Origin of the sequence: Actinosynnema sp. NPDC049800 (genome assembly GCF_040656635.1) — a bacterium.
GTDB lineage: Bacteria > Actinomycetota > Actinomycetes > Mycobacteriales > Pseudonocardiaceae > Actinosynnema.
Genome location: NZ_JBFAMT010000011.1, coordinates 56525 through 170953 on the forward strand (window position 1 = coordinate 56525; position 114429 = coordinate 170953).

General features: G+C 72.1%; 108 protein-coding genes and 2 tRNA genes (2 of these 110 only partly in view). 76 read left to right on the plus strand and 34 right to left on the minus strand.

Annotated elements, in window-relative coordinates:
- The 3 genes in view from AB0I91_RS15805 to AB0I91_RS15815 are tightly spaced (at most 1 nt apart) and all read left to right on the plus strand, a layout consistent with a single transcriptional unit that may run on beyond the window.
- Positions 1-309, plus strand: the 3' portion of a protein-coding gene (locus tag AB0I91_RS15805) for a succinate dehydrogenase cytochrome b subunit (RefSeq protein WP_498774869.1). The gene continues 321 nt to the left of window position 1, outside the view; the window shows 309 of its 630 coding nt (coding positions 322-630); its start codon lies beyond the left edge, outside the window; it ends in the stop codon at positions 307-309.
- A gap of 1 nt (position 310) precedes the next feature.
- The gene (locus AB0I91_RS15810) at positions 311-2224 is read left to right on the plus strand and encodes a fumarate reductase/succinate dehydrogenase flavoprotein subunit (RefSeq protein WP_498774867.1); all 1914 of its coding nucleotides are present in this window, start codon (positions 311-313) and stop codon (positions 2222-2224) included.
- On the plus strand, positions 2221-2967 hold the full coding sequence (locus AB0I91_RS15815; protein WP_498774865.1) for a succinate dehydrogenase/fumarate reductase iron-sulfur subunit: 747 nt from the start codon (positions 2221-2223) through the stop codon (positions 2965-2967). The genes AB0I91_RS15810 and AB0I91_RS15815 overlap by 4 nt, the downstream gene beginning before the upstream one ends.
- On the opposite strand, the gene AB0I91_RS15820 is transcribed toward AB0I91_RS15815, so the two are convergent.
- On the minus strand, positions 2943-3791 hold the full coding sequence (locus AB0I91_RS15820) for a YeiH family protein (RefSeq protein ID WP_499607035.1): 849 nt from the start codon (positions 3789-3791) through the stop codon (positions 2943-2945). The two genes, AB0I91_RS15815 and AB0I91_RS15820, sit on opposite strands and share 25 nt — an antisense overlap.
- 11 nt (positions 3792-3802) lie before the next feature.
- Between AB0I91_RS15820 and AB0I91_RS15825 the strand changes: the two genes are divergently transcribed.
- From AB0I91_RS15825 to ligA, 3 genes are read left to right on the plus strand one after another with little or no spacing between them, the layout of a single operon-like run.
- Positions 3803-4735 (plus strand): LysR substrate-binding domain-containing protein, encoded by a 933-nt coding sequence (locus AB0I91_RS15825; protein WP_499637294.1) that lies wholly within the window; start codon positions 3803-3805, stop codon positions 4733-4735.
- A gap of 12 nt (positions 4736-4747) precedes the next feature.
- On the plus strand, positions 4748-5398 hold the full coding sequence (locus tag AB0I91_RS15830; protein ID WP_499637296.1) for a hypothetical protein: 651 nt from the start codon (positions 4748-4750) through the stop codon (positions 5396-5398).
- 31 nt (positions 5399-5429) lie between these two features.
- Positions 5430-7643 (plus strand): NAD-dependent DNA ligase LigA, encoded by a 2214-nt coding sequence (gene ligA / locus AB0I91_RS15835; protein WP_499637298.1) that lies wholly within the window; start codon positions 5430-5432, stop codon positions 7641-7643.
- A 542-nt stretch (positions 7644-8185) separates the two neighbouring features.
- On the opposite strand, the gene AB0I91_RS15840 is transcribed toward ligA, so the two are convergent.
- Positions 8186-8638 carry a phosphatase domain-containing protein gene (locus AB0I91_RS15840; RefSeq protein WP_499637300.1) on the minus strand — a complete coding sequence of 151 codons (453 nt, stop codon included), beginning with the start codon at positions 8636-8638 and terminating at the stop codon, positions 8186-8188.
- Positions 8639-8779: 141 nt separating this feature from the next.
- On the opposite strand from AB0I91_RS15840, the gene AB0I91_RS15845 reads away from it, so the two are divergent.
- Positions 8780-9286, plus strand: a complete 507-nt coding sequence (locus AB0I91_RS15845) for a GNAT family N-acetyltransferase (protein ID WP_498775214.1) — start codon at positions 8780-8782, stop codon at positions 9284-9286.
- Here AB0I91_RS15845 and AB0I91_RS15850 read toward each other — a convergent pair.
- On the minus strand, positions 9267-9677 hold the full coding sequence (locus AB0I91_RS15850; RefSeq protein ID WP_498774853.1) for an SWIM zinc finger family protein: 411 nt from the start codon (positions 9675-9677) through the stop codon (positions 9267-9269). The two genes, AB0I91_RS15845 and AB0I91_RS15850, sit on opposite strands and share 20 nt — an antisense overlap.
- Before the next feature lie 35 nt (positions 9678-9712).
- Between AB0I91_RS15850 and AB0I91_RS15855 the strand changes: the two genes are divergently transcribed.
- Together AB0I91_RS15855 and AB0I91_RS15860 are read left to right on the plus strand one after the other, a co-directional pair.
- The gene (locus AB0I91_RS15855) at positions 9713-10411 is read left to right on the plus strand and encodes a 3-keto-5-aminohexanoate cleavage protein (RefSeq protein ID WP_499637368.1); all 699 of its coding nucleotides are present in this window, start codon (positions 9713-9715) and stop codon (positions 10409-10411) included.
- 50 nt (positions 10412-10461) lie between these two features.
- Positions 10462-11100, plus strand: a complete 639-nt coding sequence (locus tag AB0I91_RS15860; RefSeq protein WP_499607024.1) for a LysE family translocator — start codon at positions 10462-10464, stop codon at positions 11098-11100.
- Between the two features lie 81 nt (positions 11101-11181).
- Here the strand turns inward: AB0I91_RS15860 and AB0I91_RS15865 are convergent, their stop codons facing one another.
- Entirely contained in the window at positions 11182-11835 is a 654-nt protein-coding gene (locus tag AB0I91_RS15865; RefSeq protein ID WP_033437940.1) for an ACT domain-containing protein, read from the minus strand.
- Between the two features lie 225 nt (positions 11836-12060).
- On the opposite strand from AB0I91_RS15865, the gene gatC reads away from it, so the two are divergent.
- The 7 genes from gatC (at position 12061) to AB0I91_RS15900 (ending at position 21620) form a co-directional block, all read left to right on the plus strand.
- On the plus strand, positions 12061-12360 hold the full coding sequence (gene gatC, locus AB0I91_RS15870) for an Asp-tRNA(Asn)/Glu-tRNA(Gln) amidotransferase subunit GatC (RefSeq protein ID WP_015104569.1): 300 nt from the start codon (positions 12061-12063) through the stop codon (positions 12358-12360).
- 34 nt (positions 12361-12394) lie between these two features.
- The gene (gatA, locus tag AB0I91_RS15875) at positions 12395-13909 is read left to right on the plus strand and encodes an Asp-tRNA(Asn)/Glu-tRNA(Gln) amidotransferase subunit GatA (RefSeq protein ID WP_498774845.1); all 1515 of its coding nucleotides are present in this window, start codon (positions 12395-12397) and stop codon (positions 13907-13909) included.
- Positions 13906-14097, plus strand: a complete 192-nt coding sequence (locus AB0I91_RS15880; RefSeq protein WP_498774843.1) for a hypothetical protein — start codon at positions 13906-13908, stop codon at positions 14095-14097. The genes gatA and AB0I91_RS15880 overlap by 4 nt, the downstream gene beginning before the upstream one ends.
- Positions 14094-15596, plus strand: coding sequence for an Asp-tRNA(Asn)/Glu-tRNA(Gln) amidotransferase subunit GatB (gene gatB / locus AB0I91_RS15885; RefSeq protein WP_498774841.1), 1503 nt, complete (start codon positions 14094-14096; stop codon positions 15594-15596). The genes AB0I91_RS15880 and gatB overlap by 4 nt, the downstream gene beginning before the upstream one ends.
- A gap of 470 nt (positions 15597-16066) precedes the next feature.
- A complete protein-coding gene (locus AB0I91_RS15890) occupies positions 16067-16348 on the plus strand; it encodes a hypothetical protein (RefSeq protein ID WP_499607018.1) in 282 nt (93 codons plus the stop codon).
- 212 nt (positions 16349-16560) lie between these two features.
- Complete coding sequence (locus AB0I91_RS15895) at positions 16561-19056, plus strand: CHAT domain-containing protein (RefSeq protein WP_499637302.1); 2496 nt, start codon at positions 16561-16563, stop codon at positions 19054-19056.
- A gap of 95 nt (positions 19057-19151) precedes the next feature.
- The gene (locus AB0I91_RS15900) at positions 19152-21620 is read left to right on the plus strand and encodes a M14 family zinc carboxypeptidase (protein WP_498774835.1); all 2469 of its coding nucleotides are present in this window, start codon (positions 19152-19154) and stop codon (positions 21618-21620) included.
- Between the two features lie 94 nt (positions 21621-21714).
- On the opposite strand, the gene AB0I91_RS15905 is transcribed toward AB0I91_RS15900, so the two are convergent.
- Positions 21715-22899: a PQQ-dependent sugar dehydrogenase gene (locus AB0I91_RS15905; RefSeq protein ID WP_499637304.1), complete on the minus strand. Its 1185-nt coding sequence runs from the start codon at positions 22897-22899 to the stop codon at positions 21715-21717.
- A 10-nt stretch (positions 22900-22909) separates the two neighbouring features.
- The gene (locus AB0I91_RS15910; protein ID WP_499607010.1) at positions 22910-23779 is read right to left on the minus strand and encodes an alpha/beta fold hydrolase; all 870 of its coding nucleotides are present in this window, start codon (positions 23777-23779) and stop codon (positions 22910-22912) included.
- Between the two features lie 30 nt (positions 23780-23809).
- On the opposite strand from AB0I91_RS15910, the gene AB0I91_RS15915 reads away from it, so the two are divergent.
- The 3 genes from AB0I91_RS15915 to AB0I91_RS15925 all read left to right on the plus strand — a co-directional run bounded on the left by AB0I91_RS15915 (position 23810) and on the right by AB0I91_RS15925 (position 25776).
- Positions 23810-24724, plus strand: a complete 915-nt coding sequence (locus AB0I91_RS15915; RefSeq protein WP_499607008.1) for a 2-hydroxyacid dehydrogenase — start codon at positions 23810-23812, stop codon at positions 24722-24724.
- 72 nt (positions 24725-24796) lie between these two features.
- The gene (locus AB0I91_RS15920) at positions 24797-25531 is read left to right on the plus strand and encodes a DoxX family protein (RefSeq protein WP_498774827.1); all 735 of its coding nucleotides are present in this window, start codon (positions 24797-24799) and stop codon (positions 25529-25531) included.
- Entirely contained in the window at positions 25531-25776 is a 246-nt protein-coding gene (locus tag AB0I91_RS15925) for a hypothetical protein (protein ID WP_498774825.1), read from the plus strand. Before AB0I91_RS15920 ends, AB0I91_RS15925 begins: the two co-directional genes overlap by 1 nt.
- A 57-nt stretch (positions 25777-25833) precedes the next feature.
- Here the strand turns inward: AB0I91_RS15925 and ilvD are convergent, their stop codons facing one another.
- From ilvD to AB0I91_RS15940, 3 genes are all read right to left on the minus strand, one after another.
- Positions 25834-27678, minus strand: coding sequence for a dihydroxy-acid dehydratase (gene ilvD, locus AB0I91_RS15930; protein WP_499637306.1), 1845 nt, complete (start codon positions 27676-27678; stop codon positions 25834-25836).
- 82 nt (positions 27679-27760) lie between these two features.
- Complete coding sequence (locus AB0I91_RS15935) at positions 27761-28195, minus strand: vitamin K epoxide reductase family protein (protein ID WP_499637308.1); 435 nt, start codon at positions 28193-28195, stop codon at positions 27761-27763.
- Positions 28192-28641: a PH domain-containing protein gene (locus tag AB0I91_RS15940; protein ID WP_499607002.1), complete on the minus strand. Its 450-nt coding sequence runs from the start codon at positions 28639-28641 to the stop codon at positions 28192-28194. The genes AB0I91_RS15935 and AB0I91_RS15940 overlap by 4 nt, the downstream gene beginning before the upstream one ends.
- A gap of 287 nt (positions 28642-28928) precedes the next feature.
- On the opposite strand from AB0I91_RS15940, the gene AB0I91_RS15945 reads away from it, so the two are divergent.
- The 13 genes from AB0I91_RS15945 (at position 28929) to cimA (ending at position 46291) form a co-directional block, all read left to right on the plus strand.
- Positions 28929-30767: an acetolactate synthase large subunit gene (locus tag AB0I91_RS15945; protein WP_498774817.1), complete on the plus strand. Its 1839-nt coding sequence runs from the start codon at positions 28929-28931 to the stop codon at positions 30765-30767.
- 6 nt (positions 30768-30773) lie between these two features.
- Positions 30774-31280, plus strand: coding sequence for an acetolactate synthase small subunit (gene ilvN, locus AB0I91_RS15950; RefSeq protein WP_077009444.1), 507 nt, complete (start codon positions 30774-30776; stop codon positions 31278-31280).
- A gap of 31 nt (positions 31281-31311) precedes the next feature.
- The gene (ilvC, locus tag AB0I91_RS15955) at positions 31312-32325 is read left to right on the plus strand and encodes a ketol-acid reductoisomerase (RefSeq protein ID WP_498774814.1); all 1014 of its coding nucleotides are present in this window, start codon (positions 31312-31314) and stop codon (positions 32323-32325) included.
- A gap of 63 nt (positions 32326-32388) precedes the next feature.
- A complete protein-coding gene (locus tag AB0I91_RS15960; RefSeq protein WP_396541985.1) occupies positions 32389-32658 on the plus strand; it encodes a DUF397 domain-containing protein in 270 nt (89 codons plus the stop codon).
- Positions 32659-32868: 210 nt separating this feature from the next.
- Positions 32869-33483 (plus strand): RNA polymerase sigma factor, encoded by a 615-nt coding sequence (locus AB0I91_RS15965; RefSeq protein ID WP_498774811.1) that lies wholly within the window; start codon positions 32869-32871, stop codon positions 33481-33483.
- A complete protein-coding gene (locus tag AB0I91_RS15970) occupies positions 33476-34549 on the plus strand; it encodes a CU044_5270 family protein (RefSeq protein ID WP_499606994.1) in 1074 nt (357 codons plus the stop codon). The genes AB0I91_RS15965 and AB0I91_RS15970 overlap by 8 nt, the downstream gene beginning before the upstream one ends.
- Positions 34550-34871: 322 nt before the next feature.
- Positions 34872-36461, plus strand: a complete 1590-nt coding sequence (serA, locus tag AB0I91_RS15975) for a phosphoglycerate dehydrogenase (RefSeq protein ID WP_498774807.1) — start codon at positions 34872-34874, stop codon at positions 36459-36461.
- Positions 36462-36778: 317 nt separating this feature from the next.
- On the plus strand, positions 36779-40069 hold the full coding sequence (locus AB0I91_RS15980; protein WP_499637370.1) for a S8 family peptidase: 3291 nt from the start codon (positions 36779-36781) through the stop codon (positions 40067-40069).
- Positions 40070-40297: 228 nt separating this feature from the next.
- Entirely contained in the window at positions 40298-41335 is a 1038-nt protein-coding gene (locus AB0I91_RS15985) for a 3-isopropylmalate dehydrogenase (protein ID WP_073891631.1), read from the plus strand.
- A 437-nt stretch (positions 41336-41772) separates the two neighbouring features.
- Positions 41773-42780, plus strand: a complete 1008-nt coding sequence (locus AB0I91_RS15990; RefSeq protein ID WP_498775209.1) for a FecCD family ABC transporter permease — start codon at positions 41773-41775, stop codon at positions 42778-42780.
- Positions 42780-43517: a heme ABC transporter ATP-binding protein gene (locus AB0I91_RS15995; protein WP_498774805.1), complete on the plus strand. Its 738-nt coding sequence runs from the start codon at positions 42780-42782 to the stop codon at positions 43515-43517. Before AB0I91_RS15990 ends, AB0I91_RS15995 begins: the two co-directional genes overlap by 1 nt.
- 13 nt (positions 43518-43530) lie before the next feature.
- Positions 43531-44508, plus strand: coding sequence for an ABC transporter substrate-binding protein (locus tag AB0I91_RS16000; protein ID WP_498774803.1), 978 nt, complete (start codon positions 43531-43533; stop codon positions 44506-44508).
- A 187-nt stretch (positions 44509-44695) separates the two neighbouring features.
- The gene (cimA, locus tag AB0I91_RS16005) at positions 44696-46291 is read left to right on the plus strand and encodes a citramalate synthase (protein WP_498774801.1); all 1596 of its coding nucleotides are present in this window, start codon (positions 44696-44698) and stop codon (positions 46289-46291) included.
- Here cimA and AB0I91_RS16010 read toward each other — a convergent pair.
- Positions 46272-46901 carry a S1 family peptidase gene (locus AB0I91_RS16010; RefSeq protein WP_499637311.1) on the minus strand — a complete coding sequence of 210 codons (630 nt, stop codon included), beginning with the start codon at positions 46899-46901 and terminating at the stop codon, positions 46272-46274. The genes cimA and AB0I91_RS16010 overlap by 20 nt on opposite strands.
- Positions 46902-46958: 57 nt before the next feature.
- Between AB0I91_RS16010 and AB0I91_RS16015 the strand changes: the two genes are divergently transcribed.
- The gene (locus tag AB0I91_RS16015) at positions 46959-47729 is read left to right on the plus strand and encodes a fumarylacetoacetate hydrolase family protein (protein WP_498774797.1); all 771 of its coding nucleotides are present in this window, start codon (positions 46959-46961) and stop codon (positions 47727-47729) included.
- A gap of 3 nt (positions 47730-47732) precedes the next feature.
- Here AB0I91_RS16015 and AB0I91_RS16020 read toward each other — a convergent pair whose 3' ends face one another.
- Complete coding sequence (locus AB0I91_RS16020) at positions 47733-48980, minus strand: FAD-dependent oxidoreductase (RefSeq protein ID WP_499606987.1); 1248 nt, start codon at positions 48978-48980, stop codon at positions 47733-47735.
- Positions 48981-49070: 90 nt separating this feature from the next.
- Between AB0I91_RS16020 and gltX the strand changes: the two genes are divergently transcribed.
- The 4 genes from gltX to AB0I91_RS16040 all read left to right on the plus strand — a co-directional run bounded on the left by gltX (position 49071) and on the right by AB0I91_RS16040 (position 51743).
- Positions 49071-50561, plus strand: coding sequence for a glutamate--tRNA ligase (gltX, locus tag AB0I91_RS16025; RefSeq protein ID WP_499637312.1), 1491 nt, complete (start codon positions 49071-49073; stop codon positions 50559-50561).
- A gap of 104 nt (positions 50562-50665) precedes the next feature.
- Entirely contained in the window at positions 50666-51403 is a 738-nt protein-coding gene (locus tag AB0I91_RS16030; RefSeq protein WP_498774791.1) for an HAD family hydrolase, read from the plus strand.
- A 113-nt stretch (positions 51404-51516) separates the two neighbouring features.
- A tRNA-Gln gene (locus tag AB0I91_RS16035) sits at positions 51517-51588 on the plus strand.
- A gap of 82 nt (positions 51589-51670) precedes the next feature.
- Positions 51671-51743: transfer RNA gene (locus tag AB0I91_RS16040), tRNA-Glu, on the plus strand.
- A gap of 331 nt (positions 51744-52074) precedes the next feature.
- Here AB0I91_RS16040 and AB0I91_RS16045 read toward each other — a convergent pair.
- On the minus strand, positions 52075-52776 hold the full coding sequence (locus AB0I91_RS16045) for an IclR family transcriptional regulator (protein ID WP_230567757.1): 702 nt from the start codon (positions 52774-52776) through the stop codon (positions 52075-52077).
- A 71-nt stretch (positions 52777-52847) separates the two neighbouring features.
- Between AB0I91_RS16045 and leuC the strand changes: the two genes are divergently transcribed.
- The 3 genes from leuC to AB0I91_RS16060 all read left to right on the plus strand — a co-directional run bounded on the left by leuC (position 52848) and on the right by AB0I91_RS16060 (position 55758).
- Positions 52848-54251: a 3-isopropylmalate dehydratase large subunit gene (leuC, locus tag AB0I91_RS16050; protein WP_498774789.1), complete on the plus strand. Its 1404-nt coding sequence runs from the start codon at positions 52848-52850 to the stop codon at positions 54249-54251.
- A gap of 17 nt (positions 54252-54268) precedes the next feature.
- Complete coding sequence (gene leuD, locus AB0I91_RS16055; protein ID WP_498774788.1) at positions 54269-54871, plus strand: 3-isopropylmalate dehydratase small subunit; 603 nt, start codon at positions 54269-54271, stop codon at positions 54869-54871.
- Positions 54872-55080: 209 nt separating this feature from the next.
- Positions 55081-55758 carry an HU family DNA-binding protein gene (locus AB0I91_RS16060; RefSeq protein ID WP_498774787.1) on the plus strand — a complete coding sequence of 226 codons (678 nt, stop codon included), beginning with the start codon at positions 55081-55083 and terminating at the stop codon, positions 55756-55758.
- Between the two features lie 629 nt (positions 55759-56387).
- On the opposite strand, the gene AB0I91_RS16065 is transcribed toward AB0I91_RS16060, so the two are convergent.
- Genes AB0I91_RS16065 through cofC form a run of 4 tightly spaced genes read right to left on the minus strand, consistent with a single transcriptional unit; the run spans position 56388 to position 60525 of the window.
- Positions 56388-57299, minus strand: a complete 912-nt coding sequence (locus tag AB0I91_RS16065; protein ID WP_498775207.1) for an NUDIX hydrolase — start codon at positions 57297-57299, stop codon at positions 56388-56390.
- A gap of 7 nt (positions 57300-57306) precedes the next feature.
- Positions 57307-59607, minus strand: coding sequence for an RNA degradosome polyphosphate kinase (locus tag AB0I91_RS16070; RefSeq protein ID WP_499606980.1), 2301 nt, complete (start codon positions 59605-59607; stop codon positions 57307-57309).
- A gap of 59 nt (positions 59608-59666) precedes the next feature.
- Positions 59667-59876 (minus strand): hypothetical protein, encoded by a 210-nt coding sequence (locus AB0I91_RS16075; RefSeq protein ID WP_498774783.1) that lies wholly within the window; start codon positions 59874-59876, stop codon positions 59667-59669.
- Between the two features lie 40 nt (positions 59877-59916).
- Complete coding sequence (gene cofC, locus AB0I91_RS16080) at positions 59917-60525, minus strand: 2-phospho-L-lactate guanylyltransferase (protein WP_498774781.1); 609 nt, start codon at positions 60523-60525, stop codon at positions 59917-59919.
- A gap of 108 nt (positions 60526-60633) precedes the next feature.
- Here cofC and AB0I91_RS16085 point away from each other — a divergent pair, with 108 nt between their 5' ends.
- From AB0I91_RS16085 to AB0I91_RS16100, 4 genes are all read left to right on the plus strand, one after another.
- Positions 60634-61335 carry a lysophospholipid acyltransferase family protein gene (locus AB0I91_RS16085; RefSeq protein ID WP_499637314.1) on the plus strand — a complete coding sequence of 234 codons (702 nt, stop codon included), beginning with the start codon at positions 60634-60636 and terminating at the stop codon, positions 61333-61335.
- Between the two features lies 1 nt (position 61336).
- Entirely contained in the window at positions 61337-62341 is a 1005-nt protein-coding gene (locus AB0I91_RS16090) for an NAD(P)H-dependent glycerol-3-phosphate dehydrogenase (RefSeq protein ID WP_498774777.1), read from the plus strand.
- Complete coding sequence (locus AB0I91_RS16095) at positions 62338-63396, plus strand: cystathionine gamma-lyase (RefSeq protein WP_499637317.1); 1059 nt, start codon at positions 62338-62340, stop codon at positions 63394-63396. Before AB0I91_RS16090 ends, AB0I91_RS16095 begins: the two co-directional genes overlap by 4 nt.
- Positions 63397-63597: 201 nt before the next feature.
- Positions 63598-64065, plus strand: a complete 468-nt coding sequence (locus AB0I91_RS16100; RefSeq protein ID WP_498774773.1) for a cysteine dioxygenase — start codon at positions 63598-63600, stop codon at positions 64063-64065.
- Here AB0I91_RS16100 and AB0I91_RS16105 read toward each other — a convergent pair.
- A complete protein-coding gene (locus tag AB0I91_RS16105; RefSeq protein WP_498774771.1) occupies positions 64049-64696 on the minus strand; it encodes a pyridoxamine 5'-phosphate oxidase family protein in 648 nt (215 codons plus the stop codon). The two genes, AB0I91_RS16100 and AB0I91_RS16105, sit on opposite strands and share 17 nt — an antisense overlap.
- Before the next feature lie 67 nt (positions 64697-64763).
- Here AB0I91_RS16105 and pdxR point away from each other — a divergent pair, with 67 nt between their 5' ends.
- Positions 64764-66155: a MocR-like pyridoxine biosynthesis transcription factor PdxR gene (gene pdxR, locus AB0I91_RS16110; protein WP_499637319.1), complete on the plus strand. Its 1392-nt coding sequence runs from the start codon at positions 64764-64766 to the stop codon at positions 66153-66155.
- 106 nt (positions 66156-66261) lie between these two features.
- Entirely contained in the window at positions 66262-67329 is a 1068-nt protein-coding gene (locus tag AB0I91_RS16115) for a D-alanine--D-alanine ligase family protein (RefSeq protein WP_498774767.1), read from the plus strand.
- A 6-nt stretch (positions 67330-67335) separates the two neighbouring features.
- Here AB0I91_RS16115 and AB0I91_RS16120 read toward each other — a convergent pair whose 3' ends face one another.
- Both AB0I91_RS16120 and AB0I91_RS16125 read right to left on the minus strand, forming a co-directional pair.
- Positions 67336-67896, minus strand: coding sequence for a DUF3515 domain-containing protein (locus AB0I91_RS16120; protein ID WP_498774765.1), 561 nt, complete (start codon positions 67894-67896; stop codon positions 67336-67338).
- A gap of 20 nt (positions 67897-67916) precedes the next feature.
- The gene (locus tag AB0I91_RS16125; RefSeq protein WP_015104517.1) at positions 67917-68150 is read right to left on the minus strand and encodes an Lrp/AsnC family transcriptional regulator; all 234 of its coding nucleotides are present in this window, start codon (positions 68148-68150) and stop codon (positions 67917-67919) included.
- Positions 68151-68247: 97 nt separating this feature from the next.
- Between AB0I91_RS16125 and AB0I91_RS16130 the strand changes: the two genes are divergently transcribed.
- From AB0I91_RS16130 to AB0I91_RS16145, 4 genes are read left to right on the plus strand one after another with little or no spacing between them, the layout of a single operon-like run.
- Positions 68248-69213: a thiamine-phosphate kinase gene (locus AB0I91_RS16130; protein WP_498774763.1), complete on the plus strand. Its 966-nt coding sequence runs from the start codon at positions 68248-68250 to the stop codon at positions 69211-69213.
- Positions 69214-69227: 14 nt separating this feature from the next.
- Complete coding sequence (locus tag AB0I91_RS16135; RefSeq protein ID WP_498774761.1) at positions 69228-69698, plus strand: GNAT family N-acetyltransferase; 471 nt, start codon at positions 69228-69230, stop codon at positions 69696-69698.
- A 16-nt stretch (positions 69699-69714) separates the two neighbouring features.
- Positions 69715-70236, plus strand: coding sequence for a gamma carbonic anhydrase family protein (locus tag AB0I91_RS16140; RefSeq protein WP_230567739.1), 522 nt, complete (start codon positions 69715-69717; stop codon positions 70234-70236).
- Positions 70237-70250: 14 nt separating this feature from the next.
- Positions 70251-70925: a uracil-DNA glycosylase gene (locus AB0I91_RS16145; protein WP_498774758.1), complete on the plus strand. Its 675-nt coding sequence runs from the start codon at positions 70251-70253 to the stop codon at positions 70923-70925.
- 179 nt (positions 70926-71104) lie between these two features.
- On the opposite strand, the gene rpmB is transcribed toward AB0I91_RS16145, so the two are convergent.
- A complete protein-coding gene (gene rpmB / locus AB0I91_RS16150) occupies positions 71105-71296 on the minus strand; it encodes a 50S ribosomal protein L28 (RefSeq protein ID WP_033437952.1) in 192 nt (63 codons plus the stop codon).
- 145 nt (positions 71297-71441) lie between these two features.
- Between rpmB and AB0I91_RS16155 the strand changes: the two genes are divergently transcribed.
- The 3 genes from AB0I91_RS16155 to AB0I91_RS16165 all read left to right on the plus strand — a co-directional run bounded on the left by AB0I91_RS16155 (position 71442) and on the right by AB0I91_RS16165 (position 76290).
- The gene (locus AB0I91_RS16155; RefSeq protein WP_499637322.1) at positions 71442-73034 is read left to right on the plus strand and encodes a DAK2 domain-containing protein; all 1593 of its coding nucleotides are present in this window, start codon (positions 71442-71444) and stop codon (positions 73032-73034) included.
- Between the two features lie 14 nt (positions 73035-73048).
- Positions 73049-75268, plus strand: coding sequence for an ATP-dependent DNA helicase RecG (gene recG, locus AB0I91_RS16160; RefSeq protein WP_498774754.1), 2220 nt, complete (start codon positions 73049-73051; stop codon positions 75266-75268).
- Positions 75269-75480: 212 nt separating this feature from the next.
- On the plus strand, positions 75481-76290 hold the full coding sequence (locus tag AB0I91_RS16165; protein ID WP_499606958.1) for an SCO4651 family lipoprotein: 810 nt from the start codon (positions 75481-75483) through the stop codon (positions 76288-76290).
- A 61-nt stretch (positions 76291-76351) separates the two neighbouring features.
- Here the strand turns inward: AB0I91_RS16165 and AB0I91_RS16170 are convergent, their stop codons facing one another.
- Positions 76352-77692 (minus strand): hypothetical protein, encoded by a 1341-nt coding sequence (locus AB0I91_RS16170; RefSeq protein ID WP_499637324.1) that lies wholly within the window; start codon positions 77690-77692, stop codon positions 76352-76354.
- Positions 77693-78148: 456 nt separating this feature from the next.
- Between AB0I91_RS16170 and AB0I91_RS16175 the strand changes: the two genes are divergently transcribed.
- The 11 genes from AB0I91_RS16175 to mutM all read left to right on the plus strand — a co-directional run bounded on the left by AB0I91_RS16175 (position 78149) and on the right by mutM (position 88218).
- Entirely contained in the window at positions 78149-81526 is a 3378-nt protein-coding gene (locus AB0I91_RS16175; protein WP_499606953.1) for a pyruvate carboxylase, read from the plus strand.
- Positions 81527-81887: 361 nt separating this feature from the next.
- Positions 81888-82976 carry an MBL fold metallo-hydrolase gene (locus AB0I91_RS16180; protein ID WP_499606950.1) on the plus strand — a complete coding sequence of 363 codons (1089 nt, stop codon included), beginning with the start codon at positions 81888-81890 and terminating at the stop codon, positions 82974-82976.
- Between the two features lie 4 nt (positions 82977-82980).
- Positions 82981-83547, plus strand: coding sequence for a 16S rRNA (guanine(966)-N(2))-methyltransferase RsmD (gene rsmD, locus AB0I91_RS16185; protein WP_499637326.1), 567 nt, complete (start codon positions 82981-82983; stop codon positions 83545-83547).
- A gap of 54 nt (positions 83548-83601) precedes the next feature.
- Entirely contained in the window at positions 83602-84084 is a 483-nt protein-coding gene (coaD, locus tag AB0I91_RS16190) for a pantetheine-phosphate adenylyltransferase (RefSeq protein WP_498774742.1), read from the plus strand.
- Between the two features lie 65 nt (positions 84085-84149).
- The gene (locus AB0I91_RS16195; protein WP_498774740.1) at positions 84150-84578 is read left to right on the plus strand and encodes a guanyl-specific ribonuclease; all 429 of its coding nucleotides are present in this window, start codon (positions 84150-84152) and stop codon (positions 84576-84578) included.
- A gap of 87 nt (positions 84579-84665) precedes the next feature.
- A complete protein-coding gene (locus AB0I91_RS16200) occupies positions 84666-85382 on the plus strand; it encodes a DivIVA domain-containing protein (RefSeq protein ID WP_498774738.1) in 717 nt (238 codons plus the stop codon).
- Between the two features lie 105 nt (positions 85383-85487).
- Positions 85488-86075 (plus strand): YceD family protein, encoded by a 588-nt coding sequence (locus AB0I91_RS16205; protein ID WP_498774736.1) that lies wholly within the window; start codon positions 85488-85490, stop codon positions 86073-86075.
- A gap of 2 nt (positions 86076-86077) precedes the next feature.
- Positions 86078-86260 carry a 50S ribosomal protein L32 gene (gene rpmF / locus AB0I91_RS16210; protein WP_053720453.1) on the plus strand — a complete coding sequence of 61 codons (183 nt, stop codon included), beginning with the start codon at positions 86078-86080 and terminating at the stop codon, positions 86258-86260.
- Positions 86261-86290: 30 nt separating this feature from the next.
- A complete protein-coding gene (gene rnc, locus AB0I91_RS16215) occupies positions 86291-87112 on the plus strand; it encodes a ribonuclease III (protein ID WP_498774734.1) in 822 nt (273 codons plus the stop codon).
- A 7-nt stretch (positions 87113-87119) separates the two neighbouring features.
- A complete protein-coding gene (locus tag AB0I91_RS16220; protein ID WP_498774732.1) occupies positions 87120-87350 on the plus strand; it encodes a hypothetical protein in 231 nt (76 codons plus the stop codon).
- A 10-nt stretch (positions 87351-87360) separates the two neighbouring features.
- Positions 87361-88218: a bifunctional DNA-formamidopyrimidine glycosylase/DNA-(apurinic or apyrimidinic site) lyase gene (mutM, locus tag AB0I91_RS16225; protein WP_499606943.1), complete on the plus strand. Its 858-nt coding sequence runs from the start codon at positions 87361-87363 to the stop codon at positions 88216-88218.
- Between the two features lie 9 nt (positions 88219-88227).
- On the opposite strand, the gene AB0I91_RS16230 is transcribed toward mutM, so the two are convergent.
- Positions 88228-88662 carry a MarR family winged helix-turn-helix transcriptional regulator gene (locus AB0I91_RS16230; protein WP_498774728.1) on the minus strand — a complete coding sequence of 145 codons (435 nt, stop codon included), beginning with the start codon at positions 88660-88662 and terminating at the stop codon, positions 88228-88230.
- A gap of 254 nt (positions 88663-88916) precedes the next feature.
- Here AB0I91_RS16230 and AB0I91_RS16235 point away from each other — a divergent pair, with 254 nt between their 5' ends.
- A complete protein-coding gene (locus tag AB0I91_RS16235; RefSeq protein ID WP_499606940.1) occupies positions 88917-89594 on the plus strand; it encodes a response regulator in 678 nt (225 codons plus the stop codon).
- A gap of 144 nt (positions 89595-89738) precedes the next feature.
- Here AB0I91_RS16235 and AB0I91_RS16240 read toward each other — a convergent pair whose 3' ends face one another.
- Positions 89739-90845 (minus strand): NAD(P)/FAD-dependent oxidoreductase, encoded by a 1107-nt coding sequence (locus AB0I91_RS16240; protein WP_499637328.1) that lies wholly within the window; start codon positions 90843-90845, stop codon positions 89739-89741.
- Positions 90846-90914: 69 nt separating this feature from the next.
- Here AB0I91_RS16240 and AB0I91_RS16245 point away from each other — a divergent pair, with 69 nt between their 5' ends.
- Positions 90915-91472, plus strand: a complete 558-nt coding sequence (locus tag AB0I91_RS16245) for a GNAT family N-acetyltransferase (protein ID WP_498774722.1) — start codon at positions 90915-90917, stop codon at positions 91470-91472.
- Here AB0I91_RS16245 and AB0I91_RS16250 read toward each other — a convergent pair whose 3' ends face one another.
- The 3 genes from AB0I91_RS16250 to AB0I91_RS16260 all read right to left on the minus strand — a co-directional run bounded on the left by AB0I91_RS16250 (position 91473) and on the right by AB0I91_RS16260 (position 93337).
- Positions 91473-91952, minus strand: coding sequence for a hypothetical protein (locus AB0I91_RS16250; protein WP_499606934.1), 480 nt, complete (start codon positions 91950-91952; stop codon positions 91473-91475).
- A 136-nt stretch (positions 91953-92088) separates the two neighbouring features.
- Positions 92089-92589: a hypothetical protein gene (locus AB0I91_RS16255; protein WP_499606931.1), complete on the minus strand. Its 501-nt coding sequence runs from the start codon at positions 92587-92589 to the stop codon at positions 92089-92091.
- A gap of 19 nt (positions 92590-92608) precedes the next feature.
- The gene (locus AB0I91_RS16260) at positions 92609-93337 is read right to left on the minus strand and encodes a CAP domain-containing protein (RefSeq protein WP_498774717.1); all 729 of its coding nucleotides are present in this window, start codon (positions 93335-93337) and stop codon (positions 92609-92611) included.
- A 37-nt stretch (positions 93338-93374) separates the two neighbouring features.
- Between AB0I91_RS16260 and AB0I91_RS16265 the strand changes: the two genes are divergently transcribed.
- From AB0I91_RS16265 to AB0I91_RS16285, 5 genes are all read left to right on the plus strand, one after another.
- The gene (locus AB0I91_RS16265) at positions 93375-93671 is read left to right on the plus strand and encodes an acylphosphatase (RefSeq protein WP_498774715.1); all 297 of its coding nucleotides are present in this window, start codon (positions 93375-93377) and stop codon (positions 93669-93671) included.
- A 33-nt stretch (positions 93672-93704) separates the two neighbouring features.
- Positions 93705-94211, plus strand: a complete 507-nt coding sequence (locus tag AB0I91_RS16270; RefSeq protein WP_498774713.1) for a sigma-70 family RNA polymerase sigma factor — start codon at positions 93705-93707, stop codon at positions 94209-94211.
- Positions 94208-94852, plus strand: a complete 645-nt coding sequence (locus tag AB0I91_RS16275; protein WP_499637330.1) for an anti-sigma factor family protein — start codon at positions 94208-94210, stop codon at positions 94850-94852. The genes AB0I91_RS16270 and AB0I91_RS16275 overlap by 4 nt, the downstream gene beginning before the upstream one ends.
- A gap of 58 nt (positions 94853-94910) precedes the next feature.
- Positions 94911-98663, plus strand: a complete 3753-nt coding sequence (gene smc / locus AB0I91_RS16280) for a chromosome segregation protein SMC (protein ID WP_499637331.1) — start codon at positions 94911-94913, stop codon at positions 98661-98663.
- A gap of 122 nt (positions 98664-98785) precedes the next feature.
- On the plus strand, positions 98786-101275 hold the full coding sequence (locus AB0I91_RS16285) for an Ig domain-containing protein (protein ID WP_499637333.1): 2490 nt from the start codon (positions 98786-98788) through the stop codon (positions 101273-101275).
- A 184-nt stretch (positions 101276-101459) separates the two neighbouring features.
- On the opposite strand, the gene AB0I91_RS16290 is transcribed toward AB0I91_RS16285, so the two are convergent.
- Genes AB0I91_RS16290 through AB0I91_RS16305 form a run of 4 tightly spaced genes read right to left on the minus strand, consistent with a single transcriptional unit; the run spans position 101460 to position 104313 of the window.
- Entirely contained in the window at positions 101460-102158 is a 699-nt protein-coding gene (locus AB0I91_RS16290) for a lysophospholipid acyltransferase family protein (protein WP_498774705.1), read from the minus strand.
- A 15-nt stretch (positions 102159-102173) separates the two neighbouring features.
- Entirely contained in the window at positions 102174-102509 is a 336-nt protein-coding gene (locus tag AB0I91_RS16295) for a hypothetical protein (protein WP_053720469.1), read from the minus strand.
- A gap of 45 nt (positions 102510-102554) precedes the next feature.
- Positions 102555-103724, minus strand: coding sequence for a cytochrome P450 (locus AB0I91_RS16300; protein ID WP_499637335.1), 1170 nt, complete (start codon positions 103722-103724; stop codon positions 102555-102557).
- A gap of 10 nt (positions 103725-103734) precedes the next feature.
- Positions 103735-104313, minus strand: coding sequence for a maleylpyruvate isomerase family mycothiol-dependent enzyme (locus AB0I91_RS16305; RefSeq protein WP_498774701.1), 579 nt, complete (start codon positions 104311-104313; stop codon positions 103735-103737).
- A gap of 48 nt (positions 104314-104361) precedes the next feature.
- Here AB0I91_RS16305 and AB0I91_RS16310 point away from each other — a divergent pair, with 48 nt between their 5' ends.
- On the plus strand, positions 104362-105294 hold the full coding sequence (locus AB0I91_RS16310) for a GNAT family N-acetyltransferase (RefSeq protein ID WP_498774699.1): 933 nt from the start codon (positions 104362-104364) through the stop codon (positions 105292-105294).
- 17 nt (positions 105295-105311) lie between these two features.
- Here AB0I91_RS16310 and AB0I91_RS16315 read toward each other — a convergent pair whose 3' ends face one another.
- Positions 105312-106871: a sodium:solute symporter gene (locus tag AB0I91_RS16315; protein WP_498774697.1), complete on the minus strand. Its 1560-nt coding sequence runs from the start codon at positions 106869-106871 to the stop codon at positions 105312-105314.
- Positions 106858-107994: an anhydro-N-acetylmuramic acid kinase gene (locus tag AB0I91_RS16320; protein ID WP_498774695.1), complete on the minus strand. Its 1137-nt coding sequence runs from the start codon at positions 107992-107994 to the stop codon at positions 106858-106860. The genes AB0I91_RS16315 and AB0I91_RS16320 overlap by 14 nt, the downstream gene beginning before the upstream one ends.
- Before the next feature lie 114 nt (positions 107995-108108).
- On the opposite strand from AB0I91_RS16320, the gene ftsY reads away from it, so the two are divergent.
- On the plus strand, positions 108109-109452 hold the full coding sequence (gene ftsY, locus AB0I91_RS16325; protein WP_499637337.1) for a signal recognition particle-docking protein FtsY: 1344 nt from the start codon (positions 108109-108111) through the stop codon (positions 109450-109452).
- A 43-nt stretch (positions 109453-109495) separates the two neighbouring features.
- Here ftsY and AB0I91_RS16330 read toward each other — a convergent pair whose 3' ends face one another.
- A complete protein-coding gene (locus AB0I91_RS16330; RefSeq protein WP_498774691.1) occupies positions 109496-110248 on the minus strand; it encodes an IclR family transcriptional regulator in 753 nt (250 codons plus the stop codon).
- A gap of 84 nt (positions 110249-110332) precedes the next feature.
- On the opposite strand from AB0I91_RS16330, the gene aceB reads away from it, so the two are divergent.
- The 3 genes from aceB (at position 110333) to AB0I91_RS16345 (ending at position 113610) form a co-directional block, all read left to right on the plus strand.
- Entirely contained in the window at positions 110333-111865 is a 1533-nt protein-coding gene (aceB, locus tag AB0I91_RS16335) for a malate synthase A (RefSeq protein WP_498774689.1), read from the plus strand.
- 2 nt (positions 111866-111867) lie between these two features.
- Positions 111868-113064 (plus strand): DUF6986 family protein, encoded by a 1197-nt coding sequence (locus tag AB0I91_RS16340; protein WP_499637339.1) that lies wholly within the window; start codon positions 111868-111870, stop codon positions 113062-113064.
- Between the two features lie 75 nt (positions 113065-113139).
- On the plus strand, positions 113140-113610 hold the full coding sequence (locus AB0I91_RS16345) for an Imm1 family immunity protein (protein ID WP_498774685.1): 471 nt from the start codon (positions 113140-113142) through the stop codon (positions 113608-113610).
- Positions 113611-113651: 41 nt separating this feature from the next.
- Here the strand turns inward: AB0I91_RS16345 and pucL are convergent, their stop codons facing one another.
- On the minus strand, positions 113652-114429 hold the 3' portion of the coding sequence (pucL, locus tag AB0I91_RS16350; RefSeq protein ID WP_499637341.1) for a factor-independent urate hydroxylase. Its footprint extends 101 nt past the window's final position; 778 of the gene's 879 nt are visible here — the last part of the coding sequence; its start codon lies beyond the right edge, outside the window — the gene reads right to left on this strand; its stop codon occupies positions 113652-113654.

A 114429-nucleotide genomic window follows, 5' to 3' on the forward strand; every position in this document is an offset into this window, starting at 1 on the left:
GGCGGCGTGATCATCGCCCTGTTCGTGGTCTACCACCTGCTCGACCTCACCGCCGGGTGGCTCAACCCCCACGGCGTGCCCGGCGAGATCCACGCGAACGTCGTCGCCGACTTCCAGCACTGGTACGTGGTGCTGGCGTACGCGGTGGCCGTGCTCGCGCTGGGCTTCCACATCCGCCACGGCGTGTGGAGCGCCACGCAGACCCTCGGCGTCACCACCTCGCGCGTCATCGGCCTCGGCGTCGCCGTGGTCGTCTGCGCCGGTTTCCTCTCCGTTCCCTTCGCCGTCTTCACCGGATTGGTGAGCTGACATGTCCTACACCGAAGGCGCGCCGATCGCCGACCAGCGCGTGCCCGCCGGGCCGATCGAGACCCGCTGGGACCGCCGCCGCTTCTCCGCCCGCCTGGTCAACCCCGCGAACCGGCGCAACCGCAGCGTGATCGTGGTGGGCACCGGCCTCGCGGGCGGCTCGGCCGCGGCGACGTTGGCCGAGCTCGGCTACCAGGTCAAGTCGTTCTGCTACCAGGACAGCCCGCGCCGCGCGCACAGCATCGCCGCGCAGGGCGGCATCAACGCGGCCAAGAACTACCGCAACGACGGCGACAGCGTGCACCGGCTGTTCTACGACACGGTCAAGGGCGGCGACTTCCGCTCCCGCGAGTCGAACGTGCACCGGTTGGCGCAGATCAGCGTCGAGATCATCGACCAGTGCGTGGCGCAGGGCGTGCCGTTCGCCCGCGAGTACGGCGGCCTGCTCGACACCAGGTCGTTCGGCGGCGCGCAGGTCTCCCGCACGTTCTACGCCCGCGGCCAGACCGGCCAGCAACTCCTCCTCGGGGCCTACCAGGCCTTGGAACGGCAGATCGCCGCCGGACGCGTCGAGATGCACCCGCGCACCGAGATGCTCGACCTCATCGTGGTGGACGACCGGGCGCGCGGGATCGTCGTGCGCGACCTCGTCAGCGGCGCGGTGTCCACCCACTTCGCGGACGCCGTCGTGCTCGCCACCGGCGGCTACGGCAACGTGTTCCACCTCTCCACCAACGCCAAGGGCTGCAACACCACCGCGATCTGGCGGGCGCACCGGCGCGGCGCGCTGTTCGCCAACCCGTGCTTCACCCAGATCCACCCGACGTGCATCCCGATCAGCGGCGACCACCAGTCGAAGCTCACACTGATGAGTGAATCCCTGCGCAACGACGGCCGCGTGTGGGTGCCGCGCGACCAGCACGACACGCGTGCGCCGAACGACATCCCCGAGGCCGACCGGGACTACTTCCTGGAACGCATGTACCCGGCGTTCGGCAACCTCGTGCCGCGCGACATCGCGTCCAGGGCCGCCAAGAACATCTCCGACGAGAAGCGCGGCGTCTACCTCGACTTCGCCGACGCCATCCGCCGACTCGGGGCGCTCGCCGTCGAGCAGCGCTACGGGAACCTGTTCGAGATGTACCAGCGGATCACCGGCGACGACCCGTACCGGACGCCGATGCGCATCTACCCGGCCGTGCACTACACGATGGGCGGGCTGTGGGTCGACTACGACCTGCGTGCCACGATCCCCGGCCTGTACGTGATCGGCGAGGCGAACTTCTCCGACCACGGCGCGAACCGGCTGGGCGCGTCGGCGCTGATGCAGGGCCTGGCGGACGGCTACTTCGTGCTGCCCGGCGTGATCGGCGACTACCTGGCCGACGCGCCGTTCGGGCCACTCGACGACAGTCACCCGGTCGTGGCCGACACGGTGTCCGAGGTGCGCGGTCGGGTGAAGACGTTGCTGGCCGTGAACGGTGACCGCACGGTCGAGTCGTTCCACCGCGAGCTCGGCCGGCTGATGTGGGACGAGTGCGGCATGGAGCGCGACGAGGCGGGGCTGCGCAAGGCGTTGGAGCGGATCCCGGAGCTGCGCGAGGAGTTCTGGCAGCGGGTGAAGGTGCCAGGCGACGGCGAGCGGCTCAACCAGGAGCTGGAGAAGGCCGGCCGGGTCGCGGACTTCTTCGAGCTGGCGGAGCTGATGTGCGTGGACGCCCTGCACCGCGCCGAGTCGTGCGGCGGGCACTTCCGCTCGGAGAGCCAGACGCCGGACGGCGAGGCGTTGCGGGACGACGCGAACTACTCCTACGTCGCCGCGTGGGAGTACACGGGCGTGGGCCGACCACCCGTGCTGCACAAGGAAGAGCTGGTCTTCGACCACGTCACGCCGAGCACCCGGAGCTACTCGTGAAGCTGACCCTGCGGATCTGGCGGCAGAGCGGCGCCACCGGGCGCCTGGTGGAGTACGCCATGGACGACCTGTCGCCGGACATGTCGTTCCTCGAAGCGCTGGACGTGCTCAACGAGCGGTTGATCACGTCCGGGCAGGAGCCGGTGGCGTTCGACCACGACTGCCGCGAGGGCATCTGCGGCATGTGCGGGATGATGATCAACGGGATGGCGCACGGGCCGGAGAAGGCCACCACGGCGTGCCAGCTGCACCTGCGGCACTTCCGCGACGGCGACGTGGTGACCGTGGAGCCGTGGCGGGCCGAGCCGTTCCCGGTGGTGCGCGACCTGGTGGTGGACCGGTCGGCGTTCGACCGGATCGTGGCGGCCGGCGGGTACATCAGCGTGCCCGCGGGGTCCGCGCCGGACGCCCACGCGACGCCCGTGCCCAAGCCGGACGCGGACACGGCGTTCGAGGCGGCGGCGTGCATCGGCTGCGGCGCGTGCGTGGCGGCGTGCCCCAACGGGTCCGCGATGCTGTTCACCGCCGCGAAGGCCACCCACCTCGGCGTGCTGCCGCAGGGTCAGCCGGAGCGGTACTCGCGGGCGCGGGACATGGTCGCCGAGCACGACGCGTCGGGCTTCGGCGGCTGCACGAACACCGGCGAGTGCACGTCGGCGTGCCCCAAGGGCATCCCGCTGACCACCATCGCCCGGCTCAACGCCGACCTGCTGCGCGCTCACACCACCCGCAGCGACAGGTAACCCGTCCCGCACACCAGGAGCGTGGAGAGCAGCCCCAGGAGGAGCGCCCTGGGGCTGGTCCGCACGAGGCTCTTGAGCCGCACCGACGTGCCCAGGCCGAACAGCGCGGCGGCCAGCACGACCGTCGTCGCGGTACCGGCCACGTCCACGACAGCAGCCGGCACCAGCGGGCTGACCAGCATCAACGCCAGGAAGCCGAGCAGGAAGCCGGGCACCGGCGGAGCGCCGCGACCGCCGACACCGGCCACGATCGGCGCCAACAACGCCACCCGCCCGAGCTTCACCGCCATCGCCGTCGCCAGACCGCCGGCCGGTGCGGCGGCGGCCACCTGCGCCACCTCGTGCACGCTCAGCCCGATCCACTGCGGTGAGGCGTGCAGCAGCGGCAACGCGACCATCGCCAGCGTGCCGTAGAGCGTGACGAGGGCGACGCTGGTGGCCACGTGCTCGTCCTCGCGGTCGACCCGCCCCTCGACGGCGGCGATGGCCGACGCGCCGCAGATCGAGAAACCGCTGGCCACGAGGATGTACAGGCCGCGTGGCAGGCGCAGCCAGCGGCCGAGCAGCACCGTGCCGAAGAACGTCACCGAGACCGTGGCCAGGATCGCCACCAGAACGCCCGGTCCCAGGTTGAGGAGTTGCACGACGGACAGTTGCAGACCGAGCAGCACCACCCCGGTGCGCAGCAGCTTGCGCGTGACGCCGCTCAGATCCGGCAGGCGTCCACCCACCAGCACACCCAGGACCAACGCGGCGATCAGCACACCGTCCAGCCTCCGTCGGCGCGGGTGCTTCCGGTAGGCGGCAGTCGACCCCGCGGTCATACCCTGGGGCTATGACCCCGGACCTCGAATCGCTGCGCCTGCTGGTGCTCGTCGGGGAGCTGGGCAGCCTCGGCCGTGCCGCCGAGCAGCTCGGCATCGCGCAACCGTCGGCGAGCAAGCGGCTGTCCACCCTGGAACGGCGACTCGGCGTCGTGCTGGTCGACCGGGGCCGGCGCGGCTCCGTGCTCACGCCCGCCGGCGTGGTGGTGACCGAACGGGCGCGGCGGGTGCTGGACGAGGTCGCCGGGCTCGTGGAGGGCGCACGGGCGCTGCGGTCGGCGCAGGAGGCCGAGCTGCGGGTCGCCGCGAGCATGACCGTGGCCGAGCACCTCGCGCCGAGCTGGATCGGCGAACTGCGCCGCGCCCGACCCGACCTGCGCGTGGGACTGCGGGTGACCAACTCGGAGACGGTCGGCGCCCTCGTCCGCGACGGCGCGGTCGACCTCGGGTTCGTCGAAGCGCCAGGCCCCCTACCAGGGCTTTCGTCGCGGGAAGTGGCCGTGGACCGGCTTGCGGTGATCGTCGCGCCCGGCCACCCGTGGGCCCGCCGGCGACGGCCGCTCACCCCGCCGGAACTGGCCGCGACACCGCTCGTGATGCGCGAACGCGGCTCCGGCACCCGCGACACGCTCGACCGGGCGTTGCCCGACGCGTGCCCGCCCGCGCTGGAACTCGGCTCCACCACGGCGGTGCGCGGCGCGGTGGTCGCCGGCGTCGCACCCGCCGTGCTGAGCGTGCTCGCCGTGGACGTCGACCTCGCCGAGGGCCGACTGGTCGAAGTGCCCGCGGAACTCGACCTCCGACGCGTGCTGCGCGCCGTGTGGCCCGGCGGGCGCAAGCTCGTGGGACCCGCCGCGGAACTCCTCGCCGTGGCCGACCGCCGCGGCCGACCGCCGCGGTCCGGCGCCGCCGCGGATCCGGGCACGGCCGCGGTCCGGCCGTAGTTCAATGGAGCCATGAGCTGGTTCCGCCGACGCACCGAACCCGAACCCGCGCCCGTCCACCTGCCCAACCCGGCCGAGGCCGCGGTGGCGTTCTGGCAGGAGTGGTTCGAGCTGCTGCCGACCGTGAGCGCGGCCCTGGGCGACGGCGAACCGTTCCGCGTGGAGGGCGACCTGGGCGCGATGGTCGCCGCCATGCACCCCGACCTGGAGTTCTCCCTCGAACGCGGCCACCGCGCGATCTACGCCCTGGTGATCACCGGCCGTGAAGACCCGAAGCTGCGGCCCTACACCGACGCGTGGATCGCCGCCGCGCCGGCCGAGGACATGATCTGGGAGTACCACGACTCGGTGCCCGCGGTGCCGGACCCGACCCTGGTCACCATCAACCTCGGACCGCGCCGGATGCGCCTGGCCGACGTGCGGGTGGTCGCGCAGGTCTCGGACGGCCTGGTGGACGTCGCCGTCTACCACCCGGAGTTCGCCGGCCTCGACGACAAGGCCAGGCAGACCATGACGTTCCTGCCCTTGGACGTCACGCTCGGTGAGCGACTGGCCGGTGAACGACTCGGCCGGGTGGAAACCGCGTCCGCCGAGCCGGAGGGCACGATCGGCCTGCTGGAACTGCGCGACCTGGTCCGGACGATCGCCGAGGATCCCTCCTGAAATTGTCGGACCCCCTCGATACCCTCATGCCGTGACCAGCAGCGACTCGTTGAACCCGGCCCAGGCTCCCGCCGAGGGCGTCGAGGACGTGCCCGTCGACGCGCGCGTGCGGCACGCCGCGTTGGCCGAGGTGGTGCGCGGGCACCAGTTCCGCTACTACGTCCTCGACTCGCCGACGGTCAGTGACGGCGAGTTCGACGCGCTGCTCCGGGAGTTGGAGGCGCTGGAGCAGGCGCACCCCGGGCTCGCCACGCCCGATTCGCCCACGCAGCTCGTCGGCGGCACGTTCTCGACCGAGTTCAAGGCGGTCGACCACCTGGAGCGGATGCTCAGCCTCGACAACGTGTTCTCGGCCGAGGAGCTGCAGGGCTGGTTCGAGCGGGTGCGCAAGGAGGTCGGGGCGGACGCGCACTTCCTGTGCGAGCTGAAGGTCGACGGCCTGGCGATCAACCTGCTCTACGAGCACGGGGTGCTGGTGCGCGCGTTGACCCGGGGTGACGGGCGGACCGGCGAGGACGTGACGCTCAACGTCCGCACCCTGGAAGACGTCCCGGATGTGCTGAGGGGCACCGACGAGTACCCCGTGCCCGAGCTGGTCGAGGTGCGCGGCGAGGTGTTCTTCGCCGTGGAGGACTTCCTGGAGCTGAACGCACGGCTGGTGGAGGCGGGCAGACCACCGTTCGCGAACCCGCGCAACACCGCCGCCGGGTCGTTGCGGCAGAAGGACCCGAAGGTGACGGCGTCGCGCCGGCTGCGGATGATCTGCCACGGGCTCGGCAAGCGCGAGGGGTTCGAGCTCACCCGGCAGTCCGAGGCGTACGAGGCGCTGAAGGCGTGGGGGCTGCCGGTGTCGCCGCACACCGCGGTGCTGAGCACGTTCGAGGAGATCAGCGCGCACGTCGCGCACTGGGGCGAGCACCGGCACGACGCCGTGCACGAGATCGACGGCGTGGTCGTCAAGGTGGACGAGGTGTCGTTGCAGCGGCGGCTCGGCAGCACGTCGCGCGCGCCGCGGTGGGCGATCGCGTTCAAGTACCCGCCGGAGGAGGCCACGACCACCCTGCTGGACATCAAGGTGCAGGTCGGCCGCACGGGCCGCGTGACGCCGTTCGCGGTGATGGAGCCGGTGAAGGTGGCGGGTTCGACGGTCGCCCGCGCCACCTTGCACAACGCCAGCGAGGTCAAGCGCAAGGGTGTGCTGATCGGCGACCGCATCGTGATCCGCAAGGCCGGCGACGTGATCCCCGAGGTGCTGGGGCCGGTGATCGACGCCCGGCCCGATGACGCCTACGCGTTCGAGATGCCCCTGACGTGCCCCGAGTGCGGGCACGAGTTGCGCCCGATGAAGGAAGCGGACGTCGACATCCGGTGCCCCAACGCGGCCGGGTGCCCGGGTCAGCTGCGCGAGCGGTTGGCGTACCTGGCGTCGCGGTCGGCGTTGGACATCGAGGTGCTGGGCTTCGAGGCGGCGGCGGCGCTGGTCGACTCCCCGGTGTACGGCGACGAGGGCGACCTGTTCGACCTCGACGCGGACAAGCTGGCGCGGGTCGCCCTGTTCCGCACCAAGGACGGCGAGCTGACCGCGAACGCCGTGAAGCTGCTGGACAACCTGGAGACGGTCAAGCAGCGTCCACTGTGGAGAGTCCTGGTCGCCCTGTCCATCCGCCACGTGGGCCCCACCGCGGCCCGTGCGCTGGCGCGGGAGTTCGGTTCCCTGGACCGCATCGTCGCCGCGACGGAGGAGGAACTGGCCGCCGCCGAGGGGGTGGGCCCGACCATCGCCACGGCCGTGCGCGAGTGGGTCGAGACACCGTGGCGTCAAGCCGTCGTGGCGAAGTGGCAGGCCGCGGGGGTGCGGATGGCCGAGGAACGGGACACTTCGGTCCCGCGCAACCTGGAGGGGTTGTCGATCGTGGTGACGGGTTCGCTGGAGACGTTCTCGAGGGACGAGGCCAAGGAGGCGATCCTGTCGCGCGGCGGCAAGGCGGCGGGTTCGGTGTCGAAGAAGACGGCGTTCGTCGTCGTGGGCGGGTCGCCGGGTTCCAAGGCGGAGAAGGCGGAACAGCTGAAGGTCCCGATCCTGGACGAAGCAGGCTTCCGCATCCTGCTGACGAGCGGACCGGAAGCCGCCACCAAGGTCGCCACCATCACCGAAGACCCCACCGAAGACCCCACCGAAGACCCCACCGAAGACCTCGCCGACCCCCCACCTCTCACCGACCACTCCACCACCCCCACCACCTAACCTCAACCCCCAAGCCGCCCTGACCAGCAACTTCCCCAACTACACCAACCACGACCGAGTGATCACGATAGGAGGACCAAATCAAAACACCGTTATCCGCCACCTGAAACGTCGGTTGAAACAACGAGGCCGGCAACCAACCCCCGCCCCAACCCAACCCGGCCGGCCACTCCAAGCAGCCAGCCACTCCAGGCAGCCAGCCACTCCAAGCAGCCGACCGCTCCAGACAGACGGTGGTCGTCTCCCGGAACTCCCTCCAGCCCGTGCCTCCAGCCAACGTCGCCCGCAGCACCCCACTTCTGCGCCTCGCCGTCCAGCGAAACCCGCCCGCCGCGCCGCAGCCCGCCCGCCACGCCGCAGCCCGCCCACCGTGCCGCAGCCCGATCAACGGGTCCTGCTCGGCCAACGGGTCCTGCTCGGATCCTGCTCGGCCAACCCTCCACCCCCCGCAAGGGCATGACAGCTCGCGCGAGCCTCCTCCTCGGCGAGGTGTCAGGGATGTCGCCCACTAACACAGCCCGGCGAGAACGGCCGCCAAGCGGTTAACCCGCCGACGTCACATTCGGGAAGCGTGCGACCCACCGCTTCTGCCACGGCGTCTCCACCGCACGCCGGTTGTAGTGGGTCCGCGCCCACGCCACCGCGTCACCCGACGGGACGCCCGCCAGCACGGCCAGGCACGCGATCACGGTGCCCGTCCGCCCGACCCCGCCGCCGCACGCCACCTCGACCCGCGCACCGGCGACGGCCCGTGCGTGCAGGTCCCTGATCAGCACGACGGCGTCCGCCGGTGCCTTCGGCAGCCGGAAGTCCGGCCACTCGACCCACTCGTGCTCCCACGAAGGAGCGTCCACGCGGGCCATCACCGCGCGTCGCATCCGAGGCGATCCCAAGTACAGGCCGTAGTCGGGCGTGCCCTCAGGTGTGGGGTTCCGCAAGCCCCGACCGCGCACGAGAGCGCCGTCGGGCAGTTCGATCGCACCGGGAAGGCTCATCGCCCCATCATCGCGACCCGCAGTCTTGCGGCCAAAGGCAGGTGCCGCGGACGACATCGGGCCGGAATCTTGATCGCACCGTGTCGGGGCAGTTGTCTGGACGACAATCGGGGACTGTCCGATGACGTGGAAGGGAACCAGATGGCCGACATCGTGGTGAGGCCCGCCAGGGAAGACGAGTGGGCGGCGGCGGGTGCGATCACCGTGGCCGCCTACCAGGCCGACCGCCACATCGACAGCCACACCGGCGGGTACGCCGACACGCTGGTCGATACGCGCACCCGTGCCCGCGAGGCGGAACTGCTGGTGGCGGTGGACGTCGAGAACACCGTGCTCGGCACCGTCACGGTGGTCCGGCCCGGCACCCCCTACGCCGAGGTCAGCAAGGACGGCGAAGTGGAGTTCCGGATGCTCGCGGTCAGCCCGTCGGCACGGGGCCGAGGCGTCGGCGAAGCGTTGGTGCGCGCGGTGATCGTGCGGGCGCGCGAGCTCGGCGCACACCGGCTGGTGATGAGCAGCTCCGAGCACATGACCACGGCGCACCGCCTCTACCAGCGGCTCGGTTTCCAACGACGTCCCGATCGCGACTGGCGGCCGGTGCCCGGCGTGGACGTGACCGCGCTCGGGTTCAGCCTCGAACTCGCATGATCTCGTCGCGCAGCGAGCGGTCCCGCGCGGCCCGGTCGTAGAGCAGTTCCACCAGCGTCGCGTGGTCGAGCTCGGCGAGGCGGACGCGCAGCTCCTCGTCCTCCGCGTCCGGCGGCGGCACGGTCAGGCCCCGCTCCAGCAGCACCAGGCCGACCGCGACGCAGTGCTTGCAGAAGAAGCCCTGCGACCCGTACGGGCAAGTGCACGCGCCGGCCAGGCGGGTGTCGTCCCACTGGAGCGTCACCCGGTACTCGGCCGCGCCGACCACGACGCCTTCCACGTGCCGCGAGCGCACGGCCAGCTCGACCACGGCGTCCCGGTAGGTCAGCCCGCGCCAGTACGACTTGGCGCCCGCGTGGTGGCGCAGCAGGGCTGAGGTCAGCGTCGGCATGGCGGTATCCAACACCTTGTGGTTCGGTGGGTTTCGTGCTCCAGGCCTGTCTGAACGGCGCCCGGGAGCCGGGCAGCCACCCTAGTGTGCCGATCACGCCGCAGCAGCTGGCGGCCGACGCCGCGGCGTGCGGTGAGCTGGGCGTGACGTCGTTCCACGTGCACCCGCGCGACGTGGTGGGCTTGGAGGTGCTGGCCGGCCCGGAGGTCGCCACTTCGGTGTCCGTGGTGCGGTCCCTGGTGCCGCACGCGGAGATCGGCGTGACGACCGGCGCGTGGATCGTGCCGGACCCCGTGCGGCGGGCGGAGCTGGTGCGCGGGTGGGCGGGGCTGGCGGCGGGACGTCCGGACTTCGCGTCGGTCAACGTCCACGAGGACGGGTGGCTCGCCGTCGCGGACGCGTTGCGCGCCGCGGGCATCGGCATCGAGCTGGGCGTGTTCCACGTGGAGGCGGCGCGGACGTTGCTGGAGGTCGGCGTGCCGCCGGGGACGGTGCGGGTGCTGGCGGAGGTGCAGCCGGGGGAGACCCCGGAGGACGCGGCACGGCTGCTCGACCTGCTGGGGCCGCTCGGGGCGCCGATCCTGCTGCACGGCGAGGACGACAGCGCGTGGCCGGTGCTGGACTACGCGGTGACGCGCGGGCTGGACACCCGGATCGGCCTCGAGGACACGCTCACCTCGCGTGACGGCACGCCGGCCGCGGACAACGCGCAGCTGGTGGAGCTGGCTCTCTGAGGCGGGAAAACCACTGGTAGCGCGGTCGCGTGCCGTGGTTTCGTTGCGCCATGGTGTCCACCGACCGGCTTCTCGCCTTCGCGGCCATGTCGTTCCTGCTGATCGTGATACCGGGGCCCAGCGTCCTGTTCGTGGTCGGGCGGGCGTTGGCGCAGGGTCGCCGGGCCGCGTTGATCACGGTCCTGGGGAACACGCTCGGCGCCTACGCCCTGGTCGTGGCCGTCGCGTTCGGCGTCGGGGCGATCGTCGAGCGGTCGGCGGTCGTGTTCATGACGTTGAAGCTGGCCGGCGCCGCGTACCTGGTCTACCTGGGGGTGAAGGCGGTGCGGCAGCGCGCGTCGCTGCACGCGACGTTCACCGCCGGCGGTCCGGCGCGGGGCGGGCTGCGCACGTTGTGGGAGGGCTTCGCGGTCGGCGTGGCGAATCCCAAGACGATCGTGTTCTTCGCCGCCGTGCTGCCGCAGTTCGTCGACCGCGCGCAAGGCCACGTCGTCGCCCAGATGCTGCTGCTCGGGCTGGTGTTCAACCTCATCGCGGTGGCGTCCGACAGCGTCTGGGGCCTCGCCGCCGCCACCGCCCGGACGTGGTTCGCCCGCTCACCCCGCCGGCTGGCCCTGGTGGGCGGCGCCGGGGGCCTGGCCATGATCGGCCTGGGCGTCACCATCGCCACCACGGGCCGCCAGGACTGACCGCCCGCGTGGCGAACCTCCAGGACCGCCGAATTCACCGGACGTGGAACTCGGGGGTCCTGAGCGTTCGACCGGCGCGGGTCAGTCGGGGAGGACGACGGAGACGATGCCGGCCAGGTGCGCCAGGCGGGCGACTTCGGCGGCGCGGAACATCGGGCCGCCCGGGCGGCCCACCAGCAGGACGCGGTCCGGCTTGCCCAGCGGGGTGGCGGCCAGCTCGGTGCCCAGTTCCTGCCACGTCTCCGGCACCCACGAGTCCTCGCCGTCCAGGACGGTGGCACGGGCCAGGGGCAGCCACGGCGGGGTCTGCAGCTTGGTCTCCGGAGCGGCCGAGGAGGAGGTCAGGCGGTGCACGGTGCCGCCGTCCCACGACACGACCACCGCCCACCCCGCGCGGATGATCTTCGGCACGCCCTCGGTGAACACCGCGAGCCCGTTGCGGGGGTCCTCGGCGACCTCCTCCACCAGCTCCAGCTCGCGGTGGGTGTCCAGCACGCCGGCGTACGGCCGGACCGCGTCCACCTCGACGCCTTCGATGGACTCCGCGGCCGTGATCAGCACGTCGGGCAGCCGCCCGGACGGCAGCTCGACCACCAGGTCGTCGATGGCCAGGCCCGCCCCGCGCTCCACCACGTCCACGCTGAGGATGTCGGCCCCGATCTCGCCGAGCGCGGAGGCGACCGCGCCCAGGGTGCCGGGACGGTCCGGGAGCTGGACCCGGATCAGGAAGGACACGGTGCACGCCTCCAAAGGCTGTGGTGGAGCATCGAGGTGGAAACTCGCCGGTCGATGATTCTCGCAGACGCAGCTTCGCTTTCCGACCCACCAGGCGCGTTGCGCGCGGGTAAAATCGCGCACCCACGCGCGCGAGCGCGGGTAACCCGGTCGGAGGTCGGCCTGACCAGCCAATAGACTCGGCAGGTCCCAAATCCGAAAAACCGACCCACGGGGGTTGACGAGGTGCCCAGCATCTCCCGCGACGAGGTCGCGCACCTGGCCCGCTTGGCGAGGCTCGCCGTCACCGACGACGAGCTGGACCTGTTCGCCGGCCAGCTCGACGTGATCCTGCAGTCGGTGGCCACGGTGGGCGACATCGCCACCGCGGACATCCCGCCCACTTCGCACGCCGTTCCGCTGACCAACGTGTTCCGCGAGGACGTGGTGCGTCCCAGCCTCGGTCAGCAGCAGGCGCTCGCGGGCGCCCCCGCCGCCGAGGACGGACGCTTCCGCGTGCCCCGCATCCTGGGGGAGGAAGCATGACCGCCGACGTTATCTTCCGCGCGGAGGCGGAATCATGAACAGTCTGATCCGCAGCACCGCCGCCGAGCTCGCGGCCAAGATCGCGAGCCGCGAGGTCTCCGCGGTGGAGGTCGCCCAGGCGCACCTCGACCGGATCGCCGAGGTCGACGGCGCGGTCAACGCGTTCCTGCACGTCGACACCGAGGGCGCGCTCGAGGCCGCCCGCAAGGTCGACGACGACATCGCCGCCGGCGCGCACGTCGGTCCGCTGGCGGGCGTGCCGATCGCGCTCAAGGACGTGCTCACCACCGAGGGCGTGCCGACCACGGTCGGCTCGAAGATCCTCGAAGGCTGGGTCCCGCCCTACGACGCCACGGTCACGCGCAGGCTGAAGGAAGCCGGCGTGGTGATCCTCGGCAAGACCAACATGGACGAGTTCGCGATGGGCTCCTCCACCGAGAACTCCGCGTACGGCCCGACCCGCAACCCGTGGGACCTGGACCGCATCCCGGGTGGCTCGGGCGGCGGCTCGGCGGCGGCGCTGGCCGCGTTCCAGGCGCCGCTGTCGATCGGCACGGACACCGGCGGCTCGATCCGCCAGCCCGGCGCGGTCACCGGCACGGTCGGCGTGAAGCCCACCTACGGCGGTGTGTCCCGGTACGGGCTGGTGGCGTTCTCGTCCTCGCTGGACCAGGCCGGGCCGTGCGCCCGCACGGTGCTGGACGCGGCCCTGCTGCACGAGGTCATCGCCGGGTACGACCCGATGGACTCCACCTCGATCAACGCACCCGTCCCGCCCGTGGTGGCCGCCGCGCGCGAGGGCGCGAACGGCGACCTGTCCGGCGTGCGCGTCGGCGTGGTCACGCAGTTCAGCGGCGAGGGCTACCAGCCCGGCGTGCTGCGCAGCTTCGAGGCGGCCGTGGCGCAGCTCAAGCAGCTCGGCGCGGAGGTCGTCGAGGTCTCGTGCCCGAGCTTCGACTACGCGCTGCCCGCGTACTACCTGATCGCGCCGAGCGAGGCGTCGTCCAACCTGGCCCGCTTCGACGCGATGCGCTACGGCATCCGCGTGGGCGACGACGGCACCCGCAGCGCCGAGGAGGTCATGTCGCTGACCCGCGAGGCCGGTTTCGGCCCCGAGGTGAAGCGGCGCATCATGATCGGCACGTACGCGCTGTCGTCGGGCTACTACGACGCCTACTACGGCTCGGCGCAGAAGGTGCGCACGCTGATCAGCCGCGACTTCGAGGCCGCGTTCGCCACCGTGGACGTGCTGGTCTCGCCGACCACGCCGACCACCGCGTTCCCGATCGGCGAGCGCACCGGCGACCCGATGGCGATGTACAAGGCCGACCTGTGCACGATCCCGGCGAACCTGGCCGGCAACGCCGCGATGAGCGTCCCGAGCGGACTGTCCGACGAGGACGGCCTGCCGGTGGGCCTGCAGATCATGGCGCCCGCGTTGCAGGACCACCGGATGTACCGGGTGGCGGCGGCGTACGAGGTGGCTCGGGACGCGGCGCTGGGCGCGACGGTGATCAGCGGCGTGCCGCAGTTGGCGGGTGTGCGGTGAAGCGGGCCCGTACGGTGCTGGCCCTCGTCGGCGCCGCGGGCGCGGCGACCAGCGCGTTCTCCACGTTGAAGGCGGCTCGCGGCAAGAACGACAAGCTCGCCCTGGCCAACGCGGCGGCGAGCATCCTGGTGGCGATCACGGGCGCGGCGCTGGCCGTGCGGGGTCTGCGGAAGGACGGGAAGGCATGACGTCGGTGCACGAGCTGATGGACTACGCCGAGGTCATCGAGCGCTTCGACCCGGTGCTGGGGTTGGAGGTGCACGTCGAGCTGCACACCAACACCAAGATGTTCTGCGGCTGCGCGAACGTCTTCGGCGGCGAGCCGAACACGCAGGTCTGCCCGGTCTGCCTGGGCATGCCCGGCGCGCTGCCCGCGGTCAACGGCACGGCGGTGGAGTCGGCGATCCGGATCGGGCTGGCGCTCAACTGCGAGATCGCCGAGTGGTGCCGGTTCGCCCGGAAGAACTACTTCTACCCGGACATGCCGAAGAACTTCCAGACCTCGCAGTACGACGAGCCGATCGCGTTCAACGGCTTCCTGGACGTGACGCTGGACGACGGCTCGCTGTTCCGGGTCGAGATCGAGCGCGCGCACATGGAGGAGGACACCGGCAAGTCGCTGCACGTCGGCGGCTCGGACGGCCGCATCCACGGCGCGGAGCACTCGCTGCTGGACTACAACCGCGCCGGCGTGCCGCTGATCGAGATCGTCACCAAGCCGATCACGGGCACCGGCGAGCGCGCGCCCGAGGTGGCGCGCGCCTACGTCACCGCGTTGCGCGACCTGTTGAAGGCGCTCGACGTGTCGGACGTGCGGATGGACCAGGGTTCGCTGCGCTGCGACGCGAACGTGTCGCTGATGGCCAAGGACGCGACCGAGTTCGGCACGCGCACCGAGACCAAGAACGTGAACTCGCTGCGCAGCGTCGAGCGGGCGGTGCGGTTCGAGATGACCCGCCAGGCGGCGCTGCTGGCGGCCGGCGGCACGATCACGCAGGAGACCAGGCACTTCGACGAGTCGACGGGGTCCACCTCGTCGGGCCGCACGAAGGAGACCGCGGAGGACTACCGGTACTTCCCGGAGCCCGACCTGGTGCCCATCGCGCCCTCGCGCGAGTGGGTGGAGGAGCTGCGCGGCACGCTGCCGGAGCTGCCGTGGGAGCGCCGCAAGCGCGTGCAGCAGGAGTGGTCGCTGACCGACGCCGAGCTGCGCGACCTGGTCAACGCGGGCGCGGTGGACCTGGTGGCGGCCACGGTGGAGGCGGGCGCGACGCCCGCCGAGGCCCGGTCGTGGTGGGTGGCCTACCTGACCAAGGAGGCCAACGCCCGCGGCGTCGAGCTGGCCGAGCTCGGCATCACGCCGGCGCAGATCGCGCGGGTCATCGCGCTGGTGAACGCCGGTGAGCTGACCAACAAGCTCGCGCGCGAGGTCGTCACGGGCGTGCTGGACGGCGAGGGCGAGCCCGAGGCCGTCGTCGAGGCGCGCGGCCTGAAGGTCGTCTCGGACGACTCCGCGCTGGAGAAGGCGGTGGACGAGGCGCTGGCGGCGCAGCCGGACGTGGCGGCGAAGATCCGCGACGGCAAGGTGGCGGCGGCCGGCGCCATCGTCGGCGCGGTGATGAAGGCGACGAAGGGTCAGGCGGACGCGAAGCGCGTGCGCGAGCTGATCATCGCCCGCTGTTCGTAGGGGCCGGTTCGGCGGTGGGGCGGTGTCGCGGTCGCGGCGCCGCCCCACCGCCGTTTTCGCGTCCGCGGGGGATGGGTCCACGCGGGAGCGGTCCATTCGGGATTCGTCCTACTCGGACACTGTTCGTCACCATTTCGGGACGGCCCGTGTCCGAACCGGAAATGACCCGGGTGTGATTCCACGTCGGACGGACCGGGTGGACGCGCCTTATTGCGGACCCTGGGTGCCTGCAGCCTGTTAACACATTCCTCCATTCGAGTGGTAACACTTTCCGAACGGCCCCTCCCGTGCTGGTCAGCGAAGCTCAAGATCGACACGTTGGTCGCTCTCGGTAAATTTCCACCTCCCCAGGTGCGTCCATCTGTGTAAGGCTTGGGCCGTTCGGCAGGGCCGGGGGGCCACCGAAACGACCTGGATCAGCCGCCGAGGATCCCCCGATCAGGGGGTCCCGTTGTAGGGGAGGCAACGTCATGACCCGCACTGACCCGAAGCTCGTCGCCGAGATCGACGCCATCGAGGGCGACGTCGTCGACGGGGCCGTCGACACCGATCAGAGCACCACGGACCTGGTCGACATCGGTGGGCTGGAGCCGACCGGCGGCCCGTACAAGCCGACCACCGACGACCCCGAGGTCGAGCGGCTCGTCAAGCCGATGGGCGGCCCCTACAAGCCGACCGGTGACCCGGAGACGAACGGTGGCCCGTACAAGCCGACCACCGACGAGCCGGCGGCCGTCACCCAGACGAAGTAATACGGGTCGCCGACAATCACGGTGACGTCACGCTGAATGCCGCCGGCCACAGGTCGGCGGCATTCCTCTGCCGCTTGTGATCTCATATGAGCGTGCCTGGCGAAACGCGTGGCTCCTCCGGACCGGATCACGCCGTCAGACGGGCCCGGCAGTTGCACCGCCGCGCGCTGGACGCGGCCACCGCCGACCGCCACCCGTCCGCCATCCGGCAGATGCGGAGGGGTCTGGCGCTGCTGGAGGCGCCCGGGATCGACCCCCAGGAACGCCTCGAGGTCCGCACCCGGCTGCTCAACACGCTGGCGTTCTGCCTGGCCGAGACGGGCAAGGTCGACGACGGCCTCACCCAGCTCGCCGGCGTCGACGCCGAGCTCGCCGGGCTGCGGGACGAGGAGCTGCGCGCCCACCTGTCGACCCTGGTCAACCTCAACCGCGCGGCCCTGCTGTGCCGGGTCGGCCGCATCGACGAGGGCATCGCCCAGCTCGACCGCGAGATCGAGCGCAGCGCACGGCGCCTGCCCGAGCACGCCGACCCCGAAGCCGTCGACCTGCTCGCGCTGGCCCTGTCCAACCGGGGCAACGCGCACGGCGAGGTGCACCGCTACGACAAGGCCGCCCGCGACCTCGACCGCGCGGTCGAGCTCGCCGACGCGCACGGCCTGCCCCTGCGCGCCGCGATCGCCAAGCACGCGCTGGGCAACGCCGTGCAGCGCGCCGGCGACATCCCGGCCGCCCTGCGCCACTACCACGAGGCCAACCGGGCGTTCCAGGACCTCGAACCCGGCCTGCTGCTGCGCCTGCGCATCGACCAGGCCGAGGCGATGATCAGCGTCGGCCTGGCCGACGAGGCGGGCCGGCTGCTGGACGAGGTGCTGCCGGAGCTGCGCCGCCAGCGCATCGGGCAGGACGTCGCCGAGGCCGAGCTGTTCCGCGCGGCGGCGGCGTTGCAGGACGGGGACCTCGTCCTGGCCCGGCGGATGGCGACCTCGGCGCAGCGCAAGCTGGTCCGGCGCGGCAGCCCGGCGTGGGCGGCGGTGGCGGGGCTGATCGCGTTGCGGGTGGACGTGGTCCGCGCGCTCGGCTCCCGGCGCCCGGTCGCCGGGGTGGTGCGCCGGGCGGTCGAGCTGTCCGCCGAGCTGTCCGCGTTGAAGCTGCACGACCAGTCGGCGTTCGCGCTGGTGCTGGCCGCACGGCTGGAGATCCGGCGCGGCGACCCGGACCGCGGCGCCGACCTGCTGCGCAGCGTGCCCAAGACGCGCCGGATCACGCCGATCGACCACCGGATGCTGCTGCGGCTGTGCCGGGCGGAGCTGGCGCTGGCCCGCGGCAACCAGCGGGTGGCGCTGGCGCAGGCCAAGGCGGGGCTGGCCGAGCTGGGCCGGATGCGGGACCGGCTCGGCGGGCTGGAGCTGGTGTCCGGCACCGCCGTGCACGGCCGTGAGCTGGGCGAACTCGCCGTGCGCCTGGTGCTGGGCGGCACGGACTCGGCGGCCAACGCCAAGCGCCTTTTCACCTGGCTGGAGCGCACCAGGGCGCAGCTGTACCGGTACGACCCGGCCGTGTCCACTGTGGACTCCGAGCTGGGCGAGCGGATCGCCGAGGTGCGCACGCTGAGCCGGGCCCTGCTGCGGGCCCGGCTGGACGGCCTGCCGACCGGTGAGCTGGAGTCGCGGCTCAAGGCGAGCCAGCGCGCCGCCACCCGGATGGGCTGGAGCGCCAGCCCGTGGGGCACGCCGCGCCCCGTCGTCACGCCCGAGGAGGTGCTGTCCCGGCTGGACGGGCGGGCGATGGTGAGCTTCGCGGTGTCCGGCGACGAGCTGATCGCCGTGGTGTTCGCGGGCGCCCGCGTGCGCATGGTGCGCCTCGGGTCGGCCGCCGACGCCACCGAGGGCGCGCGCCGCCTGCACGCCGACCTCAACGCGCTCGCGCCCGACCACCTGCCGCCGCCGTTGGTCGAGGTCATCTCGGCGTCCGCGCGCCGTGAGGCGGAGAAGCTGGACCGGCTGCTGCTCGGCCCGCTGGCGCCGATGATCGGCGACCGGTCGCTGGTCGTGGTGCCGACCGGCGCGCTGTACGTGGTGCCGTGGGGCGTGCTGCCCACCTGCGTGAACCGGCCGACGACGGCGGTCCCGTCGGCCACCGCGTGGGTGTCGGCGATCCGCCAGGAGCGAGACCACGTCGAGGGCGTGCTGCTGGTGCGCGGTCCCGGCTTGCAGGCCGCGCAGGGCGAGATCGACCGGCTCGCGGGCTACCACGGCGACGCGAAGCTGCTCGGCGTCGACGAGGCCAAGGTCGGCGCGGTGCTGGAGGCGTTGGACGGGGTCGAGCTGGCGCACATCGCCGCGCACGGCGAGCACGAGCCGGAGAACGCGCTGTTCTCCCGGCTGGAGCTGGTGGACGGCGCGATGTTCGCGCACGAGGTCGGCCGGGTGCGCCGCCCGCCGCACCAGGTCGTGCTGGCCGCGTGCGAGCTGGCGCTCAACCGGGTGCGGCCCGGCGACGAGCCGCTCGGGTTCGCGGGCGCGTTGCTGGCAGGCGGCGCGCGGACGGTGATCGCCGCGTCCAGCCGGGTCGGCGACCAGCCCTCGGCGGCGGCGATGGCCGACTTCCACCGCAACCTCGCGGGCGGCGCGTCGCCCGCGGTCGCGCTGGCCGAGGCGGTCGCGGTCGACCCGCTGCGTCGCCCGTTCGTGTGCCTCGGTTCGGGGTAGCGCGGCTGACCAGCCATTCGACCGGTTGACCTGGATCACCCGCACCCACTAGTCAGGGTGGAGGAGTTCCTCGGCGATCACCCCTAGGGGGCCCGGTGCGCTGGTTGACGCTCACGGTGCTGTTGCTGGCCACGATGACCACCCCCGCGACCGCCGCGCCCGATGCCGGCCGGGCGCACGAGCCGGGCAACGGGCCCGAGCGCAACCAGGTCGCCGCCGTCGACCCGCCGCTGCACGCCACCGCGCGCGGCGACAACCGGCCCGACGCCAACCCCGGCTACCCGCGCCGCACGCTGCTCCGCGCGTACCCGGAGGACCAGGCCGACCGGGCGATCAAGCTGGGCCTCGCGCCGTACCACGCGCTCGCGCCGCGCCTCAACGACCTGCAACGGCGCAGCGACCGGGTGTCCGTCGAGGTCGTCGGCCGCTCCACGCTGGGCCGCGACCTCTACCTGGTCACGCTCACCGCGCCGGAGACGCCGGCGGAGACCCGAAGGCAGGACGCGTGGCGCGACCGGATCGAGAACGACCCGACCCGCGCCGCCCGCGACATCTTCCTCCGCACCGGCTACAAGGCCCCGGTGTGGATCAACGCCAACATCCACGGCGACGAGTGGGAGGGCACCGACGGCGCGCTGCGCGTGATCGAGGACCTCGCCTCCGACCCGGCCGCCGGTGACTTCCTGCGCCGCCACCGGGTCTACGTGAACCTGACCGCGAACCCGGACGGCCGGGTGGCCGGCACGCGCGCCAACGCGACCGGGTTCGACCTCAACCGCGACTTCGTCACCTCGTCGCAGCCGGAGTCGCGGGCGATGCGGGACGTCGTCAAGCGCATCCAGCCCCTGCTGGTGCTCGACGAGCACGGCTACGTGGCCAACACGCTGATCGAGCCGACCACGCCGCCGCACGGCCAGAACTACGACTTCGACCTCTACATCGGGCACGGCTACGCGGGCGGCCTGCGGATGGAGGACGCGGTCCAGGCGCTCGGCCACCCCGAGGCGGCCTCGCCGGAGATCCCGTTCCGCGACTACGAGCCGGGCGTGTGGGACGGCTGGGCGCCGATCTACACCGCGCAGTACTCGATGTACCACGGCGCGGTGTCCTACACGATCGAGATCCCCATGCGCGTGAACCGGGGCGACTACACGACACAGCCGGTGACGGAGTTGCGGCGGCGTTCCGCCATCAACACCGACGTCGTCGAGGCGACGATCCGCAGCGCGCTCACGTACGTGAACGAACACCGGTCCGCCATGGTGGACAACCAGATCGAGATGTTCCGCCGCGGCCTGGCGGGCGAGCCGCAGCGGGCCGTGCCGGACGGCTTCGTGCCCGGCTTCGGCCCCGAAGACCGCTACACCACGGAGTTCCCGCGCGGGTACGTCATACCGGTGGGTGACGGGCAGCGGTCCGGGCAGGCCGCCGCACGGCTGGTCGACCACCTGGTGGCGCACGACGTCCGGGTGAAGCGCGCCGACCGACCGTTCACGCTGGGTGAGCGCTCCTACCCGGCCGGGTCCTACGTGGTGGACCTGCACCAGCCGAAACGGGCGCTGGCGAACGTGATGCTGGAGGCGGGCCGGGACATCTCCGCCACCGTGCCGGTCATGTACGACATCAGCGGCTGGAGCCACCGGCTGCTGTGGGGCGCGTCGGTGGACGTCGTGCGGGACGGGCCGCTGGACGTGCGCGGGCGGGAGGTGTCGGCGGCGTCGCCCTCGGGCTCGCTGCGGGCGCCCGAGGGCAGCGACCTGGCGCTCGTGCTGGCCGACGGCAAGGACGTGGCGGCGGTGAACGACCTGCTCGCGCGGGGTGTCGGGCTGCGCAGGCAGGACGACGGCACGATCGTGGTGCCCGCGTCGGCGCGGTCGGCGGCCGAGGAGGTGTCGGACCGGTACGGGGCGCGGTTCACGGCGGCGGCGCCGGGCGGTGCGCCGCTGCGGCGTCCCGTGGTGGCGGGCGCGGTCGCGGCCGACGAGCTGAAGGCGTTGCGGGACATGGGCTTCGACATCCGGCCGGTGTCGACGGCGGTGCTGGAGCAGGGGTTCGACCTGTCCGGTGTCGACGTGCTGCTCGTGTCGTCGGGGTTGCGGTACGACCAGCTCGGCGCACCGGCCAGGGCGGCGGTGGACGGGTTCCTGGCGCGCGGCGGCGTGGTGACGCGCGGCGCGACGGGTGTGCGGTTCAACGCCGACGCCGGGGTGCTGCCGGTGCGCGCGGTCGCGGGCCGGGAGGACGCGAACGGCGTCGTCTCGGTGGTGGACGAGGCGGGCGCGGTGGGCCACTCGTTCGTCTACGCGCCGTACTGGTTCACCGACCTCGGGGCGGGCGTGAGCGCGCGGCAGCGGTACCAGGGGCTCGTCGCCGGGCACTGGGCGGCCCGCCCGGACGGCTCGGGGGGCAGCCGTGACGCGGCCGGGCAGGCGGCGGTCGTCGCGGGCACGTCGCCGCGGGGCGCGCGGGCGGTGCTGTTCGGCACCGAACCGCTGTTCCGCGACCACCCGAAGGGCCTGTACGCGCAGGTGGCGGACGCCATCTACCGCACCACGGCCCCCTGACCGCGCTGCGACACCTGACCCGCGCTGCGACACCGGACCGGACCGCGACACCCGACCGGACCGCGACACGCCACCGCACCGCGAGGCCCGGACGTCAGTCCTTGCCGCCGACGGGGCCGCCCTGGCGCACGATGATCACCACGCGGTCGTCGCTGGAGACCGGCGCGCCGCCCTGGTTCTTGTTCACCGTGCCGGCCAGCGCGGTCGTGTCGTCCAGCATCAGCAGCGGACCGAGGCGGCCGAAGCCGTCCTCGCCGTGCATGCTCGCCTCGGGCTTGCCGGTGAAGCTGCCGTCCGGGTTCATCGGCAGGTTGAGCACGCCCAGGGTGGCGCTCGCGGCCACCATCACGGCGTTCGAGAACGACGCGCAGCCGGCGACGCCCGGGCGCTCGGGCCACGACCACGCCGGGTCGCCCAGCGCCTTGCCCGGCTCGACCCGGTACAGCAGGTCGGCGGTCGCGCCCGCGTCGGTCACCCACGCCTTCGTGCCGTCGCCGGACACGCACAGCCCGCCGGGCGACTTCAGGCCGCTCGCCAGCACCCGCGAGCCCGCCGTCGGGTTGCCGCGCGCGGGCTGGCCCGTGGCGTCGATCCGCAGCACCTTCCCGGCCAGCGAGTTCGGGTCGGCCGCCGCACCGGGGTTGCCCGCGTTGCCCGTGGCCACCAGCAACGCGCCGGTGCGGTCGTAGGCGAGCACGCCCCGGTTGCCGGTCGGGCCCTTCGGGATGCCGGTCAGCACGGGCTTGGGCACGTCGCCCGGCGCGATCCGCAGCACCCGGTTGTCGGTCGCGGTGGTCACGTACACGAAGACCAGCTGGTCCTCGGCGTACGTCGGCGACAGCGTGAGCCCGGTGAGCCCGCCGTCGCCCGCCGCGTCCACCTCGAGCTTCGCCACCTCGACCGGGTCGACGTCCTTGGTCACCTTGAGCAGCCGCCCGGTGGTGCGCTCGGTGGCCAGCGCCGTCACCGCGCCGGTGGTCTGGTTGACGTCGGTCAGCGCCACGCCGGAGATCGGGTTCAGGCACGTGCCGACCACGGCGGGGTTGAAGTCCTTGCAGCCCTGCGGCGGTGGCACGGGCGTCGGCTGCTGACCGGGCTGCTGGCCGCCGACGGGACCCTTCGGCAGCTCGCCGGGCAGCTCGGGCACCGGCCCGGCCTGCGGCGTCAACTGCTGGGCCGCGCTCCACCCCGCCGGTCCCGGCTGCTCGGGGAAGCTCGCGCAGCCCGCGGCCAGCAGGCCGAGGGCCGAACCGATCAGCACTCCACGCAGTCGCGACACGAGACCCAGGTTAAGCGCGTGGCCGTGAACGCGAGGTGAGCGGCCCTTCCACGTCCTCGTGCACGGCCCGGCGCACGGCGTCGGCCCGGTCGAGCAGGAGCTCCAGCTCCTCCGCCACCACCCGCGGGTCCTCCAGCGGGAGGAAGTGCGTGTTCGGCAGCACCCGCACCCTGGCCTGCGGCAGGGCGGCGACGGGGCCGAGCACGCCGTCGGCCGAGGCCAGGAAGTCGTACCGGCCCGCCAGCACCGTTGTGGGGCACGTCACGCCGGTCAGGTCGAGCCGGGGCGTGCGGCCCAGCGCCAGCGCGAGGGTGAGGTACCAGCCCCAGTCGTGCCGGAGGTAGCGGCGCAGCGACCCGAGCAGCGGCCCGCCGACGTCCGGCACCGGCACGCGGTGCAGCACGGCGTCCAGCAGGGGCGCGGCGGCCTTCAACGCCGTCAGCCCGCCCACGCCGAGCAGCCGCCGCACCGGCTCCGGCACGCCGGGGATGCCGAACACGCTCGCGAACGTGTCGCCCGGCGCGCCCGTGACCAGCAGCAGGCCGCTCACCCGGTCCGGGTGCCGCAACGCCAGCGCGGCGGCCACCGTCACGCCCATCGACCAGCCCATCACCACGCACCGCTCGACGCCGCCGTCGTCCAGCACAGCCAGCGCGTCGGCGACGTGGTCGGCCAGCTCGACGCGGGACGGGTCGGCCGGCCGGTCCGAGTCGAGGGTGCCGCGGTGGTACCAGCCGTGCACGCGGGCCGACGGCAGCTCCGGCCACGCCGTCGGCACGGCGCCGAGGCCGTGGCTGAGCAGCACGTCCGGCCCGTCCGCGTCGGTGCGCCACAACCTGATCCGCGTGCCGTCCGCGGAGAAGACGTCGTGCTCCCGCATGGCGGCAAGTGTGCCGTAACGTGCGGTCCCGTGAGCCTCACCGTGCTGGTCCCCGACGACCTGGGTGTCCGCGTGCTGTCCGACGTGGAGGGTGTGCGGCCCGTCCGCTACGAGCCGGGGCAGCCGCTGCCCGCCGAGGCCGCCCACGCGGAGGTCCTGGTGCCGAAGTTCCTGCTGGGCACGGACCCGCGCGACGTGTTCGGCCAGCTGCCGGCGCTGAAGCTGGTGCAGCTGCTGTCGGCGGGCGCCGAGCGGTTCATCGGCGTCGTACCCGATGGTGTGATGCTGTCGACGTGCCGCGGCGCGCACGGCGGCAGCACGGCGGAGTGGGCGATCGGCGCGCTGCTCGCGATCTACCGGGACTTCCCGGTGTTCGAGCGGGCCAGGCAGGAACGCCGCTGGGACTACCACCTCACGGAGACGTTGCAGGGCAAGGAGGTGCTCGTGGTCGGCGCGGGCGACCTCGGCGAGCAGTTCCGGCGCAGGCTGGAGCCGTTCGACGCGACCGCGACCCTGGTCGGCCGCACCGCCCGGCCCGGCGTGCACGGCGTGGACGAGCTGCCCGACCTGCTCGGCCGGTTCGACGCGGTGCTGGTCGTGGTGCCGCTGACCGAGGAGACCACCGGGATGGTGGACGCGAAGTTCCTCTCCCGGATGAAGGACGGCGCGATCCTGGTCAACGCGGCGCGCGGCGCGGTGGTCGACACCGGCGCGTTGATGGCCGAGCTGTCCTCGGGGCGGCTGCGCGCGGCGCTGGACGTGACCGACCCGGAGCCGCTGCCGTCGGACCATCCACTGTGGACCGCGCCGGGCCTGTTCCTCACGCCGCACGTGGCCGGCAGCTGCACGGGCCACGCCGAGCGCGCGTACGCCGTGGTGGCCGCCGAGGTCGACCGGTTCGCCCGCGGCGAGCGGCCGCGGAACCTGGTCAAGGGCGACTATTAGCCCATTCGGGTGAATTCGGTCGGCTGAAAGGACGCTCGCGGACGTCGTCCGAACCTCCTAACGTGCGGGTGCGTGGCTACTCACGACGACCGCTCGAGGACATCTGGCGGCTACTCCGACGACGGGTTCTACTCGACGAGTGGCGTTGGCGGAGGAGTTCACCACTTCGACGACGGCACGCGGACGATCGACGGCGACGCGTTCGGCAAGGACACCAAGGGCTTCGACGCCTCCGGCTACACGCCGATCGCGGACTTGGAGGACAAGCCCGCTTCCCACTACGACACGTTCGAGGACGAGGACGAGCGCAAGCAGTTCGGCTGGAGCGCCAGTGCCGACATCGGCCTGCTGGTGCTGCGGCTGGCGCTGGGCGGCGCGTTCGTCATGCACGGCCTGCAGAAGGTGTTCGGCCTGTTCGGCGGGCCGGGCATCGACGGGTTCGCCCAGTACCTCCAGTCCACCGGGTTCCGCGAGGCCCGGATCCTGGCCTGGGTCACCGGCATCACCGAGCTCGGCGGTGGTGCCCTGCTCATCTTCGGCCTGTTCACGCCGCTCGCGGCGGCCGGTGTGCTCGGCGTGATGGCGAACGTCATCGCCCTGAAGTACCGGGGCGGCTTCTTCGCGCCCAACGGCGTCGAGCTGGAGGCGGTGTACGCGGCGATGGCGTTCGCGACGCTGTTCGCCGGCCCCGGCCGGGCCGCCCTGGACTACAACCGCAGCTGGTTCCGCCACCCGCTGCTGTCCGGTTTCATCTGCCTGGTGATCGCGGCCGGCGCCACCGCGGCCACGCTCTACGTCTTCCGGTAGTGGACCAGCGGGTCGTGGTGGCGGGCTTGCAGCTCGCGCTCGTGGTGGTCGGGGTGCCGGTGGTCTACCTGGTCGCGTTCCCGATCGGCCTCACCGCGCGCTCGCTGCTGCCGCCCGTCGGGTTGCTCGCGGGCCTGGTCGTGGGCGGGTTGGTGGCCACCAGGGCGCGAAGACCCGTCGTCGGGCCGCTGGCCGGGTGGGCGGTGTTCCTCGCCGCCCTGGCCGCGGTCCGGCTGCTCGGCTAGGCCGTCGACCAGCGAAAACCCGGCCGGTGAAGGATGTCCGGCCGGGTTTTCCCGCACCTACTTGTTCACGTCCCGCACCGCGCCCGTGGATGCGTCCGTCGCCATCCGGGCGTAGGCGCGCAGCGCCGCGGTCACCGGGCGGACCCGGTCGACCGGCTGCCACGGCCGCTCCGACGCCTCCACCTTGGCCCGCCGCTCGGCCAGCGTGGTCTCGTCCACCAGCAGCTCCAGCCGCCGCTCGTGAACGTCGATCAGGATCCGGTCGCCGTCCTGGACCAGGCCGATCACGCCGCCGCCCGCCGCCTCCGGCGAGACGTGGCCGATCGCCAGGCCCGACGTGCCGCCGGAGAACCGGCCGTCGGTGATCAACGCGCACCTGCGGCCGAGGCCCGCGCCCTTCAGGAACGCGGTCGGGTGCAGCATCTCCTGCATGCCCGGCCCGCCCGCGGGGCCCTCGTAGCGGACCACGAGCACGTCACCGGGCTGGATCTCCTTCTTCAGGATCGCCGAGACGGCCTCCTCCTGGGACTCGACCACCCGCGCCGGCCCCTCGAAGTGCCACAGCTCCTCGTCGATGCCCGCCGCCTTGATGATCGCGCCGCGCTCGGCCAGGTTGCCCCGCAGCACGGCCAGGCCGCCGTCCTTGGTGTACGCGTGCTCGACGTCGCGGATGCAGCCGCCCGCGGCGTCCGTGTCCAGCTTCGACCACCGGTTGGACGTGGAGAACGCCTGCGTCGTGCGCACACCGCCCGGCGCCGCGTGGAACAGCTCGACGGCCCGCGGCGACGGCGACGGGGCCCGCACGTCCCACTCGCCCAGCCACGACGCCAGGTCCGGGCTGTGCACGGTGTGCACGTCCTCGTTGAGCAGGCCGGCCCGCCACAGCTCGCCGAGCAGGGCCGGGATGCCGCCCGCCCGGTGCACGTCCTCCATGTGGTAGTCCGAGTTCGGCGACACCTTCGACAGGCACGGCACGCGGCGGCTCAGCGCGTCGATGTCGGCCAGCGTGAAGTCGATCTCGCCCTCGCGCGCGGCGGCGAGGATGTGCAGCACGGTGTTCGTGGAGCCGCCCATCGCCATGTCCAGCGCCATGGCGTTCTCGAACGCCTTGCGGTTCGCGATCGAGCGCGGCAGCACCGACTCGTCGTCCTGCTCGTAGTACCGCTTGCACAGCTCCACGACCGTGCGGCCGGCCTCGGCGAACAGCTCGCGGCGCGCGGCGTGCGTGGCCAGCGTGGAGCCGTTGCCCGGCAGCGCGAGGCCCAGCGCCTCGGTGAGGCAGTTCATCGAGTTCGCGGTGAACATGCCCGAGCACGAGCCGCAGGTCGGGCACGCCGACCGCTCGACCTCGGCCAACCCGGCCTCGTCCACGTCCGGCGAGGCGGACGCGGAGATCGCGGTGATCAGGTCGGTCGGCGCGACGGCGACGCCGTCCACCACGACCGCCTTGCCCGCCTCCATCGGCCCGCCCGAGACGAACACCACGGGGATGTCGAGCCGCATCGCCGCGTTGAGCATCCCGGGCGTGATCTTGTCGCAGTTGGAGATGCACACGATCGCGTCGGCCTGGTGCGCGTTGACCATGTACTCGACGGAGTCGGCGATGATCTCCCGCGACGGCAGGGAGTAGAGCATCCCGCCGTGGCCCATCGCGATGCCGTCGTCGACCGCGATGGTGTGGAACTCGCGCGGCACCCCGCCGGCCTCGCGGATCGCCTCGGCCACGATGTCCCCGAGGTCGCGCAGGTGCACGTGCCCCGGCACGAACTGCGTGTAGGAGTTGGCGATGGCCACGATCGGCTTGCCGAAATCGCTGTCGGTCATGCCGGTCGCGCGCCACAGCGCGCGTGCGCCCGCGGCGTTGCGGCCGTGGGTGGTGGTGCGGGAACGGAGCGGTGGCACGGCTCCTCCAGAGGTCTTTGCCAAGAAGAGAATCGCGAACGACGCGCGCGGGGTGTGGGGCGCGGAAAGCGGGAGCGGTGCCTCAGAGATTACTCCGCCGCAACGCCCCGACGACCAGCACGGCGGCGAGCGCGAGCGTGATGACGTGCACAGCCGTGCACCACAGGCAGATCTTCCCGATCAGCAGGAACTCGGCGGCCACCAGGTACACCACGAACAGCACGCCGACGCCGACGGACACCAGCCGCGCCCAGTGCAGCGCCTCGTTGCGCCAGGCGAACGGCAGGCAGGCCACGGTCATGAACGCGAAGAACACCAGGCCCAGCACCGCGACCGGGATGCCGAGCAGCTCCGACTGCTCGCTGGTGGTCACCGTGCCGCAGTCGATCACCTCGCCCTCGGCGCACAGCAGCGCGCCCGCGCTGAAGTGCGCGACCGTGAGGTAGGCCGAGACCGCGAGCCCCGCCAGCGACAGCACCAGGCTGAGGACGGGCACCCACTGTGTGCGAGAACTCACCCGTCGGACTTTACGGGCGGCGGCGTTTCGTCCTGGTCAGGCCCGGCGGGCTCCTCCTCGGCCGCCGCGGCCTCTGGCACGGCCGTCGGATCGGCCACCCGACCGCCGCTGACCTGCGACAACACCGGCAGGTGCGCGGCGCGCACGGCGGGCAGCCGGACGAGCGAGCCGTCCGCGAGCACCGCCGACAACCACCCCTTCGGGACCACCTTGATCGCCTTCACGTCCGACCACGGCACCTCGCGCGCGCCGAACGTGCCGCGCGCCACGATCCGCTCGCCGTCCACGGTCGTCCGGTTGCGCAGCACCCACCACGCGAACGCCGCCGGCAGCAGGTAGAGGACCTGGAGACCCGGCACGCCCCACGCGACGGGCGTCGCGCAGATGGCCGCGGACCCGGCCGCGAGCAGGGCCGGTGTGGGGATGCGGAACACGACTTTCGGCACGAATCGAGATGCTGCCACCCATCGTCCGAGCGGGTGACTCCGGCCCGCGTCCACGCACGTGCGGGCTTCCACCATCCGGGAGTGCCGTCCCGCACAGTTGACGCTCCACCTCCTTGACGGTTAACGTCAGCCCCATGCAGCGCAACCTCGTTCTCGTACTTCCCAGGCGCGTCGACGCCTAGGCATTCGAGCTTGCGTCGACGCGCGACCCTCGTGCGACCCGTTCGGGTTGGCGAGGGTTTTTTCGTGCCCGGACCGTGCATTCTCCTTACCCACGAGGCAGACAGATGACCAGCGCAACCTCGCGACCGGCTCCCGGAGAGTCGTCGTCGCCCCGCCCTGGACCGCGGCCGAAACCGGCCCCGCCGAGCGGCGCTCCCATCCGCGTGACCGGTGCCCAGTCCCTCGTCCGCTCGCTGGAGGCAGTGGGCTGCGAAGTGGTCTTCGGCATTCCCGGCGGCACGATCCTGCCTGCCTACGACCCCCTCCTCGACTCCACCAAGGTGCGCCACATCCTGGTCCGCCACGAGCAGGGCGCGGGCCACGCCGCCACCGGGTACGCCCAGGCCACCGGCAAGGTCGGCGTCTGCATGGCGACCTCGGGGCCGGGTGCGACGAACCTCGTCACGCCCCTCGCGGACGCCAACATGGACTCCGTCCCGGTGGTCGCCATCACCGGCCAGCAGTCCCGCCCGCTGATCGGCACCGACGCGTTCCAGGAAGCCGACATCTGCGGCATCACGATGCCGATCACCAAGCACAACTTCCTCGTCACCGACGCCGCGGACATCCCGCGCGCCATCGCCGAGGCGTTCCACCTGGCCGCCACCGGCCGACCCGGCCCCGTCCTGGTGGACATCCCCAAGGACGTGCTGCAGGAGATGACCTCGTTCTCCTGGCCGCCGGAGCTGCGCCTGCCCGGTTACCGGCCGACGACCCGGCCGCACGGCAAGCAGGTGCGCGAGGCCGCGAAGCTGATCGCCGCGGCCCGTCGCCCCGTCCTGTACGTCGGCGGCGGCGTGATCAAGGCCGAGGCGTCGGCCGAGCTGCTGGAGCTGGCCGAGTCCACCGGCATCCCGGTGGTGACCACGCTGATGGCGCGCGGCGCGTTCCCCGACTCGCACCCGCAGCACATGGGCATGCCCGGCATGCACGGCACGGTCGGCGCGGTCGCCGCGATGCAGAAGTCGGACCTGCTGATCGCGCTGGGCGCGCGGTTCGACGACCGGGTCACCGGCCAGCTGTCCACGTTCGCGCCGGACGCGCAGGTCGTGCACGCCGACATCGACCCGGCCGAGATCTCGAAGAACCGCCGCGCGGACGTGCCGATCGTGGGCGACTGCAAGGAGATCATCCGCGACCTGGTCGACGCGGTGCGCGCGGAGAAGGAGAACTCGGCCCGCACGGTCGACCTGGCGCCGTGGTGGGAGCAGCTCGACGCGCTGCGCGAGACGTTCCCGCTGGGCTACGACTGGCCCGAGGACGGCACGCTGTCCCCGCAGTTCGTGATCGAGCGGATCGGCCTGCTGACCCCGCCGGACACCCTGTTCACCGCGGGCGTCGGCCAGCACCAGATGTGGGCCGCGCAGTTCGTGAAGTACGAGCGCCCGCGCACGTGGATCAACTCCGGCGGCCTGGGCACGATGGGCTACGCGGTCCCCGCCGCGATGGGCGCGAAGGCCGGCGTGCCGGACGTCCAGGTGTGGGCGATCGACGGCGACGGCTGCTTCCAGATGACCAACCAGGAGCTGGCCACCTGCGCCATCGAGGGCATCCCGATCAAGGTCGCGGTCATCAACAACGGCAACCTGGGCATGGTCCGGCAGTGGCAGACGCTGTTCTACGGCGAGCGCTACTCCAGCACCGACCTGGGCACGCACAAGCACCGCATCCCCGACTTCAAGCTGCTCGCCGAGGCCTACGGCTGCGCCGGCCTGCGCGCGGAGTCGCGCGAGCAGGTCGACCCGGTCATCCAGCAGGCCATGGAGATCAACGACCGGCCGGTCGTCATCGACTTCGTGGTCGGCAAGGACGCCCAGGTGTGGCCCATGGTGGCCGCCGGCACCGGCAACAGCGAGATCATGGCCGCGCGTGGCATCCGCCCGCTGTTCGACGAGGACGAGTGACCCCTGATGACTAGGCACACCCTGAGCGTTCTGGTCGAGGACAAGCCCGGTGTCCTCGCCCGTGTGGCGGGTCTGTTCTCGCGGCGCGGCTTCAACATCGAGTCGCTGGCCGTCGGCCGCACCGAGCACCCGGACATCTCCCGGATGACCATCGTGGTGTCGGTCGAGGAGCTGCCGCTGGAGCAGGTCACCAAGCAGCTCAACAAGCTCATCAACGTCATCAAGATCGTCGAGCTCGAGCCCGCCGCGTCGGTCCAGCGGCAGCTCCTGCTCGTCAAGGTGCGCGCCGACGCGACGGTGCGCAGCCAGGTCCTCGAGACGGTGCAGCTCTTCCGCGCGAAGGTCGTCGACGTCTCCCCGGAGGCGGTCACCGTCGAGGCCACCGGCACGTCTGAGAAGCTCGACGCGCTGCTGCGGATGCTGGAGCCCTACGGGCTCCGCGAGATCGTCCAGTCCGGCATGGTCGCCATCGGCCGTGGCGCCCGCTCCATCACCGCGACCGCGGTGCGCTGATTTTCCAGTTCCGAGGAAGGAAGTACCACCAGTGAGCGTCGAGATCTTCTACGACGACGATGCCGACCTGAGCATCATCCAGGGGCGCAAGGTCGCGGTCATCGGCTACGGCAGCCAGGGTCACGCGCACGCGCTGAGCCTGCGCGACTCGGGCGTCGACGTCCGGATCGGCCTGCCCGAGGGCTCCAAGTCCCGCGCCAAGGCCGAGGAGGAGGGCCTGCCGGTCGGCACGCCCGCCGAGGTCTCCGCCGAGGCCGACCTGATCATGATCCTGGCGCCGGACACCGCGCAGCGGCACATCTACGCCAACGACATCGCGCCGAACCTGAAGGACGGCGACGCGGTCTTCTTCGGCCACGGCTTCAACATCCGCTACGGCCTGATCACCGTGCCGTCCAATGTGGATGTCGCGATGGTCGCGCCGAAGGGCCCCGGCCACCTGGTGCGCCGCCAGTTCGTCGACGGCAAGGGCGTGCCCGCGCTGATCGCGGTCGAGCAGGACGCCTCCGGCACCGCGCAGGCGTTGGCGCTGTCCTACGCCAAGGGCATCGGCGGCACGCGCGCGGGCGTCATCAAGACGACGTTCAAGGAGGAGACCGAGACCGACCTGTTCGGTGAGCAGGCCGTGCTCTGCGGTGGCACGTCCGCGCTGGTGCAGGCCGGTTTCGAGGTGCTGACCGAGGCCGGTTACGCGCCCGAGGTCGCCTACTTCGAGTGCCTGCACGAGCTGAAGCTCATCGTGGACCTCATGTACGAGGGCGGCATCGCCCGCATGCGGTACTCGATCTCCGACACCGCCGAGTTCGGCGACCTCACCCGCGGCCCGCGCGTCATCACGGCGGGGGTCAAGGAGGAGATGCGCAAGATCCTGGGCGAGATCCAGGACGGCACCTTCGCCACCGAGTGGGTGAACGAGGACGACGCCGGCCGCGGCAACTACAAGAAGTTGCAGCAGGAGGGCGAGCAGCACCCGATCGAGGAGGTCGGCAAGAAGCTGCGCGGCCTGATGTCCTGGGTCGACCGCCCCATCACCGAAACGGCGTAAGATCAGCGGTTTTTTCACCCGGGCCCGCGGTTTCGACCGCGGGCCCGGGTATACCTAGGCCCCATGACCGACAGCGCGCCCATCTACGACGACAAGGCCCACGTCCGGGGCAACCTCGACCTCGGCGGAGCCGAGTGGATCCGCAGCGACGAGGGCGCGGAGGACGAGGAGGAGCACGTCGAGATCGCGTTCGTCGAGCACACCGACGGCGTGACCTACACGGCGATGCGCAACTCCGCCCACCCCGACGGCCCGGTCCTGGTGTTCACCCCCGCCGAGTGGGAGGCCTTCATCCTCGGCGTCAAGGACGGCGAGTTCGACGAACCCTGGTGACGCGCCACCCGCGCTCCCAGCCTCCGAACCGCGCGCGTCCCGCGTTCCCGCCGCGCGTGTCGAACGTTCAGGACGGCCGTGCCGAACGTTCGCGTACCCCGAGTCCACCGTTCCCGTCGGCGGCGCGGTCGTGGTGCCCGCCGGTGGACGGGGTGTCGCAGGACACGTCGGTCCCGTGAAGGGCCCGGTGGCCCGCGGGCAAGTAGGGGCATGACGAGGACGACTGCGAGCGCGGCGGGGCCTGGCCCGGGGCCGCCGCTCGACGACGACCCGGACCTGTCGGGGCCGGATCCGGGAGCGGTGTTCGGGCGGCTCTTCGACGACCACGCCGGGTCGCTGCACGCCTACCTGGCCCGTCGGGTCGGGGACCAGACCGCCGACGACCTGGTGTCGGAGACGTTCCTGGTGGCGTTGCAGCAACGGCACACCTACGACCCGGAACGCGCCGGCGTGCGGCCGTGGTTGTACGGGATCGCCAGCAACCTGCTGCGGCGCCACGTGCGGCAGGAGGTCCGGGGCTGGCGCGCCAGGGCCCGGGTGGCGGGGTCGGAACGGGCGCAGGCGGAGTCGCCCGAGGTGCGCACGACCGAGCGGGTCACCGCGCAGCAGCGGATCCGGCGGCTGGCCGGTGCGCTGGCCGCGCTGGAACCGGGGGACCGGGACGTGCTGCTGCTGACGTCATGGGGTCACCTGAGCTCGACCGAGGTGGCCCAGGCCCTGGGCATCCCGGTGGGCACGGTCTACTCGCGCCTGCACCGGGTGCGTCGGTGGCTGCGATCACACGGTTCCGGTGCGACCGGTGGAGCGGAGGACGGCGATGCGTGAAGGGGATCGGGGCGGGGTCCGGCAGGTGTGGACCGAGGACGAGCTCGACCGCGCGCTGACCGGGCTGTACCTGGAGGTCGAGACCGATCAACGGGGTCTGGCCGGGGTGCGTGAGCACGTGGTGGCGGCGGCGGACGGCCAAGCCGGGCCGCGGCCGGGCCAGGTCGAGGCAGGGGAGGGAAGGCGGCGGCCGTTGCGCCGATGGTTGGCCGCGGCGGCCGCGGTCGCGGTGCTCGTGACCGCGGGCGTGCTCGCGCCGACGGTGTTGTTCTCCGACAGCACCGCCACGGCGCAAGCGCGGGAGGCGTTGACCAGCGCCGCCGACCTCGCCGCACGGGCCGAGGACCCGGTGCTGACCGACGGCCGGTACCGCTACGTGGCCACCCACGCCTGGTGGATGAGGACGACGGGCACGGAGGGCGAGAGCTTCTCCTTCCTCAACGAGAACGTCGTCGAGACCTGGATCCCCGCCGACCCGGGCGGGGAGTGGCTGCGGCGACGCGGGGAGACCGGCAACCGCAAGTGGGTCGTGGGCACCGAGGCCGAAGCCCGTGCGGCGGGGGCCGTCATCGAGGAGCTGCCGTGGCCGGAGCAGCGCGCCAAGGGCGGCGTCTTCACCGCGGGGGCCCCCGAGCACGGCAACTGGCAGTTCCCCGAGCCGGAGTTCCTCGCCGGCCTGCCCACCGACCCCGAGCGGCTGTACGAGCGGTTGCGCCAGGACAGCGGGGGCGGGAAGCGGTCGCTGGTCTACGCCGCCGACGCGTTGCGCACCGGTCTGCTGCCCGCCGCGGCCCGCGCGACCCTGCTGCGGGCGTTGACCCACCTGCCCGGACTGGACGTCACGGATGGCGCCGCCGACCTCGACGGCCGCCGGGGCGTGGCGCTGGGCATCTCCGAGGACGGGGAGCGCCAGGAGATCATCATCGACCCCGGCACGGGCGAGGTGATCGGGGAGCGCACGGTGTCCGACTCGATGTTCGCCGGCATCCCGAGGGGCACCGTCACCGGCTACTCCTCCACCACCACGGCGGTGGTCGACGGCATCGGGACCAAGCCGACCCGTTGATCCGGTGGCAGCCCGGTGGTGGGCGCGGACCCGAGCCCACCACCGGGCTGTCGTCGGTCGGTCGACGGCCGGGGCACCGGCGGACTTCGCCGAGGGGCGACCGCCCCGGCACCGGGCCCTCCCCGCGCGACCGGGGCGCTTCGCGGGACGCGCGTACCGTGTTCCAGCAGGTGAAACGGGGCACCCGGGTGTCAACCGCCGGGCGGGTGCTGACTATGCTCGTTAACAACCCGGACACATTGCCGTGGCCGGCCGGCGCGGGTGACGACCTGCTCGACGGCCCCGCGCTCCCCACCCGTTCACACCTCCGGGAGCGACGTCCGTGACCAAGCCCGTTGTCCTCATCGCCGAGAAGCTCGCACCGTCCGTTCTCGACGTCTTCGGTGATGGCATCGAGGTGCGCCACGTCGACGGCACCGACCGTCCCGCGCTGCTCGAAGCCGTCGCCGACGCCGACGCACTCCTGGTCCGCTCCGCCACCAAGGTGAACGCCGAGGTCTTCAAGGCCACCACCAAGCTGAAGGTCGTCGCCCGCGCGGGCGTCGGGCTCGACAACGTCGAGGTGCCCGCCGCCACCGAGCGCGGCGTCATGGTGGTCAACGCGCCCACCTCCAACATCGTCAGCGCCGCCGAGCACGCGGTCGCCCTGCTGCTCGCCACCGCGCGCCAGATCCCGGCCGCGCACGCCACGCTGCAGAACCACGAGTGGAAGCGCAGCAAGTTCAACGGCGTCGAGGTCCAGGGCAAGACCGTCGGCGTGGTGGGGCTGGGCAAGATCGGCCAGCTGTTCGCCGCGCGCATCGCGGCCTTCGGCACCGAGCTCATCGCCTACGACCCGTACGTCAGCGCCGCCCGCGCCGCGCAGCTCGGCATCGAGCTGGTGACGCTGGAGGAGCTGCTGGAGCGCGCCGACTTCATCTCCATCCACCTGCCGAAGACCCCGGAGACCAAGGGCCTGATCGGCGCCGAGCAGCTGGCCAAGGCCAAGCGCGGCGTGATCATCGTCAACGCCGCCCGCGGCGGTCTGGTCGACGAGGAGGCGCTGGCCGAGGCCGTGAAGGAGGGCCAGGTCGGCGGCGCGGGCATCGACGTGTTCTCCACCGAGCCCACCACCGAGAGCCCGCTGTTCGGCCTGCCGAACGTCGTCGTAACGCCGCACCTGGGCGCGTCGACGACGGAGGCGCAGGACCGGGCGGGCACGGACGTGGCCAAGTCGGTGCTGCTCGCGCTGGCCGGCGACTTCGTGCCGGACGCGGTGAACGTGCAGGGCGGCGGCGTGGTCGGCGAGGAGGTCCGCCCGTACCTGCCGCTGGTGCAGAAGCTGGGCACGGTGGTCGCGGCGCTGAGCGCGAAGGCCCCGACGAGCGTCACCGTCGAGGTGCGCGGCGAACTGTCCAACGAGGACGTCGCGGTGCTGCCGCTGGCCGCGCTGCGCGGCGTGTTCTCCAGCGTGGTCGAGGAGCAGGTCACCTTCGTCAACGCGCCCGCGCTGGCCACCTCGCTCGGCGTGAGCGTCGACCTGCTCAAGGAGCCGGAGAGCGCCAACCACCGCAGCCTGGTCACGGTGCGCGCGGTGCAGGCGGACGGCGCGGTCATCACGGTGTCCGGCACGCTCACGGGGCTGGACCAGGTCGAGAAGCTGGTCGGCATCAACGGCCGCGGCTTCGACCTGCGCGCCGAGGGCAACGTGCTGCTGCTGGAGTACCCGGACCGGCCGGGCGTGATGGGCGCGGTCGGCACGCTGCTCGGCGAGGCCGGCGTGAACGTCGAGGCCGCCCAGATCAGCCAGACCAAGGACGGCGCGGACGCGTTCATGCTGCTGCGCGTCGACCGCCCGGTGGACACCGCGGTGCTCGACCCGATCGGCGCGGCCGTCGGCGCGCGCACGGTGCGCTCGGTCAACTTCGAGTGATCGGCTAGTCCCCGAAACGGAGTAACGCCGCCGAGACCTGTCGATGTATATCGTCGCAGGTCTCGGCGGCGTCACAGTTAACCGTTAGTTGTCAAAACTGTGGTTGCCGTCACTCGTATGGGCTAACTGATCAGCTCGATCGAGCGATTAGGTTCCTCGCACGAGGTTGACCCGGTGCCGTAGAGGGCACGGCACCACGCGGGCAGTGCCCCCACTGGAGAAGACGCTGCCTGCCCGGTCGAATCCGACCTCGCTTGGGGCACGTTGTGAGCCGATCTCGCGTTTTCGCCAGATCTGCCGTACCGGTGTTGGCCGCGATGCTCGTCGCCGGGTCCACCGCCGGTACCGCACTGGCCGCGGAAGATCCACTGGCACCGTCCGTCGCGAACGCGCGCGGTCTGGATGCGGGCAAGTTGCAGTTGAAGGTGTCCGACCGGCTGACGGCCGCCAAGGGCAGGGTCACCGCGTTCGTGGAGTTGGAGGCCAAACCGGCCGTCGACGCGTTCGCCGAGCAGACCAGCCAGGGCGCCACGAAGCAGCAGGCCAAGGACGCCGCCAAGGCCACGAAGAACGACACCGGCCGGGTCACCGACGTCGTCGTCGACGCCTTGAAGGGCAAGGACTCCGCCACCAGGGAGCTGTTCCGCACCGCGAACGGCGTGCCCGGTGTGGTCGTGCAGGCCGACGCCGCGAAGGTGCGCGAGCTGGCCCAGCGCGCGGACGTGAAGTCCGTGCGCACCGTGGTGCCGAAGAAGCGCCAGAACTCCAGCGCCGTGCAGCTGACGAACACGCTCAAGGCGTGGCAGGAGTACGGCAAGCTCGGTGACGACACCCGCGTCGGCATCATCGACACGGGCATCGACTACACCCACAGCGACTTCGCGGGCCCCGGCACCATCGAGGCGTTCCAGGCGATCGACGAGACCAAGGTCGACGCCTCGTACTTCCCGACCGCCAAGGTGGTCGGCGGCTACGACTTCGTGGGCAACGCCTACGACGGCGAGAGCGACGACCCGGCGATCAACACCCCGAAGCCGGACCCGAACCCGCTCGACTGCAACGGCCACGGCTCGCACGTCGCCGGCACCGCCGCGGGCTTCGGCGTCAACGCCGACGGCTCCACCTTCAAGGGTGACTACACCAAGCTCACCCCCGAGGCGCTGGACGCGATGCGCATCGGCCCCGGCACCGCGCCGAAGGCCCTGCTGTTCGCGCTGAAGGTGTTCGGCTGCGAGGGTTCGACCAACGTCACCGCGCAGGCCCTGGACTGGGCGCTCGACCCCGACGGCGACGGCGACTTCTCCGACCACCTCGACGTGGTCAACCTGTCGCTCGGCTCGGACTACGGCGCGCCGGACGACCCGGACAGCCTGTTCGTGCGCAAGCTCAACGCCTCCGGCGTGCTGACCGTGTTCTCCGCGGGCAACGGCGGCGACCTGTACGACATCGGCGGCTCGCCGGGCAGCACCCCCGAGGCGCTGACCGTGGCCAGCACCCGTGACGCGTACGTGCTGCGCGACGCGGTCGAGGTCACCGCGCCCGCCGGCTCCGCCGGGTCGAAGCCCGGCCAGTACAGCGTGGCCTACAACTACGAGGGCGCGAACGTCAGCGGCTCCGTCGTGGCGATGAGCGACGCGGCCAACAAGGACGGCTGCCTGCCGTTCTCGGCCGCGGACAAGGCCGCCGTCGCGGGCAAGATGGTGTGGCTCGAGTGGGACGACAACGACGCCACGCGTCGCTGCGGCTCGGTCGGCCGGAGCAACAACGCCACCGCCGCGGGCGCCATCGGCGCGCTGTTCACCTCGAACCTGGAGCACTTCAACGCGGGCATCTCCGGCAACGCGGCGATCCCGGTGTTCCAGCTGACCGGCTCGGCGACCGCGGCGCTGCGCCCGGCGCTGGCCGCGGGCACGCTGGCCGTCCGCCAGTCGGGCGACCTGCGCACCTCGCTGCCCACCTACGACCAGTCCATCAGCGACACCCCGAGCTCGTTCACCTCGCGTGGCGTGCGCGGCCCGGTCGTGAAGCCGGACGTGGCCGCGCCCGGCGACTCCATCGCCTCCGCGCTGGTCGGCTCGGGCAACAAGACGATGGTCAACTCGGGCACGTCGATGGCCGCGCCGCACATCGCCGGCATCGCCGCGCTCGTGCGCCAGGTCCACCCGGACTGGACGACCGAAGAGGTCAAGGCCGCCGTCATGAACACCGCGGGCCACGACGTGAAGGCCGACGGCAAGACCTACGCGCCCAACCGCGTCGGCGCCGGCCGCGTCGACGGCAAGGCCGCGGTCGAGAACCAGGTCCTCGCGTACGTGCAGGACAACCCGGGCTCGGTGTCGGCGTCGTTCGGCACGGTCGAGGTGGCCGCGCCGGTCAGCCTCACCAAGACCATCAAGGTGGTCAACAAGTCCACCAAGTGGGTCGACTACACCGTGGGCTACGAGGCGCTGACCCAGATCCCGGGCGTGCGCTACGAGCTGTCCGCGAACACCGTGCGGCTCAGCCCGCGCGGCATCGCCCGGATCACCGTGACGCTGAAGATCGACGACCCGGCGGCGCTGCGCAAGACCGCGGACCCGACGATCGAGGCGAACCACCTCGACGTGCCGCGCCACTACCTGGCCGACGCGTCGGGCCGGGTCGTGCTCACGCCGAAGTCCGGCTCCGCGGTGTCCCTGCGGGTGCCGGTGTACTCCGCGCCGAAGCCGGTGGCGGACATCGCCGTGGCCAACGGCGTGCGGGTCAACGGCAAGGGCCAGGGCGTGCTGAACCTGACCGGCCGGGGCGTCGACCAGGGCGCCTACCGGTCCCTGGTGAGCGTGCTGGAGCTGCAGGCGTCCTCGCCGCAGCTGCCCGAGTGCCGCCGCAACGTCACCGACAACTGCGTGCTGAACGACACCGCCAAGGGCGGCGACCTGCGGCACGTGGGCGTGGCCTCGACCGCGCCGCTGGCCAAGGCGCAGGGCAGGCCGCAGGACGCGATGCTCGCGTTCGGCCTCTCCACCTGGGGCAACTGGTACAACCTGGGCAGCAACACCATCCCGTTCGTCGACGTCGACACCAACGGTGACGGCACGTTCGACTACGAGGTCTACGCGACCAAGCTGACCGACACCGACCTGCTGGTCGCGGCCACGGTGGACCTGAACACGGGCGCCACGGTCGACCTCCAGGGCGTCAACGGCCAGTTCGGCGACGTCGACACCAACGTGTTCGACACGAACGTGGTGGTCCTGCCCGTGCTGCTGTCGGCGCTGGGCATCGACGCCTCGGCGGACACGTCGCGGATCAGCTACCAGGTCGGCGTGGCCGGGTACTACGTGGCCCCGGGCTCGTCCAACGGCCTGGTCGACGCGATCGCGAGCCCGCTGTCGTTCGACCCGCTCAAGCCGGGCCTGTGGGTGCAGGGCGGTGGCGACCCCGCGCTGTCCTACCTGGCGCGTCCGGCCACCGCGCTGGTGGTCAACCACGACGCCGAGGCCGCGGCGGCCGACGGCGCGGACAGCCTGCTGGTCCTGCACCACCACAACGCCTCGGGTGACAAGGCGGACGTGGTGAAGGTGCGGGCGAGGTCGACGGTCGGCGTGGCCGTCCGCCCAGTGGCCTGATCGTCGTGCACCGCTCTGGCCGGTCGGGGGTTGCCCCGGCCGGCCAGAGCCGTTTAAGCGCATCGGGTGACGCCCGAACGGGTGCACTGGACCGTTCGGGTGTCCCGCAGTCCGGGAGACATGACCACGGAGGGGTGTTCCGAGTGCGGTTTCACGGCCTCGGACCGGTAGCCTTTCGCAATGGAAACTAGTCCCGTGCAATGGGACTGATACCTGGGAGGTGTGTGGATGCGGCTCGCAGTGATCCCAGGAGACGGGATCGGGCCCGAGGTCGTCGCCGAGGCCCTGAAGGTGCTCGGTGAGGTCGTTCCAGCGGCTGAGATCACCCGCTACGACCTCGGCGCGGCGCGCTGGCACGCCACAGGTGAGTTGCTGCCGGAGTCCGTGCTCGGGGAACTCCGCCAGCACGACGCGATCCTGCTCGGCGCCGTGGGCGACCCGTCGGTGCCGAGCGGAATCCTGGAACGCGGCCTGTTGCTGCGGCTCCGGTTCGAGCTCGACCACCACGTGAACCTGCGCCCGGCCCGGCTCTACCCCGGTGTGCGCAGCCCGATCGCCGACCCGCCCGAGATCGACATGGTGGTGGTGCGCGAGGGCACGGAGGGGCTGTACGCCGGCAACGGCGGCCTCCTGCGCAAGGACACGCCGCACGAGATCGCGACCGAGGTGTCGATCAACACGTCGTTCGGCGTGGAGCGGGTGGTGCGCGACGCGTTCGCCCGTGCCGCGAACCGGCCGCGCAAGCACCTCACGCTCGTGCACAAGACCAACGTGCTCACGCACGCCGGGTCGTTGTGGTCGCGCGTGGTGGAGGAGGTGTCGTTGCAGCACCCCGACGTGACGGTGGCCTACCAGCACGTGGACGCGGCGACGATCCACCTGGTCACCGACCCGGGCCGGTACGACGTGATCGTGACGGACAACCTGTTCGGCGACATCCTGACCGACCTGGCGGCGGCCGTGACCGGCGGCATCGGGCTGGCGGCGTCGGGCAACCTCGACGTGACCAGGCGCAACCCGAGCATGTTCGAGCCGGTGCACGGCAGCGCGCCGGACATCGCCGGGCAGGGCATCGCCGACCCGACGGCCGCGGTGCTGTCGGTGGCGCTGATGCTCGACCACCTGGGCGAGTCGGAGGCGGCGCGGCGGATCGAGGCGTCGGTGGCGTTCGACCTGGCCACCCGCGACCACTCGTCGCCGGGCGCGACCTACGCGGTGGGCGACCGCCTGGCCGCCCTGGTCTCCTCGAACGTGAGGACGGCCTAGCCGCGAGCGCACTACGTGATCAGGGCCACCACGGCGACGTCGTGGTGGCCCTGACCGCGTCACGGGCCGTAGGGTCGCCGGAGCCGCCCGTGGGGGAAGTCCGGTCGAATTCCGGCGCTGACCCGCAACGGTAGGCCGGACGTCGTGCTGCACGACGTCCGGCGAGCCCGATCACCCGTGGGCGGTGGGAAGAAGCTCCAACTCCTGCCGTGGTCTGCGGGACGGGTGCGCCGGCCTGCCGCGAGCGGGTGCGGGTGGCCGGTCTGGGCCACCCGTCCGAAAGGCGACCGGTGACCTCCACCAGCAACCGGGGCAACACCGACCACACCCCGCCGCCGACACCGCCCACCCCGCCGGCACCGGGCACCGCGCCGACCCGCCGCCGCCCACCGACGACGAGCACCCCGTCGGCGCCGCGTCGGCCGCCCACCGGGGGCCTGTGCCTGGTCCTCGCCGCCGTCCTCGCCGCCTCGGTCGTCGCCGGCGTCGCGCTCGGACCGGTGAGCATCCCGTTCGGCGACGTCCTGCGCTTCCTCGCCGCCGCGCTCACCGGCGGCACGATCGACGCCGCCGAAGCGGGCCCCTACCGGATCGTCTGGGACATCCGCCTGCCCCGCGTCCTGCTCGCCGCCGTCGTCGGCGCGGGCCTGTCCGTGGTCGGCGTCGCCATCCAGGCCATGGTCCGCAACGCCCTGGCCGACCCGTACGTGCTGGGCATCTCCTCCGGCGCGAGCGTCGGCGCCACCGCCGTCGTGACCACGGGCCTGTTCGCCTCGCTCGGCATCTACGCCCTGTCCACGGCCGCGTTCCTCGCCGCGCTCGCCGCGATGGCCCTGGTCTACGTGGTCGCCGGCCGCGACCTCGCCCCGCTGCGCCTGGTCCTCACCGGCACCGCCCTGGCCTACGGCTTCTCCGCCGTCGCCATGCTGCTGGTCTTCCAGTCGCCACGCGGCGAGGCCGCGCGCGCCGCGATGTTCTGGCTGCTGGGCAGCCTCGGCGGCGTCACGTGGGGTTCGCTGCCCGTCGCCGCGGCGGTCGTGCTGGCCGGCGTCGCCTACCTCCGGACCCGCGCCAAGCACCTCAACGCCCTCTCCATGGGCGACGAGACCGCCACCACCCTCGGCATCGACGTCTCCCGCACCCGCAAGGCGCTGTTCGGCGTCACGGCCGCCATGACCGGCGTGCTGGTCGCGGTCAGCGGCGCGGTCGGGTTCGTCGGCCTCATGCTGCCGCACCTGGTCCGCCTCACGGTCGGCGCGGACCACCGCAAGGTGCTCGCCGTCGCACCGCTCGCGGGCGCGTGCTTCCTGATCTGGGTGGACGTCGCCGCACGCCTGCTCGCCGCGCCCGAGGAGCTGCCGCTGGGCGTCATCACGGCCGCGCTGGGCGTGCCGTGCTTCATCCTGCTGATGCGCCGCCGCGGCTACGTGTTCGGCGGCCGCTGATGGACGTCCGGCTCGAAGACCTCACCGTCACCGACATCCTGCACGGCGTCGACCTGCACGCCCCGGAGCACGAGGTGCACGGCATCGTCGGACCCAACGGCAGCGGCAAGTCCACCGCGCTGCGCTGCGTGTACCGGGCGCTCGCGCCGTCCGGGGGAGTGGTCCGCCTCGGCGGCCGGGACGTCGCCGCGATGAAGGTCCGCGACACCGCCGAGCACCTCGCCGCGCTCACCCAGGACAGCCACGTCGAGTTCGACTTCACCGTCACCGAGGTCGTCGCGATGGGACGCCTCCCGCACCGCGGCACGCCCGAGCACGACGACGAAGTGGTGGCCGGAGCACTGTCCCGCGTGGACGCCTCGCACCTCGCCCACCGGGGCTTCCTCAGCCTGTCCGGCGGCGAGCGCCAGCGCGTCCTCATCGCACGCGCCCTCGCCCAGCAGCCGAAGGTGCTGGTCCTGGACGAGCCCACCAACCACCTCGACATCAGCCACCAGCTCGCCGTCCTGTCGCTGGTCCGGAGCCTGCACGTGACCGTCCTCGCGGTCCTGCACGACCTCAACCTCGCCGCCGCCTACTGCGACCGCCTGCACGTGCTCGACCACGGCCGCGTGGTGCGCAGCGGCACACCGGACGAAGTGCTCACCCCCGAGGTGCTGCGCGAGGTCTTCGACGTCCGGGCGCACGTCGTCCGCCACCCCACCAGCGGCGCGCCCCAACTGCTGTTCGAACACTAGGGAGCCCACCGAAGTGAAGAAGCTCGTCGCCCTCGCCCTCCTCCTCACGACGGGCTGCGGCGCGCAGATCGCGCCCACCGCCGCCACCGACAGGGTCACCGTCACCAACTGCGGCCAGGAGGTCTCGTACGCGAAACCGTCCCGTGTGGTCACCAACGACACCGGCATCGCCGAGCTCATGTTCGCGCTCGGCCTCGGCGACCGGATGGCCGGTTACGTGATCGGCGGCGGCCAGGCGCGCGACGTCGCCTCCTCACCGTGGAAGGCGGACTTCGACCGCGTGCCCAACCTCGGCGAGCAGATCACCAAGGAACTCGTCCAGGGCGCCAAGGCGGACTTCGTGTTCGCGGGCTGGAACTACGGCTTCTCCGAGGCGACCGGCTTCACCCCGGACGCCCTAGCCGACCTCGGCATCGCCACCTACCAGCTCACCGAGGCGTGCCGCAACGGCGTCGGCAAGCAGCGCGGCATCATGCCGCCGCTGGACGCCCTCTACACCGACCTGCGCAACCTGGGCCGCGTGTTCGGCGTGGAGCGGAAGGCCGAGGACCTGATCGCGGGCTACCGCGAGCAGGTGCGGGACGCCGAGCAGCTGGTCGGGCAGCACCGGCCGAAGGTCTTCCTCTACGACAGCGGCCTCGACCAGCCGTTCACCTCCGGCCGCAACGCCGCGCCGCACGACATCATCGGCAAGGCCGGCGGCGACAACGTCTTCGGCGACCTCGACGACAGCTGGACCACGGTCGGCTGGGAGGCCGTCGTCGACCGCGCGCCGGACGTCGTGCTGATCAACGACTACGCCGACGGCGAGGCGACGACACCGGACGAGAAGCGGGCGTTCCTGGAGTCCTACCCGCCGCTCGCCGACGTGCCCGCCATCAAGGCGAAGCGGTTCTTCGTGCTGCCGTACGCGGCCCTGGTGGAAAGCCCGCGCAACCCGGCCGCCATCGCCGCGTTCGCGAGGTTCCTGGCCGATAGCTACCACCCATAGTGTGGGACAACCCGTCCGTGGCTTGGTATCCGCGGACGGGTTGTGGCACCATCGGCCCGTGGCTCTCCACACCGTGATCATTATTTCTGAGCGCGTCGGGTAGTGCTTCCTCGAAGCACCCGGCGCGCCGACCTCTCGCATCCTGCGGGGGGTCTTTTTGTTTTCCAAGATCTCTAGGAGCCCTCTCGTGACCCCCCTCGGCGATTCATTCCACGTCTTCGACACGACCCTGCGGGACGGTGCCCAGCGCGAGGGCATCTCCTACTCGGTCAACGACAAGCTGGCCGTCGCCCGCCTGCTCGACTCGCTCGGCGTCGGCTTCATCGAGGGTGGCTGGCCGGGCGCCATGCCGAAGGACACGGAGTTCTTCGCCCGGGCGGCGGAGGGGGAGCTCACGCTCAAGCACGCGCAGCTCGTCGCGTTCGGCTCGACCCGCAAGGCGGGCGTCAAGGTCGAGCAGGACGCGCAGGTCAGGGCCCTGCTGGAGGCCCGGACGCCGGTCGTGACGCTGGTCGCCAAGTCCGACCGCAGGCACATCGAACGGGCCCTGCGCACGGACGTGGCGGAGAACTGCGCGATGGTCCGCGACACCGTCGCGTTCCTGGTGAACGAGGGCCGCCGGGTCTTCGTCGACGCCGAGCACTTCTTCGACGGCTTCGCCTACGACCCCGACACCGCGCTGCGCGTGCTGGAGTCCGCAGTGGAGGGTGGCGCGGACGTCGTCGTGCTGTGCGACACCAACGGCGGCCGGCTGCCCCTCGGCCTGGCCGAGACCGTCGCCGACGTCATCGCCCGGACGGGCTTCCGGGTCGGCATCCACTGCCAGGACGACACGTCCTGCGCGGTGGCCAACACGGTCGCCGCGGTGCAGGCGGGGGCGACCCACGTCCAGTGCACCGCGAACGGCTACGGCGAGCGAGCGGGCAACGCGGACCTGTTCGCCGTCGTCGGGAACCTCGTGACCAAGCTCGGCCTGCAGGTGCTACCGCACGAGTCGCTGGCCGAGCTCACCCGGGTCTCCCATGCGCTGGCCGAGATCGCGAACATCGCACCCGACACCCACCAGGCCTACGTCGGGTCGTCGGCCTTCGCCCACAAGGCGGGGCTGCACGCGAGCGCGATCAAGGTGGATCCGGAGCTGTACAACCACATCGATCCGGACACCGTCGGCAACGACATGCGGGTGCTGGTCACCGAGATGGCGGGTCGGGCCAGTCTCGAGCTCAAGGGACGTGAGCTCGGGATCGACCTGACCCGCCGGCCCGAGGCGCTCACCAACGTGGTGCGCAAGGTGAAGGAGCTGGAGGCGGGCGGCTGGTCGTTCGAGGCCGCCGACGCCTCCCTGGAACTGCTCCTCAAGGCCGAGCTGTCCGATCTGGACGCGCCACCGTTCGTGCTGGAGTCGTACCGCGTGGTGCTCGACCACCACCAGGACGGCTCGATCGTGTCCGAGGCCACGGTCAAGGTGCACGTGGCGGGCGAGCGCGTCATCGCCACCGCCGAGGGCAACGGCCCGGTGCACGCGCTGGACGCCGCGTTGCGCAAGGCGCTCCTGCCCCACCTGTCGTGGTTGGACGCGGTGGAGCTGAACGACTACAAGGTGCGCATCCTGACCGATCAGCACGGCACCGACGCCGTCACCCGCGTCCTCGTGGAGTCCACCGACGGCGAGCGCGAGTGGACCACCGTGGGCGTGCACGGCAACATCGTCGAGGCCAGCTGGCTCGCCCTGTGCGACGCGCTCGTGCACAAGGCGCTGCGGGTCAGCCCGTCACGAGCGTGAGGCGCTCGGCGGCCAGGACGCGGTTGAGCGGCTCGAAGTAGGACGAGCCGCCGACCGAGCAGTTGCCGCTGCCGCCCAGCGAGTGGCCCTGGGCCTGCGAGCCGGTGAAGATCGGGGCCCACTGGTCGCCGGGCTCGGTGCACACGTTCGTCCGCGTCAGCCCGTAGACGACCCCTTCCGGGTAGTTGACCGTGACGTTCTTGGCCTGCACGGTGCCGCACCGCAGCCCGGTGGTGCGGCCCGCCGCGCACACCGACCCGCCGACCGGCGTCTCCGCCGAGCCGGTGATGACACCGGTGCGCCCGGCGATGGTGGGCCGCTGGACCCAGGCGGCGGTGTTCGTGATCCGGACGATCGCGTAGGTCGTCCGGACCGCGACCACCGGACCTATGTCCACCATGTTGGGCCCGCGGACGACCGTGCCGACGATCCCGCACGACGGCGGCACGATCAGGAAGCCGCGGGCGTTGAAGCCGTTGGCGCAGCGCCCGCCGTTGTACGCGTAGAGGGGCGTGCCCGCTTCCAGCGGGGTCGGCAGGGCGGCGGTGGTCGCGGCGGCCGGCGCGGCGGCGGCGACGAGCAGGGTGAGCACGAGCAGCAGGGTTCGCATCCCTCCGACGCTAGGCACGCACGGTGGGGATTCAAGCCGCCGGTTAGGGTGATCTCCGTGCGCATTGCCCGTATCGCCCAACCCGACGGCCTGGCCTTCGCCGCGATCGAAGGCGACGGCGACGACCTCACCGCGGTCGAGATCGCCGACGACCCCTTCGCCAACCCCACGTTCACCGGTCGCCGCTGGCCGCTGGCCGACGTCCGCCTGCTGGCGCCGTTCCTGCCGCCCAAGATCGTGGCGATCGGCCGCAACTACGCCGAGCACGCCGCCGAGCTGGGCAACGAGGTGCCCGCGGAACCGCTGATGTTCCTCAAGCCCAACACCGCGGTGATCGGGCCGAACGCGGACATCAAGCTGCCCGCGGTGTCCGAGCGGGTCGACTTCGAGGGCGAGCTGGCCGTCGTCGTCGGCGTCGGCGGCCGGGACATCCCCGCCTCACGGGCCCGCCAGTCGATCCTCGGCTACACGATCGCCAACGACGTCACCGCGCGCGACCTGCAGAAGACCGACGGCCAGTGGACGCGGGCCAAGGGCTTCGACACGTTCTGCCCGCTGGGCCCGTGGGTGGAGACCGAGTTCGACCCGTCCGACGTGGCCATCCGCACCGAGGTGGACGGCGTGGTCAAGCAGGACTCGCGCACCTCGCTGCTGCTGCACGACATCCCCGAGCTGATCGAGTACATCTCCTCGGTGATGACCCTGCGACCGCTGGACGTGATCCTCACCGGCACCCCCGCCGGCGTCGGCCCGCTGACCGCTGGCCAGACCGTCTCGGTGACCGTCGAGGGCCTCGGCACGCTGACGAACACCGTCACCAACCGCTGAAGCTCAGCTGCGCTCGATGCGCTCGGGCGCGCGCCGTGCGAACCGCGGCGCGTGCTCGGGCCGCAGCCCGATCGCCACCAGGTAGGCGGGCACGCCCTGCAGCCGCGGGAACCGCCCCATCAGCCGGACCGGCAGCGGCGGCCGCCCCGGCGCGGCGCTCGACGTGCCGGTGAGCGTCGGCTTGAGGAACGAGTCCTGGATCCGCCGCTGGATCGCCTGGGTCACCGCCGTGGGCAGCCACCGCCTGCGCCGCACCTTCGCCAGCACCTTCGGGTCCAGCCGGCCGCGGCGCAGCGGCGCGGCGACGAGCGTCGCGGCGGCCACCGCGTCCTGCACGGCCAGGTTGATGCCGACGCCGCCGATGGGCGACATGGCGTGCGCCGCGTCACCGATGCACAGCGCGCCGTCGGCGTGCCAGCGCCGCAGGCGGTCGAGCTTCACGTCCAGCAGCTTCACGTCGTCCAGCGACTCGACGGTCTCCATCCGCTCCGCCAGCCACGGCACCAGCTCCACCACCCGCTGCCGGAACGCGGCGATCCCCTCCGCCCGCAGCAGCTCGTCGGTGCCCTTGCGGATGAGGTACGCGCACTGGAAGTAGTCGCCCCGGGGGATCAGCACCATGGCCTGGCCCTGCGTGAACCGGCCGGTGGCGCCGCTGAGCTCGCCGGGGTCGCGCGGCAGCCGGAACCACCACACGTCCATCGGCGCGCCGAACTCGTGCACCGGCAGCCCGAGCTGCTCCCGCACCAGCGAACGCCGTCCGTCGGCCGCGATGACCAGGTCGGCCGCCAGCTCGCCGGTCTCGCCGCCCGGCGTGCGGTAGCGGACGCCGGTCACCTTGCCGCCGCTCCTGAGCAGCCCGGTGAACTCGGTGTTCATCCGCAGCGCGAACGTCGGCTCGCGCTTGCCCGCGTCGGCGAGCAGGTCCAGGAAGTCCCACTGCGGCACGAACGCAATGTGCTTGTGCCGCCCGGGCAGCCGGGTGAGGTCGCCCATCGTCTGCGGGCCGCTGTCCAGCAGCACCTGCACCTTGTCCACGAGCTGGTGCGGCACCTCGGCGAACGACGGCCCCAGGCCCAGCTCGTCCAGCAGCGTCAACGTCGACGCGTGCACCGTGTCGCCGCGGAAGTCGCGCAGGAAGTCGCCGTGCTTCTCCAGCACCGTCACCTCGACACCGGCCCTGGCCAGCAACAACCCGGCCACCATGCCCGCCGGGCCGCCCCCGACGACCACGACACCAGTCCTCTCCATGATCCACCCCTCTGCTTTTCAACACTGGTTGAATAAGTTCAGGATGCTCCTGCGCGGCGTCGCGGTCAAGCCCGATACGCTGATCGGGTCATGAGCGCATCAGCAGCATCTCCAGAGGTCCGCGTCCGCTTCTGCCCGTCGCCGACCGGCACGCCCCACGTGGGGCTCATCCGCACCGCCCTGTTCAACTGGGCGTACGCCCGCCACACCGGCGGCTCCGTGGTGTTCCGGATCGAGGACACCGACGCGGCCCGCGACTCCGAGGAGTCGTACCTCTCGCTGCTGGAAGCCATGCGCTGGCTGGGCCTGGACTGGGACGAGGGCCCCGAGATCGGCGGCCCGCACGCGCCCTACCGGCAGAGCCAGCGGCGCGACCTCTACGACGACATCGCCAAGCGCCTGTTCGAGGCGGGCGAGCTGTACGAGTCGTTCTCCACGGCCGAGGAGATCGAGGCCCGGCGCAAGGCCGCGGGCCAGGACCCCAAGCTGGGCTACGACGGCCACGACCGCGGCCTGACCGAGGAGCAGCGGGCCGCGTTCCGCGCCGAGGGCCGTCAGCCGGTGCTGCGCCTGAAGATGCCCGACGAGGACATCACGTGGGACGACCTGGTGCGCGGTGAGATCACGTTCAAGGCGGGCAGCACGCCCGACCCGGTGCTCGTGCGCGCCAACGGCGACCCGCTGTACCCGTTCGTGAACCCGGTCGACGACGCCCTGATGGGCATCACGCACGTGCTGCGCGGCGAGGACCTGCTCCCGTCGACCCCCCGCCAGATCGCGCTGTACCGGGCGTTGACCCGGATCGGCGTCACCACGTTCACGCCGCGGTTCGGGCACCTGCCGTACGTGATGGGCGAGGGCAACAAGAAGCTGTCCAAGCGCGACCCGCAGTCGAACCTGTTCCTCTACCGCGACCGCGGTTTCCTGCCCGAGGGCCTGCTGAACTACCTCGCGCTGCTCGGCTGGTCCATCGCCGACGACCGCGACATCTTCAGCGTGGCCGAGCTGGTCGAGGCGTTCGAGCTGGAGAAGGTCAGCCTCAACCCGGCCCGCTTCGACCTGAAGAAGGCCGAGGCGATCAACGCCACGCACCTGCGCGCGCTGCCGGTCGAGGACTTCGTCAGCCGCGTGCTGCCCTACCTGGTCAAGGACGGCGTGCTGCCCGCCGAGCCGACGCCCGAGCAGGTCGCCCTGCTGTCGGGCGTCGCGCCGCTGGTGCAGGAGCGGCTCGTGGTGCTGTCCGAGGCGTCCGGGATGGTGCGGTTCCTGTTCGCCGCGGAGGAGGACTTCGCGCCCGAGGAGGACTCGGCGGCCAAGGCCCTCGGCCCGGACGCCCGGCCCGTGCTCGAGGCGAGCATCGCCGCCCTGGAATCGGTTCCGGAGTGGACGACGGCCGCCGTCGAGGAGGCGCTGAAGGTGTCGCTTGTGGACGGATTGGGCCTCAAACCGCGCAAGGCCTACGCGCCGGTGCGGGTCGCCGTGACGGGCCGTACCGTCTCGCCACCACTCTACGAATCCATGGAACTACTGGGTCGGAGTCGCTCGATCGGGCGATTGCGCCGCGCGCTCGGGGCAATCTGACTGGTTCGTTCGGGCGGTTCAGGGGTGCTTGACCGTGCAAGAACCCATAGATATCACCTCTCTGGTCGAGTCGGACGAGGGGTGACCGCACCTAGCCTCACGGGGTGACAACCGCAGCCCCGACTTTCACCCCTCGGAGAACCGGCGAGATCCGGGCCGTGTGCCTCGACGTCGACGACACCCTCGTCGACTACAGCACCTCGTCCCGGGCCGCCCTGGCCGCGATGGTCGGCAACGCCGACGCCTGGCCGCTGTGGCAGCGCATCACGGACGAGCACTGCGAACGCCTCCTCGCCGGCGAGCTCGAGTACGAGACGATGCGCAACATCCGCACCCGCGCCTTCTTCGCGGCCCTGGGCGAGGAGTTGGACCAGGACGAGGCGACCCGCCGGGAACTGCTGCGGCAGGAAGTCCTCGCGTCCGGCTGGCGGCTGTTCCCCGACGTCGTGCCGTGCCTGGAGTGGCTGCGGGCCACCGGTCTGCCCATGGCGGCCGTGAGCAACGCCTCAGGGCGCCACCAGCGGGTGAAGATCGCCTCGCTGGGGCTCGCGCAGTACTTCGACACGGTCCTCATCGCCGGCGAGGTCGGCGCGGCGAAACCGGACCGGGTGATCTTCGACACCGCGTGCGCGGACCTGGGCGTCGACCTGGGTGACACGGTGCACATCGGCGACCGCCTGCACGCCGACGCGATCGGCGCCCGCGACGCCGGCATGAAGGGCGTGTGGCTGAACCGCCAGGGCCCGCGCGAAGGCGCGCTGCCCGCCGGCATCGCCGCCATCAGCAGCCTCGCTGAGCTGCCGGAACTCCTCGTCTGCGAGCTCTCGACCGCCTCGGCGTGACCCCGATTTCCGTTCCGCCGGGTACGTGGTCTAGTATTCCTCCCGGCGGAACGGAGAGGCCCCCCAAAGGTCAACGGAGTCAAGACCGACGGGGAGTCGAACCGGGAAACCAATGGGGTATGGTGTAATTGGCAGCACGACTGATTCTGGTTCAGTTAGTCTAGGTTCGAGTCCTGGTACCCCAGCTGCGAAGTGGCAAATCGAGTGTGGTAAGCTACTCGCAACGCAGGACAGCAAGACATGATAAAGTGAATATCGAAAGTTCCTGGCCCCGTCGTCTAGCGGCCTAGGACGCCGCCCTCTCAAGGCGGTAGCGTGGGTTCGAATCCCATCGGGGCTACAGATCAGGGAGATCCCTGTTTCGCTGACGCGAAACGGGGATCTTTCGCATTTACACCGGGGTGCGACCCCCGGACCCCGCGCAGGAGGGCTTCGCCCCCTGCACCCCCGGCGTCGGTTGGTGCCGTGTTCGGGGTCGGAGGGCCGCCGGCGGTTGGCAGCGGTGGTGAGTTGGATTCGTGCCCACGGCGCCGGCACTCGGTGAGTTGGGTGCCCCCGCCTGGTGCTGGTGGCGGGGGCGGTCCGAGGACTGGTGAGCGGGCCGGGCCCGGCTGCTGGGCAGAGCTGCGGGTGGCCGGTGGGCGGGAGCCCGATCAGTGCGAGCCAGGCTGTCAGAGGCGCGATTGGAGGGCTTCGGCGGCGGCCAGGAGGTCGGCGGCCCAGCGGGCGCCCGGGCGGCGGCCCATGCGGTCGATGGGGCCCGAAACCGAGACCGCGGCGACGACCGTGCCCGTGCTGTCGCGGACCGGGGCGGAAACCGAGGCTACGCCCGGTTCGCGTTCCGCTACCGATTGCGCCCAGCCGCGGCGGCGGACTTCCAACAATGTGCGCTCGCCGTAAACGGCGTCGGCGAGAACGGAACGTTGAGTTCCGGGATCGGCCCACGCCGCCAATACCTTCGCGCCGGATCCCGCCGTCATCGGCAATCGCGCGCCGATCGGCACGGTGTCGCGCAAACCACTCGGTGGTTCCGCGGAGGACACGCAGATCCGCTGCATCCCGTCCCGCCGGTACAACTGGACGCTCTCGCCCGTGATGTCGCGCAACCTCGGCAACACCGAGGACGCCGCGTCGAGCAGCGGGTCGGTGGCCCCGCCCGCCAACTCCGCCAGTGCCGCGCCCGGGCGCCAGCGGCCGTCGGAACCCCGTCGCAGCAACCGGTGCACCTCGAGCCCGACCGCCAACCTGTGCGCGGTAGCCCTCGGCAAGCCCGTCCGGTTGCACAACTCGGCGAGCCCACACGGATCCTTTGCGACGGCGTTCAAGACGGCCACTGCCTTGTCGAGCACGCCGATCCCGCTATGCTGTCCCACAAGCCGATACTAACTTCCCACTGTCTGGGAAGTCCAGATCTATCGACTGTCCAGATCTTGGGAGAGTTGCGATGAGCCGCACGCTCGCGGAGAAGGTGTGGGAAGCACACGTCGTGCGCCACGGCAGTGGCGCGGAGCCGGACCTGCTCTACATCGACCTCCACCTGCTGCATGAAGTGACCAGCCCGCAGGCGTTCGACGGCCTGCGCCTGGCGGGGCGAGGGCTCCGCCGCCCGGACCTCACGATCGCCACCGAGGACCACAACGTCCCGACGGTCGACATCGAGCTCCCCATCGCCGACCCGGTCTCGCGCACGCAGGTCGAGACGCTGCGCAAGAACTGCGCGGAGTTCGGCGTGCGGCTGCACCCGATGGGCGACGCCGAGCAGGGCATCGTGCACGTCGTCGGCCCGCAGCTGGGCCTGACCCAGCCCGGCATGACGGTGGTCTGCGGTGACAGCCACACGTCGACGCACGGCGCGTTCGGCGCGCTGGCGTTCGGCATCGGCACGTCCGAGGTGGAGCACGTGATGGCCACCCAGACGCTGCCGCTGCGGCCGTTCAAGACCATGGCCGTCACCGTGGACGGCGAGCTGAAGCCCGGCGTCACGGCCAAGGACATCATCCTCGCGGTGATCGCGAAGATCGGCACCGGCGGCGGCCAGGGCTACGTCCTGGAGTACCGGGGCAGCGCGATCGAGGCGCTGTCCATGGAAGCGCGCATGACCGTGTGCAACATGTCGATCGAGGCGGGCGCCCGCGCGGGGATGATCGCGCCGGACCAGACCACGTTCGACTACATCAAGGGCCGTCCGCACGCGCCGGCCGGCGCGGACTGGGACGCGGCCGTCGAGTACTGGAAGACCCTGCGCACCGACGACGACGCCGAGTTCGACGCCGAGGTCCGCCTCGACGCCGACGAGCTCACGCCGTTCGTGACCTGGGGCACCAACCCGGGCCAGGGCCTGCCGCTGGGCGCGGCCGTGCCGGACCCCGAGACCATCGTCGACGAGAACGAGCGGGTGGCCGCCGAGAAGGCGCTGACCTACATGGGGCTGGAGCCGGGCACCCCGCTGCGCGACATCCACGTCGACACGGTGTTCCTCGGCTCGTGCACCAACGGCCGGATCGAGGACCTGCGCGCGGCGGCGGACGTCCTGCGCGGCCACAAGGTCGCCGACGGCGTGCGGATGCTCGTCGTGCCCGGGTCCATGCGGGTCCGCGCGCAGGCCGAGACCGAAGGGCTGCACGAAGTGTTCTTGGCGGCCGGCGCCGAGTGGCGCCAGGCCGGTTGCTCGATGTGCCTGGGCATGAACCCGGACCAGCTCAAGCCGGGCGAGCGCAGCGCGTCGACCTCCAACCGCAACTTCGAGGGCAGGCAGGGCAAGGGTGGGCGCACCCACCTGGTTTCGCCACTCGTGGCCGCCGCCACCGCCGTCCGCGGCACGCTGTCGTCGCCCGCCGACCTGGTCTGAAGGGAGTCTCACCGAACATGGATGCGTTCACCAGGCACACCGGGGTCGGCGTTCCGCTGCGCAGGTCCAACGTGGACACCGACCAGATCATCCCGGCCGTCTACCTCAAGCGCGTGACCCGCACGGGCTTCGAGGACGGCCTGTTCGCCGCCTGGCGCGGTGACGAGCAGTTCGTGCTCAACCAGGAAGCCTTCCGGGCGGGCAGCGTGCTCGTCGCCGGGCCCGATTTCGGCACCGGGTCGTCCCGCGAGCACGCCGTGTGGGCGCTCATGGATTACGGCTTCCGGGTGGTCATCTCGTCCCGGTTCGCCGACATCTTCCGGGGCAACGCGGGCAAGCAGGGCCTCGTGGCGGCCCAGTGCGAGCAGTCCGATGTCGAATTGCTGTGGAAGCTGCTCGAGAACGAGCCCGGCACCGAGGTGACCGTCGACCTCACCCTGAACACGGTTGTGGCGAAGGACTTCACCGCCCCCTTCACCGTCGACGAGTACACCCGCTGGCGGCTGCTGGAGGGATTGGACGACATCGCCCTGACCCTCCGGCACGCCGACGACATCGCGGAGTTCGAGCAGCGCAGGCAGGGTTGGTTGCCGACTACCGATCCGCTGCCCGCGGGGTGACCGGCGAAGGGGTCGGATTCCCCCCGAACAGCGGGAATCCGGCCCCTTCGATCCCTCCGCCGGCCGCCCGGGTGTCCCTCGACAGGTCGTAATTGCCCACGCCACAACAAGAAATCTGGCGTGGCGATTGGTATTTCCTTGCATATGGGCTTACCGTGGGCAATCAGTCGGCCCGACTAGGGCCGTGAGCGTCCTGGGAGGGACTGAAGGTGAACAAGGCCCAGCTCATCGAGGCGCTCGCCGAGCGCCTTGGCGACAAGAAGAACGCGGCTGCCGCTGTCGACGGCATCGTCGACGTCATCGTCCGCAGCGTCCACAAGGGCGAGAAGGTCAACATCACCGGTTTCGGTGTCTTCGAGAAGCGTGCCCGTGCGGCGCGCACCGCTCGCAACCCGCGCACCGGTGAGACCGTGAAGGTCAAGAAGACCAACGTTCCCGCGTTCCGCGCGGGTTCGACGTTCAAGGACGTCATCAGCGGCACGAAGAAGCTGCCGCGCGTCACGGCCGCCAAGCCCGCCGCCGCGGCGGCGAAGCCTGCTGCCGCGACGAAGGCGCCGGCGACCCGCAGCACCACCGCTCGTGCCACCACTGCGCGTGCGACGCGCAGCACCGGCACGGCCACGCGTGCTGCTGCGGCAGCCACCAAGGCACCGGCGACCCGCCGGACCGCCGCGGCCGCGAAGCCCGCCGCCACCGCCACCAAGGCCGCGCCTGCGAAGAGCACCGCGACCAAGGCCACCGCCGCGAAGGCGACGACGGCGAAGGCGACCGCGGCGAAGCCCGCGGCGGCCAAGAAGGCCACCACGGCCAAGGCGACGACGGCGAAGGCCACCACGGCCGCAGCCGCGAAGCCCGCGGCGAAGAAGGCCCCGGCCAAGAAGAAGTGAAGTCGGGCCGGGTGATCACCGGCCAGGCACGCAACACACGCTCAGGGCCCGGTGCGGACGCGCACCGGGCCCTGAGCGCTGTTCTACCCCTTGGTGCGCCGTTCCGATCCGCCACGGGCGTTCTGAGCCCCGTTTCCGCGCCCCTGCGGACGGCCTCTTCACCTCGGAACCCCGAACCTCTTCTCCTCGCCCTCCCGCACCCTCGCGTGTCCTACGTCCGGGACCCCCGAGTCGAACGCCCGGAACGGGGTGGGGTGCGGCTTGAACCTGTGAGCGCTCGGCGCTTCGAACGTGCGATATGCGACCTGGACGCGTGGGTGTTTCGCACTCGGAACGCGCGGGGCGCGGCGTGGACGCGTGGGTGTTTCGCGCTCGGAACACGCGGGGCGCGGTCGGGTCGGCGAGTGTGTTCGGCCACTCGGATAGAGCAGTCCGGTCGGCCGTCGTGCCGGCCCCGAAACCCGGCGTTCGCGCGGTGGAGATGCTTCGCAGGGGTCCCCGCCGGGGGGATCCCCGGTTTTCATGCTGCCGGCTCGGTCTGACGATTTCGGCCCGGTTCGGGCCGCCTGTGGAGAACTCACCGTGCCCGGACGGACTCCCGGCGTGACCCGACCGGACTAGTGGAGGTGTCAGGCGGTGGGCGCGGGCAGGGCGGTGGGGAAGTAGTGGGCCGAGACCAGGCGCGGCCAGGACCGGTGCGAGTCCGAAGTGGACCAGCCCGGCTCCGGCCGGCGGAACGCCAGCAGCCACGCGCTGCCCTTCTTGCACGGCGTGCCGCCCAACGACAGACCGCCCAGGTCGGCGAGGGTGGCGACGACGTCCGGGATCACACCGCCCTGGCTGCACACGACCGGCGTGCCGGCCCCGTCCGCGATCTCCAGCAGGCGCACCAACCCGGCCTCGCGGTCCGGCCAGTACCCCTCCTCGGACAACCGCGGCTCCAGCAGCACGCCGACACCCAGGTCCTCCGCCACCCCCTGAACGGTCTCCACGCACCGCACCCGAGGCGCGGAGTGCACCCGTGACGGACCCCACAACGGCAGCATCGACCGCAACCCGCCGGCCTGCCGCCACCCCGCCGAGCTCAACGGCCGCAGGTCGTCGTCACCCGGCCAGTGGTCGCGCTTGCCCGCCTTCGCGTGCCGCACCAGCAACACCGTCGCCAACTCCGCCGGCTCCGCCGCGAACGCCGCCAGCACCGAGCGGTCGGTGTCCGACGTCACCAGCGAAGCCGCCTCGGCGACCGGCAGCCACCGCAGCTCGTCCACCTCGTCGTTCGGCGCGAACGCACCCGACGCGACCCGCGCGCTGAAGTAGTCCACGACCTTCGGCCTGCCGAAAGCCCGGTACGACACCTGGCACAGGTACCGCCCCAGCACGGCGTGGAACCCGGTCTCCTCCAGCACCTCGCGCACCGCCGCCGCGGGCACGGTCTCGCCGGGGTCCACCTTGCCCTTGGGCAGGGACCAGTCGTCATAACGCGGCCGGTGCACGACCGCCACGGAACCCTCGCGCCACAGCACGGCGCCGGCTGCCCGGATCACCGGCTCACCCGATCGCGCGGCGGTTGCGCAGCATCTCGGTCTGGTGGTCGCGCACCCTGCTGCCGTCCGCCGGCGACGCCTCCCACTCGCCGTCCGGCTGCAGCACCCAGCACCGCGTGGTCGGCTCCAACGCCGAGTCCATCATCGCGTCGAGCTGCGCGGTGAGCTTCGGGTCGGTCACCCGCAGCTGCACCTCCACCCGCCGGTCCAGGTTGCGGTGCATCATGTCGGCGCTGCCGATCCAGTGCTCGGCCGAGCCGACGAAGTGGAACACCCGCGAGTGCTCCAGGAACCGGCCCAGGATGGACCGGACGTGGATGTTCTCCGACAGCCCCTTGATGCCCGGCTTCAGCGCGCACACCCCGCGCACGACCACGTCCACCCGCACGCCGGCCTGCGACGCCCGGTACAGCGAGTCGATGACCTGCTCGTCGACCAGCGAGTTCACCTTGATGCGCACACCGGCCGGCGCGCCCGCCCGCGCGTGCTCGATCTCGCGCTCGATGCGCTCCACGATCCCGCGCCGCACGCCGTAGGGCGCGACGAGGAGGCTGCGGTAGTGGTCCTGCCGGGCGTACCCGGTGAGCACGTTGAACAGGTCGGTGAGGTCCGCGCCGATGGTCGGCTCGGCGGTGAGGATGCCGATGTCCTCGTACAGCCGGGCCGTCTTCGGGTTGTAGTTGCCGGTGCCGATGTGGCAGTACCGCTGGATCCGCGAGCCCTCCTGGCGCACCACCAAGGAGGTCTTGCAGTGCGTCTTGAGCCCCATCAGGCCGTAGACGACGTGCACGCCCGCCTTCTCCAGCGCACGCGCCCACTTGATGTTCGCCTGCTCGTCGAACCGCGCCTTGATCTCCACCAGCGCCACGACCTGCTTGCCCGCCTCGGCCGCGTCGATCAGCGCGTCGACGATCGGCGAGTCGCCCGACGTGCGGTACAGCGTCTGCTTGATGGCCAGCACGCGCGGGTCGGCCGCCGCCTGCTCGATGAACCGCTGCACGGACGTGGAGAACGAGTCGTACGGGTGGTGCACCAGCACGTCGCCCTCCCGGAGGGTGGCGAAGATGCTCTTGGGCGTCTCGCGCTCGCCGAACGCCGAGTGCGTCGCGGGCACGAACGGCGCGTCCTTGAGCTGCTTGCGGTCCACGCTGTAGAGCTGCCACAGGCAGGACAGGTCGAGCAGGCCGGGCACCTGGACCACGTCGTGCGGGTCGACCTCCAGCTCGCGCAGCAGCCGTTCCAGCATGTGCTCGGTCATGTCGTCGGCGATCTCCAGCCGCACCGGCGGCCCGAACCGGCGGCGCGCCAGCTCCCGCTCCAACGACTTGAGCAGGTCCTCGTCCTGGTCCTCCTCTACCTCCAGGTCGGCGTTGCGGGTCACCCGGAACGCGTGGCACTCGATGACCTGCATGCCCGCGAACAGCTCGCCGAGGTGCGCCGCGATGAGCTCCTCCAGCGGCAGGAAGGTCGCCGTCGGGCTGGTCCGGTCGCTCTCCACGCGGACCAGGCGCGGCACGTTGTCCGGCACCTTGATGCGCGCGAACCGCTCCGCGCCGCCCTCCGGGTCGCGGACGGTGATGGCGAGGTTCAGCGAGAGGCCGGAGATGTAGGGGAACGGGTGCGCCGCGTCCACGGCCAGCGGCGTGAGCACCGGGAAGACCTGGTCGGTGAAGTAGTTCGACAACCGCAACTGCTCGAAGTCGGTCAACTGCGCCCAGTTGACGATGCTGATGGCGTGCTTCTCCAGCTCCGGCTGGATGTGGTCGAGGAACGCCCTGGCGTGCTGCTCGACCAGCTCCTGGGTGCGCTTGGAGATGTTGGACAGCTGCTCGCGCGGGGTGAGCCCGTCCGCGCTGCGCACGGACAGGCCGGTCTCGTCGCGGCGCTTCAGGCCCGCGACCCGGACCATGTAGAACTCGTCCAGGTTCGAGGCGAAGATGGCCAGGAACTTCGCCCGCTCCAGCAACGGCTGGGAGGCGTCCTCGGCCAGCGCGAGCACCCTGGCGTTGAAGTCCAACCAGGACAGCTCCCGGTTGAAGTACCGGTCGTCGGGCAGGTCGGCCTGCGCCTCGGTGGCCGTGACCGCGGGTGGTGAGCTCGGGAACGACCGGGACGCGCCGTCGGCCGGCTGCGGCGCCGGTTGCTGCGCCGCCGTCGTGCCCGCGCGCGTGCCGGCGGCGCCGCGGCGGGTGGCCGGGCGCGGCCGGCGGCGGGGGGTGCTCGCGGCCGGCGTGGTCCGCGGCGTCCTCGTCCGTCGCTTGGGCGCGGGCTGGTCGGGGGTGTCGTCCGTGCTCACGATCAGCATTGTTCCCCAATACGGGCGGCCGCGCGCTGAGCTGAGCCGACGAGGAAGTGAACTCCGCGTCACACCGGGCGGAGCACGCCCCGCACCTCACCGGCGGCATCCCGCACGAGGGTGACCCGTTGGCCGGGTCGCAGCGAGCGCCAGCCGCCTTCGGCGACGGCTTCGGCCGACACGTCCACGAGCACGCCGTCGTCGCGCAGCACGGTGGCCGAGCCGTCCGGGTGCTGGGCGCTCACCGTGGCCTGCTCGTGTTCGGCGGGGTGGGTCACGGGGCAGAAGGTAGTCGATCGCCGGCGTTCCCGAGCGGGCTCAGCCGCCGACGGGGGTGAGGGCGGCGGCGGTGCGCGGGCCCAGGCCGAGGTCCGCGGCGAGGCGCAAGTCGTCGGCGGTGTCGACGTCGTGGCGCAGCGACGGCCACGGGCCCCGCAAGGGCGTGGCGCCCGAGGCCGCGTGGGCGGCGGCGGAACCGACGCCGAAGGCCGGGGCGAGGTCGCCGCCGGGGGACGAGAGCAGGAGGGTCGTTCCGGTTCCCTGGCGGTCCGGGCAGAACGAACGGCCGTCGGCGGTGGCCAGCGCGGCGGCGAGGTCGGTGGTCCGGAGGGCGGGCAGGTCGGCTTGCAGGGCGCCGACCACGGAGGTGGAGTCGCGGGACCGGAGCACGGCGAAGCCGTGGCGCAGGGACTCGTTGAGCCCTTCGGGGCCGGGGATCGACTCGACGCCGAGCGCTCGCAGCTCCGCCACGACGGACGGGTCGGACGTGACGGCCACCACACGGCGCACGGCCGGCAGCGCCGCGGAGATCGTGTCCAACGCGAAGGCCAGGGCCAGCGCCGGCCGGTCCAGCCGGGTGCCGACCAGCCGGGTCTTGGCCCGGTGCAGGGTCTTGACCGGGACCACCAGGTCGACGTCGGCTCCCACCCCGCCATACTCCCGGATGCCGGCTGGACCTGGCCAGGGGCCCAGGGCTGATTGTCGCCCCTGGCGACGTGGTGAAGACTCCAGGTCCACGACGAAGAGGGAGTGCACGTGGCCAAGGAGAAGGGCGGCTTCTGGGTCGGGCTCGCCGCGGCGGTCTTCTACCCCGCCACCGCGCTGATCGCGCGGCGGCGCAACGAGGGCGCGGAGCGGGTTCCCCGGACGGGCGGTGCGCTCATCGTGATGAACCACGTGTCGCACCTGGACCCGGTCTACGACGCCGTCTTCACGCACAAGCAGGGGCGCGTGCCGCACTTCCTCGCCAAGCACAGCCTGTGGAACGTGCCGTTCGTCGGCATGGTCGTCAAGGGCGCCCGGCAGATCCCGGTGTACCGGGGCACGGCCGACGCGCAGCAGAGCCTGCGCGCCGCGCACGAGGCCCTGGAGCAGGGGCTGGTCGTGATCATCTACCCCGAGGGCACGATCACGCGCGACCCGGACGGCTGGCCGATGGCCTCGCGAACGGGTGTGGCGCGGCTCGCGCTGGAGCACGACGTGCCGGTGCTGCCCGCGGCGCGGTGGGGCACGCGCGAGGTGTACGACCACTACCGGAAGAAGTTCCGGCCGTTCCCGCGCAAGACGGTGGTGACGAAGGTGGGCCCGCCGGTCGACCTGGACGACTACCGGAGCAGGCCGCAGAACCTGGCGCTGCTGCGCGAGGTGACCGACGTGCTGATGAACGAGGTGAAGGACCTGCTCGCGGACATCCGCGAGGAACAGGCGCCCGACGGCTTCTACACCAAGAAGGCCTGACGTGGACCGGGTCGCGGTGCTGGGCGCCGGGTCGTGGGGCACCGCTTTCGCGAAGGTGCTCGCGGACTCCGGCACGGACGTGGTGCTGTGGGCACGGCGCGCCGACGTGGCCGACGCCATCTCGGCGGAGCGGGTCAACGCCGACTACCTGCCGGGCGTGACGCTGCCCCCGAACCTGACCGCCACGTCGGACGCGAAGAAGGCGTTGGCCGGCGCGGGGGCCGTGGTGCTGGCGGTGCCGAGCCAGACGCTGCGGGAGAACCTGAGCGGCTGGCGGCCGTGGCTGCCGGCGGGCGCGACGCTGGTCAGCCTGGCCAAGGGCGTCGAGCTGGGCACGTTGAAGCGGATGAGCGAGGTGGTCCGCGAGGTCGCCGGGGTGCCGGAGGACCAGGTCGCGGTGGTGTCCGGGCCGAACCTGGCCAAGGAGATCGCGGCCGAGCAGCCGACCGCGACGGTCATCGCGTGCACCGACCACGATCGCGCGGTGGCGTTGCAGCACGCGTGCTCGAACTCGTACTTCCGGCCGTACACGAACGTCGACGTGGTGGGCTGCGAGCTCGGTGGCGCGTGCAAGAACGTGATCGCGCTGGCGTGCGGCATGGCGGCGGGCATGGGGTTCGGGGACAACACGATGGCCTCGATCATCACCCGCGGTCTCGCCGAGACGGCGCGGTTGGGCGCGGCGCTGGGCGCGGACCCGTTGACGTTCGCCGGGTTGGCCGGGCTGGGCGACCTGGTGGCCACGTGCGCCTCGCCGCTGTCGCGCAACCGGTCGTTCGGGGAACGGCTGGGGCGCGGTGACTCGCTGGCGCGGGCGCAGGAGGCCGCGCACGGCCAGGTCGCCGAGGGCGTGAAGTCGTGCTCGTCGATCCGGGAGCTGGCCGCGCGGGTCGGCGTGGACATGCCGATCACCGACGGTGTGCACCAGGTGTGCCACGAGGGGTTGGACCCCCGTGTGCTGACGGCGGCGCTGCTCGGCCGCGAGCGGAAGGCGGAACGGCAATGACCTGGGGTGACGGCACGCGGGTCGTGCACTCGACGCCGGCGGTGCAGGGCGAGCCGTTCCTGGCCGGTCCCGTGTTCGCCTCCGCCTACCACCTGGGCGGCGCCGACACCTACGGGCGGGCGCACAACCCGACCTGGCGGGCGTTGGAGGTGGCGCTCGGCGAGCTGGACGGCGGCACGACCGTGCTGTTCCCGTCCGGGATGGCGGCGATCTCGACGTTCCTGCGGGTCGTGCTCGCGCCCGGTGACGTGGTGGCGCTGCCGGGCGACGGCTACTACCTGACGCGCACGTTGGCCGCCGAGATGCCGGTGGAGGTGGTGGAGGTGCCGACCGCCGGGCCGTACCCGTCGTTCGAGGGCGTGCGGTTGGTGCTGCTGGAGTCGCCGTCGAACCCCGGTCTGGACGTGTGCGACATCGCCGCGCTGGTGGAGGCGGCGCACGCGGCGGGCGCGCTGGTGGCGGTGGACAACACGACCGCGACGCCGTTGGGGCAGCAACCGCTGCTGCTGGGCGCGGACGCGGTGGTGAGCAGCGACACGAAGGCCGTCGCCGGGCACAGCGACGTGCTGCTGGGCCACGTGTCCACGTCGGATCCGGGGTTGGCGGAACGGGTGCGCGCGGCGCGGACGACCGGCGGCGCGATCCCCGGGCCGTTCGAGGCGTGGCTGGCGCACCGGGGTCTCGGCACGCTCGACCTGCGGTTGAGCCGGCAGGCGGCGAACGCGGCGGCGCTCTACGAGGTGCTCAAGGACCACCCGGCGGTCAGCGGGCTGCGGTGGCCGGGCGCCCCGGAGGACCCCGCGCACGAGGTCGCGTCGCGGCAGATGCGGCGGTTCGGCGGCGTGCTGACGTTCGTGCTGGCGGACGAGCGCGCGGTGGCGTCCTTCCTGGAGCGGTCACGGCTGGTGTTCGCGAGCACGAGCTTCGGCGGCCTGCACACGAGCCTGGACCGGCGGGCGCAGTGGGGCGACCCGGTGCCCGAGGGCCTGGTGCGGCTGTCCGCGGGCTGCGAGGACACCGCCGACCTCGTCGAGGACGTGCTCCGGTCACTCTGACGGGTCCACTGCGTGGGAGGGCTTGCGTGGCGGCGAACCGGCTGCCACCCTCGTCACCATGTCTTTTCGCGCCATGACCGACGGGCGGGGTCACATCGACCTCCGCCTGGTCGCCAGCGCGCTCTGTCCTTCCCGGTGATCGTCTCGCGTCCCGCGGGCCCGTGAGGCCCGCACACGTCACCGAGTGCCGAGAAGGACATCATGTTCGCCGTTCCGGAGAACACCATCGCCCTGCCCCAGTCGCACGCCGCGCTGCACCCCGTGCGGATCGCGCTCGACACGGCGGCACGGCGCGAGCGCTGGGCCCACCTGCTCCGCTACGACCCCGAGACCCGCTTCGCCGCGCTGGTCGACCGCACCGACGAGCAGGAGGTGTGGCTGATGAGCTGGTTGCCCGGCCAGCACGCCGACCTGCACGACCACGGCGTCACCAGCGGCGCGTTCACCGTGGTCAGCGGCTCGTTGACGGAGGTGGTCACGCCGGGCCCGGCCCAGGTGCTGCACCACCTCGTGGCGGGCCAGTCGCGGGTGTTCGGGCCGGGGTACGCGCACCAGGTGCGCAACGACGGCGTCGACCCCGCCGTCACGATCCACGTGTTCCGCGACGGCGGGCGCACCGTGCGGCCCGTGCGGTTCGACCCGGTCTCGGGGACTACGTCCGCGCGGTGACGTGCGGCGGGACGTCCCAGTCGCCGACCAGCGCCGGGTCCGGCTCGGGCTCGCCCCACGCGGTGCGCAGCGGCAGCACGCCCGCCCAGCGCGCGTTGGCGGCGACGTCCTCGTCCTCGTCGCCGGGCGGGCCGCTGCGGATCTTCACCGACGCCTCGGTCAGGTCGAGCGACAGCACGGAGGTCGCGGCCAGCTCCTTCGGCGTCGGCGGGCGGGCGTAGTCCCACGAGCCGGGCGCGATGTGCTCGGTGAGCACGCGCAGGGCGTGCAGCTTGGCGTCCGGGTCGGTGACGGGGACGGCGGTGCCGTGGACGACGGCGGCGCGGTAGTTCATCGAGTGGTCGAACACCGAGCGGGCGTAGACCACGCCGTCCAGGATCGTGACGGCGACGCACACGGGCACGCCCGTCGAGGCCTCGCGGAGGCTGCGCGCGCCGGTCGAGCCGTGCAGGTAGAGGGTGTCGCCGTCGCGGCCGTAGCCGGTGGGCAGCACGAGCGGCGCGTCGTCCACGACGACGGCCAGGTGGCAGACGAGGGCGGCGTCGAGGACGGCGTGCAGCGCCTCGCGTTCGGTGACGGCGCGGTTGCGCCCGCGCTTGATGGTGCTGCGGTCCGTCGGTGACAACGTCATGGGAGGAGCTTGTCGGGTAAAGTGGCCCTCTTCAAGTGCCAATTCTCGGCGTTTCGAGGAGGCCACTATGGCGGAGACGGCGTTGGCGGTGGTGCTGGACCGCGAGTCGGCCGAACCGCTGGCGGTGCAGCTCGCGGACGCCCTGCGCGCGGCGGCGGGCGACGGGCGGCTGCGCAGCGGTGACCGGCTGCCCTCGACCCGGGCGTTGGCCGAGCGGCTCGGCGTGAGCCGGACCGTGACAGCGGCAGCATACGAGCAGCTGCACGCCGAGGGTTGGATCGCCGGACGGCACGGGTCGGGCACCTACGTGACGACCACGCCGCCGGGCGCGTTGAAGGCGCGGGCCCGGCGGGTGGCGGCGCCCGCCGCGCCGGTGGACGTGGTGGACCTCGCGCCCGGCGCGCCGTGGGCCGAGGGGTTGGACCGGGCGGCCTGGCGGCGGGCGTGGCGGGCGGCGGCGGACGTGCAGCCGTTGTTCCGGCCGGCGCGGGGCGGGTTGCCGGAGTACCGGGCGGTGGTGGCGGAGCACCTGTTGCGGCACCGGGGGTTGGCGGTGCGCGGCGGGTTGCGGGAGGAGCTGGTGCTGGCGACCGGCGGGACCACGGCGGCGTTGGTGGAGCTGGGGTCGGCCGTGCTGCGGCCGGGCGACGTGGTGGCGGTGGAGGAGCCGGGGTACCAGCGGGCGGTGTGGGCGTTGCGGTCGGCCGGGGTGAAGGTCGTGCAGGCGCCCGTGGACGCCGAGGGGTTGTTGGTGGAGGCCGTGCCGCCGGGTGTCCGCGGCGTCTACTGCTCGCCCGCGCACCAGTACCCGATGGGCGGGCGGATGTCGGCGGCGCGGCGGGTGGCGCTGGTGGAGCGGGCGCGGGCGGAGGGGTGGCTGGTCGTCGAGGACGACTACGACGGCGAGCTGCGCTACGACGTCGCGCCGTTGCCGTTGCTGGCGGCGTTGGCGCCGGACGTGGTGGTGCACCTGGGCACGACGAGCAAGATCCTCACGCCGACGCTGGGCGCGGGGTGGATGGTGGCGCCCGAGCCGATCGCGGCGGAGGTGATGGCGCACCGCGACCGGACCGGCACCAGTCCGTCCGCGGCGGGGCAGCGGGTCCTGGTCGAGCTGGCGCGCAACGGCGACCTGGGGCGGCACCTCCGCAAGCTCCGGCGTGAGCTGTCCGAACGGCGTGCGCTGCTGTCGGCGGCGTTCGCCGAGGCCGGGATCCCCGTGCTGGGCGACGACGCGGGCGCGCACATCGTCGTGCCGCTGCCGTCGGCCCAGGCGGAGCGGGACGTGCTGGCCGAGGCGCACGACCGCGGCCTGCGCCTGGACGGCCTCGGCCGCCACCACGCCGGCCGGCCGAGGGTGCACGGCGCCGCGATCGGCTACAGCGCCTGCTCGCGCGACCAGCTGACCGCGGCGATCCCCGACCTGCTCCGCATCCTCGCCACCCACACCCCGTCCTGAACGCCGAACGTTCAGGTACCGCGTGTCGAGCGTTCGAGACCCCGAGTTCTGCGCTCGGGTGTCCGGTGCGGGTGGCGGGTTACGCCATCCGGGTAGGGTCCGAGCCATGACACAGCGCAAGACCAAGGTCGCCGTGGTGTTCGGCGGGCGCAGCAGCGAGCACATGGTCTCCTGCCTGTCCGCCGGCAGTGTCCTGCCGCACCTGGACCGGGACAGGTTCGACGTCGTGCCCGTCGGCATCACCGAAACGGGCGCGTGGGTGATCGGCGCCGACGACACCAAGGCGCTCGAAGTGCGCGACCGGCAGCTGCCCACCGTCAACGCGCTGGTCCCCGTGTCCGGCAGCGAACTCGTGCCCGTGGCGCCCAACGACGTGCTGGCCGACGTGGAGGTCGTGTTCCCCGTCCTGCACGGCGCGTGGGGCGAGGACGGCACCATCCAGGGCCTGCTGGAACTGGCCGACATCCCGTACGTGGGACCGGGTGTGCTGGCCAGCGCGGTCGCCATGGACAAGGAGTTCACCAAGCGCCTGCTCAAGGGCGCGGGCCTGCCGGTCGGCGAGTTCGCCGTGCTGCGCCGCGAGCAGGAGACCCTGGCCGAGCCGGACCGGGAGCGGTTGGGGCTGCCCGTCTTCGTCAAGCCCGCGCGTGCCGGGTCGTCCGTCGGCATCTCGAAGGTCGTCGACTGGGCCCACCTGGACAGCGCGATCGCGTTGGCGCGCAAGACCGACCCGAAGGTGATCATCGAGGCCGCCGTCTCCGGCCGCGAGGTCGAGTGTGGCGTGCTGGAGTTCCCGGACGGCCGGGTCGAGGCGTCGCTGCCCGCCGAGCTGCGCATCGTCGGCGGCGCGGTCGACTGGTACGACTTCGACGCCAAGTACCTCGACGACGTGTGCGAGTTCGACATCCCCGCCAAGCTGGACGAGCACGTCACCCGCGACCTGCGCGAGATGGCCGTCGCCGCGTTCCGCGCGCTGGACTGCCAGGGCCTGGCCCGGGTCGACTTCTTCGTCACCGACTACGACGAGCTCGTGGTCAACGAGGTCAACACCATGCCCGGCTTCACGCCGATCTCGATGTACCCGCGGATGTGGGCCGAGACGGGCGTGGACTACCCGGCGCTGCTGACCACGCTGGTCGAGACCGCGATCGCCCGCGGCACGGGCCTGCGCTAGGCCGCGCTAGCCCCTGGTGTCCACGGGGCCCTTGGCGAGGGTGTCCCGGATCGTGGTCGAGACGTCCTGCAGGGGCCCCGTGCCCGCGTCCGACGGCACGGTCAGCGCCACGTACACGGGCCGGTCCACCACGTACCAGGTGGCCGAACCGCCCTCGGGCACCTCGAGCCACTGCACGTCCGAGATCAGCCGCAGCGCGGAGGTCGGGGTGAGGTCACCGGGACGGTCCAGCCCGCACCGCAGCACGACGGGCTCGTGGTGCGCGTCACCCCACGCCACCGCGCCGGCCGGTGCGGGCGCGGCCAGTTCGCGGCGGGGCAGCGTGACGCCGCTGGACACCAGCTGCGCGGGCAGCGCACCCAGCAGCGCCTTGCACTCGTCCGACCCGGCCTCCGGCGCGGGCACCGGCACGAGCGCGACGGGCCCGGTGTGGACGGGGGGCGGGTCCGCGGAGTCGTCGCCGAGGAAGAGACCCGCCGCCGCGACGCCCGCCACGAGCAGCGCCGTCAGCCCGAGGACGACGACGAGCACCGGTCGGGGGAGCGGGGGAGCGGGTTCCTGTGCCACCCGGCTATGACAGCACGGACCTACAGGTGGACCACCGGACAGGTCAGCGTCCGGGTGATGCCCTCCACGTTCTGGATGCGGGCGACCACCAGTTGCCCCAACTGGTCGACGGTGTCGGCCTCGGCGCGGACGATGACGTCGTACGGGCCGGTGACGTCTTCCGCGGTGGCCACACCGGGGATGCCGGAGATCTCCGCCGCAACGGCGGCTGCCTTCCCGACCTCGGTCTGGATGAGGATGTATGCGTGCACCACGGCGTGCCCCTTCGTCGCGACAGGTTAGGTCGGGGTAGGAACGTGCACAGCAACGTACCCCAGTTGGGGTTCCGAATGCTCAGAACGGGAGGCAATCTTGCGTCCGGAGCCGCCGCGCAACGCGGACACGGTCGCTGAGGTGGGTGAGTTCGGTCTCATCCGCCGGGTGACGGCAGGTCGGACGCAGCCGCCCACCACCCTGCTCGGGCCGGGTGACGACGCGGCTGTGGTCGCGGCGCCCGACGGCCGCGTGGTGGTGTCCACCGACGTGCTGGTCGAAGGTGTCCACTTCAGACTCGACTGGTCGTCTCCCGAGCAGGTGGGGCGCAAGGCGGCGGCCGTGAACCTGGCCGACGTGGTGGCCATGGGCGCGATGCCGACGGCCCTGCTGATCGGCCTCGCGTGCCCGGCCGACACGCCGTCCTCCGTGGTGGAGGGGATCACCGCCGGGCTGTGGCAGGAGGCGACCGTCGCGGGCGCCGGAGTGGTGGGCGGCGACATGGTGTCGTCCGCGACACTGGTGATCTCCGTTACCGCGATGGGTGACATGGGCGGGTTGGAGCCCGTCACCCGTTCAGGCGCACAAGTGGGTGATGTCGTCGCGGTCTGCGGACGGCTCGGCTGGGCGGCGGGCGGGTTGGCCGTGCTGCAGCGCGGGTTCCGGTCGCCGGTCGCGGTCGTCGGCGCGCAGCGGAACCCCGAACCCCCTTACGAGGCCGGGCCCCAGGCCGCCGCGGCGGGCGCCACGGCGATGATCGACGTGTCGGACGGCCTGCTGGCCGACCTGGGGCACATCGCGGACGAGTCGGGCATCGGCATCGACATCCGCACGGAACTGCTGGAGGTCCACCCGCGGCTGATCGACGTCGCGGCGGCGCTCGGGGCGGACGCGCGGCACTGGGCGCTGACCGGTGGCGAGGATCACGCGCTGGCGGCGACGTTCCCCGAACCGGGGGCCGTTCCCGAGGGCTGGCGCACGATCGGCACGGTCCGGCACGGCAGCGGCGTGACCGTCGACGGGCGCGCGTACGAGAAACCCCCTGGCTGGGAGCACTGGCGCTAGGTAGCCTCACGTTTGTGGAACTATGCACGCTCGCGTATGACCATCCAGACTCGGTCAAGCTGATCGCCGACCTCCAGCAGGTCTACGTGGACCGCTACGGCGAGGGCGACGTCACGCCGGTCGACCCGGCCGAGTTCGCCGCGCCGCTGGGGCACTTCGTGGTCGGGTACCTCGACGGCGTGCCGGTGGCGTGCGGCGGGTGGCGGGCGCACGACGTGGCCAAGCACTCGTTGCGCCCCGGCGACGCCGAGATCAAGCGCATGTACGTGGGCGAAGCGCTGCGCGGGCGCGGACTGGCGCGGATCGTGCTGACGTCGCTGGAGACGGCGGCCCGGGCGGTCGGGCGCAGGCGCATGGTGCTGGAGACCGGGTTGCGCCAGCCCGAGGCGATCGGGCTGTACCAGGCCAATGGATACGCGCGCATCGACAACTTCGGCGTCTACCGGGATGATCCCGAAAGCCTTTGCTTCGCGAAGGATCTCTGAGGGCCGGGAGGACCGCATGGCGATCTACGCGTTGGGTGACTTCGAGCCGGTGATCCACCCGGACGCCTACGTGCACCCCGACGCGACGGTGATCGGCGACGTGCGGATCGGCGCGCACGCGTCGGTGTGGCCGCAGGCCGTGCTGCGCGGCGACTACGGGCGCATCGAGGTCGGCGCGCGGACGTCGATCCAGGACGGCACGGTCGTGCACTGCACCGAGGTCCACCCGACGCTGATCGGCGCGGAGTGCGTCGTCGGGCACAACGTGCACATCGAGGGCGCGACCATCGCCGACCGGTGCCTGATCGCCTCGGGGTCGGTGGTGCTCAACGGGTCCGTGGTGGAGACCGGCGCGATCGTCGGCGCGGGCGCGGTGGTGTCGTTCGAGGGCCACGTGCCCGCCCGGTCGATGGCGCTCGGCGTGCCCGCCCGCGTGCGCGAGGGGTACGTCGTGCCGGACGGCGCCTGGCAGTTCGCCGTGGACAAGTACGTGAACAACATCTTGCTGTACCGCAAGGAACTGCGACGCCTGGACTGAGGTAGGGTCCCGCCGTGGCACGTCCGCTTGAGGAGATCATGGAAGCCGGCTGGGCCGCGGCACTCGCGCCCGTGGCCGATCGCATCGCCGCGATGGGCGAGTTCCTGCGGGCGGAGGTGGCCGCGGGGCGGACATACCTGCCCGCCGGGGAGAACGTCCTGCGGGCGTTCCAGCAGCCGTTCCACTCCGTCCGGGTGCTGATCGTCGGCCAGGACCCGTACCCGACGCCGGGGCACGCGGTCGGGCTGAGCTTCTCGGTGTCGCCGGAGACCCGGCCCATCCCGAAGAGCCTGATCAACATCTACACCGAGTACGTGGCCGACCTGGGCCACCCCAAGCCCGCCAACGGCGACCTGACCCCGTGGACCGAGCGCGGCGTGCTGCTGCTCAACCGGGCGCTGACGGTGCAGCCGGGCAAGTCCAACTCCCACCGCAACAAGGGCTGGGAGCCGGTGACCGAGCAGGCGATCAAGGCGCTGGCCGAGCGGGACGCGCCGCTGGTCGCGATCCTGTGGGGCAGCCAGGCGCGCGCCCTCAAGCCGCTGCTGGGCGCCGACCGCTGCGTGGAGTCGGTCCACCCGAGCCCGCTGTCCGCGGCGGGCGGCTTCTTCGGCTCGCGGCCGTTCAGCAAGGCCAACGAGTTGCTGGTGAAGCAGGGCGCCGAGCCGATCGACTGGAAGCTGCCCTAGCCCGCCGCCGGGTTTCCGCCACGGCCGGTGACGCCGGCCGTGGACGGGTCGCCGACTGGAGCGCGGACGTCTCCCGCACGTGCTCGGTGGCCCCAAGCCCGCGAAGAACGGCCCCCAGACGCCGAAAGGCCCCCGGAACGTGGTTCCGGGGGCCTTTCGCCAAGCTCAGGCGCGGGTCATCAGCCGCGCACCACCTTGCCCGCCTTCAGGCACGAGGTGCACACGTTCAGCCGCTGCCGCGTCGAAGAGGAAACCTTCGCGCGCACGGTCTGAATGTTCGGGTTCCACCGGCGGTTCGTCTTCCGGTGGGAGTGCGAGACAGAATGGCCGAAGCCCGGCCCCTTGCCACAGACGTCGCACACGGCAGCCACGTCAGCCACTCCTTAAGGTTCCTGATCGATACTCACGCCCCGGCGGGCGCGCAAGCGTGCACAAGCCTCAGCCGGGCATGGCAACCCAGACAGGGTAGCCGGTGGCGCGTTCTGCCACCAAACCGGGTCGAATACCCTCGCCGGCATGCAGGCTCTCGATGCGGTCGCGGTGCGCCAGTGGGCGGACGCCTGCGTTCGGTCCCTGGACGCCCACCGGGAGGACATCGATCGCATCAACGTGTTCCCCGTGCCGGACGGCGACACTGGGACCAACCTGCTCCAGACGATGCGCTCGGCGTTGGACGCGCTGCTCAGGACACCCGTGGACACGGTCGGCGCGGCGTTGGGCGCGCTCGCGCGGGGTGCGCTGGCCGGTGCGCGGGGCAACTCCGGGGTGATCCTGTCGCAGGTGCTGCGCGGCCTGGCGGAGGCCGCTCAAGGCGCCTCCACGGCGTCCGGAGCGTCGTTGCGGCGGGCGTTGTGGCGGGCCGACGAACTGGCCACCGCCGCGGTCTCGGAGCCGGTCGCGGGCACGGTGCTCTCCGTGCTGCACGCGGCGGCCGAGGCGGCCCGCGACTGCGCGTCCGACGACCTGGACGAGGTGGTCACGGTCGCGGCGAAGGCGGGCGCCGAGGCGTTGGCCGACACACCGCGCCAGCTGGCCGCGCTGGCCCGGGCCGGTGTGGTCGACGCGGGCGGGCGGGGGTTGGTCGTGCTGCTGGACACGTTGGCGGCGGTGATCACCGGGCGGGTCGTCGAGGACGTGCCGGTCGTCGCCACGGTGCCGCGCGAGCCGCTGACCACCGCTCGGGAGGCCGGGTCGGCGGAGTTCGAGTACGAGGTCATGTACCTGCTGGACGGCTCGCCGGACGTGGAGGCGCTGAAGGCCGAGCTGACGGCCATCGGCGACTGCGTGTCCGTGGTCGGCGACGGCGACGCGCTGTGGACCGTGCACGTGCACTGCAACGACATCGGCGCGGCGGTGGAGGCGGGCATCCGGGCCGGCCGGCCGCACCGGATCACGGTGGCGCGCTTCGCCGACCAGATCGCCGCCCAGGCCCCGCGGTTCGTGCGCGACCGGGCGATCGTCGTGCTGGTCGAGGGCGAGGGCGCGGCGGAGCTGTTCCGGTCCGAGGGCGCGGTGGTGTTCGAGCCCGGTGACGAGGTGACGGCGGCCGACCTGCTGGCCGTGGTGGTGGGCACGCGGGCGCGGCAGGTGACCGTGCTGCCCGGCGACCCGACGTGGCGCGAACCGCTGGACGAGGCCGTCACGCAGGCCGTCGCCGCAGGTCAGGACGTCGTGGTCGTGCCGACGTTCTCGCCGGTGCAGGCGCTGGCGGCGCTGGCCGTGCACTCGCCGTCCCGGCGCGCCGGTGACGACGTGGTGGCCATGGCCGAGGCGGCGGCGGCCACCCGGCGCGGCGAGGTCGCGGTGTCCGACCGGGAGGCGATCACCTGGGTCGGCCGGTGCCGTCCCGGCGACCTGCTCGGCATGGTGGACGGCGAGGTCGTGCTGATCGAGCCCGACCCGGCCGGCGTGGGCGCGCTGGCGTGCCGGCTGGTCGACCGGATGCTCGCCAGCGGCGGCGAGCTGGTCACCGTGCTGTGGGGACGGGCCGCCCCGGACGGCGTCGAGCGGGTGCTGGAAGATCACCTGCGCGTCGCCCACCCGGAGGTCGAGCTCGCCGCGTACCCGGGCGGGCAGCGCGACGCGCTGCTGACTGTCGGTGTCGAGTAGTTGAATAGGCCGGGATGACGACCTTCGACGAGAAGCTGGTGTCGGTGCTCGGCAAGAAGAGCGCCGACGCGCTGGAGGCAGGGCTCGGCCTGACCACCGTCGGCGAGCTGCTGCGCCACTACCCGCGCCGGTACGACGAGCGCGGCAAGCTGACCGAGATCGCCGGGCTGGAGCTGGGCGAGCACGTCACCGTGCAGGCGCGGGTCAAGAGCGCGCGGCAGCGGCGGATGAAGTCGCGCAGCGGCGAGCTGCTGGAGGCCGTGATCACCGACGGCACCAGCGACCTGCACCTGGTGTTCTTCGGGCGCGGCTCGCGCAAGGTCGAGCGGGAGCTGCTGCCGGGGCGCGAGGCGATGTTCGCGGGCAAGGTCGGCATGTTCAACGGCAAGCTCCAGCTCGCGCACCCCGACTACCAGGTGCTCGACGGCGAGGGCGTGGCGGCGGCGGACTTCGCCGGGGCGATGATCCCGGTCTACCCGGCGGCGCAGGGCATCCAGTCGTGGAACGTCTCCAACTGCGTCGAGCAGGTCCTCGCGGTGTGGGACGGGGTGGCGGACGACCCGCTGCCGGAGTCGTTGCGGGCCGAGCGCGGGCTGATCGGGCTGGAGAAGGCGCTGCGCGACATCCACCGGCCGGACGGCTGGGCCGCGATCACCGTCGCGCAGCAGCGGTTGAAGTGGGACGAGGCGCTGGCGGTCCAGCTGACGCTGGCGCAGCGCCGCCGTTCGGCGACGGCCCGTCCCGCGCCCGCGTGCCCGCCCCGGGACGGCCTGGTGCGCGACGCGTTCGAGGCGCGGCTGCCGTTCGAGCTGACGGCGGGGCAGCGCGAGGTCGGCGAGCAGATCGTCCGGGACCTGTCCGGCGAGCACCCGATGAACCGGCTGCTGCAAGGAGAGGTCGGCTCGGGCAAGACGATAGTGGCGCTGCGGGCGATGTTGCAGGTCGTCGACGCCGGGCGGCAGGCGGCGATGCTCGCGCCGACCGAGGTGCTCGCGGCCCAGCACGCGCGGTCGTTGCGCGAGTTGCTCGGCGACCTCGGGCAGGCAGGTGAGCTGGGCGGGGCCGAGCACGCGACGCGGGTGACGCTGCTGACCGGGTCGATGGCGACGGCGGCCCGGAAGCGGGCGTTGCTGGAGATCGTGTCCGGCGAGGCCGGGATCGTGGTCGGCACGCACGCGTTGATCCAGGACAAGGTCGAGTTCGCGGACCTGGGGCTGGTCGTGGTGGACGAGCAGCACCGGTTCGGCGTGGAGCAGCGGGCCGCGCTGAGCGGGCGCGCGGGCGGGTCGACGCCGCACGTGCTGGTGATGACCGCCACGCCGATCCCGCGCACGGTGGCGATGACGGTGTACGGCGACCTGGAGGTGTCCGCGCTGCGCGAGCTGCCGCAGGGGCGTTCGCCGATCAGCACGTCCGTGGTGCCCGTGGCCCAGAAGCCGGGCTGGCTGGACCGGGCCTGGCAGCGGATCCACGAGGAGGTCGGCAAGGGCCACCAGGTGTACGTGGTGTGCCCGCGCATCGGCGACGGCGAAGCGGAGGACGACGGGGAGGTCCCCCCGAAAGAAGGGCCGGGCAAGGAGTCCGCCAAGGGCTCGCCGAAGGACGACGGCTCCGACCGCCGGCCGCCGCTCGCGGTGGTGGACGTGGCGAACAAGCTGGCCGAGGGGCCGTTGCGCGGGCTGCGGATCGACATCCTGCACGGCCGGATGGCACCGGAGGACAAGGACGCCGTGATGCGGGCGTTCGCGGCGAACGAGGTGCAGGTGCTCGTCGCCACGACCGTGGTCGAGGTCGGCGTGAACGTGCCCAACGCCACCGTCATGGTGATCATGGATGCCGACCGGTTCGGGGTCAGCCAGCTGCACCAGCTGCGCGGACGGGTCGGGCGGGGCAGCGCGCCGGGGCTGTGCCTGCTGGTCACCGAGATGCCCGACGGCACGTCGACGATGGAGCGGCTGCGGGCGGTGGAGTCCACTTTGGATGGTTTCGAGCTGGCGCAGCTCGACCTGGAGCTGCGGCGCGAGGGCGACATCCTCGGCGCGGCGCAGTCCGGGAAGCGGTCGGGGCTGAAGATGCTGTCGCTGCTGCGCGACGAGGACGTGATCGCCGAGGCCCGGGTGGTGGCGCAGGAGGTCGTGGAGGCGGACCCGGAGCTGACCGGGAACCCGGGGTTGGCCGGGCTCGTGGCGGGGTTGTTGGACGACGAGCGGGCGGAGTACCTGGAGAAGGCGTAGGCCGCTCGGTGGTCGGGTGGTCGGTGGTCGGTGGGCCGGTGGGCTGGCCGGTGGCCGGGTGGTCGGTGGGCTGGGCGGCCGGGGGTCGGTGGGCTGGGCGGTGGCGGGTGGCCCGGTGTCCGGGGACCGAGTCGGCTCGGGGTTCGGACGACTGGTCGACCCGGTGCGGGTGCGTGGGGAAGGGCCGGCCGGCCTGTTGGTTACCCTGGCTTGTGCGCCGATTCCTGCTCGCCCTGGTTCCGTTGGTGCTCGTCGCCTGCACGGCGGCGCCCGCCGGTGACCAGGCCCCGACCACGTCCTCGCTGCCCAAGGGCGATCTGGCGGTCCTCGCCGAACGCATCGGGCAACGGCAGGCGGAGCTGGGCACGGCGACGTTCCACACCGAGAATTTCGCCTCGGACGGGCAGGCCACCGAGGTGCGCAACGTGGTGGACGGCACGCTGAGGCGTGACGGCGACGGCGTGACCGGCTCGATGACGATGGACGTGTCGACCGGCGGTCAGCCGAAGAAGATCGCGCTGGTGCTCGTGCGCGACGGCACGTACGTGCAGGTCGAGGGCGCGCCGATGCCCGCGGGCAAGAAGTGGGGCTTCTACCCGTCGGCGAGCGGTGGCGAGGTGTCCGCGTTGCTGCGCGGCTTCGGGCCGAGCGCGACGCCGGGCGCGGAGCTGGACTACGTGCAGCCGCGGGCGGCGTTGATCGTGGGCCGGTCCTCCGAGCAGGTGGACGGCGTGCCGACGACGCGGTTCGACCTGGTGGTCGACGCGTTGAAGATGGCGAAGGTCATCGAGGACCAGGACATCCAGCTGCAGCACACCCAGCTGGCCGAGTACGGGGTGACGATCTCGGCCTCGGTGTGGGTGGACGACACCAGCGCGCCGGTGCGGGCCGAGTACCGGTTCGAGCTGGACGGCAAGGTCGTGAAGCAGTCGACCACCCGGTTCCGCGGGTGGGGCGAGCCGGTCGAGATCACCGTGCCGGCGCCGGGTGAGGTCGTGCCGGCCGACCAGCTGCCTCAGTAGCCGGCTGCCCGGTAACCAGCTGTCCCGGTAACCAGCTGTCCCTGTGAGCGGGGGCGCGGACCTACTTGGACTGCCTGCCCTTGGGTACCGGCAGCTGGGTGGTCGGCTGCTCCGACGGGTCGACGTCCTTGGCCTTGGTGGCGGGCTTGCCGTCGGCCGGCTTGGGGTGGGGAGGCCTGGTGTCGGCCGGCTTGCTGTCGGCGGGCTTCGGGCCGGCGGGCTTGGCGGGCACGGGCTTGGGGGTCGCCGGTTTGGTCGGCGCGTCGCCGGCGTCGGCGGTGTTGGTCGCCTTGTCGGCGGCACGGTCGGCGGCCGCGTCGGCGGGTTGGTCGTCGGCCGCGGCTTCCTCGTCCAGCGGGGTGAGCGTGGCCACCGCCAGGGACACCGCTTCCTGCGCCGCGGCGAACTGCTCGCTCAACGCGCGGTGCACGCGGTGCAGCTCGGCCAGCTTCTCGTCGGCCGCCGTGGTGCGGCGGTCGGCGTGGGCGTCGGCCTCGGTGATGGTCTTCTTCGCGTGGGCGTCGGCTTCGGTGACCGTCTGCTCGGCGCGGGCGTCGGCTTCGGAGATGGTCTTCTCGGCGAGCGCGTTCGCCTCGGTGACGGTCTTCTCGGCGAGGGCGTTCGCCTCGCTCACCGCCTTCTCCGCCTTGGCCAGCGCCTCGGACTCCAGCTCGGCGACCTGCTTCTCGGTCTCCGCGCGCAGCGCCGCCGCCTCGGCCTGAGCGGCTTCGAGGAGCTTCGCGGCCTCGGCCTTGGCCTCGACCACGTGCACCTCGTGCTCCTTGCGGAGCTTGGTGCGCAGCTCGTCGTACTCCTTGTCGAGGTCGTCGTGGTAGCCCTTGTACTTCTGCTCCAGCTCGACCCGCTTCGCCTCGAGCTCGGCGGTCTTGGCCTCGAACTCCCCGGTGAGCTTCTCGCGGTCGGCGCGGGACTCCGCCATCAACGCCTCGTGCTCGGCGGTCAGCTTGGCCCGCAGCTCCTCGTGGGAGCGCTCCAGCTCGGCCCGGCGCTCGTCGAACTGCCGCTCCAGCTCGGTGGTCCGCTGCTGGTGGGCGGCCTCCAGCTGCCGCCGCCGGTCCTCCAGCTCGCCCATCGCGCGGTGGTGCGCCGCCTTGCCCTCGGCCGCCGCCCGCTCGGCCTCGGCGCGGGTGGCGTTGGCCTGGTCGAGCGCGGCCTTGCGGATGTCGGCGATCTCCTCCTCGGCCAACGTCATCATCACGCGCACGCGCTCGGTGACGTTGGACGCGCTGGAAGGGCTCGCGGCCAGCTTGCCCAGCTGGGACTTGACCTTGTCGAGCTCGGCGCGGGTGGAGTTGAGCAGTTTGCCCAGCTCCGCGACCTGGGCCGACGCCGCTTCCCGGGCCCGGTTCGAGTTCTTGAGGTCGAACTCGAGCCGCGTCACCCGTTCGTTCACCTGACGCTGGTTGTACCCGCGCAGTACGACGTCGAAATGGGTGCGGGCAGCAGGCTGCCCAGTCCCTTCAGCCCCGGCCATGGGCCAACCCTACCGAGAAGTCGCCGCCCGTAGTCACCCGATGCAGCGAACGCACCGTAACGAGTCGGTGATCCACCGTGCGGGGCGAACGCCGGTCGGCGGGCGGTGGGGTATGGGTCCCGCCGCGCGGACGTCAATCCGCCGCACGCGTGGGGGCTGCGCCGCGCGACCTCGCAAGGGAGAATCCCGGGGCGTGATCCCAGGTCGCGCCCGCCTTGACCGGAGGAGTGACCGATCACGATGACGTCCGTCACGTGGGATGGAACTCCCGAGGGGCGGGAAGCGCACGGTAGCGTGCCTTGATTCATCGAGTCCCGCCCGCGCTCGGGCGGGACTCGCCGAGTAACCGGGAGGGAACGCCGCATGTTCCGCAAGGTTCTTGTCGCCAACCGCGGCGAGATCGCGATCCGGGCCTTTCGCGCTGCCTACGAACTGGGCGCCGGCACGGTTGCCGTCTTCCCCCACGAGGACCGCAACTCCCTGCACCGGCTGAAGGCCGACGAGTCGTACGAGATCGGCGAGCCCGGCCACCCCGTCCGGGCCTACCTGTCCGTCGAGGAGATCATCAAGGCGGCGCGCAAGGCGGGCGCCGACGCGGTCTACCCCGGCTACGGGTTCCTCTCCGAGAACCCCGAGCTGGCCAAGGCCTGCGCGGACGCCGGCATCACGTTCGTCGGCCCGCCCTCGGACGTGCTCGAGCTGACCGGCAACAAGGCGCGCGCGATCGCCGCGGCCCGTGCCGCCGGCCTGCCGGTGCTCAAGTCCAGCGAGCCGTCCAGCGACATCGACGCCCTGGTCCGGGCCGCCGAGGACATCGCGTTCCCGGTCTTCGTGAAGGCCGTCGCGGGCGGTGGCGGGCGCGGCATGCGGCGGGTGGAAGCCCCCGCCGCGCTCCGGGAAGCCCTGGAAGCCGCGTCACGCGAGGCGGAGTCGGCGTTCGGCGACCCGACGGTGTTCCTGGAGCAGGCCGTGGTCGAGCCGCGGCACATCGAGGTGCAGATCCTCGCCGACGGCGAGGGCAACGTGATCCACCTGTTCGAGCGCGACTGCTCGGTGCAGCGCCGCCACCAGAAGGTCATCGAGATCGCGCCCGCGCCGAACCTGGACCCCGGGCTGCGCGACCGGATCTGCGCCGACGCCGTCAAGTTCGCCCGGCACATCGGCTACCGCAACGCCGGCACCGTCGAGTTCCTGCTCGACCCGAACGGCAACTACGTCTTCATCGAGATGAACCCCCGCATCCAGGTCGAGCACACGGTCACCGAAGAGGTCACCGACGTCGACCTGGTGCAGTCGCAGATGCGCATCGCGAGCGGCGAGACGCTGGACGACCTCGGCCTGAGCCAGGAGACCGTGCAGCTGCGCGGCGCGGCCCTGCAGTGCCGCATCACCACGGAGGACCCGGCCAACGGCTTCCGCCCGGACACCGGCATGATCAGCGCCTACCGCTCGCCGGGCGGCTCGGGCATCCGGCTGGACGGCGGCACGACCGGCGCGGGCACGGTCATCGGCGCGCACTTCGACTCGATGCTGGTCAAGCTGTCGTGCCGCGGCCGGACGTTCTCCGCCGCGGTGGCCCGCGCGCGGCGCGCGGTGGCCGAGTTCCGCATCCGCGGCGTGTCCACGAACATCCCGTTCATCCAGGCGGTGCTGGACGACCCGGACTTCTTCGAGGGCCGGGTCACGACGTCGTTCATCGAGAAGCGCCCCCACCTGCTGACGGCGCGGCACTCCGCCGACCGCGGCACGCGGATGCTGACCTACCTGGCCGACGTGACGGTGAACAAGCCGAACGGCCCGCGCCCGTCCGTCGTGGACCCGAGGGTGAAGCTGCCGGTGGTCGACCTGAACGCCGAGCCGCCGGCGGGGTCGAAGCAGAAGCTGGACGAGCTGGGGCCGGAGGGCTTCGCCCGCTGGCTGCGGGAGAGCAAGGCGCTGGCCGTCACCGACACCACGTTCCGCGACGCGCACCAGTCGTTGTTGGCGACGCGGGTGCGGACGAAGGACCTGTTGGCGATCGCGCCGCACGTGGCGCGGATGGCGCCGCAGCTGCTGTCGTTGGAGGCGTGGGGCGGCGCGACGTACGACGTGGCGCTGCGGTTCCTGGCCGAGGACCCGTGGGAGCGGCTGGCGGCGCTGCGCGAGGCGGTGCCGAACATCACGCTGCAGATGCTGCTGCGCGGCCGGAACACGGTGGGCTACACGCCGTACCCCGAGGCGGTGACCAGCGCGTTCGTCGAGGAAGCGACGAAGACGGGTATCGACATCTTCCGGATCTTCGACGCGCTCAACGACGTGGAGCAGATGCGGCCGGCGATCGAGGCGGTGCGCGAGACCGGCACGGCGCTGGCCGAGGTGTGCCTGTGCTACACCTCGGACCTCTCGAACCCGGACGAGCGGATCTACACGCTCGACTACTACCTCAAGCTGGCCGAGCAGATCGTGGGCGCCGGTGCGCACGTCCTCGCGGTGAAGGACATGGCGGGCCTGCTGCGCCCGCCGGCGGCGGCGCGGTTGGTGACGGCGCTGCGCAAGGAGTTCGACCTGCCGGTGCACCTGCACACGCACGACACGGCGGGTGGGCAGCTCGCCACCTACCTGGCGGCCATCCAGTCCGGGGTGGACGCGGTGGACGGCGCGGTGGCGTCGATGGCGGGCACGACGTCGCAGCCGCCGTTGTCGGCGATCGTGGCGGCGACGGACTACACGGACCGGGCGACCGGTCTGGACCTGCGCGCGGTGTGCGACCTGGAGCCGTACTGGGAGTCGGTGCGCAAGGTCTACGCGCCGTTCGAGTCGGGGATCCCCGGTCCGACGGGACGGGTGTACTCGCACGAGATCCCCGGTGGGCAGCTGTCGAACCTGCGGACGCAGGCGGTCGCGCTCGGGCTCGGGCAGAAGTTCGAGGAGATCGAGTCCATGTACGCGGCGGCCGACCGGATGCTCGGTCGGTTGGTGAAGGTGACGCCGTCGTCCAAGGTGGTGGGCGACCTGGCGTTGCACCTGGTCGGAGCGGGTGTCTCGCCGAAGGAGTTCGAGGCGGACCCGGGTCGGTTCGACATCCCGGCGTCGGTGATCGGGTTCCTGCACGGTGAGCTGGGCGACCCGCCCGGCGGGTGGCCGGAGCCGTTCCGGAGCAAGGCGTTGCAGGGGCGTGCCGCGCCGAAGGGCGTGGCGGAGCTGACCGACGACGACCTGAAGGGCTTGGAGCACGACCGGCGGGCGACGCTCAACAGGTTGCTGTTCCCGGCGCCGACGAAGGAGTTCCAGGCGCACCGGGAGGCGTACGGCGACACGAGTGTGCTGGGCAGCAAGGACTTCTTCTACGGGCTCAAGCCGGGGGAGGAGTACCAGGTCGACCTGGAGCCCGGGGTGCGGCTGCTGATCGGGCTGGAGGCCATCGGTGAGGCGGACGAGCGCGGTATCCGCACGGTGATGGCGACGTTGAACGGGCAGTTGCGGCCGATCCAGGTGCGCGACCGGTCGATCGCGGCCGAGGTGCCCGTGGCGGAGAAGGCGGACCGGGGCAACCCGGGGCACGTCGCGGCGCCGTTCGCCGGGGTCGTCACGCCCAGCGTGGCGGAGGACGAGCAGGTCGAGGTCGGGCAGACGATCGCGACGATCGAGGCGATGAAGATGGAGGCCGCGATCACGGCGCCCAAGGCCGGGCGGGTCAAGCGGCTCGCGGTGCGTGGGGTGCAGCAGGTCGAGGGTGGGGATTTGTTGATCGTGCTGGAGTGAGGTGGGCCGGCTCGGGGTCGGCTCGGGTTTGGGCTGGGCCGGGCAAGTCACTTCCGGCTCGATTTGACATGGGGCCCTTACGGGCACCCCAGGCAGGCCAAAGCCGGGCAGGCATGGCGGAAAAAGCACCCGCCAAGCCTGCCCGGCTTCGTCCAGCCTATGGCGCCCGAACCCATGTCAAATCGGGCCTAGGTGCTGGTGTTCCGGGTCCGTTGTGGTGGTGGATCAGCTGTTGCGGCGGGCGTGGTTCCGGAGGCCGTGGTTCCGGCGCGATGTGCGGAAAGCGGAGCGGGCTTGAGTGTTCGCGGCCACATCGGGCGTTCGGGGGAACCGGGGGGTTCGGGGCGGCGTTGGTCGTGGCATGAAGAAGGTCGCTGTCGGGTTGTTCGCTCTCACGGCCGGTGTTGTTGCCTGGGCGGCGCGGGATGTGTCGTTGGCGTTGGGTGGGAAGCCCGGTGGGGAGCGGGTGCGGCGGTCGCCCCGGTATCGCGACGGGAAGTTCCACAACGCGGCGAGCACGCGGACGATGCCGGACGGCGCGGCGGGGACCGTGCGGGAGATGTTCTTCGGTGGGCAGCAGCGGCGGCCCGTCGGTGAGGTGCCGTTGGTGCCGCCGACCGTTGGTTCGGCGGACGGGTTGCACATCACCTGGTACGGGCACGCGTCGACGTTGGTGGAGATCGACGGGGCGCGGGTGTTGATCGACCCCGTGTGGAGTGACCGGGTCTCACCGTCGCAAGTGGTCGGTCCGCGTCGGTTGCACCCCGTGCCGCACTCGTTGCCCGAGGTGGGGCCGGTGGACGCGGTGGTGATCTCGCACGACCACTACGACCACCTCGACCTGGCGACGGTGCGGGCGTTGACCGCGGACACGGACGCGGTGTTCGTGGTGCCGCTCGGCATCGGGGCGCACCTGCGCCGGTGGGACGTGCCCGAGCACCGGGTCGTGGAACTGGACTGGGACGAGTCGCACGAGGTGGCCGGCGTCACGTTGGTGGCCACGGCGGCGCAGCACTTCTCCGGCCGCGGCTTCCAGCGGGACAACACGCTGTGGGCGTCGTGGGTTCTGAAGGGGCCGGCGCACCGGGTCTACTACAGCGGCGACACCGGTTACTTCGACGGTTATCGGGCGATCGGCGAGGAGCACGGTCCGTTCGACGCCTCTTTGATCCAGATCGGTGCTTACGGGCCTGGTTGGCCGGACATCCACATGACGCCGGAAGAAGGCGTCACGGCGCATCGGGACGTGCGGGGTGGCCTCTTGATCCCGGTGCACTGGGCGACCTTCAACCTGGCGTTCCACGACTGGTCCGAGCCGGTCGACCGGGTGTGGCGCGAGGCGAAGGCGCACGGGGTGCCGTTGGCCGTGCCGCGGCCCGGCGAGCGGATCGACGTGGAGCAGCCGCCGGAGGTCGACGGGTGGTGGCAGGCGCTCGCGGTGGGACGATGACCCGGTGACCAGGATTGTCGCGGGCGCCGCCGGTGGCCGCCGGCTGCAAGTGCCGCCGAGGGGTACCCGTCCCACCTCCGACCGGGTTCGCGAGGCGTTGTTCAGCTCGTTGGAGACGCTGCTCGACCTCGACGGCGCGGTGGTGCTCGACCTGTACGCGGGGTCGGGGGCGCTCGGGTTCGAGGCGTTGTCGCGGGGTGCGGTGAGCGCCACGTTCGTGGAGTCGGACAAGCGGGCTGCCGAAGTCCTGAAGAGCAACGCCAAGGTGGTCGCGCTGCCCGGCGCGACGGTGGTGAACCGCACCGCCGAGGCCGTGGTGGGCGGTGTGGCGGAGGTGGCGTGCGACGTCGTCTTCGCCGATCCGCCCTACGCGGTGACGGACGGGCAGCTCAACCGGCTCCTCGCGTCGCTGGTCACGAACGGTTGGACGAAACCGGGGTCGCTGATCGTCGTGGAACGCGACGCGCGCAGTCCTGAACCGATTTGGCCGAGTCCGGTGGAATCGTTGCGCAGCAAGCGATACGGCGACACGGCGCTGCACTGGGCCGAACAGGTCGACGCCTCCGGGTGATGCCGACCACGCACCGGAGTGGACGCGTCCGATCGGGTGCTACCGTCCGAAACCATGACGCGTGCCGTGTGCCCCGGCTCCTACGACCCGGCCACCAACGGACACCTGGACATCATCGGCAGAGCGGCGAAGCTCTACGACGAGGTCGTCGTCGCCGTGCTCATCAACAAGACCAAGAAGACGTTGTTCTCGGTGGAAGAGCGCACGGAGATGCTGCGCGAGGTCACCTCGCAGTGGCCGAACGTCCGCGTCGACTCCTGGCACGGCCTGCTGGTCGACTACTGCCGGGAGAACGACGTCCAGGCCATCATCAAGGGCCTGCGCGCGGTCAGCGACTACGACTACGAGCTGCAGATGGCGCAGATGAACTACCAGCTCAGCGGGGTCGAGACGCTGTTCATGCCGACGAACCCGATCTACAGCTTCCTGGCCAGCTCCCTGGTCAAGGACGTGGCGACCTACGGCGGCGACGTGACGAGCCTGGTGCCGCCGTCGATCAAGGACCGGCTCACGGCCAGGCGCGCAGAGGGTCGTTGACCGGTCACGGTCCGTTAACTTGAGGACCGCCTCTTCGTCGCTGGGTGCGGTTAGCGTTCACTGGCATGAGCGAGATCACATCGCGCACCGCGAAGGTGCTGCTCTCCCTGCTGCTGGTCCTCGCGGGCACGTTCACCACCTCGACCCAGGCGGTCGCGGCCGAGTCGGTCGCGGTCGCGCAGGCCGCCTGCGGTGACACGTCCGGCTTCCGCAAGGTCGCCCTCTCCGCCCTGCCCGTCCAGGCGACCGACACCGTGAGGTTGGTCCAGCGGGGCGGGCCGTACCCGTATCCGCAGGACAACCAGACCTTCTACAACCGCGAGGGCATCCTCCCGGCGTGCTCGACCGGCTACTACCGGGAGTACACGGTCAAGACGCCCGGGGTCTCCACCCGCGGCGCGCGGCGGATCGTGACCGGCAACGCCACCCCGAAGCTGTACTTCTACACGTCGGACCACTACGCGAGCTTCGTCCTGGTGGACATCACCCGTTAGCCGGACACGCCCTGCCGATCTCCCGGCGGCGAAGAGATCGGCAGGGCACACTAGGACGGGTACTGCTGTGGGCGCGAGGAGTGTGACGTGTACCGGGTGTTCGAGGCCCTCGACGAGCTGGTCACGATCGTCGAGGAAGCGCGTGGCGTGCCGATGACCTCCGGGTGCGTCGTGCCGCGCGGCGACGTGCTCGAACTCCTCGACGACGTGCGCGACGCCATCCCGGCGGAGCTGGACGACGCCCAGGACGTGCTCGACCACCGCGACGAGCTGGTCGGCAAGGCGCAGCACGACGCGGACCAGGCGCTGAGCAAGGCGCGGTCGGACTCCGAGCGGATGGTCGCCGAGGCGCAGCACGAGGCCGAGCGGATGCTGTCCGAGGCCCGGGCCCGGGCCGAGCGGATGGTCGCCGAGGCCGAGGACCAGGCGCAGCGCACCGTCTCCGCGGGCCGCCAGGAGTACGAGGACCTGGTGGGCCGGGCGCACGCCGAGGCCGACCGCATGGTCCAGGCGGGCCGGGCCAACTACGAGCGCGCGATCGAGGAGGGCCGGGCGGAGCAGGCGCGCCTGGTCGACGGGACCGAGGTCGTGCAGGCCGCGCACGCCGAGGCCGCCCGCGTGCTGGACGCCGCCCAGACGGAGGCGATCCGGCTGCGCAGCGAGTGCGACGCGTACGTGGACGGCAAGCTGGCCGACTTCGAGGACCTGCTCGCGCACACCCTGCGCAGCGTCGGGAAGGGTCGCTCGCACCTGCGCGGCCCGGCCGTCGCGAGCGCGGCGGCGCCGTTCGACTACCACGAATGACCCGACCGGACGACGCCCCGACCAGCCGATTTCACGTGGACGCCCGTTGTCCCGTACCCTTGACCGGCTGGTCGTGGTAAGTCCCCGACGGCAACACCAAACATCATGTCTGAGCATCGTCACGCCTCCGCGCGTCCCACAGCGACCGGGCCCTGGGTCATCGACACCAGGGACCTCGGGCGTCGTGCGGGCTCCAGCCGCGGGGTGCGCCGGACGGTGCCCGCTGAGGGCGTCGGCCTGCTCGGCGTGATCGCGGTGCCGGCGGGGGGCAACGTCGAACTCGACCTCCTGCTGGAGTCGGTGGTCGAAGGCGTGCTCGTGACGGGCACGGCCGCGACGGTGGTCGAAGGCGAGTGCTCGCGCTGCCTCGACCCGCTGTCCGCGGAGGTCGAGGTGGAGCTGACCGAGCTGTACGCGTACCCGGACAGCACCACCGACGAGACGACCGAAGAGGACGAGGTCAGCCGTCTGCACGACGACCTGATCGACCTCGAACCCGTGGTGCGCGACGCCATCGTGCTCGCGCTGCCACAGGTGCCGCTGTGCTCGCCGGACTGCCTCGGGCTGTGCGTCGACTGCGGCGGCAGGCTGGCTGATCTCGGCCCCGACCACGGGCATGAGACGATTGACCCCCGTTGGGCCGCCCTCCAAGAGCGGTTCGACGGGAATCGTGACAATCCAGAGGAGAACTAGTCGTGGCCGTCCCGAAGCGGAAGATGTCGCGCTCGAACACGCGCTCGCGCCGCGCTCAGTGGAAGACCAGTGCTGTGCACCTGGTGGCTTGCCAGAACAGGGCCTGCCGCCAGCCGAAGCCGCAGCACATCGCCTGCCCGGCCTGTGGCCAGTACGACGGCCGCCAGGTCGTCCAGCCGGCCTGATCACCCCTCTGGCGAAGGTAGCGGCGAATCGTGGGGGGTAGGTCGTCGCGCGGTCGGTCCGCCGACCGCGCCCCGTTGCTCGAAGCGCTCGGCGTCCCGTTGGACGCCGAGCTGCTGACGCTCGCGCTCACACACCGGTCGTACGCGTACGAGAACGGCGGACTGCCGCCGAACGAGCGACTGGAATTCCTCGGCGACGCGGTGCTCGGCCTCGTCGTCACCGATCACCTGTACCGCACGCACCCCGAGCTGCCCGAGGGCCAGCTCGCCAAGCTCCGCGCGAGCGTGGTGAACATGCACGCCCTGGCGGGCGTGGCCCGGGGTCTCGGCGACGACGGGTTGGGCGGGCACCTCCTGCTCGGTCGCGGCGAGGAGCTGACCGGCGGCAGGGACAAGGCGAGCATCCTCGCGGACGGCCTGGAAGCCGTCATCGGCGCGGTGTACCTGCAGTTCGGCATCGAAACCGCGCGTCAACTCGTTCACCACCTGTTCGACCCGCTGTTGGCCGAAGCGCCGCTGCGTGGTGCTGGACTGGACTGGAAGACGAGTCTCCAGGAGCTGACCGCGTCCGCCGGCCTGGGCGTCCCCGAGTACCGGGTGGACGACCAGGGCCCCGACCACCGCAAGGAGTTCACCGCGACGGTGCTCGTCGGTGGACAGGCCTACGGGACCGGTGACGGGCGCACGAAGAAGGAAGCCGAGCAGAAGGCGGCCGCGGCCGCCTACCGCGTGCTGCAGGAACGGGTCCGCGCCGAGGAGACCGGCGCGTCCGGGAACGGCCACGCACCCGGCTCGGCCACGCAGGCTTCACCCCAGGCTTCACCTCAGGCTTCACCTACTCAGGAAGACTGACGCCGAAATGTATGCCACGAACGTCCGGACGAACCGGCGCGCGCGCCACGCGCGTCCGTCCCGCCCGCTGAACGCCAGCCGCAACGGCGGCATCCAGGGCCTGGTCCTCGTGCGCGACACCGCCCAGGCGGGCGGCTGGGTGCTCAAGCCGACCAAGCCGCAGGCCGCCGCCTACCAGATGCTCGAAGAGCTGGAGCAGGCCGAGGCCGCCGCCGCCGAGCGCGAGTCCGAGGACTGATCACCCGCCGGTGCCCGAGCTGCCCGAGGTAGAGGTCGTCCGCCGAGGTCTGCACGAGCACGTCGCGGGGAGGACCGTCGAAGCGGTAGAAGTCCTCCACCCACGCGCGATCCGCCGACACCTGCCTGGTGCGGCGGATTTCGCCATGCGCCTGACCGGTCAGCGACTGGAGGCCGCGCGCCGTCGCGGCAAGTACCTGTGGGTCGACCTGTCGGGCGGCGACGCCATGCTCGCGCACCTCGGCATGAGCGGCCAGATGCTGGTCCAGCCCGTCGGCGCGCCCGACGAGAAGCACCTGCGGGTGCGGGTCCGGTTCGCCGACGGCGGCCCGGAGCTGCGGTTCGTCGACCAGCGCACGTTCGGCGGGTTGGCGTTGGCGGAGATCGTCGAGGTCGACGGCGCCCGGCTGCCGAAGCCGGTGGCGCACATCGCGCGCGACCCGATGGACCCGGCCTTCGACCCGGACGCGGCGGTCGCGGCGTTGCGGAAGCGGCGGACCGAGGTCAAGCGCGCGTTGCTCGACCAGACGCTCGTCTCCGGCGTGGGGAACATCTACGCCGACGAGGCGCTGTGGCGGGCCGGGCTGCACGGGTTGCGGCCCGTGGACAAGCTGACCAGGCCCAAGGCCGCCGAGCTGCTCGCGCACGCCACGCAGGTGATGCACGAGGCGCTCGGCGAGGGCGGGACGTCGTTCGACGCGCTCTACGTCAACGTGAACGGCCAGTCGGGCTACTTCGACCGGTCACTGGCCGTGTACGGGCGGGAGAACGAGCCGTGCCGGCGGTGCGGGACGGCGATCCGGCGCGAGCCGTTCATGAACCGCTCGTCCTACTCGTGCCCGCGCTGCCAGCCCCGGCCGAGGGGCTGACGGCCGGGCTCACCGCGCCGGGTCGGCCAGCCTGCGCAGCACGGGCGTGACCGCTCGGAGCGCGTCGCGCTCGGCCGGCTCCAACCGGGCGATCCGTTCGGACAACAGCTCCGCCTCGCCGTGCGCGAGGGACAGGATGGTCTCCCGGCCGAGGCCGGTCAGCTCGACGATCGTGGCCCGCCCGTCGGCCGGATCGGATTCGCGGCGCACCAGGCCGCTCGATTCCAGGCCCGTCACCACCGTGGTCGCCGTCGGCTGCGAGCACAGCGCCCGCACCGCGATCTCGCCGATCCTCATCGGCCCCTGCGACGCGAGTTCCGCGAGCACCAGCAGCTGGGTGGGCTGCAGGCGCCGGACGGACGCGGACTGGCGCAGGCTGCGGATCAGCCGGTGCACGGCGACCACGAGTTGTAACGCGTCCTGATTAGTCACACTGGTGGTCATCAGACCTCCTCGTGGCTCACCGTGAGTGAGCAAGTGTCCGAATTCGGACAGGACATTCGCACTTTCGCAGTACGGCTGTCCAGGGAATGGATTCATTCGCACCCGGATGTACTCACGCTTTCCGCACCGATGCGGAGAAGGACGCGTCAAAACGGCATAAAGGGAGAACAGAACCGCATCAAGGGCCCGTCAGGAAGTTCGCCGAACGTAGTCGGGCACGGTGGGCGCGCGAGGTCCGGGCGTAGTGTCTCAGCGTGACAAAGGTGCTGGTCGTCGATGACGAGCCGCAGATCGTGCGGGCGTTGCGGATCAACCTGTCGGCCCGCGGCTACTCGGTCCTGACCGCGCACGACGGCACGACGGCGCTCAAGGCGGCGGCCGAGGGCAAGCCGGACGTGGTGGTGCTCGACCTCGGGCTGCCGGACGTGGACGGCAGCGAGGTGATCGCGGGTCTGCGCGGCTGGACGACCGTGCCGATCATCGTGCTGTCCGCGCGGGTCGACTCCGCCGACAAGGTGCAGGCGCTGGACGCGGGCGCCGACGACTACGTGACCAAGCCGTTCGGGATGGACGAGCTGCTGGCCAGGCTGCGGGCGGCGGTGCGGCGCTCGGCGGTGGCGGAGGGCGAGGACGCGGTCGTGGAGACGGCGTCGTTCACGGTCGACCTGGCGGCGAAGAAGGTGCGCCGAGCCGGCGTCGAGGTGCACCTGACGCCGACGGAGTGGGGCCTGCTGGAGATCCTGGCCCGCAACCGCGGCCGGCTGGTGGCGCAGAAGCAGCTGCTGCAGGAGGTGTGGGGCCCGGCGTACGCGAAGGAGACCCACTACCTGCGCGTGTACCTGGCCCAGTTGCGGCGCAAGCTGGAGCCCGAGCCGGCGCGTCCGCGGCACCTGGTGACCGAGCCCGGCATGGGCTACCGGTTCGAGGTCTAGCGCACGTCCGGAGAGGGCTGCCCCGCCGCCACGGAGACCTGCAGGCCCGGTCGTCCGTCGTAGCCGAGGGCTGATTCTGCGCCGCGTCGGCCGACGATCTGCGCGCGTCGGCCGACGCGGTATGGGCCGCGGCCCCGTGACCGCTCAACCCGCCGGCATCGTGGGGTGGCGCTGGAACGCCAGGGCGGTGCGCACCACCAGCTCCTTGGTGATGGCCGCCGCACGGCCGGTGAGCACGCGTTCCCTGGGGCGGTCGTCGGCGTCCACGAACTGGATCAGGGCGTCCCTTCGACCGAGGCTGATGCACCGGATGCGGTACCGGAAGTCGAGCCGATCGGCCGGCTGCCCGCCGTCGAGCCGCTTCGCCAGCGCCCGCACGGCCTGCTGCGACGTCGGCAGGCCGGTCGCGCACGCCATGCGCAGTTCGAGGCCGTCGTGCCGCTTCATCGCGGCGGCGTCGCCGATGCCCTGGACGTCCGGGTGCGAGATCGACGTCAACGTCTGGTCGACCAGCATCCGACCGCGGTCGTCCACCGCGAACCCGGCCCGTGCGGCCAGGTCCGGCACGGCGAAACCGGCCGTCCAGACGACGGTGTCGGCGGCGACGAGCTCGTCGGCGCCGAGCACCAGGCCGTCGGCGCGGACCTCGGTGACGTGCGCGTGGTCGCGGACCCGGACGCCGAGCCGGTCGAACACCTCGCGCACGTGCCGCCTGCCCTTGTCCGACAGGGCATCGCCGAAGCCGCCGGCGGTGACCAGCACCACGTCCAGGTCGGGGCGCGACTCGGCCAGCTCGGAGGCGGCCTCGATGCCGGTCAGCCCGCCGCCCGTGACGGCGACCGTGCGCGCGGTCTTCAGCGCCACGGCCAGCTCCTGCGCGTCCTCCCGGGTGGAGAGGGCGTGCGCGTGCTCGGCCGCGCCCGGGACGCCGGCCAGGTCGGCGTGGCTGCCCAGCGCGTAGATCAGCCGGTCGTAGGCCAGCGCGCCGTCGGTGAGCCGGACCTTGCGCGCGTCGGGGTCGATGTCGGTGACCCGGTCGACCACCAGCTCGACCCCGGTGCCCTTGAGGACGTCGGCGAGCGGGACGTCGCGCAGCCGCTGCCCGGTCGCGAACTGGTGCAGCCGGACCCGTTCGACGAACCGGTCCCGCGCGTTGACGAGCGTGACCCGCGAGTCGGTCCACTTCGCCGCCAGCTTGGCCGCGGCCAGACCCGCGTAACCCGCACCGACCACCACGATGTGCTCTGCCATGTTCGGCTCCTTTCGCCTGTCAGAGGAGCGAAACGGGAGCGTCGGGTGTGACGGCTTAGGGTGTGAAGCGTGTCACCGGTTTCCCTGATCCACACCTGGCAAGTGCCCGCGCCGGCGCTCGTCGCGGCCCGCGAGCTGCTCGACGAGGCGTTCGACGGCGATTTCGGCGACGAGGACTGGGAGCACAGCCTGGGCGGCGTGCACGCCTTCGTCTGGGACGGCGACGAGCTGATCGGCCACGGCGCCGTCGTGCAGCGTCGGTTGCTGCACGTACGCCGGGTCGCGGGTGTCCCGCACCCGACCCGCGCGCTGCGGGCCGGGTACGTGGAAGGCGTCGCGGTGCGTGCGGACCGACGTCGTCAGGGCGTGGGCGGGGTGGTGATGGCCGCGCTGGAGGACGTCGTGCGCGGCGCGTACCCCCTCGGCGCCCTCAGCGCGTCGGAGGAGGGCCAGGAGTTCTACGCGGCGCGGGGGTGGCAGCGCTGGCGGGGCAGGACGTTCGCGATGACGCCGACCGGGGTCGAGCGCACCGAGGAAGAGGACGACGGGGTCTTCGTCCTGCCGGTCGTGCCGCTCGACCTGACGGGCGACCTCGCGTGCGACTGGCGTGACGGCGACGTCTGGTAGCTACGGCTCGCCGGTTTCGTCCTCGTCGTCCTTGGTCGTCGGCGTGGTGGCGCTGGTCGACGCGGAGGACGACGGCGAGGGCGGGCGGTAGGACGCCGGCGGGTTGCTCGGCGGCTGGGCGGTGAGCCGGGGTTCGGACGACGTCGCCGCGCTGGTCCCCGGCGCCGGGTCCGCCGCCGGTGGTGTCCCGTTCTCCGGTGTGGAGCCCGGCTCCTTGCGCGGCGGCTGCTCGCCCGCGCGCTTGGACACGGTGACCACCAGCGTGGCCGTCCTCGCGTCCGGCGCGGCGGCGTCCGGCGCGTCCTCGGTCGTCAGCACCTCGACCTCGGGCACCGGCGGTGGCGAGGCCGTCGACCCGCCGCCGGTCAGCACCGACGCGAGGGTGGCGATCACGGTGGCGACGACGGCGCCGCCCGCGGCGAGCAGCACGACCGCGGTGATCTTCTTCTTCGGCGGCGCGGTCTGGTCTTCCTCGAACACACCATCTCCCTGTGGGGGATCCGGACGGATGGTCAGTGTTCGGGTTATCGGCCGCTCAGGCCGCCTACCTCAACGTTCGGGCGGTCCACCACACGATGGTGTGGCGGACCGTCACCGACCGCGGATGATCTCGTTACTAGCTGGCGCTGTTGGTCGTCGTGGTGGTCGTCGGTGCAGTCGTGGTGGTGGTCGTCGTCGTGATCACGGGCGGCGTCGTGGTGGTGGTCGTCGTGACCACCGGCGGCGTCGTGGTGGTCGTCGGCTGGGGCTGGGGGTCGTCCACCACCGTGGTCGTGGTGGTGCCGTCCGGCCGGGTCACCGTGGTCACGCGGGTGCGGCGCGACGTGGTCGTCGTCGTGGTCGCGTCGGTCGTCGTGGTGGTCGACTCCGCGGTGGTGGTCATGCTGACCGAGGAGGACGACGACGTGCGCGGCGCCGTGCTGAGGGTGCTGCGGGACACGACGTCCTCGCGCGGCAGCTGGTTGGCGGGCGACGCGTCCGGGGTCGCGCCCGCCAGGGACGCGATGGTGGCGAAGATCGTCGACACGGCGACACCGGACGCGGCCAGCAGCACGTGGGGCGACACGCGCGGGCGGGTGCGCTCGGGCTCCGGGGTCTCGTACAACGGTTCTCCCATGGTCTGTCGGACGTCGTCTCTACCAGCCGAAGTTCTGGGTCCAGTACCAGCCGCGGGTGTCCAGGCCCACGCCGATGGTGGTGAACCCGCAGTTCAGGATGTTGCGGCGGTGCCCGTCGGAGTTCATCCAGGCCTTCATGACCTGCTCGGCGGACCGCTGGCCCATGGCGATGTTCTCCCCGCCGGGGCTCGGGTAGCCCGCGGCGCGCATGCGCTGGGCGAAGTCGACGCCCTCGGGGGTCGTGTGCGAGAAGTAGTCGCGCTGGGCCATGTCGGCGCTGTGGCCCTGCGCGGCCTTGACCACCCGGTCGTCCACCGCCAGCGGCTTGCAGCCGGCGAGGTCGCGCGCCTCGTTCACCAGGGCGACGACCTGCTGCGCCTGCGTCGTGTCGGCGGGCGGGGTCGTCGTCGTGGGCGCGGGCGACGGCTCGGACGTCGTGGTCGTCGGCTCCGTCGTCGTGGTGGTGGTCGTGGTCGTGGTGGTCGTCTCGGTGGTGGTCACCGTGGACGGCGGCGCCTCGGTCGTGGTCGGCCGGACCTCCGGCTCACGGCTCTGCGCGGGCCCGCCCACACCCCCGACCCCGCCGACGCCGATGTTGTCGGAACCGCCGCGCTGTGCTGCGCTTTCCCCGACGAACGGGGCGAGCTGTTCCGGGTTGGCGACGGCGACGCCGGTCGCACCGGCCGCGCCGAGGAGCAGGCCGACGAGTCCGCCGATCACGGACCGGTTACCGCGCCGTGCTGTCACGGTCGCGCACCGTACCACTAACGGGTGAAATGACAGGATGGCTCTTGTGGCTGGAGTAGAGCAGACCGTGCGCCTGACCGCCTGGGTGCGGGGTCACGTGCAGGGTGTCGGTTTCCGGTGGTGGACCCGCGCCAGGGCGCTTGAGCTGGGACTTGTCGGTTCGGCGTCCAACCTGCGTGACGGCCGGGTCGAGGTGAACGCCGAAGGTTCGGAGGCCGCGTGCCGGGAGCTGCTGACTGCGTTGCGTTCGGGTGATACCCCCGGTCGGGTGGACTCGATCGTGGAGCGCTGGTCGGAGGCCCGCGGCGGCTTCACGGGTTTCGTGGAGCGTTGAACGCCGAGGGGCCCGATGGCGTAGTACATCGATGTGGACCGTGGCGAAGATGTCGTCAGGCAGCTGTACGGCCGTTGGCGCGGCCCGCTGCACGGCTACGTCCTGCGTCTGGTCGGCGGTGACCACCAGCAGGCGGAGGACGTCGTCCAGGAGACGTTGCTGCGGGCGTGGCGGCACGTCGACGAGCTGACACCCGCCGACGCGGGCCCGTGGCTGTACACCGTGGCCAGGAACCTGGTCATCTCCGGCTTCCGCAAGCGCGGCGGCCGCAACAGCGAGGTGCAGATCGAACCGGGCGACCTGCCGCCGGTCGCGGACGAGGTGGAGCACGTCCTGCAGAGCTGGCAGGTCGCGGAGGTGCTGCGCGCGCTCAGCGCCGACCACCGCAACGTGGTGATCGAGCTGTACTACCGGCGGCGTTCGGTGGCTGAGGCGGCCGCGGTGCTGGGCATCCCGCCCGGCACGGTCAAGTCGCGCTGCTTCTACGCCCTGCGGGCGCTGCGGGACGCGTTGGAGGAGCGGGGGGTGACGGAGTCGTGAGCTGCGCGGAGACCGTGGCGCTCGGCGCCTACCTGCTCGGCTCGCTCGACCCGGCGGAGCGGTCGTCGTTCGAGCGGCACGTGCGCGGTTGCGCCGCCTGCCGGCGGGAGATGGTCCGGTTGGCCCCGCTGCCCGGGTTGCTCGGCCAGGTGCAGCTGTCGGACCTGGAGCTGCCGTTCGACGACCCCGCGCCCGATCCCGACCTGCGACCGCTGCCGCCCGCGCCCGAACCGGCGCACGTGCCCGCGGCGGGACGGCGGAGACGGTGGCCGGTGCTGGTCGGCGCCGCCGCGCTCGTCGTGCTCGTGGCGCTGGGCGTGCTCCTGGTGCCGCGGCTGACCGGGGACGACGCCGTGACGTGGCACGCCGCCGACGCCGCGTCCGGCGTGGTGGCCACCGCGGACCTCGTCGGCAAGTCGTGGGGGACCGAGCTGTGGATGAGCATCGAGAACATGCCCAAGGGCACGAGGTGCAAGCTGATCGTCCACGACCGGGCCGGGCGGACCGAGATCGGCGGCTGGTGGGGCACCGACCACGCCCCGGACGAGCGGATCCCCGGCGCCACGTCGTTCCCGGTCGGGGAGATCGAACGGCTCGACCTCGTGGTCGACATGTTGGTCCTGGTCTCGGTCCGGCCGTGATCGCGCAGGTCAGCGTGCCGCCGACTGGTTCGCGGCCCGCACGGGTACTCTGCCCCGCGTGCACCTCAAGAGCCTGACGCTGAAGGGGTTCAAGTCCTTCGCCTCGGCTACCACGCTGCGCTTCGAGCCGGGGATCACCTGCGTCGTCGGACCGAACGGCTCGGGCAAGTCGAACGTGCTCGACGCGCTGCGCTGGGTGATGGGCACGCAGGGCGCGAAGGACCTGCGCGGCGGCAAGATGGAGGACGTCATCTTCGCCGGCACGTCCGGCCGCGCGCCGCTGGGCCGCGCCGAGGTGACGCTGACCATCGACAACTCCGACGGCGCGCTGCCGATCGACTACGTCGAGGTGTCGATCACCCGCCGGATGTTCCGCGAGGGCGCCACCGAGTACGAGATCAACGGCAACTCCTGCCGGCTGATGGACATCCAGGAACTGCTCAGCGACTCCGGCATCGGCCGCGAGATGCACGTGATCGTCGGCCAGGGCCAGCTCGCCGCGATCCTGGAGTCCAAGCCCGAGGAGCGGCGCGCGTTCGTCGAGGAGGCCGCGGGCGTCCTGAAGCACCGCAAGCGCAAGGAGAAGGCGCTGCGGAAGCTGGAGGCGATGCAGGCGAACCTGACCCGCCTGACCGACCTCACCGCCGAGCTGCGCCGCCAGCTCAAGCCGTTGGGCAAGCAGGCCGAGATCGCGCGGCGCGCGCAGGTCGTGCAGTCGGAGCTGCGGGACGCGCGGATGCGCCTGCTGGCCGACGACCTGGTGACGCAGCGCGAGGCGTTGGCGCGCGAGGAGCAGGACGAGGCCGCCGCCCGCGCCCGCCGGGCCGAGGTGGAGAAGTCGCTGCAGCAGGCCCAGGTGCAGCAGAACGAGCTGGAGGACCAGGTCGCGGCCGACGCGCCGAAGCTCCAGCAGGCCCAGGACACCTGGTACCGGCTGTCGGCGTTGGAGGAACGCCTGCGCGGCACGGTGCGGCTGGCCGTGGAGCGGGAGCGGCACCTGTCGGCGGCGGTGGACGCGCCGCGCGGCGGGCGTGACCCGGACGAGCTGGACGCCGAGGCCGAGCAGACCGCGGAGCTGGAGCAGGAGCTCCAGGACGGCGTGACCGAGGCCCGGGTGGGGCTGGCGGAGGCCGTGGAGACGCGGGCCGAGCTGGAGCGCATGGTGTCCGCGGCGGAGAAGGCGCACCTGGCCGCGGTGCGGGCGATCGCCGACCGGCGCGAGGGCCTGGCCCGGCTGTCCGGTCAGGTGGAGGCGCTGCGGTCGAAGACGAGCGCGACCGCCGAGGAGATCGAGCGGATGTCGGTCGCGCTGGCCGAGGCGGTCGAGCGGTCGGAGGTCGTGCAGCAGGAGCTGGCCGAGGCCCGTGAGGTGACCGGGACCGAGGACGAGGACGACGTCGGGCTCGACGAGCGGCACCGGCTGGCGGTGGAGTCCGACGACGCCGCGCGCCGCCGGGTCGAGGAGCTGGTCAAGGCCGAGCGGACGGCCGAGCGGGACATCGCGTCGTGGAAGGCACGGGTGGACGCGCTGTCGCTGGGCCTGACCCGCAAGGACGGCGCGGGCGCGTTGCTGGCGTCGCGGCTGCCCGGGTTGCTGGGCTCGGTCGCGGCGCTGCTGACCGTGGAGCCGGGCGCGGAGGTCGCGCTGGCGGCGGCGCTGGGCCCGATCGCGGACGCGGTCGCGGTGGCGTCCGGCGCGGACGCGGTGGCGGCGCTGGAGCTGTTGAAGGAGCAGGACACCGGTCGGGCCGGGGTGCTGGTGGGCGGCGCGCCGGTGAGCGTCGACCGGTCCGGGTGGCCGTCGTTGCCGTCGGACGCGCGGTGGGCCGTGGACGTGGTGCAGGCGCCGGAGCCGCTGCGGCCCGCGTTGCACCGCGCGTTGGACCGGGTCGTGGTGGTGGACTCGCTGGCCACCGCGCGCGGGTTGGTGGAAGCGCACCCGTCGGTGCGCGCGGTGACCCGTGACGGCGACGTGCTCGGCGCGGACTGGGCGGTCGGCGGGTCCGGGCGCAGCCAGAGCGTCATCGAGGTCCAGGCCGCGGTGGACGAGGCTTCGGAGAAGCTGGCGCTGGCCGAGCGCGCGCTGGAGCAGTCCACGGCCGCTCTTGAGGGCGCACGGGCCGAGCAGCAGGCACGGCGTGCCGAGGTCGCCGCGGTGAAGGAGCAGCTCAACGAGGCCAAGGTGCGGCGCGCCCGGTCGTCGGAGCGGCTGAACCGGCTGGCCGCGGCGGTGCGCTCGGCCGAGGCCGAGGTGGAGCGCGTGCGGGCGCAGCGGGCGAAGGTCGAGGCGGCCCGCGAGGAGAACCTGCTCAAGCTCGGCGAGCTGGAAGAACGCCTGCTGGTGGCGGAGGAGCAGCCGCTGGACGACGAGCCGGACACGTCCCACCGCGACGAGATGGCGGCCGAGCTGGCCGCCGCGCGCCAGGGCGAGGTGGACGCCCGGCTGGCGTTGCGGACCGCCGAGGAGCGCGCCCGAGCGTTGCAGGGCAAGGCGGAGGGGCTGCGCCGGGCGGCGCGTGCCGAGCGCGAGGCGCGGGAACGCGCCCAGCGCGCCCACGCCGCCCGGGCCAGGGGCGCGGTCGTGGCGAAGGCCGTGGTGCGGGGCGGCGAGGTCGCGCTGGAGCGGATCGCCGCGTCGTTGGGCCGGGCGGCGCGGGAACGTGACGCGGCGCAGGAGCGCAAGGCGCGGCGCGAGACGTACCTGGCGCAGGTGCGCAACCTCGTCCGCGAGATGTCGGTGGAGCTGGAGAAGCTGACCGACGCCGTGCACCGCGACGAGGTGCTGCGGGCCGAGCAGCGGATGCGCATCGAGCAGCTGGAGACCAAGGTCGCCGAGGAGTTCGGCATCGGCCTGGAGGACCTGGTCGCCGAGTACGGCCCGGACGTGTTCATCCCGCCGTCGCAGCAGGAGGTGGCCGAGTACGAGGCGGCCAAGGAGCGCGGCGAAATGGTCACCGCGCCGCAGCCGATGCCGTACGACCGGGACACGCAGGCGCGGCGGGCCAAGCGCGCCGAGCGGGACCTGTCGCTGCTGGGCAAGGTCAACCCGCTGGCGCTGGAGGAGTTCGCGGCGCTGGAGGAGCGCTACAAGTTCCTGTCCAACCAGCTGGAGGACATCAAGGCGACGCGGCGCGACCTGCTGACCGTGGTGAAGGAGGTCGACGACAAGATCCTGGAGGTCTTCACGTCGGCCTACGAGGACGTCGCGCGCGAGTTCGAGGTCGTGTTCAAGGTGCTGTTCCCCGGTGGCGAGGGACGGCTGGTGCTGACCGAGCCGGACGACATGCTGACCACCGGCATCGAGCTGGAGGCCAGGCCGCCGGGCAAGAAGGTCAAGCGGCTGTCGCTGTTGTCGGGTGGCGAGAAGTCGCTGGCGGCGGTGGCCATGCTGGTCGCCATCTTCCGGGCGCGGCCGTCGCCGTTCTACGTGATGGACGAGGTCGAGGCGGCGTTGGACGACACCAACCTGCACCGGCTGATCAGCCTGTTCGAGCAGCTGCGCGAGCACTCGCAGCTGCTGATCATCACGCACCAGAAGCCGACGATGGAGATCGCCGACGCGCTGTACGGCGTCTCGATGCGCGGTGACGGCATCAGCCAGGTGATCTCCCAGCGCCTGCGGGGCGAGGACAAGCCGAAGCGCGCCAAGGCCGCACCGAAGGCCGCCGCGGCCATCGCCGCCGACGCCGCTGCGGACGTCGAGGTCGTGCCCGGTGACGCCGTCGACGTCGCTGGGGAAGCCGCCGCCGAGGACGCGCCGGTCGCCGAGGACGCGCCCGTCATCGAGCCCGGATCGACCTCGCCCGCCTAGGACCGGACCCGTAACGGGCGTTCCCCGGCGGTCGACTTCGTGATCAAGGGGAGTGCCCGGCCGCCGTGCGGCGGCCCGTGGGCGCGCGGTCACGAGGGGGTTCGATGCGTTGGTGGTCATGGGTGGGAGCGGTCCTGTCCGCGGTTCTGGTGACCGGGGTGCTGCTCCCCGCGGCGGCACGAGCGGGAGCCACGACGCCTTACGCGTTCGACGACCGGGCCTACACGCCGGTCACGCCGACGCGGGTCCTCGACACCCGTAGCGGCCTCGGCGCGCCGGCGGGCCCGGTCGGCCGGCAGGGTCGGGTCGACGTGCGGACGGCGGGGCGCGGCGGGGTGCCCGCCACGGGCGTGGCCGCGGTCGCGATCAACCTGACCGGCACCGAGCCGACCGCCACCACCCACGTGATCGCCTACCAGGCCGGTGACACCAGGCCGACGGCCAGCAACCTGAACCTGGTCGCCGGCCAGACCGCGCCCAACGCGGTGGTCGTCAAGCTCGGCGCGGACGGCTCGATCAGCCTCTACAACAACGACGGGTCGGTGCACCTGATCGTCGACGTGGTCGGCTGGTTCGCCCACGTCCCCGACTTCACCGCCACCCGGCCCGCGCGCCTGCTCGACACCCGCTCGGGCCTCGGCGCCCCGGCGGGCAAGGTGGGTCCGCGCGGCAGCGTCGACCTGGACGTGACCGGCGTGGGCGGTGTGCCCGCCGCGGGCATCGGCGCGGTGGTGGTCAACCTGACCGGGACGGAAGCCACCGAGGGCACGCACGTCATCACCCACGCGAAGGGCACCCCGAGGCCGTCGACCAGCACCCTCAACGTGGTCGCCGGGCAGACCGTGCCGAACCTGGCGGTCGTCGAGGTCGGTGCGGACGGCAGCATCAGCCTCTACAACAACGCGGGTTCGATCCACCTCTTGGTCGACGTCGTCGGCTGGTTCGCGATCGGCGCGGACTACGGCGGTGTCGCGCCGACCCGCCTCTTCGACAGCCGCACCGATCACCCCGTCCGGGAGGTCGGGGGCGTGGACGTCGAGGTCGCCGGTCAGGGCGGTGTGCCCGCGGTGGGCGTGGGCGCGGTCGTGCTCAACGTGACCGCGACCGAGGCGAACCGCAGCACCTACGTGACCGCGGCTCCGGTGGAGAATCCCTTCCCGCGGATCAGCAACGTGAACGTCGAGCCGGGGCAGACCGCGTCGAACCTGGTGGTCGTCGAGCTCGGCCCCTCGGGCCGGGTGCACCTGCACTCCTGGAAGAGCGACGTCCACCTCGTCGTCGACGTCGTCGGGTGGTTGTCGGTCGGCGTCACCGCCGCGGTCGACAAGCCGGACGGGACCGAGATCATCGCGCCCTCGCGCGTGACCGCCGTGTCCGGCGCGGACGTCACGCTGACCGGTGCGCCGCCCGCCGCGGGCACCGTCGTGTTCGTCGCGCCCGGCTCGGCGACCACCGGCCGCGGCCTGCTCGGCCGGGTCACCGGGGCGACCGCCGGCGACGGCGTCACCACGGTCCACACCCAGCCGGTGATGATCACCGAGGCCTTCCCGTCCGGGCGGGTGGCGGGCAGCGTCGACACCCGGTCCCTGATGCCCGACGCCCTGCCGTCACCGGCGAAGGTGCTCGCCGGCCCGGCGATCGTCGCCGGTCCCGGAGGCCGGGTCCGGGTCACCGCGCGCGACCTCGTCGCGCAGTGCCAGGAAGGTACAGGGGAGGCCGACGCCGACCTGTCGGTCCACGCCCGGGCCCTCGTCCACGCCGAATGGGGCGCCGACGGCGTCCGGAGCGTGCGGACGGCCTTCGAGTTCGACCTCGACGGCTCGCTCACCGCGGTCGTGGCCGGGCACGCCGCGCCCACGACGGCGTGCCGGTTCGAGGTGGGCCCCGACATCCCGCTCGGCACGATCTGGGGCTTCACCCCCAGCGCGCGCAACGTGCTGGACGTGCGGTTGTCGGGCGGCGTCCCGGAGACGGTCGACGTCAGCGGGCACGTCCGGGTCGGTGCGCACCACGTGCGCGGCAGTGACGTCCAGTGGCTCCACGACGGCGACGTGCGGGGTACGCGGACCACGGCCACCATCGCCGTGGACGGCAGCGTGGAGGTGCTCTTCGCGCCGCGCGGATCCATGGCGTTCGGCTCCGTCGCCGGACCGTCGTTCGTCGGCGGCATGTACGCCGACTCGACCACGTCGGTCATCGGCGACCCGTGGTGGTACAGCGTGTTCGGGGTGCGGGCAGCGGCGGACTTCGACGTCGACGGCTGGTTCCCCGTCGCGCCCGCCACGCTCCCGGTGTCGCGGGGCCCGTGGACCGACTCCTACAACAACTACGGGTTCTGGCCCGGACCGCGCATGGTGTCCGGTCCGCTGAAACCGGCCGTGGTCGGCGCCGGCTACGTCTCGTCCCTGAACCTCAGGACCGGCCAAAGCGCGACCGTGGGCCCGAGCGTCGTCGAGGGCGCCCTCCCACCGGGCCTGCTCATGATGCCGGAGACGGGCGTGCTGCGCGGCACCCCCACCGCCGCCGGCGAGTACAGGTTCACCGTGGAAGCCGGTGACGTCAGGGGGCACCGGGTGCGGGCCACGTTCACCCTGCCGGTGAACCCGGCGTAGGCGGGCGACTTCGAGGACCGGCTCCGGGCGCGCGTCGAGGACGGGCGCCCGGAGCCGGTCGCGTGATGGCCTGGTTGCCCGAGCACCGCGAGGTGTGGCGGGAGCGGGCTCTGGCGCGGCGGCGAGGGCCGGGCGTCGCCGACCTCCGAACGGCGGCTGACGGCGTCGGTGGAAGGGCCCGGCCTCAGCGGTCGTCGAGGCGCTTGGCCTCTTCCGGGGTCGGCGCGGCGCCGCCGAGGTGGGCCGGTTGCCACCACTGGCCCTCGCCCGACTCCGGGTAACGGGCCTGGGCGTCGTCCAGCAGGTCCTGCATCCGCTCGCGCAGCGCGGCGTCCGTGGTCGGCTCCACCGGCTCGCCGACGATGATCGTGATCGGCACGTGCCGCTGGGTCAGCGACTTCGGCCTGCCCTTCGTCCATAGGCGTTGCGTGCCCCACACCGCCGTCGGCAGCAACGGCACACCGGCCTCGGCCGCCAGCCGCACCGCGCCGCTCTTCACGTCCTTGACCGTGAACGACCGGCTGATCGTGGCCTCGGGGAAGATCCCCACGACCTCACCGGACCGCAGCGCGTCCAGCGCCTGCTGGTAGGACGCCTGGCCGGCGGCCCGGTCCACCGGGATGTGGTGCATCCCGCGCATGAGCGGGCCGGACACGCGGTGCTTGAACACCTCGTGCTTGGCCATGAACCGGACCAACCTGCGCGCGGGCAGCGCGCCGTAGCCGGCGAAGATGAAATCGAGGTAGGAGACGTGGTTCGAGGCCAGCACGGCCCCGCCGGTGGTCGGCACGTGCTCCGCGCCCTCCACGGTGATCCGCATGTCGAGCACGCGGAACATCAGTTTGGCCGCGGCGATCACCGGCGGGTACACGCGATCTGGCATGAACCCCAGCGTACGTTACTCGTCAGTAGTGCGATCGTGTTCGCGCACCACCCGTGGAACGCCGGCCAGGTCCTCCTCATTGCACAGCAGCTTGAGGGCGTAGTACGGCGAACCCTTGGTGTCGTCGTAGTCCAGGTGGACCGCGATCACGTCGACCGCTTCACCGAGCCAGTCCTGTGTCTGCCGCAGCCAGGAGGCCGCGCGCTCCAACGCGCTCGGCAGGTCGTCGTCGCGGAACTCGACCGGCCGATAGGGGACCTCCTGCACGGTGTCCCGCTGGTTGGCAGGCATCGGTAGGTCTACCGCCACCCCGCTGTCGTTGAGTTCGAGTTGGATCGTTTCCTCGCTCACGCTCCCAGGGTTCCCCAACGCGAAACGCGCGGCAATAGATGTCGGTCATCCGAGGCTGACCGGCAACTCGGCCAGGCCGCTGACCAGGACCCTCCGCCAGGCCAGCTCCTCGACCGGTCGGGCCGCCCGCAGCCCCGGGAACCGCCGCAGCAGCACCAGCAGCGCCTCCTGGAGCTCGATCCGCGCCAACTGCGCGCCGAGGCAGAAGTGCGGGCCGATCCCGAGCGCCAGGTGCTGGTTGGGCGTGCGCGCGAGGTCCAGCGCGTCCGGCTCGGCGAACGCGCGCGGGTCGCGGTTGGCCGAGCCGATGGACGCCATCACGCCCTCGCCCGCCCGCACGAGCACGCCCGCGACCTCCACGTCCTCCAGCGCCATCCGCAGCTGCCCGACCTCGCTGAGCCGGGTGAACCTCATCAGCTCCTCGACCGCGCTCGGCACCAGCGCCGGATCGCCGAGCAGCCGTTCCCACTGCGACCGGTCGCGCAGCAGGGTGGCGACGAAGCTGGTGATCTGGTTGGCCGACGTCTCGTGCCCCGCGACCAGCAGGTTCAACGCGAACGCGACCAGCTCGTCGTGCGTCAGCGACGTCGCGCACAGCTCGTCGAGCAGGTCGTCCGACCTCGGCTCCCGCCGTTTCGCCGCGACCAGGTCGCCCATGTACGCCAACAGGCTCTCCATCGCCGCCTCTACCCGCGGCCGCTCGGCCATCTCCAGGCTGTACGCCAGCTCGATCCACTCCCGGAACCGCTCGCGGTCCTCGTAGGGCACGCCGAGCAGCGTGCAGATGACCTGGATCGGCAACGGCAGCGCGTACACCTGCCGCAGGTCGGCGCCGTCCACCACGTCGTCGGCGAGCCGTTCGCACAGCTCGCGCACCCACGGCCGGGTCCGCGAGATCGTCCGGTGCGAGAACGCGCCGGACACGAGCTTGCGCAGCCGGGTGTGCTCGGGCGGGTCGGTGGTCGGCAGGGTGCCGGGCAGCGGCCGGGACACGCCGACCCTGGGCGCGCCCGCCGCCACCACGCCCGCCCGGGAGAACCTCGGGTCGGCCAGCACCAGCTTCACGTCGTCGTAGCGGGTGACCAGCCACACCTCGGCGCCCGCGAGCGTGCGGACCCGGACCACCGGCGACTCGTCCCGCAGCCGCGCCCACGTCGGCGAGGGGTCGAAGGCGAAGGCGTCGGCGAAGGGGATGTCGAGGACGTCATCCGTCATGACCTCGACGCTAGGAGCCGAGGGGAGCGCAGTGCCAGCGCCATCCGGTGCGCTTCGGCAGGTCGTCGAGCGGCACGCGGCCGTTCGCCCACAGCAGCGTCCGCGCCGGGTCGCCGCCGGTCGGCGCCTCGGGGAACATCCGGACCAGCACCTTCCGCGCGAGGTCGGGCGGGATCGCGAACTCGCACCCGAGGCCGCGGGCCGCGTCGTGGGTGTGCACCAGCATCTCGTCGCACCCCATGCCGGCGAACCCCGCCGCGTCCGCCAGGCCCCACGGGTGCCAGCCCAGGGCGTCCGCCGGTGTCGCGTCGACCACCGCCGCCAGCACCGCCGCGAACGACCGCAGCGTGCGCACCAGGTCGGCGGGCGAGGAGTCGGGTCGCACTCCCACCTCGGCCGTGCTCAGCTCGACGGGTCCGGCGGCGAGGTCCGCGGCGTACCAGAGCAGGCAGTCGCAGGCGTGGGCGACGGTCTGCGCGACCGTCCAGTCCATGCCCGGCACGGCCACCGCCCAGTCCCGATCCGCCACGCCGTCGAGGAACGCCGCGCACCGCTCGGCGACCTCCATCACGTCCCGCCCGTCCACCACCGAAAACTCCCTCGCGTCGAGCCGACCTCGCGGGTGACCATTCCAGACATGTACGACATCCGTCCCGCCGCCCAGGACGACCTGGACGCCGTCCTCGCGCTGGTCCTGCGGTTGCAGGCCGACGACGCGCACCACATCGGCTACCTCGGCGAGACGCTCGGCGACATCTCCGCGGAGCTGGCCGAGTTCGAGCCGGACTGGGCCGCGTGCACCGTGGTCGCCACCGACGACTCGGGCTGGGTCGTCGGCGCGCTCAGCGTCGAGGTCGACGCCGAGTCCGGCCGCGCCTACCTGCACGGACCGTTCGTCGACGTGCCGGTCAACCACCCGGCGGGCAGCCGGATCTGGGACCAGACCGCCGACGCGCTCTACTCGGCGGCCCTACCGCTGCTCGACGGCGTCACCGACCGCGAGCTGCTCGGCCACACCGGGCACCGGCGGCTGGCCGCGTTCGCCGAGCGGCACCGCTTCGCCGCCGCGCGGGCGTGCGGCATCCACGTCCTCGACGGCGACGGCCTGCGCGGCCTGCTGCTGCGCGAGGCGAGCTGCCCGCGCACCGGCCCGGCCCGCGAGATGCGGGTCCTGCCGACCGACCGCGCCGTGCACGAGGCGGTGGCCGTGCTGCACGAGCGGTGCTTCCCCAAGACCTACCTGTCCGGGCGCAAACTCGTGGACGCCGCCCGACGGCACACCGTGGTGGTGGCCATGGACGGCGACCGCGTGCTCGGCTACGCCTCGGGCAAGGCCGAGCCGAGCGAGTTCTACCTGGACTTCGTGGCCGTGGAACCGGACGTGCGCGGGCAGGGCGTCGGCGCGGCGCTGGTCACCGAGCTGGTCTGGAAGCTGGCGGAGAAGTCCGGGGCACGACCGCAGGCCGCCGCCGCGATACTGGCCGGCAACCGCTCCTCCCAACGGCTCTTCGACCGGCTCGGCTTCCGCCTCCACCTCGAACTCGTCGCCTACCGCGCCAACGCCGCCTGAGCGCCGACCAGGGCGGACTAGGACGCCTTGGCCGACACCACGTCGCCCTGCACGTCCGGCGGCTGGTAACCCTTGTGCCGCAACGACATCAAGCCGCCCACGACCAACGTCACCAGCACCCCGAGCACCGTGTACCAGGGGTAGGCCAGCGACACGATCTTCTGCGCGGGCGCCGCCGGCGAGAAGTCGATCGCCAGGGTCGCCTCCGGCCCGACGAACTTCACGCCCAGGATCACGAAGGCCATCACGACCACCGTGACGACGAACGCGACGATCGCGTCGAGCTCCTTGGCCTTGCGGAACACCAGCCCGAGCAGGAACGCGCCGAGCAGCGCGCCGTAGGTGAACCCGGCGATCGACAGGCCCTGCTCCACGATCGGGTTGCCGCGGCGGGTGAGCGTGGCGAACAGCCCGGCGCACACGATCAGCAGCCCGGCCCAGACCACCGTCCAGATCCGACCCTGCTTGAACACCTCCGCCTCGCTCATCGGCCGCCGCACCACGCGCTGCACGATGTCCGTCACGGTCGAGGAGGCCAGCGCGCCCAACGACGACGACAGCGCCGCCGCCAGGATGCCCGCGATCACGAACCCGGACAGGCCCGACGGCATGTCGTTGACGATGAAGTTGGCGAACAGCTCGTCGTTGTTGTTGAGCCCGAGGTCCTTGACCGGGTTGGCCGCCTTGTAGAACGCCCACAGCATCACGCCGATGAACAGGAACAGCGCGAACTGGAGGAACACCACGACACCGCTGGCGATCAACGCCTTCTGCGCCGAGCGCACGTCCTTCGTGGCCATCAGCCGCTGCACGATGAGCTGGTCCGCGCCGTGCGAGGCCATGGACAGCACCGCGCCGCCGATGAACGCGACGACGATCGCGTAGGGCGAGGTGAACGCGCTGGCGTTGAAGTCGAGGACCTGGAACTTGCCCGCGTCGGCGGCACTGGCGAACCACCCGTCGGGCAGCTTGCCGTTCAGCACCAGGATCACCGCGAACGCGCCGACGACGTACCAGAGCATCTGGATCGCGTCGACCCACACCACGGCCCGCACGCCGCCGAGGAAGCTGTAGACGACCATCGCGACGCCGAGCGCCGCCACGATCACCCAGTACGACACGTCCACGCCGTACGCGACGAGCACGACCTTGATCGGGATGGCGGTGGCGAACAGCCGCAGGCCGTCCGCCAGCAGCCGGGTGACGAGGAACGTCAGCGAGGCCGTGCTCTGGATGTTGCGCCCGAACCGCTTGCCGAGGAAGCCGTACGCGGTGATCAGCTCGCCCGCGATGTACTTCGGCAGCAGCACGAACGACACCACGATCCGGCCGATCAGGTAGCCGATGGCCAGCGACAGGAACGTCATCGTCCCCAGGTAGGCGACCGTCGGCACGCTCAGCACGGTCAGCGTGGACGTCTCCGCCGACACCACCGACACGCACACGACCCACCACGAGATGCGGCGCTCGCTGACGAAGTAGTCGGTGGCGGAGCGCTGGCGCCCGGCGATCCACACGCCCAGCAGCGGCATGCCCACCAGGAACAGCACGATGATGCCGACATCAAGTGCGCGCATGGCCTCTCCCATCCGACTGCCTCTCACGGCGGCCGATCGTCAATCCCGTCACGGCGGTGATCACGGGCTCGGGCAGGCGCAGCGGGTAGCGGCCGGGGGTGATCGACCCCAGCGGGCGCGGGCCGGCGGCGCCGGTGGCGGACGGCACGTTCGCGGGCAGGCCGTGCCAGGTCAGGAAGCCGAGCAGGGCGGCGAGGTAGGCCTCCTTGCCCGCGGCGGGCAGCCCCAGCTCGTCGCTCGTGCGCAGGTCCACGAGCCGTCCCAACGACTCGACCAGCACGGGGTTGCGCATCCCGCCGCCGGAGCCGATGACGGTGCCCTCGCACTCGGCGGCGATCGTGCGCGCGGTGAGCTCGGTCAGCGTGGCCAGCAGGTCCTCGGCGGGCATGGTCAGGCCCTCGGTGACGCGGTCCAGGTAGGCGCGGTTGAAGTGCTCCTTGCCGGTCGACTTGGGCGCGGGGAGGCCGTAGTACGGGTCGGCCAGCAGGCGGTCGAGCAGCTCGGCGCGCACCCGGCCGCGACCGGCGAACTCGCCGTCGGTGTCCTGGTTCCGCAGGCCGCCGGACAGGACGGTCATCGCGGCGTCCATCAGCGCGTTGCCCGGTCCGGTGTCGTAGGCGATCACACCTTCGGGCGAAACCTTGGTGACGTTGGCGATGCCGCCGATGTTCAACGCGGTCGCCGGCCCGTCGAAGTCGGCCAGCCACAGCGCGTCCAGGGTGCTCGCCAGCGGCGCGCCGTGACCGCCCGCGGCGACGTCGCGGACCCGCAGGTCGGAGACGACCGGCAGGCCGGTGGCTTCGGCTATCCACGCGGGCTGGCCGAGCTGGAGCGTGCCGAGGCAGCGGCCGTCCTCGACCCAGTGGTGCACGGTCTGGCCCAGCGACGACACCAGGTCGCCCTCGTACCGGGCGGCGACCTCGGCGAACGCCTGGCCGAGCCGGGTGTCGAGCGCGCACAGCTCGGCGGCGCTGGTCGGCGGCCTGCGCAGGTCCTCCGGGAACGGGTGCTCGGCGTGCTCGACCGGGGTCAGCACGACCGTGCGGCCGGCCAGGGACAGGTCGGCGACGGCCACGTCGATGGCGTCCATCGACGTGCCCGAGATGAGCCCGATCACCTTCACGCCCTGTGGTCTATTCCACACTGCACGCTCGCGCAAGAGTGTTCGTTGGAAAGTTGCCTGAAATCAACCTGGTTCGTCGATCGCCAACATATGGTGGCGTGCGAGGATTGCGCCGTGTCCACCACGTCCCTGATCTGGATCATCGTCGTCGTCGCGGCCCTGCTCGCGGTCGCCCTCGTGACGGGCGTCGTGCTGGCGCGGCGCCGGCGGATCAGCCTCACCGAGCCCGAGCAGGACAAGCAGGACAAGCCGGCCAAGGGCGGTTACCAGGCCGGCGGCGCCATCACGTTCAACGCGACCGCGCCGCCGGTGGCGGAACCGACCAGGCCGGCCGAGCCCGTGGAGCGCGCCGGCGCGTCGCCCGCTGCCACGCCCGCTCCCGTCGAGCACCCGGTCGCCGAGCGGACCGAGGTCGACGGCCAGCCCGGCGTCGGTGACGACGCGGCGGTGCCGCGCGACTCGGTCAAGCGCGGGTTCGTCGAGGTCGAGCTGCCCGAAGAGGCTTCCGAGATCGAGGAGATCGAGCCGACCTCCGGTCGGTTGGAGCGCCTGCGCGGACGGCTGTCGCGGTCGCGGTCGACGTTCGGGCAGAGCCTGCTGGGGCTGCTCGGCGCGGGTGACCTGGACGAGGACTCGTGGACGGACATCGAGGACACGCTGCTGATGGCGGACCTCGGCGCGGCGATCACGGACCAGATCGTGACGGCGCTGCGCGAGCAGATCGTGGCGCGTGGCGTGCGCACGTCCGAGGACGCGCGGGCGTTGCTGCGGGACGTGCTGGTCGACGCGCTGCACCCGGAGATGGTTCGCGCGGTGAACGCGCTGCCGCACGCCGACGGCGCGTCCGGGCCGAAGCCCGCCGTGGTGCTGGTGGTGGGCGTGAACGGCGTGGGCAAGACCACGACGACGGGCAAGCTGGCCCGGGTGCTGGTGGCCGACGGCCGCACGGTGCTGCTGGGCGCGGCGGACACCTTCCGCGCGGCGGCGGCCGATCAGCTGGAGACGTGGGGTTCGCGCGTGGGCGCGTCGACCGTGCGGGGGGCCGAGGGCGCGGACCCGGCTTCGGTGGCGTTCGAGGCGGTCAAGCGCGGCGTCGTCGACGGCGTGGACACCGTGCTGATCGACACGGCGGGCCGGCTGCACACCAAGACCGGCCTGATGGACGAGCTGGGCAAGGTCAAGCGCGTGGTGGAGAAGCAGGCGGAGGTGGACGAGGTGCTCCTCGTGCTCGACGCCACCACCGGGCAGAACGGCCTGACCCAGGCGCGGGTGTTCGCCGAGGTGGTCGACGTGACCGGCATCGTGCTGACCAAGCTGGACGGCACCGCCAAGGGCGGCATCGTGTTCCAGGTCCAACGCGAGCTGGGCGTGCCCGTGAAGCTCGTGGGCCTCGGCGAGGGCGCCGACCACCTGGCCCCCTTCGAACCGACCGCCTTCGTCGACGCCCTCCTCAACTGATCCCGCGCGTCCTACCTCCGGACCGCGCGCGTTCCGGGGTGGGTCAGGTGGGGGAGCTGGTGGAGAGGCGGGTGGCGGTGGCCAGGACTTCCGGGATGATCCGGGGCAGCGAGTCCTTGGTCAGGCGGCTGTCGGGGCCCGAGACGGAGACGGCGGCCAGGGTCGGTGCGCCGTGCAGCGGAACGGCGACGCAGCGCACGCCCAGCTCCTGCTCGCTCTCGTCCAGCGCGTAGCCCTGTTCGGCGATCTGGTCCAACGACGCCAGCAGCACGTCCGGGTCCGTGATGGTGTTCGGCGTGTACGCGGGCAGGCCGGTGCGGGCCAGCAGGGCGCGCACCTCGTCGCGCGGCAGCTGCGACAGCATCGCCTTGCCCACGCCCGTGCCGTGCGGCAGCAGCCGCCGACCCACCTCGGTGAACATCCGCATCGAGTGCCGTGACGGCACCTGCGCCACGTACACCACCTCGTCACCGTCCAGCACGGCCAGGTTCGCGGTCTCCTCCACCTGGTCCACCAACTGCGCCAGCAACGGCCGCGCCCACGTGCCGAACTGCCGCGACGCGCTCTCGCCGAGCCGGATCAGCCGGGACCCGAGCGTGTACCGGCGGTTGCTGTTCTGCCGCACGTACCCCAGCGTGACAAGGGTGCGGATCAGCCGGTGGATGGTCGGCAGCGGCAGGCCGGAGGTGGCGGCGAGCTCGGACAGGCTCGCCTCGCCACCCGCGTCGGCCAGGCGTTCCAGCAGGTCGAAGGCGCGTTGGAGCGACTGGACGCCGCCCGTGGACTCTCGTGCCACCGACACCACTCCTTCGTTGCCGTTCCGCGTGGTGAAAACTATAGTCCGCGAAGTAGAAACCGACTCGGAACGAGGTGGGCTTCCATGTCCGGTGTTCGCGTCCTCGGTGGCGAAGTCGAGCGCGGGGACGAGATCCTCACGCCGGACGCGCTGGAGTTCGTGGCCGAGCTGCACCGCGCGTTCGCGCTCGAGCACGCCGCCCTGATGCGCCGCCGCGCGGACCGCCGCCCGCTGGGCTTCCTGCCGGAGACGAAGGCGATCCGCGACGGTGACTGGCGGGTCGCCGAGGCGCCCGAGCCGCTGCGCGACCGGCGGGTGGAGATCACCGGCCCGACCGAGCGCAAGATGACCGTCAACGCGCTGAACTCCGGCGCGAAGGTCTGGCTGGCCGACCTGGAGGACGCCAACACCCCGCACTGGCACAACGTCGTCTCCGGCCAGGTCAACCTCTACGACGCGGCCCGCGGCACGGTCGAGCACACCTCGCCGGAGGGCAAGCACTACACCCTGCGCGACGACGTGGCCCGGCCGACGATCGTGGTCCGCCCCCGCGGCTGGCACCTGCCCGAGCGGCACGTCGAGGTCGACGGCAGGCCCGCCATCGGCGCGCTGGTCGACTTCGGCCTGCACTTCTTCCACAACGCCGAACTCGGCCGGCCGTACTACTACCTGCCGAAGATGGAGAGCCACCTCGAAGCCCGGCTCTGGAACGACGTCTTCACCGCCGCCCAGCGCCGGCTCGGCGTCCCGCACGGCACGATCCGCGCGACCGTGCTGATCGAGACGATCCCCGCCGCGTTCGAGATGGACGAGATCCTCTACGAGCTGCGCGAGCACGCGTCCGGCCTGAACGCGGGCCGCTGGGACTACCTGTTCAGCGTCATCAAGTACTTCCGCGACGCCGGCCGGGACTTCGTGCTGCCCGACCGCAACAGCATCACGATGACCGTGCCGTTCATGCGCGCCTACACCGAACTGCTGGTGCGCACCTGCCACAAGCGCGGCGCGTTCGCGATGGGCGGCATGGCGGCGTTCATCCCGAACCGGCGCGACCCGGAGGTCACCCGCGCGGCGCTGGCGAAGGTGCGCGACGACAAGCGGCGCGAGGCGGGCGACGGGTTCGACGGCTCGTGGGTGGCGCACCCCGACCTGGTGCCGGTGTGCGCGGAGATCTTCGACCAGAAATTCTCCGACAAGCCCAACCAGCTCGACGAGCTGCGGCCCGAGGTGTCCGTCACCGCCGAGCAGCTGCTGGACTTCAAGTCGGCCGGCGGCGGCGCGACGCGCGCGGGCGTGGAGTCCGCCGTGGACGTCGGCGTGCGGTACCTGCTGTCCTGGCTGGGCGGCAACGGCGCGGCGGCCATCCACAACCTGATGGAGGACGCCGCCACCGCCGAGATCTCCCGCTCGCAGCTGTGGCAGTGGGTGCACAACGACGTCGTGCTGGACGACGGAACGCCCGTCACCGCCGAGCTGGTCCGCACCGTGCTCGCGCAGGTGCGGGACAAGCTCGAGGGCGAGCACCTCGACCTGGCCGTGGAGCTGTTCGAGCAGGTCGCGCTGTCCGACGAGTTCGTGGACTTCCTGACCCTGCCCGCCTACGAGCGGATCGGCTGACGGTGCCGCGCACGTCGTTGTCGGCCGACGCGGTGCGCGCGGTCACCGCGCGGCTGTCCGATGTGGAGCTTCGTGCGCCGGTGGGCCGCCAACCCGTGCACACCTGCTACGTGCCCGCCGACCGGGTGAGCCCGGCCACGCTCGGCGACTGGGGTGCGCAAGCGCTTGCGGCGCTGGACGAGCACGCGCCGCACGGCCTGGCGGACGTGCTCGACCTCGCGCCGGACGTGGCGGAGGTCGTGCACGGGCGCGTGCGGGCGAAGCTGGGCGGCGAACCGGTGGAGGACCTGCGGATCGACTTCGAGGACGGCTACGGCGTCCGCTCCGACGCGGAGGAGGACTCCGACGCCGAGCGCACCGCGCTCGTCGTGCGGGACTGGCTGCGCGACGGCACGGCGCCGCTGCGGTTCGGGCTGCGGATGAAGTCGTTCGACACGAGGGCCTTGCGCGAGCGCGGCATCCGGACGCTGGACGTCTTCCTCACCGCGCTGGGCGAGGCGCCCGAGGGCTTCGTGATCACGTTCCCGAAGGTCACCTCGGTGGCGCAGGTGGAGGTGCTCGGCGACGTCCTGGACCTGTTCGGGCTGCCGCTCCGGTTCGAGGTCCAGGTCGAGACGACGCAGTCGATCGTCGACCGCGAAGGCCGGTTGGCCCTGCCCCGGTTCATCGAGGCGGGCCGCGGCCGGGTCACCGGGCTGCACTTCGGCACGTACGACTACACGGCGGCCTGCGGCCTGGGCGCGGCGCACCAGCACCTGGCGCACGGGGCGTGCGACTTCGCGCGCAACGTGATGCAGGTGTCCGCGGCCGGCACGGGCGTCGCGCTGTCGGACGGCTCCACCAACGTGCTGCCGGTCGGCGAGGACGTGCACGAGGGCTGGCGCACGCACTACCGGCTGGTGCGGCGTTCGTTGGCGCACGGCTTCTACCAGGGCTGGGACCTGCACCCGGCGCAACTGGTGACCAGGTACGCGGCCGTGCACGCGTTCTACCTGGAAGGGGTGGACGCGGACGCGCGCCGGCTCAAGGCGTACGTGGCGCGGGCCGGCGGCTCGGTGCTGGACGAGCCCGCGACCGCGCAGGCGCTGTCCACGTCGTTCCTCCGCGCCTTGGACTGCGGTGCCCTGGACGAGGACGAAGTCCACCGTGCGACGGGACTCACCGTGACCGAATTGCAGGCTCTAGCCAGAAGAGAGTGATCGTGGCATCGCTGGATGGGGTGATCCTCAAACCAGCGAAAAGCCGAATCACGCGATACCGGTCAGTGTGTGTCCATGACCATGCGAGCCGGGTTGTGGACCGGGCTGCCGGACCTGGAGCGGGCGGAGTTCCGCTACCAGGTGGTGGCGTGCGCGGCGGACGTGGACGTGCTGATCGCCGCCCTGGCGCGGCCCGAGTGCAACGACGGGATGCTGGAGCACTTCGGCCGCGCGCCCGACGCCGAGGGGGAGAGCGACCACAACCTGGTGCTCGCCGTCCGCGGCGCGTGGGGCTACCTGAACTACGTGGACGACGAGTTCACCGGCTGGCCCAAGGGCGAGCCGGACGCGCCGTACGTGGACGAGACCTACACCGACTTCCCGCCGGGCGTGGCCGTGCCGCTGACGACGTACCGCGAGATCTTGCTGGAGTTCATGTTCACCGCCCGCCGGCCGACCGTCGTGGACTGGTACGAGGAGGCCGACCTGTTCCACGCCTGGCGGTTGCAGCGCATGGCCCTGCACAAGAAGGTGACGGGCCACTAGACCGTGCTCCCCGGTCCGGGAGCACGGTCCGCGACCCGCTTTCAGAACGTCGGCAGGGTGTGCCAGGCCGAGCCGGCGTCCTCCGCGTCGTCACGCAGCACGGCGCCCTCGATCAGCCCGTACGGCCGGTCGGCGGCGTAGAACACCTCGTTGTCGTTCTCCAGCCCGAACGGCGACAGGTCCACCGCGAAGTGGTGCTTGTTCGGCATCGACAGCCGCACCTCCGCCACCTCCGGCCGGGCCCGCAGCACCGCCTCGCCCATCGCGTACAGGGTCTGCTGCAACGACAGGCTGTGCTTGGCCGCGAACGTGGCCAGCAGCAGCCGGCGGATCTCGGCGAAGCTCTTCGCCCAGTCGATCCCGTCGCCCTGGTAGCGCCACCGCGCGGTGACCGAGGTGGCCAGGATCCGGTCGTAGGTCTCCTTCAACGTCGTGTACTCGTCACGCGGGAAGCCGTGGAACTCCGACCCGGTCGACTTGAGCACCACCATGTCCCGCACGCCCGACACCACCCACGCGCGCTCGCCCTCGACCGTCACCGCGGTCGTGCGCTTCTCGTTGCCGCCTTGCACGAACGAGTGGTCGTTGCCCTCGATGCGCTCCCACGCGTGCTCGTCGACGAGCACGCGGGCGCCGGTGATCGCCTCCTGCGACGAGACGAAGTGCCGGCCCAGGCGCAGTGCGAAGTCCTCGATCTCGCCGACCGGCGCCTGCTTGGCGAAGGCGTAGACGGTGTTCTTCTGCGTGTCGGTCGCCAGCACCTTCGAGTTGTCGCCGGTCAGGTGGGTGTCCGCCAGGTCGCCGCGCAGGGAGGTGCCG

Excerpts from the sequence above, each read along its gene's own strand:
- AB0I91_RS15810 (WP_498774867.1), top strand. The coding sequence starts at position 311 with ATGTCCTACACCGAAGGCGCGCCGATCGCCGACCAGCGCGTGCCCGCC.
- AB0I91_RS15820 (WP_499607035.1), bottom strand. The coding sequence starts at position 3,791 with ATGACCGCGGGGTCGACTGCCGCCTACCGGAAGCACCCGCGCCGACGG.
- AB0I91_RS15825 (WP_499637294.1), top strand. The coding sequence starts at position 3,803 with ATGACCCCGGACCTCGAATCGCTGCGCCTGCTGGTGCTCGTCGGGGAG.
- AB0I91_RS15830 (WP_499637296.1), top strand. The coding sequence starts at position 4,748 with ATGAGCTGGTTCCGCCGACGCACCGAACCCGAACCCGCGCCCGTCCAC.
- AB0I91_RS15840 (WP_499637300.1), bottom strand. The coding sequence starts at position 8,638 with ATGAGCCTTCCCGGTGCGATCGAACTGCCCGACGGCGCTCTCGTGCGC.
- AB0I91_RS15845 (WP_498775214.1), top strand. The coding sequence starts at position 8,780 with ATGGCCGACATCGTGGTGAGGCCCGCCAGGGAAGACGAGTGGGCGGCG.
- AB0I91_RS15850 (WP_498774853.1), bottom strand. The coding sequence starts at position 9,677 with ATGCCGACGCTGACCTCAGCCCTGCTGCGCCACCACGCGGGCGCCAAG.
- AB0I91_RS15860 (WP_499607024.1), top strand. The coding sequence starts at position 10,462 with ATGGTGTCCACCGACCGGCTTCTCGCCTTCGCGGCCATGTCGTTCCTG.
- gatA (WP_498774845.1), top strand. The coding sequence starts at position 12,395 with ATGAACAGTCTGATCCGCAGCACCGCCGCCGAGCTCGCGGCCAAGATC.
- gatB (WP_498774841.1), top strand. The coding sequence starts at position 14,094 with ATGACGTCGGTGCACGAGCTGATGGACTACGCCGAGGTCATCGAGCGC.
- AB0I91_RS15890 (WP_499607018.1), top strand. The coding sequence starts at position 16,067 with ATGACCCGCACTGACCCGAAGCTCGTCGCCGAGATCGACGCCATCGAG.
- AB0I91_RS15895 (WP_499637302.1), top strand. The coding sequence starts at position 16,561 with ATGCGGAGGGGTCTGGCGCTGCTGGAGGCGCCCGGGATCGACCCCCAG.
- AB0I91_RS15910 (WP_499607010.1), bottom strand. The coding sequence starts at position 23,779 with ATGCGGGAGCACGACGTCTTCTCCGCGGACGGCACGCGGATCAGGTTG.
- AB0I91_RS15945 (WP_498774817.1), top strand. The coding sequence starts at position 28,929 with ATGACCAGCGCAACCTCGCGACCGGCTCCCGGAGAGTCGTCGTCGCCC.
- ilvN (WP_077009444.1), top strand. The coding sequence starts at position 30,774 with ATGACTAGGCACACCCTGAGCGTTCTGGTCGAGGACAAGCCCGGTGTC.
- AB0I91_RS15960 (WP_396541985.1), top strand. The coding sequence starts at position 32,389 with ATGACCGACAGCGCGCCCATCTACGACGACAAGGCCCACGTCCGGGGC.
- AB0I91_RS15965 (WP_498774811.1), top strand. The coding sequence starts at position 32,869 with ATGACGAGGACGACTGCGAGCGCGGCGGGGCCTGGCCCGGGGCCGCCG.
- AB0I91_RS15970 (WP_499606994.1), top strand. The coding sequence starts at position 33,476 with ATGCGTGAAGGGGATCGGGGCGGGGTCCGGCAGGTGTGGACCGAGGAC.
- AB0I91_RS15980 (WP_499637370.1), top strand. The coding sequence starts at position 36,779 with ATGCTCGTCGCCGGGTCCACCGCCGGTACCGCACTGGCCGCGGAAGAT.
- AB0I91_RS15985 (WP_073891631.1), top strand. The coding sequence starts at position 40,298 with ATGCGGCTCGCAGTGATCCCAGGAGACGGGATCGGGCCCGAGGTCGTC.
- AB0I91_RS15995 (WP_498774805.1), top strand. The coding sequence starts at position 42,780 with ATGGACGTCCGGCTCGAAGACCTCACCGTCACCGACATCCTGCACGGC.
- AB0I91_RS16010 (WP_499637311.1), bottom strand. The coding sequence starts at position 46,901 with ATGCGAACCCTGCTGCTCGTGCTCACCCTGCTCGTCGCCGCCGCCGCG.
- AB0I91_RS16020 (WP_499606987.1), bottom strand. The coding sequence starts at position 48,980 with ATGGAGAGGACTGGTGTCGTGGTCGTCGGGGGCGGCCCGGCGGGCATG.
- gltX (WP_499637312.1), top strand. The coding sequence starts at position 49,071 with ATGAGCGCATCAGCAGCATCTCCAGAGGTCCGCGTCCGCTTCTGCCCG.
- leuC (WP_498774789.1), top strand. The coding sequence starts at position 52,848 with ATGAGCCGCACGCTCGCGGAGAAGGTGTGGGAAGCACACGTCGTGCGC.
- leuD (WP_498774788.1), top strand. The coding sequence starts at position 54,269 with ATGGATGCGTTCACCAGGCACACCGGGGTCGGCGTTCCGCTGCGCAGG.
- AB0I91_RS16070 (WP_499606980.1), bottom strand. The coding sequence starts at position 59,607 with ATGCTGATCGTGAGCACGGACGACACCCCCGACCAGCCCGCGCCCAAG.
- AB0I91_RS16095 (WP_499637317.1), top strand. The coding sequence starts at position 62,338 with ATGACCTGGGGTGACGGCACGCGGGTCGTGCACTCGACGCCGGCGGTG.
- AB0I91_RS16100 (WP_498774773.1), top strand. The coding sequence starts at position 63,598 with ATGTTCGCCGTTCCGGAGAACACCATCGCCCTGCCCCAGTCGCACGCC.
- AB0I91_RS16105 (WP_498774771.1), bottom strand. The coding sequence starts at position 64,696 with ATGACGTTGTCACCGACGGACCGCAGCACCATCAAGCGCGGGCGCAAC.
- pdxR (WP_499637319.1), top strand. The coding sequence starts at position 64,764 with ATGGCGGAGACGGCGTTGGCGGTGGTGCTGGACCGCGAGTCGGCCGAA.
- AB0I91_RS16115 (WP_498774767.1), top strand. The coding sequence starts at position 66,262 with ATGACACAGCGCAAGACCAAGGTCGCCGTGGTGTTCGGCGGGCGCAGC.
- AB0I91_RS16140 (WP_230567739.1), top strand. The coding sequence starts at position 69,715 with ATGGCGATCTACGCGTTGGGTGACTTCGAGCCGGTGATCCACCCGGAC.
- AB0I91_RS16155 (WP_499637322.1), top strand. The coding sequence starts at position 71,442 with ATGCAGGCTCTCGATGCGGTCGCGGTGCGCCAGTGGGCGGACGCCTGC.
- recG (WP_498774754.1), top strand. The coding sequence starts at position 73,049 with ATGACGACCTTCGACGAGAAGCTGGTGTCGGTGCTCGGCAAGAAGAGC.
- AB0I91_RS16175 (WP_499606953.1), top strand. The coding sequence starts at position 78,149 with ATGTTCCGCAAGGTTCTTGTCGCCAACCGCGGCGAGATCGCGATCCGG.
- AB0I91_RS16180 (WP_499606950.1), top strand. The coding sequence starts at position 81,888 with ATGAAGAAGGTCGCTGTCGGGTTGTTCGCTCTCACGGCCGGTGTTGTT.
- coaD (WP_498774742.1), top strand. The coding sequence starts at position 83,602 with ATGACGCGTGCCGTGTGCCCCGGCTCCTACGACCCGGCCACCAACGGA.
- AB0I91_RS16195 (WP_498774740.1), top strand. The coding sequence starts at position 84,150 with ATGAGCGAGATCACATCGCGCACCGCGAAGGTGCTGCTCTCCCTGCTG.
- AB0I91_RS16205 (WP_498774736.1), top strand. The coding sequence starts at position 85,488 with ATGTCTGAGCATCGTCACGCCTCCGCGCGTCCCACAGCGACCGGGCCC.
- AB0I91_RS16220 (WP_498774732.1), top strand. The coding sequence starts at position 87,120 with ATGTATGCCACGAACGTCCGGACGAACCGGCGCGCGCGCCACGCGCGT.
- AB0I91_RS16230 (WP_498774728.1), bottom strand. The coding sequence starts at position 88,662 with ATGACCACCAGTGTGACTAATCAGGACGCGTTACAACTCGTGGTCGCC.
- AB0I91_RS16240 (WP_499637328.1), bottom strand. The coding sequence starts at position 90,845 with ATGGCAGAGCACATCGTGGTGGTCGGTGCGGGTTACGCGGGTCTGGCC.
- AB0I91_RS16255 (WP_499606931.1), bottom strand. The coding sequence starts at position 92,589 with ATGGGAGAACCGTTGTACGAGACCCCGGAGCCCGAGCGCACCCGCCCG.
- AB0I91_RS16265 (WP_498774715.1), top strand. The coding sequence starts at position 93,375 with ATGGCTCTTGTGGCTGGAGTAGAGCAGACCGTGCGCCTGACCGCCTGG.
- AB0I91_RS16290 (WP_498774705.1), bottom strand. The coding sequence starts at position 102,158 with ATGCCAGATCGCGTGTACCCGCCGGTGATCGCCGCGGCCAAACTGATG.
- AB0I91_RS16300 (WP_499637335.1), bottom strand. The coding sequence starts at position 103,724 with ATGACGGATGACGTCCTCGACATCCCCTTCGCCGACGCCTTCGCCTTC.
- AB0I91_RS16310 (WP_498774699.1), top strand. The coding sequence starts at position 104,362 with ATGTACGACATCCGTCCCGCCGCCCAGGACGACCTGGACGCCGTCCTC.
- AB0I91_RS16315 (WP_498774697.1), bottom strand. The coding sequence starts at position 106,871 with ATGCGCGCACTTGATGTCGGCATCATCGTGCTGTTCCTGGTGGGCATG.
- aceB (WP_498774689.1), top strand. The coding sequence starts at position 110,333 with ATGTCCGGTGTTCGCGTCCTCGGTGGCGAAGTCGAGCGCGGGGACGAG.
- AB0I91_RS16345 (WP_498774685.1), top strand. The coding sequence starts at position 113,140 with ATGACCATGCGAGCCGGGTTGTGGACCGGGCTGCCGGACCTGGAGCGG.